General features: G+C 62.8%; 81 protein-coding genes and 2 tRNA genes (1 of these 83 only partly in view). 35 read left to right on the plus strand and 48 right to left on the minus strand.

The genetic code is table 11. The annotated features are described in order from the left end of the window. Window positions 1–299, plus strand: partial view of an OprD family porin gene (locus AC2CGW_RS16055; protein WP_484574288.1) — the 3' end only. It extends 1,012 nt beyond the left edge of the window; the window shows 299 of its 1,311 coding nt (coding positions 1,013–1,311); its start codon lies beyond the left edge, outside the window; it ends in the stop codon at window positions 297–299. A 105-nt stretch (window positions 300–404) separates the two neighbouring features. Here the strand turns inward: AC2CGW_RS16055 and glsB are convergent, their stop codons facing one another. Beyond that, window positions 405–1,325: a glutaminase B gene (glsB, locus tag AC2CGW_RS16060; protein ID WP_186669433.1), complete on the minus strand. Its 921-nt coding sequence runs from the start codon at window positions 1,323–1,325 to the stop codon at window positions 405–407. A 94-nt stretch (window positions 1,326–1,419) separates the two neighbouring features. Further along, a complete protein-coding gene (locus tag AC2CGW_RS16065; protein ID WP_484574310.1) occupies window positions 1,420–3,393 on the minus strand; it encodes a DNA topoisomerase III in 1,974 nt (657 codons plus the stop codon). 249 nt (window positions 3,394–3,642) lie between these two features. Between AC2CGW_RS16065 and AC2CGW_RS16070 the strand changes: the two genes are divergently transcribed. Continuing rightward, the gene (locus AC2CGW_RS16070; protein ID WP_484574289.1) at window positions 3,643–5,493 is read left to right on the plus strand and encodes a polyurethane esterase; all 1,851 of its coding nucleotides are present in this window, start codon (window positions 3,643–3,645) and stop codon (window positions 5,491–5,493) included. A gap of 135 nt (window positions 5,494–5,628) precedes the next feature. Here the strand turns inward: AC2CGW_RS16070 and AC2CGW_RS16075 are convergent, their stop codons facing one another. The 7 genes from AC2CGW_RS16075 to AC2CGW_RS16105 all read right to left on the minus strand — a co-directional run bounded on the left by AC2CGW_RS16075 (window position 5,629) and on the right by AC2CGW_RS16105 (window position 13,479). Beyond that, on the minus strand, window positions 5,629–6,063 hold the full coding sequence (locus tag AC2CGW_RS16075; RefSeq protein WP_054892342.1) for a GNAT family N-acetyltransferase: 435 nt from the start codon (window positions 6,061–6,063) through the stop codon (window positions 5,629–5,631). Then, on the minus strand, window positions 6,056–7,222 hold the full coding sequence (locus tag AC2CGW_RS16080; protein WP_186708643.1) for a ribosomal protein uL16 3-hydroxylase: 1,167 nt from the start codon (window positions 7,220–7,222) through the stop codon (window positions 6,056–6,058). The genes AC2CGW_RS16075 and AC2CGW_RS16080 overlap by 8 nt, the downstream gene beginning before the upstream one ends. An 81-nt stretch (window positions 7,223–7,303) precedes the next feature. Then, window positions 7,304–8,674, minus strand: coding sequence for an adenylosuccinate lyase (gene purB, locus AC2CGW_RS16085; RefSeq protein WP_484574290.1), 1,371 nt, complete (start codon window positions 8,672–8,674; stop codon window positions 7,304–7,306). A 186-nt stretch (window positions 8,675–8,860) separates the two neighbouring features. Continuing rightward, window positions 8,861–9,487 carry a high frequency lysogenization protein HflD gene (gene hflD / locus AC2CGW_RS16090; protein ID WP_186669842.1) on the minus strand — a complete coding sequence of 209 codons (627 nt, stop codon included), beginning with the start codon at window positions 9,485–9,487 and terminating at the stop codon, window positions 8,861–8,863. After that, window positions 9,484–10,608 carry a tRNA 2-thiouridine(34) synthase MnmA gene (gene mnmA, locus AC2CGW_RS16095; protein WP_484574291.1) on the minus strand — a complete coding sequence of 375 codons (1,125 nt, stop codon included), beginning with the start codon at window positions 10,606–10,608 and terminating at the stop codon, window positions 9,484–9,486. Before mnmA ends, hflD begins: the two co-directional genes overlap by 4 nt. A gap of 58 nt (window positions 10,609–10,666) precedes the next feature. Further along, window positions 10,667–11,107 carry an NUDIX hydrolase gene (locus tag AC2CGW_RS16100; RefSeq protein WP_186708647.1) on the minus strand — a complete coding sequence of 147 codons (441 nt, stop codon included), beginning with the start codon at window positions 11,105–11,107 and terminating at the stop codon, window positions 10,667–10,669. 146 nt (window positions 11,108–11,253) lie between these two features. Next, window positions 11,254–13,479 (minus strand): NADP-dependent isocitrate dehydrogenase, encoded by a 2,226-nt coding sequence (locus AC2CGW_RS16105; protein ID WP_186669839.1) that lies wholly within the window; start codon window positions 13,477–13,479, stop codon window positions 11,254–11,256. Window positions 13,480–13,908: 429 nt separating this feature from the next. On the opposite strand from AC2CGW_RS16105, the gene icd reads away from it, so the two are divergent. Further along, window positions 13,909–15,165: an NADP-dependent isocitrate dehydrogenase gene (gene icd, locus AC2CGW_RS16110; protein WP_186669838.1), complete on the plus strand. Its 1,257-nt coding sequence runs from the start codon at window positions 13,909–13,911 to the stop codon at window positions 15,163–15,165. Between the two features lie 73 nt (window positions 15,166–15,238). On the opposite strand, the gene cspD is transcribed toward icd, so the two are convergent. Then, on the minus strand, window positions 15,239–15,487 hold the full coding sequence (cspD, locus tag AC2CGW_RS16115) for a cold shock domain-containing protein CspD (protein WP_186669837.1): 249 nt from the start codon (window positions 15,485–15,487) through the stop codon (window positions 15,239–15,241). Between the two features lie 228 nt (window positions 15,488–15,715). On the opposite strand from cspD, the gene clpS reads away from it, so the two are divergent. Then, a complete protein-coding gene (gene clpS / locus AC2CGW_RS16120) occupies window positions 15,716–16,078 on the plus strand; it encodes an ATP-dependent Clp protease adapter ClpS (protein WP_054892333.1) in 363 nt (120 codons plus the stop codon). A 30-nt stretch (window positions 16,079–16,108) separates the two neighbouring features. Next, complete coding sequence (clpA, locus tag AC2CGW_RS16125) at window positions 16,109–18,379, plus strand: ATP-dependent Clp protease ATP-binding subunit ClpA (RefSeq protein ID WP_186669836.1); 2,271 nt, start codon at window positions 16,109–16,111, stop codon at window positions 18,377–18,379. Between the two features lie 222 nt (window positions 18,380–18,601). Here clpA and infA read toward each other — a convergent pair whose 3' ends face one another. The 3 genes from infA to aat all read right to left on the minus strand — a co-directional run bounded on the left by infA (window position 18,602) and on the right by aat (window position 20,366). Next, window positions 18,602–18,820 carry a translation initiation factor IF-1 gene (gene infA / locus AC2CGW_RS16130; protein WP_002553999.1) on the minus strand — a complete coding sequence of 73 codons (219 nt, stop codon included), beginning with the start codon at window positions 18,818–18,820 and terminating at the stop codon, window positions 18,602–18,604. A 102-nt stretch (window positions 18,821–18,922) separates the two neighbouring features. After that, a complete protein-coding gene (locus AC2CGW_RS16135) occupies window positions 18,923–19,630 on the minus strand; it encodes an arginyltransferase (protein WP_186669834.1) in 708 nt (235 codons plus the stop codon). 55 nt (window positions 19,631–19,685) lie between these two features. After that, complete coding sequence (gene aat / locus AC2CGW_RS16140) at window positions 19,686–20,366, minus strand: leucyl/phenylalanyl-tRNA--protein transferase (RefSeq protein ID WP_186669832.1); 681 nt, start codon at window positions 20,364–20,366, stop codon at window positions 19,686–19,688. A 409-nt stretch (window positions 20,367–20,775) separates the two neighbouring features. Between aat and ftsK the strand changes: the two genes are divergently transcribed. The 6 genes from ftsK to cysG all read left to right on the plus strand — a co-directional run bounded on the left by ftsK (window position 20,776) and on the right by cysG (window position 28,288). Further along, window positions 20,776–23,190 carry a DNA translocase FtsK gene (ftsK, locus tag AC2CGW_RS16145; protein WP_186669830.1) on the plus strand — a complete coding sequence of 805 codons (2,415 nt, stop codon included), beginning with the start codon at window positions 20,776–20,778 and terminating at the stop codon, window positions 23,188–23,190. A 62-nt stretch (window positions 23,191–23,252) separates the two neighbouring features. Beyond that, entirely contained in the window at window positions 23,253–23,876 is a 624-nt protein-coding gene (lolA, locus tag AC2CGW_RS16150) for an outer membrane lipoprotein periplasmic chaperone LolA (RefSeq protein ID WP_065864365.1), read from the plus strand. Window positions 23,877–23,887: 11 nt separating this feature from the next. Further along, on the plus strand, window positions 23,888–25,213 hold the full coding sequence (locus tag AC2CGW_RS16155; protein WP_054892327.1) for a replication-associated recombination protein A: 1,326 nt from the start codon (window positions 23,888–23,890) through the stop codon (window positions 25,211–25,213). Then, complete coding sequence (gene crcB, locus AC2CGW_RS16160; RefSeq protein ID WP_054892326.1) at window positions 25,210–25,584, plus strand: fluoride efflux transporter CrcB; 375 nt, start codon at window positions 25,210–25,212, stop codon at window positions 25,582–25,584. Before AC2CGW_RS16155 ends, crcB begins: the two co-directional genes overlap by 4 nt. Window positions 25,585–25,615: 31 nt before the next feature. Continuing rightward, entirely contained in the window at window positions 25,616–26,896 is a 1,281-nt protein-coding gene (serS, locus tag AC2CGW_RS16165) for a serine--tRNA ligase (protein WP_186669828.1), read from the plus strand. Further along, window positions 26,897–28,288, plus strand: a complete 1,392-nt coding sequence (gene cysG / locus AC2CGW_RS16170; RefSeq protein ID WP_186669827.1) for a siroheme synthase CysG — start codon at window positions 26,897–26,899, stop codon at window positions 28,286–28,288. It begins immediately after the preceding gene. 119 nt (window positions 28,289–28,407) lie between these two features. Here the strand turns inward: cysG and AC2CGW_RS16175 are convergent, their stop codons facing one another. The 8 genes from AC2CGW_RS16175 to AC2CGW_RS16210 form a co-directional block, all read right to left on the minus strand. After that, a complete protein-coding gene (locus tag AC2CGW_RS16175; protein WP_484574292.1) occupies window positions 28,408–29,367 on the minus strand; it encodes a glutathione S-transferase family protein in 960 nt (319 codons plus the stop codon). 98 nt (window positions 29,368–29,465) lie between these two features. Then, complete coding sequence (locus AC2CGW_RS16180) at window positions 29,466–30,464, minus strand: glycosyl transferase family protein (RefSeq protein ID WP_288375419.1); 999 nt, start codon at window positions 30,462–30,464, stop codon at window positions 29,466–29,468. Window positions 30,465–30,472: 8 nt separating this feature from the next. After that, a complete protein-coding gene (locus tag AC2CGW_RS16185; protein WP_186669824.1) occupies window positions 30,473–30,808 on the minus strand; it encodes a TusE/DsrC/DsvC family sulfur relay protein in 336 nt (111 codons plus the stop codon). Next, on the minus strand, window positions 30,805–31,101 hold the full coding sequence (tusB, locus tag AC2CGW_RS16190; RefSeq protein WP_186708653.1) for a sulfurtransferase complex subunit TusB: 297 nt from the start codon (window positions 31,099–31,101) through the stop codon (window positions 30,805–30,807). The genes AC2CGW_RS16185 and tusB overlap by 4 nt, the downstream gene beginning before the upstream one ends. Next, entirely contained in the window at window positions 31,101–31,460 is a 360-nt protein-coding gene (gene tusC / locus AC2CGW_RS16195) for a sulfurtransferase complex subunit TusC (protein WP_484574293.1), read from the minus strand. Before tusC ends, tusB begins: the two co-directional genes overlap by 1 nt. Window position 31,461: 1 nt before the next feature. Continuing rightward, window positions 31,462–31,854, minus strand: coding sequence for a sulfurtransferase complex subunit TusD (gene tusD / locus AC2CGW_RS16200; RefSeq protein WP_186669820.1), 393 nt, complete (start codon window positions 31,852–31,854; stop codon window positions 31,462–31,464). Window positions 31,855–31,940: 86 nt separating this feature from the next. Next, entirely contained in the window at window positions 31,941–33,320 is a 1,380-nt protein-coding gene (locus tag AC2CGW_RS16205) for a nucleobase:cation symporter-2 family protein (protein WP_484574294.1), read from the minus strand. Between the two features lie 184 nt (window positions 33,321–33,504). Continuing rightward, window positions 33,505–34,176 (minus strand): Bax inhibitor-1/YccA family protein, encoded by a 672-nt coding sequence (locus tag AC2CGW_RS16210; protein ID WP_054892316.1) that lies wholly within the window; start codon window positions 34,174–34,176, stop codon window positions 33,505–33,507. 281 nt (window positions 34,177–34,457) lie between these two features. Here AC2CGW_RS16210 and AC2CGW_RS16215 point away from each other — a divergent pair. Both AC2CGW_RS16215 and AC2CGW_RS16220 read left to right on the plus strand, forming a co-directional pair. Next, window positions 34,458–34,547 (plus strand) — tRNA-Ser (locus AC2CGW_RS16215). Between the two features lie 86 nt (window positions 34,548–34,633). Further along, window positions 34,634–35,506: an STM4504/CBY_0614 family protein gene (locus tag AC2CGW_RS16220; RefSeq protein WP_484574295.1), complete on the plus strand. Its 873-nt coding sequence runs from the start codon at window positions 34,634–34,636 to the stop codon at window positions 35,504–35,506. A gap of 497 nt (window positions 35,507–36,003) precedes the next feature. Here AC2CGW_RS16220 and AC2CGW_RS16225 read toward each other — a convergent pair whose 3' ends face one another. The 5 genes from AC2CGW_RS16225 to AC2CGW_RS16245 all read right to left on the minus strand — a co-directional run bounded on the left by AC2CGW_RS16225 (window position 36,004) and on the right by AC2CGW_RS16245 (window position 41,474). Next, the gene (locus tag AC2CGW_RS16225; protein WP_484574311.1) at window positions 36,004–37,227 is read right to left on the minus strand and encodes an OprD family porin; all 1,224 of its coding nucleotides are present in this window, start codon (window positions 37,225–37,227) and stop codon (window positions 36,004–36,006) included. Window positions 37,228–37,331: 104 nt separating this feature from the next. Then, on the minus strand, window positions 37,332–38,714 hold the full coding sequence (locus AC2CGW_RS16230) for a tripartite tricarboxylate transporter permease (RefSeq protein WP_186669814.1): 1,383 nt from the start codon (window positions 38,712–38,714) through the stop codon (window positions 37,332–37,334). Continuing rightward, window positions 38,714–39,211: a hypothetical protein gene (locus AC2CGW_RS16235; RefSeq protein ID WP_186669812.1), complete on the minus strand. Its 498-nt coding sequence runs from the start codon at window positions 39,209–39,211 to the stop codon at window positions 38,714–38,716. The genes AC2CGW_RS16230 and AC2CGW_RS16235 overlap by 1 nt, the downstream gene beginning before the upstream one ends. Window positions 39,212–39,264: 53 nt before the next feature. Next, window positions 39,265–40,185: a hydroxymethylglutaryl-CoA lyase gene (locus AC2CGW_RS16240; protein ID WP_202885243.1), complete on the minus strand. Its 921-nt coding sequence runs from the start codon at window positions 40,183–40,185 to the stop codon at window positions 39,265–39,267. Between the two features lie 2 nt (window positions 40,186–40,187). Then, window positions 40,188–41,474 carry a hydroxymethylglutaryl-CoA reductase, degradative gene (locus tag AC2CGW_RS16245; protein ID WP_186669808.1) on the minus strand — a complete coding sequence of 429 codons (1,287 nt, stop codon included), beginning with the start codon at window positions 41,472–41,474 and terminating at the stop codon, window positions 40,188–40,190. Between the two features lie 150 nt (window positions 41,475–41,624). Between AC2CGW_RS16245 and AC2CGW_RS16250 the strand changes: the two genes are divergently transcribed. The 4 genes from AC2CGW_RS16250 (at window position 41,625) to AC2CGW_RS16265 (ending at window position 45,207) form a co-directional block, all read left to right on the plus strand. Continuing rightward, complete coding sequence (locus AC2CGW_RS16250) at window positions 41,625–43,016, plus strand: aminotransferase-like domain-containing protein (RefSeq protein ID WP_288375369.1); 1,392 nt, start codon at window positions 41,625–41,627, stop codon at window positions 43,014–43,016. Window positions 43,017–43,643: 627 nt separating this feature from the next. Next, the gene (locus AC2CGW_RS16255; RefSeq protein ID WP_186722399.1) at window positions 43,644–44,135 is read left to right on the plus strand and encodes a GNAT family N-acetyltransferase; all 492 of its coding nucleotides are present in this window, start codon (window positions 43,644–43,646) and stop codon (window positions 44,133–44,135) included. A gap of 42 nt (window positions 44,136–44,177) precedes the next feature. Further along, window positions 44,178–44,531, plus strand: a complete 354-nt coding sequence (locus tag AC2CGW_RS16260) for an SH3 domain-containing protein (RefSeq protein ID WP_186669802.1) — start codon at window positions 44,178–44,180, stop codon at window positions 44,529–44,531. Window positions 44,532–45,012: 481 nt separating this feature from the next. Beyond that, window positions 45,013–45,207: a hypothetical protein gene (locus AC2CGW_RS16265; protein WP_186669800.1), complete on the plus strand. Its 195-nt coding sequence runs from the start codon at window positions 45,013–45,015 to the stop codon at window positions 45,205–45,207. Window positions 45,208–45,333: 126 nt separating this feature from the next. On the opposite strand, the gene AC2CGW_RS16270 is transcribed toward AC2CGW_RS16265, so the two are convergent. Further along, window positions 45,334–46,233: a LysR family transcriptional regulator gene (locus AC2CGW_RS16270; protein WP_186669798.1), complete on the minus strand. Its 900-nt coding sequence runs from the start codon at window positions 46,231–46,233 to the stop codon at window positions 45,334–45,336. Window positions 46,234–46,333: 100 nt separating this feature from the next. Here AC2CGW_RS16270 and AC2CGW_RS16275 point away from each other — a divergent pair, with 100 nt between their 5' ends. Then, window positions 46,334–47,092: a sulfite exporter TauE/SafE family protein gene (locus tag AC2CGW_RS16275; RefSeq protein WP_186669796.1), complete on the plus strand. Its 759-nt coding sequence runs from the start codon at window positions 46,334–46,336 to the stop codon at window positions 47,090–47,092. A gap of 1 nt (window position 47,093) precedes the next feature. Here AC2CGW_RS16275 and AC2CGW_RS16280 read toward each other — a convergent pair whose 3' ends face one another. Beyond that, complete coding sequence (locus tag AC2CGW_RS16280; protein ID WP_484574312.1) at window positions 47,094–48,512, minus strand: GGDEF domain-containing protein; 1,419 nt, start codon at window positions 48,510–48,512, stop codon at window positions 47,094–47,096. A gap of 146 nt (window positions 48,513–48,658) precedes the next feature. Next, complete coding sequence (locus AC2CGW_RS16285) at window positions 48,659–50,491, minus strand: SLC13 family permease (RefSeq protein ID WP_484574296.1); 1,833 nt, start codon at window positions 50,489–50,491, stop codon at window positions 48,659–48,661. A gap of 162 nt (window positions 50,492–50,653) precedes the next feature. On the opposite strand from AC2CGW_RS16285, the gene AC2CGW_RS16290 reads away from it, so the two are divergent. Beyond that, window positions 50,654–52,450, plus strand: coding sequence for a glycoside hydrolase family 15 protein (locus AC2CGW_RS16290; RefSeq protein WP_484574297.1), 1,797 nt, complete (start codon window positions 50,654–50,656; stop codon window positions 52,448–52,450). Window positions 52,451–52,528: 78 nt separating this feature from the next. Here the strand turns inward: AC2CGW_RS16290 and nuoN are convergent, their stop codons facing one another. From nuoN to AC2CGW_RS16365, 15 genes are all read right to left on the minus strand, one after another. Next, entirely contained in the window at window positions 52,529–53,998 is a 1,470-nt protein-coding gene (nuoN, locus tag AC2CGW_RS16295) for an NADH-quinone oxidoreductase subunit NuoN (RefSeq protein WP_054892697.1), read from the minus strand. Window positions 53,999–54,005: 7 nt separating this feature from the next. Next, window positions 54,006–55,538: an NADH-quinone oxidoreductase subunit M gene (nuoM, locus tag AC2CGW_RS16300; RefSeq protein ID WP_054892698.1), complete on the minus strand. Its 1,533-nt coding sequence runs from the start codon at window positions 55,536–55,538 to the stop codon at window positions 54,006–54,008. A 58-nt stretch (window positions 55,539–55,596) separates the two neighbouring features. Next, window positions 55,597–57,450 (minus strand): NADH-quinone oxidoreductase subunit L, encoded by a 1,854-nt coding sequence (nuoL, locus tag AC2CGW_RS16305; protein ID WP_054892699.1) that lies wholly within the window; start codon window positions 57,448–57,450, stop codon window positions 55,597–55,599. After that, entirely contained in the window at window positions 57,447–57,755 is a 309-nt protein-coding gene (gene nuoK, locus AC2CGW_RS16310; protein WP_023631349.1) for an NADH-quinone oxidoreductase subunit NuoK, read from the minus strand. The genes nuoL and nuoK overlap by 4 nt, the downstream gene beginning before the upstream one ends. 3 nt (window positions 57,756–57,758) lie before the next feature. Then, a complete protein-coding gene (gene nuoJ / locus AC2CGW_RS16315; RefSeq protein ID WP_054892700.1) occupies window positions 57,759–58,259 on the minus strand; it encodes an NADH-quinone oxidoreductase subunit J in 501 nt (166 codons plus the stop codon). A gap of 10 nt (window positions 58,260–58,269) precedes the next feature. Further along, on the minus strand, window positions 58,270–58,818 hold the full coding sequence (nuoI, locus tag AC2CGW_RS16320; protein WP_011534620.1) for an NADH-quinone oxidoreductase subunit NuoI: 549 nt from the start codon (window positions 58,816–58,818) through the stop codon (window positions 58,270–58,272). A gap of 11 nt (window positions 58,819–58,829) precedes the next feature. Next, window positions 58,830–59,837 (minus strand): NADH-quinone oxidoreductase subunit NuoH, encoded by a 1,008-nt coding sequence (gene nuoH, locus AC2CGW_RS16325; RefSeq protein WP_484574298.1) that lies wholly within the window; start codon window positions 59,835–59,837, stop codon window positions 58,830–58,832. Next, window positions 59,834–62,548, minus strand: a complete 2,715-nt coding sequence (gene nuoG, locus AC2CGW_RS16330) for an NADH-quinone oxidoreductase subunit NuoG (protein WP_484574299.1) — start codon at window positions 62,546–62,548, stop codon at window positions 59,834–59,836. Before nuoG ends, nuoH begins: the two co-directional genes overlap by 4 nt. Before the next feature lie 132 nt (window positions 62,549–62,680). Further along, complete coding sequence (nuoF, locus tag AC2CGW_RS16335; RefSeq protein WP_186669782.1) at window positions 62,681–64,045, minus strand: NADH-quinone oxidoreductase subunit NuoF; 1,365 nt, start codon at window positions 64,043–64,045, stop codon at window positions 62,681–62,683. After that, complete coding sequence (gene nuoE, locus AC2CGW_RS16340) at window positions 64,042–64,539, minus strand: NADH-quinone oxidoreductase subunit NuoE (protein WP_012313767.1); 498 nt, start codon at window positions 64,537–64,539, stop codon at window positions 64,042–64,044. The genes nuoF and nuoE overlap by 4 nt, the downstream gene beginning before the upstream one ends. 2 nt (window positions 64,540–64,541) lie before the next feature. Then, entirely contained in the window at window positions 64,542–66,323 is a 1,782-nt protein-coding gene (gene nuoC / locus AC2CGW_RS16345) for an NADH-quinone oxidoreductase subunit C/D (protein WP_484574300.1), read from the minus strand. A gap of 78 nt (window positions 66,324–66,401) precedes the next feature. Beyond that, window positions 66,402–67,079 (minus strand): NuoB/complex I 20 kDa subunit family protein, encoded by a 678-nt coding sequence (locus tag AC2CGW_RS16350; protein WP_186669778.1) that lies wholly within the window; start codon window positions 67,077–67,079, stop codon window positions 66,402–66,404. Between the two features lie 10 nt (window positions 67,080–67,089). After that, entirely contained in the window at window positions 67,090–67,503 is a 414-nt protein-coding gene (locus AC2CGW_RS16355) for an NADH-quinone oxidoreductase subunit A (RefSeq protein WP_003251427.1), read from the minus strand. A 707-nt stretch (window positions 67,504–68,210) separates the two neighbouring features. Further along, window positions 68,211–69,536 (minus strand): isocitrate lyase, encoded by a 1,326-nt coding sequence (aceA, locus tag AC2CGW_RS16360; RefSeq protein ID WP_054892704.1) that lies wholly within the window; start codon window positions 69,534–69,536, stop codon window positions 68,211–68,213. A gap of 495 nt (window positions 69,537–70,031) precedes the next feature. Continuing rightward, on the minus strand, window positions 70,032–70,766 hold the full coding sequence (locus tag AC2CGW_RS16365) for a secretin N-terminal domain-containing protein (RefSeq protein WP_484574301.1): 735 nt from the start codon (window positions 70,764–70,766) through the stop codon (window positions 70,032–70,034). A gap of 181 nt (window positions 70,767–70,947) precedes the next feature. Between AC2CGW_RS16365 and AC2CGW_RS16370 the strand changes: the two genes are divergently transcribed. Both AC2CGW_RS16370 and AC2CGW_RS16375 read left to right on the plus strand, forming a co-directional pair. Next, a complete protein-coding gene (locus AC2CGW_RS16370) occupies window positions 70,948–72,657 on the plus strand; it encodes a S8/S53 family peptidase (RefSeq protein ID WP_186722390.1) in 1,710 nt (569 codons plus the stop codon). Between the two features lie 131 nt (window positions 72,658–72,788). Continuing rightward, the gene (locus AC2CGW_RS16375) at window positions 72,789–74,231 is read left to right on the plus strand and encodes a SulP family inorganic anion transporter (protein ID WP_186669772.1); all 1,443 of its coding nucleotides are present in this window, start codon (window positions 72,789–72,791) and stop codon (window positions 74,229–74,231) included. A gap of 67 nt (window positions 74,232–74,298) precedes the next feature. Here the strand turns inward: AC2CGW_RS16375 and fusA are convergent, their stop codons facing one another. Further along, complete coding sequence (fusA, locus tag AC2CGW_RS16380; protein WP_411384210.1) at window positions 74,299–76,410, minus strand: elongation factor G; 2,112 nt, start codon at window positions 76,408–76,410, stop codon at window positions 74,299–74,301. A gap of 71 nt (window positions 76,411–76,481) precedes the next feature. Then, entirely contained in the window at window positions 76,482–76,910 is a 429-nt protein-coding gene (locus AC2CGW_RS16385; RefSeq protein WP_186711466.1) for a hypothetical protein, read from the minus strand. Between the two features lie 164 nt (window positions 76,911–77,074). On the opposite strand from AC2CGW_RS16385, the gene AC2CGW_RS16390 reads away from it, so the two are divergent. Beyond that, a complete protein-coding gene (locus AC2CGW_RS16390) occupies window positions 77,075–77,377 on the plus strand; it encodes a hypothetical protein (RefSeq protein WP_063544334.1) in 303 nt (100 codons plus the stop codon). 3 nt (window positions 77,378–77,380) lie between these two features. Here the strand turns inward: AC2CGW_RS16390 and AC2CGW_RS16395 are convergent, their stop codons facing one another. Both AC2CGW_RS16395 and gcvA read right to left on the minus strand, forming a co-directional pair. Then, entirely contained in the window at window positions 77,381–78,631 is a 1,251-nt protein-coding gene (locus AC2CGW_RS16395; RefSeq protein WP_186669764.1) for a 2-aminoadipate transaminase, read from the minus strand. Between the two features lie 110 nt (window positions 78,632–78,741). Then, window positions 78,742–79,638 (minus strand): transcriptional regulator GcvA, encoded by an 897-nt coding sequence (gene gcvA / locus AC2CGW_RS16400; RefSeq protein ID WP_484574302.1) that lies wholly within the window; start codon window positions 79,636–79,638, stop codon window positions 78,742–78,744. 290 nt (window positions 79,639–79,928) lie between these two features. Here gcvA and AC2CGW_RS16405 point away from each other — a divergent pair, with 290 nt between their 5' ends. The 13 genes from AC2CGW_RS16405 to AC2CGW_RS16465 all read left to right on the plus strand — a co-directional run bounded on the left by AC2CGW_RS16405 (window position 79,929) and on the right by AC2CGW_RS16465 (window position 88,775). Further along, window positions 79,929–81,314 carry an amino acid permease gene (locus AC2CGW_RS16405; RefSeq protein WP_186669762.1) on the plus strand — a complete coding sequence of 462 codons (1,386 nt, stop codon included), beginning with the start codon at window positions 79,929–79,931 and terminating at the stop codon, window positions 81,312–81,314. Window positions 81,315–81,419: 105 nt separating this feature from the next. Further along, the gene (locus AC2CGW_RS16410; RefSeq protein ID WP_484574303.1) at window positions 81,420–81,917 is read left to right on the plus strand and encodes a PaaI family thioesterase; all 498 of its coding nucleotides are present in this window, start codon (window positions 81,420–81,422) and stop codon (window positions 81,915–81,917) included. A 300-nt stretch (window positions 81,918–82,217) separates the two neighbouring features. Beyond that, window positions 82,218–82,367, plus strand: a complete 150-nt coding sequence (locus tag AC2CGW_RS16415; RefSeq protein WP_484574304.1) for a hypothetical protein — start codon at window positions 82,218–82,220, stop codon at window positions 82,365–82,367. A 12-nt stretch (window positions 82,368–82,379) separates the two neighbouring features. After that, window positions 82,380–82,607: a DUF4398 domain-containing protein gene (locus tag AC2CGW_RS16420; RefSeq protein WP_484574305.1), complete on the plus strand. Its 228-nt coding sequence runs from the start codon at window positions 82,380–82,382 to the stop codon at window positions 82,605–82,607. Window positions 82,608–82,618: 11 nt separating this feature from the next. Continuing rightward, a complete protein-coding gene (locus AC2CGW_RS16425) occupies window positions 82,619–83,392 on the plus strand; it encodes an OmpA family protein (protein ID WP_288375345.1) in 774 nt (257 codons plus the stop codon). 114 nt (window positions 83,393–83,506) lie between these two features. Beyond that, entirely contained in the window at window positions 83,507–84,202 is a 696-nt protein-coding gene (locus AC2CGW_RS16430; protein WP_411384215.1) for a glutathione S-transferase N-terminal domain-containing protein, read from the plus strand. A gap of 145 nt (window positions 84,203–84,347) precedes the next feature. Next, the gene (locus AC2CGW_RS16435; protein ID WP_484574306.1) at window positions 84,348–84,491 is read left to right on the plus strand and encodes a DUF488 family protein, N3 subclade; all 144 of its coding nucleotides are present in this window, start codon (window positions 84,348–84,350) and stop codon (window positions 84,489–84,491) included. Window positions 84,492–84,507: 16 nt separating this feature from the next. Then, complete coding sequence (locus AC2CGW_RS16440) at window positions 84,508–84,957, plus strand: GNAT family N-acetyltransferase (RefSeq protein WP_484574313.1); 450 nt, start codon at window positions 84,508–84,510, stop codon at window positions 84,955–84,957. 162 nt (window positions 84,958–85,119) lie between these two features. After that, the gene (locus AC2CGW_RS16445; RefSeq protein ID WP_186669752.1) at window positions 85,120–85,509 is read left to right on the plus strand and encodes a helix-turn-helix domain-containing protein; all 390 of its coding nucleotides are present in this window, start codon (window positions 85,120–85,122) and stop codon (window positions 85,507–85,509) included. A 63-nt stretch (window positions 85,510–85,572) separates the two neighbouring features. Next, window positions 85,573–86,211 (plus strand): response regulator transcription factor GacA, encoded by a 639-nt coding sequence (gene gacA / locus AC2CGW_RS16450; RefSeq protein ID WP_186711131.1) that lies wholly within the window; start codon window positions 85,573–85,575, stop codon window positions 86,209–86,211. Window positions 86,212–86,217: 6 nt separating this feature from the next. Further along, a complete protein-coding gene (uvrC, locus tag AC2CGW_RS16455) occupies window positions 86,218–88,041 on the plus strand; it encodes an excinuclease ABC subunit UvrC (RefSeq protein ID WP_186669748.1) in 1,824 nt (607 codons plus the stop codon). A 33-nt stretch (window positions 88,042–88,074) separates the two neighbouring features. Next, window positions 88,075–88,635, plus strand: coding sequence for a CDP-diacylglycerol--glycerol-3-phosphate 3-phosphatidyltransferase (gene pgsA / locus AC2CGW_RS16460; RefSeq protein ID WP_054892720.1), 561 nt, complete (start codon window positions 88,075–88,077; stop codon window positions 88,633–88,635). 64 nt (window positions 88,636–88,699) lie between these two features. After that, a tRNA-Gly gene (locus AC2CGW_RS16465) sits at window positions 88,700–88,775 on the plus strand. Window position 88,776: the final 1 nt, after the last annotated feature.

The following is an 88,776-nucleotide window of genomic DNA, read 5'->3' on the forward strand; positions in this document are numbered from 1 at the left end:
AGTTCCTGCGTGCCGGCGAGCGCACCTGGCTGGCCCAGTACGCCTACGACTTCGCCGCGCTGGGCGTACCAGGCCTGACCGCCAACGCCATCTACCTGAAGGGCACGAATGTTAATGCCCCGGGCTCGGACCGTTCGGAGTGGGAGCGTGACTTCACTTTGGCCTACGTCGTTCAGGAAGGCACCTTCAAGGGCCTGGGCCTGCAATGGCGTAACGCGGCATTGCGTTCCGACGCTGTCAACCAGCGCGACCAGGACGAAAACCGTCTGATCGTGAGCTACACCTACAACTTCCTCTGACATCGCGTCAGCCCGGTCACGGGTAGGTGTAATAAAACAAACCCCACCAGGGTTCTCCCTGGTGGGGTTTGTTTTTCATGGCGCGCTGCGCTCGAGGCGTCAGCCCTACAGCACTGCTGAAAACACCGAGCCAGTGATCCGTTCGCTGAGCAGTTCCAAGGCCCGCAGCCCCGCCAGCGAGTTGCCTGAGGCGTTCAGCGCCGGTGACCAGACGCAGATGCTGTAGCGCCCCGGCACTACCGCGACAATGCCGCCGCCCACTCCACTTTTGCCCGGCAGGCCCACACGGTAGGCGAAGTTACCCGCCTCGTCGTACAGCCCGCTGGTGGCCATGATCGCATTCACCTGTTGCGCCTGGCGCGGGCTGAGCACGTGCTCGCCGCTGTGCGGGCAGTAGCCGCTGTTGGCCAGGAACGCAAAGCCACGGGCGACGTCCACGCAATTCATCGACAGCGCACAATGATGGAAGTAGCTGCGCAGCACGGCGTCGACATCGTTGTGGAAGTTGCCGAACGCTTGCATCAGGTAGGCCATGGCGGCGTTGCGGGCGCGGTGCTGGTATTCGGAGTCGGCCACGACCGGGTCGCTGACGATGCGTGGGTTGGCTGTCAGGCGGCGAACGAAGTCGCGCATCGACAAGGTCGGGGTGGCATAGCGCGACTGGTTGATGTCGCAGATCACCAGCGCGCCGGCATTGATGAAAGGATTGCGTGGGCGACCTTTCTCCACCTCCAGCTGTACCAGCGAGTTGAACGCCTGCCCGGAGGGCTCGTAGCCCAGGCGCGACCAGATATCCTCGCCGCTGTGGTTGATCGCCTGGACCAGGCTGAAGACCTTGGAGATGCTCTGGATCGAGAAGGGCGTATGGGCATCGCCGGCGCAGTGCAACTGGCCGTCCAGGCTCTGTACGGCGATGCCGAGTTGTTGCGGGTCGACCTGGGCGAGGGCGGGAATGTACTGGGCGACCTGGCCCTGGCTGAGCAGCGGGCGGACCTGGTCGAGGATTTCTTGCAGTAATGCTTGCATGGGGGCCTGCGCGGAGCGGGTGATGGGGCTCAGGGGTTGTCTGCTGTACAAGACGAGCGTTGGCGAGGCGGCGACACACCCCGTGAGGTGATCGTCAGCTGGATTTGCCCGAAGGGCGCCTTGTGGATTTGCTTGCACGGGGCGCTGCTTTGCTGCCGGCGGTTTTGCCTTTACCGCTGCTGCGGCGTTTTTTCTTCCAGGGTGCACCCTTGCCACCGGCAGGCAGGGGCGGGCCGCTGATGGTCAGGCGCATTCCCGCGCAGCGTTGCACCAGCTTGCCCATCCAGGCCGATTGCCGGGTGACGAACTCTTCCAGGCTCATTTCGCCGCTCTGCACCATGTCCAGCGCCTGTTCCCAGATCGCGGTGGTGCCGGGGTCGGCGATGGCCCGGGGTACGACGTCGATCAGGCTGAAGGCTGCGGGCGTGGCGGACAGCGCCTTGCCGTTCTTGACCAGGTAGCCGCGGTCGAGCAGGCCCTGGATGATGCTGGCCCGGGTCGCTTCGGTACCGATGCCGGTGGTTTCCTTGAGTTTCTGCTTGAGCTGCGGGTCATCCACCAGCTTGGCGACGTTCTTCATTGCCTTGATCAGGTCGCCCTCGGTGAACGGCTTCGGTGGCTGGGTCCACAGGTCTTTCAGTTGCAGTTCCTGCACCCTGCAGTCGTCGCCCTCGCGCAGTTGCGGCAGGATTTGCGCGGGTGGTGCTTCGCGGCCCTTGGTTGGGGTCAGTGCCTCGGGCAGGGCGCGGCGCCAGCCGGGCTCGACGATCTGCTTGCCCACTGCACGCAGGGCGTGGCCGGCACAGTCCAGGTCGGCCTGGGTGCGGTCGTACTCGTGATTGGGCAGGAACTGCGCCAGGTAGCGTGCCCGGATCAGGGTATAGACCGCTTTGTACTTGGGTGGCAGGCGCGCAGGATCGCTGGCGGCGGCGGTGGGGATGATGCCGTGGTGGGCGCTGACCTTGGCGTCGTTCCAGGCGCGGGAGCGGCGGTGCGGCTCCAGGTGCGCCTGCAATGGCGCAAGGCTTGTGTCGGCGCGTTGCAGGGCGGCGAGAATGGCGGGCGCTTCAGCGTGCTGGCTAAGCGGCAGGTAGCCGCAGTCGCTGCGCGGATAGGTGATCAGCTTGTGGGTTTCGTAGAGTGCCTGGGCGATGTCGAGGGTTTCCTGGGCGCCAAGGCCGAATTTCTTCGAGCACAGCTCCTGCAGGGTGCCGAGGTCGAAGGGCAGTGGTGCGGCCTCGCGCACACGCTCGGTCTGTACCTGGAGCACCTGTGCGCTACCTGCGGCCTGCATCTGGGTGGCGGCCTGCTGGGCGAGTGCCTGGTTGAGGCAGCGGCCCTGGTCGTCGCAGGCGTCTTGCGGTGCACGCCATTGGGCGGTGAACAGGTTACCTGTGTGTGCCAGTTGCACTTCGATGGCCCAGAACGGTACGGGCACGAAATCGGCGATGCTGCGGTCGCGGTCCACCACCAGGCGCAGTGTCGGAGTCTGTACCCGCCCAACCGGCAGCACGCCCTGGTAGCCGGATTGGCGGCCAAGCAGGGTGAACAGGCGGCTCATGTTCATGCCGATCAACCAGTCGGCCCGCGAGCGACCAAGGGCGGAATGATAGAGACTGAAGGTTTCGCTGCCGGGGCGCAGGCGCGCCAGCGCCTTGCGGATCGAGGCGTCATCGAGTGCGCAGAGCCACAGGCGCTGGATCGGCCCGCGGTAGCGGCAATGCTCGACCAGTTCGCGGGCGATCATCTCGCCTTCGCGATCGGCGTCGGTGGCGATCACCAGCTCCCGGGCCTCGCCGAGCAGACGCTTGACCGCCTTGAACTGGCTGGCGGTCTTGGGCTTGACCAGCATCTTCCATTTTTCCGGAATGATCGGCAGGTCATCGAGCGACCAACGCTTGTAGCGCGCGTCGTAGCTGTCGGGCGGTGCGGTTTCGAGCAGGTGGCCGATGCACCAGGTGACGCAGACATCGGTGCCTTGCCAGCAGCCGTCGGCCTTGCGGTTGGCACCCAGTACCTTGGCGATGTCTTTTGCCTGGGAGGGCTTTTCACACAGAAACAGGCGCATGGCCGTGAACGCTTCATCGAGGTTGATGGCGACTAGGATGCGCAAGACAGGGCGTGCAGGCAAGATTTATCTGTATGCATGTACAGCTTTGTGCCAGGAAATATGTCCGCAGGTTTGGCACGAATGCCTCGGCATCGGGCTTGGATGACCGGCCGGTACCGTGCCAGCTTTGTCGTTCGCCTGCCAGATGTGTCAATGGACGATGTCGCTTGGGGGCCTTCACTCCAACCACAACAAGGAAGTCAGATCATGCCTCTGTTCGATTACCGTCAGCTCGACGGTGCTGCCTCCTACGCGCTCTACAAGGATGCCATGGCCCTGGCGGTCTATGCCTATCATGGTATCGACGACGGTTTCTCTGCTGGCTACCAGAAGCACGGCTTCGGCCTCGGGTTGCCGGCAACTTTGGTCAAGGCCCTGATCGGCGGCACCGACAGCCAGGGCGTGATTCCTGGCATCCCCTGGAATCCCGACTCCGAGGCCAAGGCCCTGGCGCAGGTCAAGGCGGCTGGCTGGACGCCGATCAGCGCCGCACAGTTGGGTTACCAGGGCAAGACCGATGCGCGTGGCACCTTCCATGGCGAGGCGCCGGGCTACACCTCGGCGCAGGTCGAGGTGCTCGGCCGCTATGCAGGCGATGGCCAGCTCATTGGCCTCGGCATCGCCTTTCGTGGCACCAGCGGCCCGCGGGAGAATCTGATTGGCGACACCCTCGGCGATGTCATCAACGACCTGCTGGCAGCGCTGGGGCCAGCCGACTACTCACGCAACTACGCCGGCAATGCTTTCGACCGCCTGCTGGGCGATGTCGCGACGTTCGCCAGGACCCACGGCTTGTCAGGTGCCGATATCACCGTCAGCGGTCACAGCCTTGGCGGGCTGGCGGTCAACAGCCTGGCCGACCTCAGTGTTTCGCGCTGGGGCGGCTTCTACCAGGATGCCCGCTATGTTGCCTTCGCCTCGCCCACGCAGGCTGCCGATCCCGACAAGGTGCTCAATATCGGTTACGAGAACGATCCTGTATTTCGCGTGCTCGACGGCACGGCGCTGACCTGGGCGACCCTGGGCGTGCACGATGCCGCCAAGCCTTCGACCACTGACAACATCGTCAATTTCAATGACCACTACGCTTCCGACGCGTGGAACCTGCTGCCGTTTTCCATCGGCAATATCGCCACCTGGCTCTCGCACCTGCCGGCAGCCTACGCCGATGGCCTGGGTCGGGTAGTGGATTCGCCGTTCTACCCCTGGACCAGCCGCGACTCCACCGTCGTGGTCAGCAACCTGTCCGACGCCACCCGCGGCCCGACCTGGGTACAGGACCTCAATCGCAACGCCGAGCCGCACTCCGGCAGTACCTTCATTGTCGGTTCGGCCCAGGACGACCTGATCCGCGGTGGGCGCGGCAACGACTACCTGTATGGCGGTGCTGGCAATGACACTTTTCGCGACGACGGCGGGTTCAACCTGATAGACGGTGGCGCCGGGCATGACACCCTGCACCTGGGAGATGCACTGGCGCGCTTCTCGATAGCCCGGGATGGCGAGGACACGCTGTATGTGCGTGATGCCGAGGGTGGGATCAGCCAGGTGCGCAATGTCGAGTCGCTGGTGAGCAAGGAAAGCAGCCTGGTGTTCTTCAGCAAGGACGTCAGTCACGCCGTGACGGCCAATGGGCTGCTCAGCAGCGGCAAGCTGGATCCCTACGCCCTGTCGGTCAGCGGCGGACAAGGCAATGATCAGTTGGTGGCCGGCAACCAGGGCCAGTGGCTGTTCGGCCTGGGCGGCGATGATCGTCTGGTGGGTGGGGCAGGCAACGATGTGCTGGTGGGCGGTGCGGGGAATGATGTGTTGAGTGGCGGCGGTGGGCGGGACACCTTTCTGTTCAGCGGGCACTTCGGGCAGGACCGGGTGCTGGATTTCACCGGCCAGGACCGGTTGGTGTTCATGGGCGTGGAAGGCGGGACGGCAGTGCCGGATTGGCGTGACCACCTGAGTCGGGTGGGGGATGATCTGGTGCTGACGTTCGGGCGCGATAGCGTGACGTTGGTGGGGATCGCGGGGCAGGGGGTGGGGGATGGGCAGATCGTGATTGGCTGAGCAAGGGTGGGGCTGCGCTGCGGCCCAATCGCGGGCAAGCCCGGTCCCACAGGCCCTCCGCGCCGTTCAGAGCAGCGGTGAAGCTGTGGGAGCGGGCTTGCCCGCGATTGGGCCGGCAGCGCCGGCCCCTTCCGATCAGGCGATCTCGCGCGAATCGCGAACCATGTCCACGTGCGGAATGCCGGCCTCTAGGAACTCTTCGCTGACCACCTTGAAGCCCAGGCGCTCGTAGAAGGGCGTAGCGTGTACCTGGGCGCTGAGCATCTGCTGCTTGAGGTCCCGGTTCTGCGCTTCGATGATGACCGCGTTCATCAACGCGTCACCGACTTTCAAGCCGCGCCAGTCCTTGAGCACCGACACTCGACCGATGGTGCCGTCTGGCAACAGGCGCGCGGTGCCGATCGGATAGTCACCTTCCATGGCCAGGAAATGCACGGCGGTGGGGTCTTCGGCATCGAACTCCAGCTCCGGCGGCACGTGCTGCTCGGCGACGAACACCGCGCTGCGGATACGGTGGATATCGGCGTTGTCTTTATGCCAGTCGGCGAGGCGAACGCGGATCTTATTCATTGGCAAATCCCAGGCTTCCTTGTTGGACCAGCTGGCAGACCAGCGTCAGGCCCTCTTCATCTGCGAGCCACTCTACAAGGTTTTCGCTGTGCAGGGCGTCGGCTGAACAAATCAGTTGCAAAAGAGCGCGCAGGTGACCGGACAGCAGGCGGCTCTGGCCGCTGGCGAACAGCAGCAGGTTGTCATCGACTTCCGACCAGGCCAGGCGCGCGCTCGGGTTGCGCACCAGGATCGCGCCCTGTTCGAGATAATTGATCAGCTCTTCCTCGCTCAGCGCTTCGCCTGCAACCTGCTCGGGGTAGCGCGGCTCGGTCATGAACTGGCCGAACCAGGTCAGCAGCAAGCGCTCGTCACCCATGTGCTCGGCCAGCAGGGCCTTGAGGCGGTCGAGGGCATCGTGCTGAATCTGGTGCGGATCGCTGACAGGCTGGGCGTCGGCGTCGCTGTAGCGCTCCTCGTCAGGCAGGAACTGGCTGAGGAAGTCGGTGAAGTGGGTCAGCACTTCGGCAGCGCTTGGCGCGCGGAAGCCGACCGAGTAGGTCAGGCAGTCATCCACGGCCACGCCGTAGTGGGCCAGGCGCGGCGGCAGGTAGAGCATGTCGCCCGGCTCAAGGGTCCACTCGTCGCTCTGCTCGAAGTCGGCGAGGATGCGCAGGTCGGCGTGCTCGATCAGCGGGCTGTCGCTGTTGCACATCTGGCCAACTTTCCAGTTGCGCTTGCCGTGGCCTTGCAGCAGGAATACGTCGTAGTTGTCGAAGTGCGGGCCGACGCTGCCACCAGGGGCGGCGAAGCTGATCATCACATCGTCGATACGCCAGCTGGGCAGGAAGCGGAAATTTTCCAGCAGCTCGGCTACTTCCGGGACGAACTGGTCCACGGCTTGTACCAGCAGGGTCCAGTCACGCTCGGGCAGGGTGGCGAAGGTGTCTTCCTCGAACGGGCCGCGACGCAGCTCCCAGGGGCGCTCGCCGTGCTCGAGCACCAGGCGCGATTCGACCTCTTCTTCCAGGGCCAGGCCGGCCAGTTCGTCCGGATCGATCGGGCTTTCGAAGTCGGTGAAGGCCTGGCGCACCAGCAGGGGCTTCTTCTGCCAGTAGTCGCGCAGGAATTCACGAGCGGTGAGGCCGCCAAGCAGCTGCAGTGGAGTATCAGGATTCATGTTCAACCTATTGAAAAAACGTAATTTTCGTCCGGGAATAAAAACGCCCGGCTGAGCCGGGCGTTGTACGCAGGGCGCAGATTAGATGCGTTTGGCCTGGGCGACTGCGTTGCCGATGTAGGTGGCGGGGGTGAGCAGCTTGAGCTCGGCCTTGGCGTCGGCCGGCATGTCCAGGCCGTCGATGAAGGTCAGCAGCGCTTCTGGGGTGATGCCCTTGCCACGGGTCAGCTCCTTGAGCTTCTCGTAGGGGTTCTCGATGTTGAAGCGGCGCATGACGGTCTGGATTGGCTCGGCCAGTACTTCCCAGCAAGCGTCGAGGTCGGCGGCGATGCGCGCTTCGTTGACTTCCAGCTTGCCGATGCCCTTCAGGCTGGCTTCATAGGCGATGACGCTATGGGCGAAGCCCACGCCCAGGTTGCGCAGCACGGTGGAATCGGTCAGGTCGCGCTGCCAGCGCGAGATCGGCAGCTTGCTGGCCAGGTGCTGGAACAGCGCGTTGGCGATACCGAGGTTGCCTTCGGAGTTCTCGAAGTCGATCGGGTTGACCTTGTGCGGCATGGTCGAGGAGCCGATTTCGCCAGCGACTGTCTTCTGCTTGAAGTAGCCCAGCGAGATGTAGCCCCAGACGTCGCGGTCGAAGTCGATGAGGATGGTGTTGAAGCGCGCGATCGCATCGAACAGCTCGGCGATGTAGTCGTGCGGTTCGATCTGGGTGGTGTACGGGTTGAACTGCAGGCCCAGTTCGTCTTCGATGAAGGCGCGGGCGTTCTGCTCCCAGTCGATCTGCGAGTAGGCCGACAGGTGGGCGTTGTAGTTGCCCACGGCGCCGTTGATCTTGCCCAGCAGCGGCACGGCGGCGACCTGAGCGATCTGACGCTCCAGGCGGTAGACGACGTTGGCCAGCTCTTTGCCCAGGGTGGTCGGCGAGGCCGGCTGGCCGTGGGTGCGCGACAGCATCGGCACGTCGGCGTGAGCGTGGGCCAGGGCGCGGATGGCGTCGGCGATCTGGCGCATCAGCGGCAGCAGCACCTCGTCACGGCCGGCGCGCAGCATCAGGGCGTGGGACAGGTTGTTGATGTCCTCGCTGGTGCAGGCGAAGTGGATGAACTCGCTGACCTTGGCCAGCTCGGGCAGCTTGGCGGCCTGCTCCTTGAGGAGGTATTCGATCGCCTTGACGTCGTGGTTGGTGGTGCGCTCGATTTCTTTCACGCGCTCGGCGTGCTCGAGCTTGAAGTCGGTAGCCAGGCTGTCCAGCAGGGCGTTGGCTTCGGCGGAGAACGCCGGCACTTCGCCGATCTGCGGGTGGGCGGCCAGACGCTGCAACCAGCGCACTTCGACCAGGGCGCGGAAACGGATCAGGCCGAATTCGCTGAAGATGGGGCGCAAGGCCTGGGTTTTGCCGGCGTAACGGCCGTCTACAGGGGAAACCGCAGTGAGCGAAGAGAGCTGCATGGGGTGTTCTCGGACAGTCAGGCTTTTGGAAGGGCGCATATCATACATGAAAATTGCGCCTGGGTCGGGTGGCTGACCAAAGGTCGGCCGTCGAAACGCGTGTCGCGGTTCCTGTGGGAGCGGGCTTGCCCGCGAATGCGGCGGTGAATCCGGCATCGCATTCGCGGGCAAGCCCGCTCCTACAGGTCAGGAAGGCGCGCGCATCATGTCGTACAGTTCATTGAGCAACTTGCGGCGGCTGAACACCAACTGCCAGCGATGCCCGCCCAACTGGCGCCACAGGCGGGCGGCGCGGATGCCTGCCAGCAGCAGGGCACGGATCTTCGAGGCGTTGCTGGCCTGCTGCAGGAAGCGCATGTCGCCGTGTACCTGGATGCGCTGACGCAGGGTGCTCAGGGTGTCCTGGTACAAGGCTCCGCTGGAAGCGATGACATTTTCGTGAACCAGGCCGAAATGATCGGCTTGCGACTGGATCTGCGGCAGGCGATTGCCGATGGTGTCGAGCAGGTCGCCACGCTTGGCCAGCTGGCGCTCCAGACCCAGCATGGACAGTGCGTAGCGCAGCGGCTCGCGTTGCAGGCTGCTGGGGTCGCGCTCCAGGGCGCCGACCAGTGCACGGTAGCCGTCGCGCAGGTTCAGGTCGTCGCCGCCGAACACTTCCAGGGTGTTGTTCGGGTCGCGTACCAGCAGGCTGCCGAGCATGCAGCCGATATTGGCTTCGCTGGCCTGCCCGGTGCGGGCGATACGATCGACCAGCACCGCGGCCTGGAACACGCCACCAAGGGCGATCAGTTGCTCCTGCAGATTGCTCATGCGCGTGGGCTCCACGGCTCGGCGCTCTCGATCACGCCGCCGCCCAGGCACACTTCGCCGTCATAGAACACTACGGATTGACCCGGCGTCACAGCGCGTTGTGGCTCGTCGAACACTGCGCGGTAGCCGTTCGCGGTGCGTTCCAGGGTGCAGTGCTGGTCGCTCTGGCGGTAGCGCACCTTGGCGCTGAGTCGGCGTGGGCTGCTCAGGTCGACTGGGTTGACCCAGAAGATGTCCGAGGCGAGCAGGGCGCGGGAGAACAGCCAAGGATGTTCGTTGCCCTGGCCCACCACCAGCACATTGCGCGCCAGGTCTTTTTCCAGCACGTACCAGGGTTCGTCGCCGGCGTCTTTCAGGCCGCCAATGCCCAGGCCCTGGCGCTGGCCGATGGTGTGGTACATCAGGCCGTGGTGCTGGCCGATCACTTCGCCGTCGGTGGTCTGGATCTCGCCGGGTTGGGCGGGCAGGTACTGCTTGAGGAAGTCGCTGAAGCGGCGCTCGCCGATGAAGCAGATGCCGGTGGAGTCTTTCTTCTTCGCCGTGGCCAGGCCGTGTTTCTCGGCGATGGCGCGTACCTCGGGCTTTTCCAGCTCGCCAACGGGGAACAGGGTGCGGGCGATTTCCGCGCCGCCCACGGCATGCAGGAAGTAGCTCTGGTCCTTGTTCGGGTCCAGGCCTTTGAGCAGTTCGGTCAGCTCGCCGGTATCACGGCGGCGTACGTAGTGGCCGGTGGCAATCAGGTCGGCACCCAACGACAGGGCGTAGTCCAGGAAGGCCTTGAACTTGATTTCGCGGTTGCAGAGGATGTCCGGGTTGGGGGTACGGCCGGCTTTGTACTCTTCGAGGAAGTGCTCGAACACGTTGTCCCAGTACTCGGCAGCGAAGTTGGCGGTGTGCAGCTTGATGCCGATGCGATCGCACACGGCCTGGGCATCGGCCAGGTCTTCGCGGGCGGTGCAGTACTCGGTGCCGTCGTCCTCCTCCCAGTTCTTCATGAACAGACCTTCCACCTGGTAGCCCTGCTCCATGAGCAGAAGGGCGGAGACGGAAGAGTCCACGCCGCCGGACATGCCGACGATGACGCGGGTCCTGGAGGGGTCTTTGGGTGCTGGGCTGGTCATGGCTACCGATGTGTATCTGGGGGAAAAATTCCGATTCTATCAGGACGGCGCATCCGCGTCAGTCGCGCAGCAGCGAGAGGCTGTGCAGCGGGCCTGCCAGATAGTCGTCAAGGCAGCGTGGCACCAGCTCGCTGCGCCAGCGCGCGGGATCGGCCAGCAGCTCGTCGCGGGTCAGCCACAGGGCGCGGGTGATGTCGCTGTCCAGGGCACGCTTGGGGTGGTGGCGCAGGGGGCGGGCGGCGAAGCAGATACGCTGATAGGTCACGCCGTTGCTCGGCGCAGTGTAGAGGTAGATGCCGACCACGCCGGTCAATTCGACCTCCCAGGCGGTTTCCTCGAGGGTTTCGCGCAGGGCAGCCTGGGGCAGCGTCTCGTTGGCCTCGAGATGGCCGGCGGGCTGGTTGAACACGTGCTGGCCGGCCTTGAACTCTTCGACGAAGAGGAACTTGCCGTCCTGTTCGACGATGGTGGCGACAGTGATGTGAGGTTGCCAGGTCATGAACAGCTCCATAAGGCTGGTACGGACCCTGTAGGAGCGGGTAAACCCGCTCCCACAGGGGGCGCGTAGGCCGCCAGATATCGTTTATCCAGAAAGCACAAACCCCGGTGCGTGGCCGGGGTTTGTGCTGTTACTTCAAGCGAACCTTACAGGGCGGCGATGGCGCTGTTCAGGGTCTGGCTTGGGCGCATCACCTTGGCGGTCAGCTCGGCATCGGGGGCGTAGTAGCCACCGATGTCGGCCGGCTTGCCCTGGACGGCGTTGAGCTCGGCGACGATGGTCGCTTCGTTCTCGGTCAGGGTCTTGGCCAGTGGGGCGAAGCGTGCCTGCAGGGCAGCGTCGTCGCTCTGGGCAGCCAGGGCCTGGGCCCAGTAAAGGGTCAGGTAGAAGTGGCTGCCGCGGTTGTCGATACCGCCGACCTTGCGCGAAGGCGACTTGTTGGTGTCGAGGAACTTGCCGGTGGCCTGGTCCAGGGTGTTGGCCAGGACCTTGGCGCGTGGGTTGTCGTAGGTGTTGCCCAAGTGCTCGAGCGAGGCGGCCAGGGCCAGGAACTCACCCAGCGAGTCCCAACGCAGGAAGTTCTCTTCGACCAACTGTTGCACGTGCTTGGGTGCCGAACCGCCGGCGCCGGTCTCGAACAGGCCACCGCCGTTCATCAGCGGCACGATCGACAGCATCTTGGCGCTGGTGCCCAGTTCCATGATCGGGAACAGGTCGGTGAGGTAGTCGCGCAGCACGTTGCCGGTCACCGAGATGGTGTCCTTGCCTTCGCGGATGCGAGCCAGGGAGAACTTGATGGCGTCGACCGGGGCCAGGACGCGGATGTCCAGGCCAGTGGTGTCGTGGTCCTTCAGGTACTTCTGGACCTTCTCGATCATCACACCGTCGTGGGCACGAGCCGGGTCCAGCCAGAACACCGCCGGGGTGTTGCTCAGGCGGGCGCGGTTGACAGCCAGTTTCACCCAATCCTGGATCGGTGCATCCTTGGTCTGGCACATGCGGAAGATATCACCGGCTTCGACGCTCTGTTCCAGAACGACGTTGCCCTTGCCATCGACCACGCGCACGACGCCGTCGGCCTTGATCTGGAAGGTCTTGTCGTGGGAGCCGTACTCTTCGGCTTTCTGCGCCATCAGGCCAACGTTCGGCACGCTGCCCATGGTGGTCGGATCGAAGGCGCCGTTTTTCTTGCAGTCTTCGATGGTGGCCTGGTAGATGCCGGCGTAGCAGCGGTCCGGGATGATCGCCTTGGCATCTTGCAGCTCGCCTGCGGTGTTCCACATCTTGCCCGAGTCGCGGATCATCGCTGGCATCGAGGCGTCGACGATGACGTCGCTCGGTACGTGCAGGTTGGTGATGCCCTTGTCGGAGTTGACCATGGCCAGGGCTGGACGCTCGGCGTACAGGGCCTGGATGTCGGCTTCGATCTCGGCCTGCTTGTCGGCTGGCAGGTCCTTGATGCGGGCATACAGGTCGCCGATGCCGTTGTTGGCGTTGAAGCCCACTTCAGCCAGCGCAGCCGCGTGCTTGGTCAGCACGTCGTTGTAGAACTCTTCGACGATGACGCCGAACATGATCGGGTCGGAAACCTTCATCATGGTGGCTTTCAGGTGCACCGACAGCAGTACGCCAGAAGCCTTGGCATCGGCGATCTGCTCGGCGATGAAGGCTTTCAGGGCCTTGCGGCTCAGGGTGGCGCAGTCGATGACTTCGGCGGCCTTGACGGCGGTTTTCTCTTTCAAGACGGTGGTGGAACCGTCCTTGGCGACCAGTTCGATGCGCAGGCTGTCGTCAGCCTCGATCAGTGCGGCTTTCTCGCTGCCGTAGAAGTCGCCCTGGGTCATGTGGGCAACGTGCGACTTGGAGTCGGCGGCCCAGGCACCCATCTTGTGCGGGTGCTTGCGTGCGTAGTTCTTGACCGACAGCGGTGCACGACGGTCGGAGTTGCCTTCGCGCAGTACCGGGTTCACGGCGCTGCCCTTGATGCGGTCGTAGCGCGCGCGGGACTCTTTCTCTTCTGCGGTGGCCGGCTCGTCGGCGTAGTCGGGGATGTTGAAGCCCTTGGCCTGCAGTTCCTTGATCGCCGCCTTCAGCTGTGGAACCGAAGCGGAGATGTTCGGCAGCTTGATGATGTTGGCTTCAGGGGTGGTGGCCAGCTGACCCAGTTCCGCCAGGTGATCGCCTACCTGCTTCTCTGCGCCCAGTTGCTCCGGGAACGCCGCGAGGATACGGCCAGCCAGGGAAATGTCGCGGGTTTCGACAGCGATGTCAGCCGAAGCGGTGAAGGCTTCGATGATCGGCAGCAGCGAGTAGGTGGCGAGGGCGGGGGCTTCGTCGGTGAAGGTGTAGATGATCTTGGAACGGGTGGGCATGCGGGTTAACTCTCTATGTGCTGAGCGTACTCGAGTCTCGAGGTGCGCAGGGTAGGCGCTTCGCCCTGGCGACGCCATGAGCGGATGGTCGAGAGGCTGCGAGCGGTGATGGTGGATGCATCAGTCGAGCGTCAAATGCTGGGATGCGGTAACAGCCCAGGCTTTCTGGCCTTTCCTGGCCGAGGGCGAGCCGCATTTTCCAAGGGTTCGCCCCGATGACCCTGCGGTCAGGGCCGGAGTATATCAAACCCTTTGGGCTAATCAGCAAGGCGAAGTGATATCGACGCCTTTATAAGACCAAAGATGTACGGGCAATGTGGCGTGATGCCGCAGGTGCCGGGGCTGTCCGGCTTGCAGGTCGGCGGATGTGGTTTAGGCTGATTGGATCGCATGATGTCCAACCACACCCGACAGCGGAGTAGTGCAAGCATGGGATACCAGAAAATCAAGGTTCCGACGGATGGCGCCAAGATCACCGTCAATGCAGACCATTCGCTCAACGTTCCCGATAACCCGATCATCCCCTACATCGAGGGCGACGGCATCGGTGTCGATGTCTCTCCGGTCATGATCAAGGTGGTGGATGCCGCCGTGCAGAAGGCCTATGGCGGCAAGCGCAAGATCGCCTGGATGGAGGTGTACGCCGGCGAGAAGGCCACCCAGGTCTATGACCAGGATACCTGGCTGCCCCAGGAAACCCTCGATGCGGTGCGCGACTACGTGGTGTCGATCAAGGGGCCACTGACCACGCCGGTTGGCGGCGGTATCCGCTCGCTGAACGTCGCCCTGCGCCAGCAGCTCGACCTGTACGTCTGCCTGCGCCCGGTGCTGTGGTTCCAGGGCGTGCCCAGTCCGGTGAAGAAGCCTGGCGATGTCGACATGGTGATCTTTCGCGAGAACTCCGAGGATATCTACGCCGGTATCGAGTGGAAGGCCGGCTCGCCGGAGGCGAACAAGGTGATCAAGTTCCTGAAGGAGGAAATGGGCGTCACCAAGATCCGTTTCGACCAGGACTGCGGCATCGGGGTCAAGCCGGTCTCTCGCGAAGGCACCAAGCGCCTGGTGCGCAAGGCCCTGCAGTACGTGGTGGACAACGATCGCGAGTCGCTGACCCTGGTGCACAAGGGCAACATCATGAAATTCACCGAGGGTGCGTTCAAGGACTGGGGCTACGAAGTGGCGAAAGACGAGTTCGGCGCCGAGCTGCTCGATGGCGGCCCGTGGATGAAGTTCCGCAATCCGAAGACGGGGCGCGAGGTCATCGTCAAGGACGCCATTGCCGATGCCATGCTCCAGCAGATCCTGCTGCGCCCGGCCGAGTATGACGTGATCGCCACGCTCAACCTCAATGGCGACTACCTGTCCGACGCGCTGGCGGCGGAGGTGGGCGGCATCGGCATTGCGCCGGGTGCGAACCTTTCCGATACCGTGGCGATGTTCGAGGCGACCCACGGGACGGCGCCCAAGTATGCCGGGCAGGACAAGGTCAATCCGGGGTCGGTGATCCTGTCTGCCGAAATGATGCTGCGGCACATGGGCTGGACCGAAGCGGCCGACCTGATCATCAAGGGCACCAACGGCGCAATCGCCGCCAAGACCGTGACCTACGACTTCGAGCGCCTGATGGACGGCGCCAGGCTGGTGAGCAGCTCGGGTTTCGGTGATGAGATGATCAAGCACATGTGAGGTAACAAAAAAACCGGCCGCTCCTTGTATAAAGAAGCGGCCGGTTTTTTCGTATACGGCAGAAGGTAAGGGGTCAGGCCTCGGCTGTCCGGCTCGCTTGAGGGCTGTCAGCTGTGGCGCCGGCGTTTTTGATATTGACCGCGTGCAGTCCCTTGGGGCCTTGGACGATGTCGAAGGATACGCTCTGGCCGGCCTTCAATGTCTTGTAGCCGTCCATCTGGATCGCCGAGTAGTGGGCGAACAGATCGTCTGTCTTGCCCTCTTCGTTGATGAACCCATAGCCCTTGGCATTGTTGAACCACTTGACTTTACCGCTTGCCATCCCTACGTCCCTCTGCAAAGGACTCCATCACTGGAGTATCATCCACTTCATCCGCATACGAACCGTGCGAAAAATCTGGTTGACTGCGCGGATCTTTATAGACCACGGTGGGTTCTTATTGGTTGTAACACCGTTTTGCCGATAGTCAAGGTCATGCGGCGGCCGCTCCTGCGGTGACTGCGCGGTCAATCCATTACCCTAACCTGTCGATATGATGAAATTCTTTCCATGCATGCACTCAGGCAGATTCGACTAACATTCAATCAGGATCATCCGAAGTCCGATGAGGACGACGGTGCGGGTCTGGCAGTGCAGGAAGCCAAGCCGATCCTGCAGGCGCCACCGATGTACAAGGTGGTTTTGTTCAACGATGACTACACACCGATGGATTTCGTCGTCGAAGTGCTCGAGACGTTCTTCAGTCTGAACCGCGAGCTGGCGACCAAGATCATGCTGACCGTCCATACCGAAGGGCGGGCAGTGTGCGGATTGTTTACCCGGGACATCGCCGAGACCAAGGCCATGCAGGTCAATCAATACGCAAGAGAAAGCCAGCATCCGCTACTCTGTGAAATCGAGAAGGACGGTTAATCGCCGACCACTTGGGTATGAGGTGAAGCTATGTTAAACCGCGAGCTCGAAGTCACCCTCAATCTGGCCTTCAAGGAGGCCCGTTCGAAGCGTCATGAATTCATGACCGTCGAACACCTGTTGCTGGCACTCCTTGACAATGAGGCCGCCGCGACCGTTCTGCGCGCCTGTGGCGCCAATCTCGACAAGCTCAAGCATGACCTGCAGGAGTTCATCGATTCGACCACGCCACTGATTCCCGTCCACGACGAGGACCGCGAAACCCAGCCTACGCTCGGTTTCCAGCGTGTGCTGCAGCGCGCTGTTTTCCACGTGCAAAGCTCCGGCAAGCGTGAAGTGACCGGCGCCAATGTGCTGGTGGCGATCTTCAGCGAACAGGAAAGCCAGGCCGTGTTCCTGCTCAAGCAGCAGAGCGTGGCGCGCATCGATGTGGTCAACTACATCGCCCATGGCATCTCCAAGGTGCCGGGGCACGGTCCGCATACCGACAGCGACCAGGAAATGCAGGATGAGGAAGGGGGCGAGGCGTCCTCGTCCAGCAACCCGCTGGACGCCTATGCCAGCAACCTCAATGAACTGGCCCGTGCCGGTCGTATCGATCCGTTGGTGGGGCGTGAGCAGGAGGTCGAGCGCGTCGCGCAGATCCTGGCCCGCCGTCGCAAGAACAACCCGCTGCTGGTCGGTGAGGCGGGTGTCGGCAAGACTGCCATCGCCGAAGGCCTGGCCAAGCGCATCGTCGATGGCCAGGTGCCCGACCTGTTGGCACAGAGCGTTGTCTACTCGCTCGACCTGGGTGCCCTGCTGGCCGGCACCAAGTACCGCGGCGATTTCGAGAAGCGCTTCAAGGCGCTGCTGGGTGAGCTGCGCAAGCGGCCGCAGGCGATCCTGTTCATCGACGAGATTCACACCATCATTGGTGCCGGCGCGGCATCCGGTGGGGTGATGGATGCGTCCAACCTGCTCAAGCCGTTGCTGTCCTCCGGAGATATCCGCTGCATCGGTTCGACCACCTTCCAGGAGTTCCGTGGCATCTTCGAGAAGGACCGTGCGCTGGCGCGGCGTTTCCAGAAGGTCGATGTCAGCGAGCCGTCGGTGGAAGATACCGTGGGTATCCTGCGCGGCCTGAAGGGGCGTTTCGAAAGCCACCACAACATCGAGTACAGCGATGAGGCCCTGCGTGCAGCTGCGGAGTTGGCTGCCCGCTACATCAACGATCGGCACATGCCGGACAAAGCCATCGACGTGATCGACGAGGCGGGTGCCTATCAGCGCCTGCAGCCGGAAGCCAGCCGGGTCAAGCGCATCGAGGTGCCGCAGGTCGAGGACATCGTCGCCAAGATCGCGCGGATTCCGCCGAAGCACGTCACCAGTTCCGACAAGGAGCTGCTGCGCAACCTGGAGCGTGACCTCAAGCTGACCGTGTTCGGCCAGGATGCGGCGATCGACTCGCTGTCCACCGCCATCAAACTGTCGCGTGCAGGCCTGAAGGCACCGGACAAGCCAGTTGGTTCGTTCCTGTTCGCAGGGCCTACCGGTGTCGGCAAGACCGAGGCTGCGCGTCAGTTGGCCAAGGCGCTTGGGGTGGAGCTTGTGCGCTTCGACATGTCCGAGTATATGGAGCGCCACACCGTGTCGCGACTGATCGGCGCGCCGCCCGGCTATGTCGGTTTCGACCAGGGCGGTCTGCTGACCGAGGCGATTACCAAGCAACCACACTGCGTGCTGCTGCTCGATGAAATCGAGAAGGCCCACCCTGAAGTCTTCAACCTGCTGCTGCAGGTGATGGACCACGGTACGCTGACCGACAACAACGGGCGCAAGGCAGACTTCCGCAATGTGATCCTGATCATGACCACCAACGCGGGTGCTGAAACCGCGGCGCGAGCCTCGATCGGCTTCACCCAGCAGGACCACACGTCCGATGCCATGGAAGTCATCCGCAAGAGCTTCACGCCGGAGTTCCGCAACCGCCTGGACACTATCATCCAGTTCGGCCGCCTGAGCCACGAGACGATCAAGAGTATCGTCGACAAGTTCCTCATCGAACTGCAGGCTCAGCTGGAAGACAAGCGCGTGTTGCTGGAGGTCAGTGACGAGGCGCGCGGCTGGCTGGCCGTCAAGGGCTACGACGTGCAGATGGGGGCGCGACCGATGGCGCGACTCATCCAGGACAAGATCAAGCGGCCTCTGGCCGAAGAAATCCTGTTCGGCGAGTTGTCCGAGCACGGTGGCGTGGTGCATGTCGAGTTGCGTGACGGTGAACTGGTCTTCGACTTCGAGACCACGGCCGAGGTTGCGTGACAGCTGTGCCTGCGCAGGCAGCTGCCTTGTTCAAAATTCAAAGGCTGGCCCAATCCCTGTGGGAGCGGGCTTGTCCCGCGAACACGGGCGTAGCCCGTGCCAGGCAGCTCGGTGTCTTTTTCGCAGGCGGGCACGCTCCTGCAGCCCTGTGAAGCCGCTCCTTGCGATTGCGCAGATACAAAAAAGCCCGGCACATTGGCCGGGCTTTTTCATGGCTGGAGCTTAGCGCGCACGGTAAGTGATGCGGCCCTTGCTCAGGTCGTACGGCGTCAGTTCGACGCGGACCTTGTCGCCAGTGAGAATGCGGATGTAGTTCTTGCGCATCTTGCCGGAGATGTGCGCGGTAACGACGTGCCCGTTTTCCAACTCCACGCGGAACATGGTGTTGGGCAGGGTGTCGACGACAGTGCCTTCCATTTCGAAGCTGTCTTCTTTCGACATGCAGTAAAGCCCTCGGTATCCAGAGATGGCCCGACGCACGACTGCACCGGGCAAAAAAGTGGCGTGGATTATGCCCGAAAACTGTGTTTCAAGCCAATGCTTTCAGTTGAGGCTGACCCAACGCTGGTTGATCAGCAATTCGATGGGGCGATACTGGGTCTTGTAGTTCATCTTCTTGCAGTTCTTGATCCAGTAGCCCAGGTAGACCGCCTCGAGATTCTGCCGCAGTGCCTCGGTGATTTGCCAGAGAATGGCAAAGCGCCCCAGGCTGCGACGTTCTTCATCGGGCTCGTAGAAGGTGTAGACCGCCGAAAGGCCGTTAGGCAGCAGGTCGCACACGGCGATCGCCAGCAGGCGGCCTTCGAGGCGGAACTCGTAGAACCAGCAGAATGGCAGGTCGCGCACCAGAAAGGTGGAGAACTGGTCGCGGCTGGGCGGGTACATGTCGCCATCCGAGTGGCGCTGTTCGATGTAGCGTCGATACAGGTCGAAGTACTCTTCCTTGAACGCCGGGCGCGCAGCAGTGACGGTGAGGTCGGCGTTGCGCTTGAGGATGCGCCGCTGCTGGCGGTTGGGGATGAAGCGTGCTGCAGGGATGCGAGCCGGTACGCAGGCATTGCAATTCTGGCAGTGCGGGCGGTAGAGATGATCGCCGCTGCGACGAAAACCCATTTCCGAAAGGTCGGCGTACACATGTACGTCCATCGGCTGGCTAGGGTCCAGGAACAGCGTGGTCGCCTGCTCCTCCGGCAGATAGCTGCAGGAGTGAGGTTGAGTGGCATAGAACTTCAACCGCGCCAACTCTGTCATGATTGACCCCTCGGCAAGACGTTGTCTTAAGTGTATGCCAGCAATGGGAACTCGCCTAGCGAACCCAGGTTGCCTTGCAGGGCTGGTCGAGGTGGCGCGCGAGGTAGCGGGCGAACTCGGCGCGGCTGATGGCACGGGCGCCGAGGCTGTGCAGATGGTTGGTCGGCATCTGGCAGTCGATCAGGGCAAAGCCAGCCTGGCGCAGGTGCTCGACCAGGGTGGCGAAGCCGACCTTCGAAGCGTTGTCGGCGCGACTGAACATGGACTCTCCGAAGAACAGCTGGCCCATGGCCAGGCCATACAGGCCGCCGACCAGCTCGCCATCCTGGCGCACCTCCACCGAATGGGCGATGCCGCGTCGATGCAATTCACAGTAGGCGGCCCGCATGCTGTCGGTAATCCAGGTGCCGTCAGCATAGTCGCGGGGTGCGGCGCAAGCGGCGATGACCCGTTCGAAGTCGCTGTCGAAAGTGACCTGGTAGCGGCCCTGGCGTATGAGCTTGGCCAGTGAGCGCGAAACGTGCAGCTCGTCCGGGAACAGCACGGTGCGCGGATCCGGTGACCACCAGAGGATGGGCTGGCCGTCCTGATACCAGGGGAAGCAGCCATGGCGATAGGCCTGGACCAGGCGCTCGGGCGTCAGGTCGCCACCGGCGGCGAGCAGGCCGTTGGGCTCGTGCAGGGCTTTTTCCAGGGGCGGGAAGGTCAGCGAGTCGCGGGTCAGCCAGGTGAGCATGGTCTTTCGGCAGTGGGGGAGGGGAGCGGGCAGCATGGCGGCTGCAAGAAGTGTGGTCAACGTCTGGTCTTGTGCTGCCTGGGGGAGGTTGCCGGCGGCCAGGGTTGGTCCCTGCCCGTCATGCGTGGTTTTGGCGCAGCGTTTGAGGCGGTTTCCTACGCATTAGTGAGCCATCCGGCACCAACCCGGACATTTGCTGTCATACCTGTGCAAAAATACAGCATAAGCCTTTGTCACAGAACAAAATGCATGCTCAAATTGCACCCATGGAAATCGGCCCTCTGTTCATGTGCCATGCGGCGTGCCGCCATGGCGGCGGGCGGGCAGTAATGATAAAAGTAGTGGTTCGTCGGCCAGTCATCGGCTCGATCACTATTTAACGCGCAGCGAGCGCAGGAATAGACGCGTTTTGAAGAAATCCACCGCAACCCCGACCCCTTTGCCCGTGCCGTTGTGGCGCCAGCAGTTGCATTACCGCCTCAAGGAGGGCGCGCTGATCGCCGTCGGTGCCCTGTGCCTGTATCTGTGGATGGCGCTGCTGACCTACGACACCTCCGATCCGAGCTTCAGCCACACCAGCAACGTCGACCAGGTGCAGAATGCTGCCGGTCGCGCCGGTGCCTTCTTCGCCGACATCCTGTTCATGGTGCTCGGCTACTTCGCCTACATTTTCCCGTTGCTGCTGGCAATCAAGACCTGGCAGATCTTTCGCGAGCGCCACCAGCCCTGGCAGTGGAGCGGCTGGTTGTTCTCCTGGCGCCTGATCGGCCTGGTATTCCTGGTGTTGTCGGGCGCGGCGCTGGCGCATATCCATTTCCACCCTCCCGCGAGCATGCCGTTCTCCGCTGGCGGCGCCCTGGGTGAAAGCCTGGGCGACCTGGCGCGCAACCTGCTGAACGTGCAGGGCAGCACGCTGATGTTCATCGCCCTGTTCCTGTTCGGCCTGACCGTGTTCACCGACCTTTCGTGGTTCAAGGTCATGGACCTCACCGGCAAGATCACCCTCGACCTGTTCGAACTGGTGCAAGGTGCGGCCAACCGCTGGTGGGAGGCGCGCAACGAGCGCAAACGCCTGGTGGCGCAACTGCGCGAGGTGGACGACCAGGTCGATGAAGTGGTCGCCCCTGTGGTTACGGACAAGCGCGAGCAGGTAAAGGCCCGCGAGCGCATCATCGAGCGCGACGAGGCCCTGACCAAGCATGTGGCCCAGCGCGAGCAACAGCCGGCGCCAGTGATCAATATCCCGGCCCCGGTCAAGGCGCCCGAACCGAGCAAGCGGGTGATGAAGGAGAAGCAGGCACCGTTGTTCGTCGACAGCGCCGTGGAAGGCACGCTGCCGTCGATCTCCATCCTCGACCCGGCCGAGCAGAAGAAAATCGAGTATTCGCCAGAGTCGCTGGCCGGCGTCGGTCATCTGCTGGAAATCAAGCTGAAGGAGTTCGGTGTCGAGGTGTCGGTGGACTCCATCCATCCGGGCCCGGTGATTACTCGTTATGAAATCCAGCCGGCTGCAGGTGTCAAGGTCAGCCGCATCGCCAACCTGGCGAAGGACCTGGCGCGTTCGCTGGCAGTGACCAGCGTGCGGGTGGTCGAGGTGATTCCCGGCAAGACCACCGTGGGCATCGAGATTCCCAACGAGAACCGTCAGATGGTGAGGTTCTCCGAGGTCCTGTCCTCGTCTCAATACGACGAAGCCAAGTCGCCGGTAGCCCTGGCGCTGGGGCATGACATCGGCGGCAAGCCCGTGATCACCGATCTGGCCAAGATGCCGCACTTGCTGGTGGCCGGTACTACCGGTTCCGGTAAGTCGGTGGGTGTGAACGCGATGATCCTGTCGATCCTGTTCAAGTCCGGCCCTGAAGATGCGCGGCTGATCATGATCGACCCGAAGATGCTCGAACTGTCGATCTACGAAGGCATTCCGCACCTGCTGTGCCCGGTGGTCACCGACATGAAGGACGCCGCCAACGCCCTGCGCTGGAGCGTCGCCGAGATGGAGCGCCGCTACAAGCTGATGGCCGCCATGGGCGTGCGTAACCTGGCGGGCTTCAACCGCAAGATCAAGGATGCCCAGGAAGCGGGCGAGGTTATCCACGATCCGCTGTACCGCCGCGAGAGCATGGAAGACGAGCCGCCGACGCTGAAAACCCTGCCGACCATCGTGGTCATCGTCGACGAGTTCGCCGACATGATGATGATCGTCGGCAAGAAGGTCGAAGAGCTGATCGCCCGAATCGCCCAAAAGGCGCGGGCGGCGGGTATTCACCTGATTCTCGCTACCCAGCGTCCATCGGTCGATGTGATCACCGGTCTGATCAAGGCCAACATTCCTACCCGCATGGCGTTCCAGGTGTCGAGCAAGATCGACTCGCGGACCATCATCGACCAGGGCGGTGCCGAACAGTTGCTCGGCCACGGTGACATGCTCTACATGCCACCGGGTACCAGCCTGCCGATCCGGGTCCATGGTGCGTTCGTATCCGACGATGAAGTGCACCGTGTGGTCGAAGCCTGGAAGCTGCGGGGGGCGCCGGACTACAACGACGACATCCTCAACGGCGTCGAAGAGGCTGGCAGCGGCTTCGAAGGTGGTGGCGGCGGTGGCGATGGCGACGATGCGGAAACCGACGCCCTGTACGACGAAGCGGTGCAGTTCGTGCTTGAAAGCCGTCGTGCATCGATTTCAGCGGTACAGCGCAAGCTCAAGATCGGCTACAACCGTGCCGCGCGGATGATCGAGGCGATGGAGATGGCCGGTGTGGTCACTCCGATGAACAGCAACGGCTCGCGGGAAGTGATTGCCCCAGGTGGCCCGCGCGATTGATGATCACTTTGTCGGGCGCCAACGACGGCGTCCGGCCTATTCACTGCTCAATGAGGATTCCCATGCGCGCGATTCGCATGCTGTTGGTTTCTGCCCTGACCCTGGGCTCGGTTACCGCTTATGCCGGTGAGCAAGATGTACAGCGCCTGACCCAGTTGCTGGAAAAGTCCCAGACCATCGAGGCCAACTTCTCTCAGTTGACTCTGGATGCCAGCGGCACCAGCTTGCAGGAAACGACCGGCAAGATGACGGTCAAGCGCCCGGGGCTGTTCTACTGGCACACCGATGCACCGCAAGAGCAGGTGGTGGTGTCCGATGGCCAGAAAGTCACCCTGTGGGACCCGGACCTGGAACAGGCCACGGTCAAGAAGCTTGATGTGCGTTTGAGCCAGACCCCGGCGTTGCTGCTGTCCGGCGATGTCTCCAAGATCAGCCAGAGCTTCGACATCGCGTCGAAGGAGCAGGGCGAGGTCATGGACTTCACCCTCAAGCCCAAGACCAAGGACACGCTGTTCGACTCCCTGCGCATCTCGTTCCGCAAAGGGCTGATCAATGACATGCAACTGATCGACAGCGTCGGTCAGCGCACCAACATCCTGTTCAACGGGGTCAAGGCCAACCAGGCTGTCCCGGCGAGCACGTTCCAGTTCAAGATCCCGGAAGGCGCCGACGTCATCCAGGAGTAACGCGAGGCATCATGGACCTGTTTCGAAGCGAACCCGTTGCCCAGCCTCTGGCTGCTCGCCTGCGTCCGTCCAACCTGGATGAGTACGTGGGCCAGGAGCACTTGCTGGCGCGTGGCAAGCCGCTGCGTGAAGCGCTGGAGCAGGGTGCGCTGCACTCGATGATCTTCTGGGGGCCGCCGGGAGTTGGCAAAACCACGCTGGCCCGGCTGCTTGCGCAGTTTTGCGATGCGCATTTCGAGACGGTCTCGGCGGTGCTGGCGGGGGTCAAGGAAATCCGCCAGGCCGTCGAGGTGGCCAAGCAGCAGGCCGGCCAGTATGGCCGGCGCACCATCCTGTTCGTCGACGAAGTGCACCGCTTCAACAAGTCCCAGCAGGACGCCTTTCTACCCTACGTCGAAGACGGCACCTTGCTGTTCATCGGCGCCACCACTGAAAACCCCTCGTTCGAGCTGAACAACGCCTTGCTGTCACGGGCTCGGGTCTATGTACTCAAGAGCCTGGACGAAGCGGCCCTGCGCAAGTTGGTCAACCGTGCGCTGACCGAAGAGCGTGGGCTGGGCAAGCGCAACCTGCGGGTCGGCGATGAGGCGTTCAAGATGCTCATGGCCGCTGCCGATGGCGATGGTCGGCGCATGCTCAACTTCCTCGAGAACGCTTCCGACCTTGCCGAGGATGGCAGCGAAATCGACGTGCAGATGCTGCAAAGCCTGCTTGGCGACAGCCGCCGCCGCTTCGACAAGGGCGGCGAGGCGTTCTATGACCAGATATCGGCGCTGCACAAGTCGGTGCGCGGCTCCAACCCCGACGGCGCGCTGTATTGGTTCGCGCGCATGCTCGACGGCGGTTGCGATCCTTTGTACATCGCTCGCCGCGTGGTGCGTATGGCCAGCGAGGACATCGGCAACGCCGACCCCCGCGCACTGAGCCTGTGCCTGGCGGCCTGGGATGTCCAGGAGCGCCTGGGCAGCCCCGAGGGCGAGCTGGCAGTGGCGCAGGCCATCACCTACCTGGCCTGCGCACCCAAGAGCAACGCTGTCTACATGGGCTTCAAGACCGCCCTGCGCGAGGCCGCCGAGCACGGCTCGCTCGAAGTGCCACTGCACCTGCGCAACGCACCGACCAAGCTGATGAAGCAACTGGGCTACGGCGACGAATACCGCTACGCCCACGATGAGCCAGACGCCTACGCTGCGGGCGAAGACTATTTCCCCGACGAGCTCGAGCCACGCCCCTATTACCAGCCAGTGCCACGAGGCCTGGAATTGAAGATTGGCGAGAAACTGCGCCACCTTGCCGAGCTGGACCGCAACAGCCCTCGTCAACGGAGAAAAACGTGATTGCTCTGATCGCCTCGGTGAGCGCCGCCGGTATTGCTGGCACCTTGCTTCGCTTTGCTGCGGGCAACTGGGTCAATGCCCACTGGCCACGACACTTCTATCTCGCTACGCTTGCGGTCAATCTGGTGGGCTGCCTGATCATCGGTGTGCTGTACGGCCTGTTTCTCAACAAGCCCGGCGTGCCGATCGAGGTGCGTGCGGGGCTGATCGTCGGCTTCGTCGGCGGGCTGACCACCTTTTCGTCCTTTTCACTGGATACCGTGCGCCTGCTCGAAAGCGGACAGGCGCCCCTGGCCTTCGGCTATGCCGCCGCCAGCGTGCTGGGCGGGCTGCTCGCCACCTGGGCCGGCCTGGCCCTGACCCGAATCTGAACCAACACCTAAAACACAACGAGAGAACGATATGCTCGATTCCAAACTGTTACGCGGCCAACTTCAGGAAGTGGCGGATCGCCTGGCCTCCCGTGGCTTCAGCCTGGATGTCGCGCGCATCGAATCACTGGAAGAGCGCCGCAAGTCGGTGCAGACCCGCACCGAGCAGCTGCAGGCCGAGCGTAATGCCCGTTCCAAATCCATCGGCCAGGCCAAGGCCAAGGGCGAAGACATCGCCCCGCTGATGGCGGATGTCGAGCGCATGGCCAACGAGCTTGCAGCCGGCAAGACCGAGCTGGACGAGATCCAGGCCGAGCTCGACGGCATCCTGCTGACCATCCCCAACCTGCCGGACGCCAGCGTGCCGGTCGGCGCCAGTGAAGACGACAATGTCGAAGTGCGCCGCTGGGGCACGCCGCAGGCCTTCGACTTCGAGATCAAGGATCACGTTGCCCTGGGTGAAGTCAGTGGTGGCCTGGACTTCGAGGCTGCGGCCAAGCTGTCCGGCGCTCGCTTTGCCGTGCTGCGTGGGCCGATTGCCCGCCTGCACCGCGCCCTGGCGCAGTTCATGATCAACCTGCACACCGGCGAGCACGGCTACGAGGAGCACTACACCCCTTACCTGGTACAGGCCCCGGCCCTGCAGGGCACCGGCCAGTTGCCGAAATTCGAGGAAGACCTGTTCAAGATCACCCGCGAAGGCGAGGCTGACTTCTACCTGATCCCGACCGCCGAAGTGTCGCTGACCAACCTGGTAGCGGGCGAGATCCTTGACGCCAAGCAGCTGCCGCTGAAACTGGTGGCCCACACCCCGTGCTTCCGCAGCGAAGCGGGCGCATCGGGTCGTGACACCCGCGGCATGATCCGCCAGCACCAGTTCGACAAGGTCGAGATGGTCCAGGTGGTGGAGCCGTCCAAGTCCATGGAAGCCCTTGAGGGCCTGACCGCCAACGCCGAGCGCGTGCTGCAGTTGCTGGAACTGCCATACCGCGTGCTGGCCCTGTGCACCGGCGACATGGGCTTCGGCGCCGTGAAGACCTACGACCTGGAAGTGTGGGTGCCGAGCCAGGGCAAGTACCGCGAAATCAGCTCCTGCTCCAACTGCGGCGACTTCCAGGCCCGCCGCATGCAGGCCCGCTGGCGCAACCCGGAAACCGGCAAGCCGGAGCTGGTGCACACCCTCAACGGCTCCGGCCTTGCAGTGGGCCGCACGCTGGTTGCGGTGCTGGAGAACTACCAGCAGGCCGATGGTTCGATTCGTGTGCCTGAGGTGCTCAAGCCCTACATGGGCGGCGTCGAGGTTATCCGCTAAATGAAGTACCTGCCGCTGTTCCATAAGCTGCAGGGCGGCCGGGTACTGGTCGTCGGCGGCGGTGAGATCGCCCTGCGCAAGGCGCGCCTGTTGGCGGATGCCGGCGGCGTGCTGCGGGTGGTCGCGCCGGAAGTCGACGGCCAGTTGGCCGCGCTGGCCAGGGAAGGCAGCGGAGAGGTGCTGGTGCGCGGCTATCAGGTCGCTGACCTGGAGGGTTGCCGTCTGGTGATCGCCGCCACTGATGACCCGGGGCTCAACGCACAGGTATCGGCGGACGCACAGGCGCGCAACCTACCGGTCAACGTGGTGGATGCACCGGCCCTGTGCACGGTGATCTTCCCTGCCATCGTCGATCGCTCGCCGTTGGTGGTGGCGGTTTCCAGTGGCGGCGATGCGCCGGTGCTGGCACGTTTGATCCGGGCCAAGCTCGAGACCTGGATTCCGTCCACCTACGGCGAGTTGGCAGGCCTGGCCGCGCGTTTTCGTGACAAGGTCAAGGCGCTGTACCCGGACGTCAACCAGCGTCGCGGCTTCTGGGAGACTGTGTTCCAGGGGCCGATCGCCGAGCGGCAGTTGGCCGGGCAGGGTGCCGAAGCCGAGCGGCTGTTGCAGGCCATGGTCGATGGCGCGCCTGTACAGCAGGGTGGCGAGGTCTATCTGGTCGGTGCCGGCCCTGGTGATCCCGACTTGCTGACCTTCCGTGCCCTGCGCCTGATGCAGCAGGCCGACGTGGTGCTTTACGACCGTCTGGTGGCCCCGGCGATCATCGAGATGTGTCGGCGTGATGCCGAGCGCATTTATGTCGGCAAGCGCCGCGCTGACCATGCTGTGCCCCAGGACCAGATCAACCGCCTGTTGGTTGATCTGGCCCGCCAGGGGAAGCGGGTGTTGCGCCTGAAGGGCGGCGATCCGTTCATCTTCGGCCGTGGCGGCGAGGAGATCGAGGAACTGGCCGACGAGGGCATCCCCTTCCAGGTCGTGCCGGGTATCACGGCGGCCAGCGGCTGTTCGGCCTACGGCGGTATTCCACTGACTCACCGCGACTACGCCCAGTCGGTGCGCTTCGTCACGGGCCATCTCAAAGACGGCACCAGCAACCTGCCCTGGAATGACCTGGTGGCGCCAGCCCAGACACTGGTGTTCTACATGGGCCTGGTAGGCTTGCCGACCATCTGCGCCGAGTTGATCCGTCATGGCCGTGCGGCAAGCACGCCGGCAGCGCTGGTGCAGCAGGGCACGACCCGCAATCAGCGCGTGTTCACCGGGACCCTGGCAGACCTGCCGGACCTGGTGGCCCGGCATGAAGTGCATGCGCCGACCTTGGTGATCGTTGGGGAAGTGGTGCAGTTGCGTGACAAGCTGGCCTGGTTCGAAGGGGCGCAGAACAGCTGATCACTGGGGCCACTTCGTGACCCATTCTCGGGCAAGCCCGCTCCCACAGGTACGGCGCCGCTTTAAACCTGTGGGGGCGGGCTTGCCCGCGAATGGGCTGCAAAGCAGCCCCAATGATTTCAACCCTGCCATATGCCCTTGCCCGCCAACCGCTCACGATCATGGGGCAATGTGAAGTCTTGCAGTGGCCCCTTGGGTACGATGCCGTTCGGGTTGATGGTCTTGTGGCTCATGTAGTAGTGCTTCTGGATATGTTCCATATCCACCGTCTGCGCCACCCCTGGCCACTGATAAAGCTCGCGTAGCCAGTTGGAGAGGTTCGGGTAGTCCGCCAGCCGCCGCAGGTTGCACTTGAAGTGCCCGTGATACACCGCGTCGAAGCGCACCAGCGTGGTGAACAGCCTTACATCCGCCTCGGTCAGGTATTCGCCGGCCAGGTAGCGCTGGCTGTCGAGCAGCGCTTCCAGGTGATCCAGCTCGTTGAACACCTCATCGAACGCTGCCTCGTACGCCTCCTGGGTGGTGGCGAAGCCTGCGCGATACACGCCGTTGTTCACCGCCGGGTAAATACGTTCGTTGAGCGCATCGATGGTGCTGCGCAGTGGCTCGGGGTAGAGGTCCAGGCGATTGCCGGTCAACTCGTCGAACGCGCTGTTGAAGATGCGGATGATTTCCGCTGACTCGTTGTTGACGATGCGCTGCTCTTGCTTGTCCCACAGGACCGGTACGGTCACTCGGCCCGTGTAGTGCGGATCATCCACGGTGTAGCGTTGATGCAGGTACTGTAGGGCGTCGAGATGATCGCCGGTCGAGCCCTGTGCGATGTCGAAGGTCCAGCCGTGCTCGCCCATCAGCCAGCTCACCACAGATACGTCGATCAGTGGCTCCAGGCCCTTGAGTGCGCGGAAGATCAGGGTGCGGTGCGCCCATGGGCAAGCCAGTGAAACATACAAGTGGTAACGGCCTGCTTCGGCCGCAGGCAGCGCATTGCGGCGCTGGGCGTTTTCGCGGCGGAAGGCGCCATCCTTGCTGTTCTGGTACCACTGGTCATGCCAGCGGCCGTCGATCAAAAGGCCCATGTGGAGCTCCAATTACCAAATAGTCTGTCGTTGGAGCTCAGTCTAGGGCATACCGTTCGAATAAATAGCGCAAATATCGCCAGTTATTGATCGACTGGTTAGATGTTTCGGTTTGACCAGAACGTGCGCGCGGTGTCGAACGCCTGTTCGCGATCATGGCCCAGACCGCGCAGCGCCAGGGCCATGGTCGCGACGACCGCCAGCTCGCCATAGCTGTCCTGCGCCGCGCCGTGCCATACCGCCAACAGATGCTCGGGCTCAAGCTTTGCTGGCTTGACGTGGCGTTGTGCACTCAGCGCGGGCCATTCTTCGTCCCAGGCCTCGCTGCCGGTGGTGCCGTACAAGTGGCTGATGACATCCGGATTGACTTCGATCTCGCCGCCATCACCTTTGATTACCAGGGCGTGATCGCCGAGCAGGCGACTGGCCTCGCGGTGCACGGCCTGGTAGCCCGGGTGGAAGATGCTTTGCAGGCCGCAGCGCGCGCCGAGCGGGTTGAGTACGCGGGCCAGGGAGTGGATCGGCGAGCGCAGGCCCAGGGTGTTGCGCAGGTCGATCATCCGCTGCAATTGCGGCGCCCAGTCCTGCAACGGGAAGAAGGCCAGGCGCTGCTGGTCCAGGCTGTCGGCCACCGCCTGCCAGTCACGGCACAAGGGGATGTCCAACAGGGCGAGCAACTGTTCGGTGTACAGGCGCCCAGCCGTGTGGGCGCCGCCGCCGTGCATGAGAATGCGAATGCCGCTGTTGGCCAGGCACTTGGCAGCCAGCAGGTACCAGGGCAGGTGGCGCTTCTTGCCGGCGTAGCTTGGCCAGTCGAGATCCACAGCGATCGATGGGGCTTGCAGGTGGGGGCGCAGGGCCTCGGTGAAACCTGCCAGCTCCTCGGCACTTTCCTCCTTGTGCCGCAGCAGCATCAGAAAGGCGCCCAGTTGGGTGTCTTCGACCTTTCCTTCGAGCAGCAGTGTCATCGCTGCGCGCGCTTCCTCGCGGGTCAAGCCCCGTGCTCCGCGCTTGCCCTTGCCGAGAATGCGCACGAACTCGGCGAAGGGGTGTTCGGCCGGGGTTTCCAGGGTCAGGGGGCTCGGGCTGTCGGTCATCGGCTCGGTCATATGCAGTTGGTCGGCTTGGGCAGGCCCGCCAGCTTGGCGGCCAGTTTGGCGGGGGTGCCATTGAACAGACGGTTCAGGTGCGGGCTGTTGCCCTTGTCCGGGCCCAGCTTCAGGGCGGTGTACTTGATCAGCGGACGGGTCGCTGGCGAAAGCTGGTATTCGTCGTAGAACTGGCGCAGCAATTCGAGGACTTCCCAGTGGTCCGGGGTCAGTGCGATCGCTTCACGGGCGGCCAGGGCTTGGGCGACCTCATGGGACCAGTCCTGCAGGTCGACCAGGAAGCCGTCCTTGTCCAGGGCAATCGAGCGATTGCCTACAATCAGGTCGCTCATAGCCAGGTATTGACCTTGTCGTAGTGCAGCGAAAGCGCGACGAAGGCGGGATAGTCCACGGCCTTTGCCAACTCGCCGGGGATTGCGCGGGCCTGCAGGTCTTCTTCGAGGGCGAACAGGCGTTGCTCCAGGCCAGCAGCCTGCAATACACGGTAAGGCTCGCTGCCGGGCTTGAGGGCGTAGGTTGCATCGCCGCACAGCAGCAGCGCGTCCTGGTTGTCCAGCAAACGCAAGCAACTGGTCAAGCGGTTGTCGCCGAAGGGCGAATGGCTGATTACATGCAGGGTCGTCATCAGAGGGTCACCACCTGGTCGAAACGGGCGATCAGTGTGCGCAGTGCTGCATCGTCGAGGACCTGTACCGGCAGCTCTAGCGTGCTGCCGTCCAGTCCGCGTTGCTGGAGGCTGTGCGCGCAGGCGAACAGTTCCTCGACCCCGAACATCGGGAGCGCCTGCAGGTTGGCGGCAAGGTTCTTCTGCTGCAGCAGGGCCGGTTGCTGGCCGCTGGCGAGTTGGAAGACACCGTCATCGAGAAACAGCATGCCCAGCGGTAGGTCGAAGGCGCCACCGGCAAGCGCGATATCCAGCGCTTCGCGGGCGGATGGCCCATTCCAGGGTGCCTGGCGGCTGATGATCAACAAAGAGCTGGCCATTTCAATCGCCTCCGAAGCAGACCAGACGGTCTGCCACTTGCGCAGCTTCGTGCAGTTGCCCAAGACCAGACAGCTCCCACGGCTTGGGCAGGTTCACGGCAGGGCGCTGGTAGCGATTGGCTTCGGCCTCGTCGAGCACGCCCCGGCGCAATGCTGCGGCGATGCAGACCACCGCATCGAGTTGATGGTGGCTGACGAAGCTGCGCCATTGCGCCGCCACATCCTGTTCATCCTGAGGCGCGACGACGTTGGCCGAGGCGCTGTGCACCCCGTCCTGGTAGAAGAACAGTCGAGTAATCTCGTGTCCGCCGGCCAGGGCCGCCTCGGCGAAGCGCAGCGCGCGGCGCGAGGAGGGCGCATGGGCCGGAGAAAACACCGCGATGGCGAATTTCATGGAAGGCTCGTGTAAAGAAGTGCCGTCATGATAAAGCAAAAAGCCCGCACCTGTAGGCGCGGGCTTTTGTCTGCCTGCAACGATGGTCAGGCGCGTTCCCGGCTCTCTGGCAGGAACCAGTTCAGCACCAGGGCACAGATACCGCCGGTGGCAACACCAGACTCCAGTACGTTACGCAGCGCCGCAGGCATGTGCGCCAGGAACTCCGGCACCTGCGCCACGCCCAGCCCCAGGGCCAGCGACACGGCGATGATCAGCAACGCCCGACGATCCAGGCGGGTGCTGGCCAGGATATTGATCCCTGATGCCGCCACCGCACCGAACATCACCATCGCCGCACCACCCAGTACAGGCTCCGGCACGGCCTGGATCACCCCGGCCACGCTCGGGAACAGCCCCAGCAATACCAGCATGAGCGCGATCCAGACACCGATATGACGGCTGGCGATACCCGTCAGCTGGATCACCCCGTTGTTCTGCGCAAAGATCGAGCTGGGGAAGGTGTTGAACAGGCCCGCCAGCAGCGAGTTCGCCCCATTGACCAGCACCCCGCCCTTGATGCGTTGCATCCACACCGGCCCCTCGACCGGCTGACGCGACACTTTGCTGGTGGCTGTCACATCGCCGATGGCTTCCAGCGAGGTCACCAGGTAGATCACCAGCATCGGAATGAACAGCGCCCAGGAGAAGCCCAGGCCGAAGTGCAGCGGTACCGGCACCTGGAACAGCGCGGCCTCGTGCATGCCGGTGAAATCCAGACGCCCCAGGTAGCCCGCCAGCGCATAGCCCACCGCCAACGCGATGACGATGGCGCAGCTGCGCATCCACACCACCGGAATCCGGTTGAGGACCACGATGATCGCCAGCACCACGCCTGACAGCAGCAGGTTCTCGCCATTGGCGAAGGTGCCGTTGCCCATGGCCGCAAAGCCGCCACCCATGCTGATCAGGCCAACTTTGATCAAGGTGAGGCCGATCATCAGCACCACGATGCCGGTCACCAGCGGGGTGATCAGGCGCTTGATGAATGGCAGGATGCGCGAAACGCCCATCTCCACGAACGAGCCGGCGATCACGACCCCAAAGATTGCCGCCATCACGCCTTCGACCGGCGTACCCTGCTTGACCATCAGCGCACCACCGGCGATCAGTGGTCCGACGAAGTTGAAGCTGGTGCCCTGGACGATCAGCAACCCTGCGCCGAATGGCCCGAAGCGCTTGCACTGGACGAAGGTTGCGATGCCCGAGATCACCAACGACATCGACACGATCAGGTTGGTGTCCCGCGGCGAAACGCCCAGCGCCTGGCAGATCAGCAGGCCAGGCGTGACGATTGGCACGATGATCGCCAGCAAGTGCTGCAGTGCCGCCAGCAGACCGATCAGTGGCCGCGGCTTGTCCTCGAGGCCAAGGACCAGTTCGTTGGCAGGCGCCGTCGCGCCTGGCTCTTGTTCGAGTGAACTCATGGGAAACCGCCCCGAAGAAAAAAGGAGCGCATTCTACGGGGCCCGACGGCGAAGGGGTAGAGGTACGTCTTGACTGGGCTGCTCTTTGCTTCTTCGTGGCGGGGAGGGGCGTGCACCCCAAAAGCATCCACGCACAAAAAAGCCCGCCGAAGCGGGCTTTCCTGAATCGTCCAATCGCTAACGATCAGTCGTCACGACCCATGATGCCGAACAGTTGCAGCAGGCTGACGAACAGGTTGTAGATCGATACATACAGGCTGATGGTCGCCATGATGTAGTTGCGCTCGCCGCCATGGATGATGGCGCTGGTCTGGAACAGGATGCAGACCGACGAGAACAGCACGAAGCCAGCACTGATCGCCAGTTGCAGGCCGCTGATCTGGAAGAAGAAGCTCGCGACCACGGCACCCAGCAACACGAAGAAGCCCGCGGTGATGAAGCCGCTGAGGAAACTCATGTCGCGGCGGGTGATCAGCACGTAGGCCGACAGGCCACCGAATACCAGTGCGGTCATGGCGAAGGCCGAGCTGACCACTTCAGCGCCACCGGCCATGCCGAGGTAGCGGTTGAGGATCGGGCCGAGGATGAAGCCCATGAAGCCGGTGAGGGCGAAGGTAGAAACCAGGCCCCAGACCGAATCACGCAGCTTGGCGGTGAGGAAGAACAGCCCGTAGAAGCCGATCAGCACCACGAAGATGTTCGGGTAGCCGACGCGCATCTGTTGAGCGACGAAAGCCATCACGCCGCTGAAGGCAAGCGTGAGCGCCAGCAGGCTGTACGTGTTGCGCAGGACCTTGCTGACCTCCTGCTGCTCGACCTGCTGGCCGTGTTGTACGGCGTAATCCTGTTCGCGCATGGCGACACTCCTGTGGGTTTGAAACGTTCAGATGCAAAGATCATAACAGAGCCTCTGCAACGGGTGACAGAGAGAGTTTGACAGCGTGTTTCATTACGGTATGATTGCCGCCGCAAAACAAGCTGGAAGCGTGGCCGAGTGGTTTAAGGCAACGGTCTTGAAAGCTGGTGGTCCTTCTGCCTGGGATCGTTAAAAAGTTTTGCAAAAACAAAGCTTTAGCGTGATCTGCTTGCATCCCTAGGGTGCGCCTTTTAGCAGATTCATAGCACGCAAAAGAATTTGGGGAATTGGCAGAGTGGTTGAATGCACCGGTCTTGAAAACCGGCGAACGTGAGAGCGTTCCCAGGGTTCGAATCCCTGGTTCCCCGCCAAATTTCTAGATGTTCCGTAGCCTATCGAGGGATGGTTGTGGGAGTCTTCGATCTTTTCTCTAAACGTCAGAAGCGCGCGTGGCGAAGTGCCTGACGTTTACGTCTATGACGGTCTGCCGCAGCCGCTGCGGGTCCAGATTGTTCACATCATCAGTGATGCCTTCGGTACAGATGGGTACGGAACCTCTAATGCTGAAGAAGCGTATGGTTTCGTCAAGAATACCCTGTGCAGAGAGTTCGGGGTTTTTGAACTGACCCGATACCCTAAGTCCGATCAGGACTCGATCTTCAATTTCTTTCTGGAAGAGGAGTCGACCGAGAGGGCGCTTGATGTTGTGGAGTTGTGCTTCAAGGTCATTCACAATTACATAGCTGAAAATTCGACTTACAGGCATCAAACTGTTCGAAAAATTGAGTCTGACGACGCCATTGCTGAGTTGAACGAGCGCTTCAAAGAGCACGGTGTTGGCTATCAGTTCGAGTCCGGTGAGATCATCCGAGTCGACTCCCAGTTCCTTCACTCAGAGGCTGTGAAGCCTGCGCTTGCGGTCCTGAGTGATCAGAGCTTTGAAGGTGCGAACGAAGAGTTCCTGAAAGCTCATGAGCACTATCGGCACAGCCGGTACAAGGAGTGCCTTGTCGATGCTTTGAAGGCATTCGAAAGCACTATGAAGACGATCTGTAGTCTTCGCGGTTGGCCGACCCAACCATCAGACACGGCAAAAAACCTAATCGCCGCCTGCATGAGCAAAGGCTTGTTTCCACCGTACTTCGAGTCGCAGTTCGCATCTATTCGCTCGCTGCTGGAAAGCGGTGTCCCGACAGTGCGTAACAAGAACGGTGGCCACGGGCAAGGAGCGGCCCTGGTCGCCGTACCCGAATACTTGGCTCGGTACACGTTGAACCTGACTGCTACTACCATCCTTTTCATGGTCGAAGCGCATCAGGCTACGAAATAGGTGTTTTGCTCCCAATAAGCTAAAGCGTCGCTCGTCAAACTGAAGCAGCCACAAGGCCAGCAAGCACTTAGCAGGCAAGCCCGCCAAACTCAAGCTTTGGTGGTCCTGGTCTGTCGCTGTAAATGCCGCTCGGCAATATCCTAGCGGTGATACTGTGGTAATCGTGGTCTATGGGGGCCAGTAGGCGCCCGGTAAGGCCGCGCTCAAGCTGGTGTTCTGCATCTAGCGGTGATAAGCGGAAGGAAGAGTAGCTGCGTATGGCCACAAAGGCTTCGTGATGCTGGTCTCCTCGCGAATCCGAATTACTGCTGCTGCACCCGCCTGAGTGGCCAATTCTTCCCGACTCCCGACTCCCGACTCCCGACTCCCGATTCCCGAGTCGCGATGGTGGGTGTGGGAAACCAAGGGCGATTCAGAGCACTACAAACTGACGTGCGGATACGCAGCGAACCAGTGGCCTTGGTCGCTGCGTGGTTGCATGGAGGAGAGGACTTAGTTCAAAGGATAGACAGCGGATAACTCACAATCACCCGGTGTTCATCGAACTCATTGCTGCTGAAGTTCCGGCGCAAGGTGGAACTGCGCCACCTGACGGTCAGGTCTCGCAAGTTGCCGCTCTGGAGGGTATAGGCCAGTTCGCTTTCGCGGCCCCATTCCTTGCCATCGCGCACGTTGCCAATGTGCACATTGTCGCCGCTGATGTAGCGGGTCATGAACTGTAGCCCCGGTAGGCCATCGACTGCGAAGTTGTGGTCGTAGCGCACCTGCCAGGAGCGTTCGTGGGCGTTGTCGTAGCTGGAGTTATAGCTGTCGTTGGCCAGGCTGGTGCCGGCCGTGCCGTTGACCCGCATCCAGCCGGTATCGCCGCTCACTCGCTGCAGGCCGAGGTACAGGGTATGGCCACCGGTACGCGCCGAGAGCAGCAGCGAGGTGGTGCGGTTGTCCATCTTGCCTGACAGTGAGCGGCCGCTGTCCTCGCCGACGAAATAGCCGAGGTTGGCACCCAGCGTCCAGTTGCCGATGGCCTGGCTGTGGATCAGGTTGTAGTACTGCTGGCGGTAGATGTCTTGCAGGTCCGTATGCCAGGCTGCGAGCTGGGTGGCCTTATCGTTGAACAGGTACTCGGCGCCCAGGATATCCAGGCGGTCCGATGTGGCGCTGGGTCGGCCGGACATGAACAGGTCGTCCATGCTGGCGTCGTTGCGCGGGCTATTGCCGCGAAAGCGTGCGCCGTAAAGCGTGAGGTTGTCGATTTCACGCGAGGTGAGCTGGGCGCCCTGGAAGGTCTGGGGCAGCGAGCGGCCGTCGTCTGAGCGCAGCACCGGCAGCATCGGCGACCACTCGCCAATCTTCAGCTCGGTGGCCGAAACGCGTGCCTTCAGTGCAACGCCGAGGCGGCCGAAGTCATCCGCCGGGCGGCCGTCATCGTGCACCGGCAGCAACTGGGTACCGGCAGTGCCGCGACCGCCGTCGAGCTTTACCGAATACAGCCCCAGCACATCCACGCCAAAGCCGACCACGCCCTGGGTAAAGCCGGAGCGGGCGTCGAGGATGAAGCTTTGCGTCCATTCTTCGGCCATGCCTTGGGTGTGGGCCGGGTCGACGAAATTACGGTTGATGTAGAAGTTGCGCAGGGTCAGGCCGACGTTGGCATCTTCGCTGAAGCCTTCGGCCAGGGCGCTGCCGGCACTGAGCAACAGGCAGGCGCCAGCCGCCATCATGCGGCAAGGGGGGCAAAGGATATTCATTGTTGTTGTTCCTTTATTGCAGGCGAATGAAACCACGCAGCCCCTGTGGCTGCGTGGTGGAGCAGGAGAAGGTCAGGTCAGACGAACAGGGCGACGATGGCCGGCACGCTGAGCACGGCCGTGTAGTAGCCCATGAACTGCACGCCGATGTTGAAGCCGATAAAGCGGTACAGGAAGCCACCCAGCAGACCGACCGTGAGTATCACCAGCAGTCCCAGCAAGCCGCCTTCCCACAGGCCGATCACCAAAATCAGGCCGACGAAGGTGGCGATCACCGCCTCGTGGCTGATGCGCCGCGAAACAAACGAGGCGGCGCGGTGGGCGAAATTCATCGAGAATGGGTAAGCGATCAGAATGGCGATCACCACTGCGAGCATGCCGAAAGCAAGGAACTCGCCGGCGCTGAGCAGGTTGTGCAGATTGTTCACCTGGCCGCTGGCGGCATCCACGGTAAAGCGTGGCGGGGCGTTGAACAGCGGCGCGGCCGGGCCGGCAGCCACGGGGCTGAGCGGCAGGCCGAAGGCGATCAGCGGGATCAATGCCTCGGCAATGTAGGTGGACTCGGTAACCCCGTTGCGCACGCTGATCACCGAGGTAAGGCGATGATAGGCGTGCTTGATGCGCGAACCGACTACTTCACCGAGGATCACCGTCATTGCCACCGGGCTGAATACGAAGGTGGCGCTCGACACGGTAGCGGTGGCCAGGGTCCAGCCGGCCTGGCGGCGGTCCAGCACCTTCAGCGGGTTGGGGAACCAGCCGCCCCAGCTCTTGACGTCTGGCGACAGGGCAAAGGTGCGCGGCACACTGCGCTTTATCCGAGCCCGCTCTGCCGGGGCGAGCATGGCGAACAGGGCGGCGATCAGCGGGCCGATAGCGATGCCCAGGAAGTAGCTGACACTGAGCTTGACGCCGTGTTGGGTGGTCAGGGTCTGCAAAGCAATGATCACCAGCACGAACGGCAGCAGCGCCAGCACCGAGGCCCAGCGGCCGGCCGAGAAGTAGGCAATGATGGTGGCGGCTGCGAGGAATACCCAAGGCGCGGCCTGCTTGATCGCATCGCCGAACGGCGCCAGCAGTACGGCGAACAGAACCGCCAGCGGTAGGGCCACCAGGGCGGCGATGACCGCGCCGGAGATCATCTTGCGCAGGGCAATATGCGGCACGCCAAGGTTGCGCAGGAAGTTGGCCTCGCGCATCAGTGGCGTGGCCATGGTGTCGCCGGGGATGCCGAGCAACGCTGTGGGCACCGCATGGGTCATGTGCTTGGCCACCGCGCCGGCAAGGAAGAAGGTGAACACCCCGGCAGCGGGCACACCCAGCAGCACCACCAGCAAGGTCAGCGGTGCCAGCGTGGTGGTTTCGTCGCTGCCGGAAATCAGGCCGATGGCCGAGAACACCACAGCGCCGATTACCCCCATCAGTACGGCGATCAGTACCTGGTCGAACAAGGCGTCCATCAGGCGGTCCCTCGCTTCAGGGTTGCAGTGCTTGAGCAGGCCACGGCTGGGCTGGCAGGTTCGGCTTCGGCGAACAAGCGCTCCAGGCCCAGTTCGCGCAGCTCGTTGCGCACTTCTTGCGGCAGATCGCTGAGCTGGCCGATACCGCCGTATTCATCTCGCAGTTCTTCAATCACCTGCTGGCGCCAGGCCGGGTCGGCGACGTGTTCGACCACATGGCGCTTGGGTTTGAACAGGCAGGCACTGACCCCGCCACCCAACAGCGAGCCGAGAATGCCCAGCAGCATGGCGTAGGCACGGGCCATCTGGCTGGACTGGACCCAGCCGGTCAGCAGGTGCTCGGCGAGAAAGAACGTGCCCAGGCTGCAGGCGGCGCCGATGGCGATGGCGGCGATCAGGTGGCGGCTGTCCACGGTGTCGCCCCACACTTCATAGAGGTTGTCGTAAGCCTGGTTCACCTCCGGTGCGCGGGGGTGCAGGCGGCATTCAAGGGTCATTGGCATTCTCCTGCCTTTGCGGGCACGTTGTTATTATTCGGGTGCTACAAGTACTACAGGTGTTGTTCGCCGGCGCTCCTTGCCGCCATTGCAAGGCCGGCGCGGGAGCGGTTGGCGATGCCCAGTTCGGCACTGATACGCACGCCAACCCGGGCCACCGCCTGCAGGTCGACACCTGTGCTGTAGCCCAGGCCGTGCAATAGGTACAGCAGCTCTTCGGTGGCCACGTTGCCGCTAGCACCGGGCGAGTAGGGGCAGCCGCCAAGGCCGGCAACCGAGCTGTCGAAGGTGCGTACACCTTGCGCTAGTGCGGCGTGGACATTGGCGATGGCCATGCCCCAGGTATCGTGAAAGTGGCCGGCCAGCGCGGTCACCGGCACTTGCCGGGCGCAGTGTTCGATCAGTTGCGCGGTCGCGTCCGGTCTGCCGGCGCCGATGGTGTCACCCAGACTGATTTCGTAGCAGCCCAGTTCATACAAGCGGCGTGCGACCGCCGCCACGACCTCTGGCGCCACCGCGCCACTGAATGGGCAACCGAGCACGCAGGATACATAACCGCGCACGCGGACAGAGGCTTGTTTGGCGGCTTGCAATACCGGGGCGAAGCGCTCGAAGCTTTCATCGATGGAGCAATTGATGTTATTGCGCGAAAACGCCTCGGAGGCGGCCGCGAACACCGCCACCTCGCGGCAGCCGGCCCGCTGCGCGGCCTGGAAGCCTTGCAGGTTGGGGACCAGGGCTGTGTAGTTGACCTCGTCGTCGGCGGGCAACTGGCGCAACACCTCGTCGCTGCCGGCCATTTGTGGCACCCAGCGCGGCGACACGAAGGCACCGGCCTCGATATGCTGCAGGCCGCTGGCCGCCAGCGCGTCGATCAGCGCCACGCGCGTGGCCACCGACAACCGCTGGCGCTCGTTCTGCAGGCCGTCGCGCGGGCCGACTTCAAACACTTTTACCGCTTGCGCCGGAGCCATGGTCATTGGCCGCGCTTTTGTTTCAGCAGCGCAACGGCACGGTCGGCACGGACATCGTGATTTTCTACCAGTTGCCGGACAACCCAATCCACTTCATCACCGCGGGCACCCGCCAACACCGCGATATTGCGCGCGTGCAGGGCCATGTGCCCGCGCTGGATACCTTCTGTGGCCAGGGCGCGCATGGCCCCAAGGTTCTGCGCCAAGCCTACGGCCACGGCAATCTCCGCCAGCTGCTGGGCGGTGCTGACTTGCAGGATGCGCAGCGACAGTTGTGCCAATGGGTGAGTCTTGGTCGCACCACCGACCAGACCGACCGGCATCGGCATTTCCAGGGTGCCGACCAGGTGGCCGTTGCTGTCCTTTTCCCAAGTGGTCAGCGAACCGTAGCGGCCGCTGCGGCAGGCAAACGCGTGGGCGCCGGCTTCCACAGCACGCCAGTCGTTGCCCGTAGCGACGATCAGCGGGTCGATGCCGTTCATGATGCCCTTGTTGTGGGTGGCCGCGCGATACGGGTCGATGGCCGCGAGGGCGTAGGCGTCGAGGATGCCTTCGATTACCGCCTCGCCACTGAAATCGTCGGTCTTCAGCTGCTGCGGGGTGATTCGCACCTGGGCCCGGGCCAGGCGCAGGTCGGCCAGGTTGGACAGAATACGCAGGCGTACCTGGCCACCGGTAATAGCCTCCATCAACGGCGCCACGGCTTCGGCCATGGTGTTGACGGTGTTGGCGCCCATGGCGTCGCACACATCGACGATCAGGTGCGCGACCAGCATCGGGCCGCGTGGCGATTCGGCGAAGGTGTGCACTTCGAGGTCGCGGCAGCCGCCGCCCAGGCTGTTGAGCAACTGGTCCTTGCGGTTGGCCAGCTCGATGATTTCGCCCTTGCGGCGTAGCAGGCTCAGGCGCGCATTGAGCGGGTCGTGGACGCCGACAATCTGTACCTGGGCACGCATCAGCGGGGCGCTGCTGGAGGTAACGAAGCCGCCATTGGCGCGGGCCAGCTTGGCCATGTACGAGGCTGCAGCGACAATCGAGGGCTCTTCGACCACCAGCGGCACCAGCACATCACAGCCGTTGACTTGGAAATTGCTGGCCACGGCATAGGGCAGCTCGAAGGTGCCGATGACATTTTCGATCATGCCGTTGGCGATGTCTATCGGCAGGGCACCGGCGTTGGCCAGCAGGTTGACGTCGTCGGGGTTCAGACCGAGCAACTGGCCAATGTGGTCCAGACGTGCGGCGGGGGATAGGTTACGGAAGGCGGGCAGGCGGGAATCGAGGCTCATGAAGGCTCCGTTGGTGTCATTGTTATTGGGCGGCGCCTTGAGCGCGGCGCTGGCGTGGTGCTTAATGTGCAACCACTGTGCCCTTTGTTGAAGGTACAGTTTTGCCCAACAGTACCCAGTCTGTACCCAATGCAGCCAAGGAACCCGCCGATGACCCGTGTCACCCTTGCCCAACAGGTTGCCGATGCGGTCGAGCAGCAGATCCGCAGCGGCGTGCTCAAGGTTGGCGACCGCCTGCCATCGCTACGTGAATACGTGCGCTTGCACGGGTATTCGAAGAACACGGTGATCACCGCCTACGAGATCCTTGCATCCAAGGGGCTGGTGGAGGCGCGCCACGGCCAGGGCTTTTTCGTTGAGGCACAGGCACAGGCTGCCGAAGTGGATGAAACGCGGCCCTATACCCGGGCCATGGACACCATCTGGATGATGCGGCAGCAGTTTGTTCGCGAGCCCGGGTTGGCGCCGCTGGGCGAGGGCTTTGCGCCAGTGACCTGGCTGCAGGACATGCGCCTCGACAAATTTACCCGGCAGGCGATGCGCAGCGGCGCCGGCAACCTGTTCCGCTATGGCAACCGGCTGGGTAACCCGGGGCTGCGCCAGAGCCTGGTGCGCAAGCTGGCCAGCTACGCCATCAATGCCACGCCCCGGCAGATTGTGACTACCCACGGCTCCAACCATGCGCTGGACCTGATCATCCGCCGCTTCGTGGTGCCGGGAGATGCAGTGTTGGTGGAAAACCCGGGTTACTACCCGCTGTTCGGTAAGTTGCAGTTGCATGGCGCACGGTTGCTTAGCGTGCCGCGCCTGGCGGACGGCCCGGACATGGACGTATTGGAAGCTATGCTGCGTGTCGAACGGCCCAAGCTGTTCTTCATCCAGTCGGTGTGTCACAACCCCACCGGCTCGGATATCTCCCCGGCCAAGGCCCACCGTCTGCTGCAACTGGCCGAGCGGAACAACCTGCTGCTGGTCGAGGACGATGCGCTGGCCGACTTCAAGCCCAGCTCGGCGCTGAAGGTGGCGGCGCTCGACCAGCTGCGCCGCTCGCTATACATCGGCAGCTTCTCCAAGTCGGTGTCGGCGGCCTTGCGCGTGGGCTATATCGCCGGCAGCAAGGAGGCCATCGACGAGCTGGCTGACCTGCAGATGATGCTGCACACCAGTTGCTCTGAACTGTGCGAGCGCACGGCGGATGTGATCCTCAGCGAAGGGCACTTCCTGCGCCACCTGATGCGCCTGCAGGACCGGGTGCGGGAGGCCACCGCAGGCGGGTTGCGGGTGCTGGATGAGCTCGGCGCCGAGGTGTTCTGCCGGCCGGAACAGAGCTTGTACTTGTGGGCGCGTTTTCCGGGTATCGATGATACCGCCGTGTTGACCCGTGAAGTGCAGGGCAGGGGCGTGATGCTGGCGCCGGGGGCGATTTTCCAGACCAACCAGAAAGCCGTGACCGCGTGGACCCGGTTGAATGTGGCCTATCTTCAGGAGGCGGTATTCATTCAGTGTTTGCGAGAGACGATAAGCGTCCGGGTAGGAGATTAGCGTCGCAGGAGCTTTGTCCGTGCTGGGGAAGTCCTACCGTGGCCAATCCGCTTGTTTACCGTCAAGAATGAGTTCAGTGTCAAGGCTATCCCTAATTCAGGGATACACTTCGAATGAATGCCGCTGCTCAGCATCTGGCTGGCGACCGCGTGCCGGCAGGTTTTGGTCCGCGCTGGTGCACGCCTGTTTTTTCCAGGTGCGTGATCCACCATCCGTGTCGCAGCTCGTCCGATGCGCGCTACGGCTCGTTTGTGGCGGTGTTGTGGAAGACGAACCGCACGCGCTGTTCGCGCACAGTCCTATTGTCTCGATCGATAACCTCGATCAGCTCCGCCGGCAGATTCATGGTGAACTGCACTTGCGCCTATAGAGCACGCAGAGCTGGGGCAAGCAGCTTGACCGTGCGTGTCGAGCGCCGGGTCTTGGTCGCCTTGTACTGGCCAGCCACCGTGCCCGCGGGATCTCGACGGTATCAGCGGACAGGTCTACATCCTCCCAGGCCAACAGACAAAGCGTGCCGCACAGGTAATGCTCGGTTAAGCAGGGTGTGACCTGTGATCGCGGTGCGAAGCCGAGCCGCTCCGGTTAGGATGTCGTCCTCTGTTTACCGAGACACGGACCTACCCCATGAATACGCCTGTTTTCCGCCCCGCCACGCCTTCGGATGTGGACCGCTGCTATCACATCGAAACCACTGCCTACGAAGGTGACGAAGCGGCCACGCGGGAGAAGATTGCCACGCGCATCGCCCAGTACCCGGAGGGCTTTCTGGTGCTGGAGCAGGACGGCCAGGTGGTGGGTTTCATCAACAGTGGCTGTGCTCACGAAGTGGTGATGTCCGATGAGGCGTTCAAGGAGCTGGTCGGGCACGATGCCCAGGCGCCAAACGTGGTGATCATGTCGGTGGTGGTCGATCCGGCGTTTCAGGGGCGCGGTTACGCCGGGCAACTGATGACGCGCTTCATCGAGCAGATGCGCGAACGCGGCAAGAAGACCATTCACCTGATGTGCAAGGACCAGCATGTAGGGTTGTACGAAAAGATGGGATACCAGTACGTGAAACCTTCCAGTTCCGATCACGGTGGCATGGCCTGGCATGAAATGGTCATGAGCCTCTGAGCGGCTGCCAGGACTGATTCTTCTAAAGCCAGGGAGCGGGATATGAAATACGTGGTGATCGAAAGCCATCGCAGTGAATACCCTCGACCCATCCGCTTCGCCCGAGGGACGTTGTTGCAGATCGGGCAACGTTACGAGGGTGAGGAAGACTGGCAGGACTGGTATCTGTGCAGCTGTGAGGGGCACGAGCCAGGCTGGGTGCCGGGGCAGTTGATCGAGTGCCTGGGTGTCGGCCAGGGGCGGGCACTGGAGTCGTATTCGGCCCATGAGCTGGACGTCGATCCTGGGCACGAGGTGGTGGGGCTGCGGCGCTTGAACGGCTGGCTCTGGTGTCGGCGACAGCGCAACGGTGAACTGGGGTGGTTGCCGCAGGAGAAGTTGCGACGGCTGGACTGAACGACCCATCTGATATGCTTTTTTTACGGCAACCTGAATCTGTAACCGTATCAGCCAAGGCCTGACAATGCCCCTCAAGCCCAGCCGTACGAAGCGGTATGCGCCGGGCAAGCGCAGCTGCACCGCATCCCTGGCGGGCAGCTCTGCCGTTCAGTCCCCACTTTGTCGAGGTTCCAATGGGCAAGCTTGCGTTGTTCCTGGGTGGTTTCCTGATGCTGACGATCCTGATCGGCTTGCTGGGTACCATCCCACCGGGCTGAAATATCCCGTCCAACTTCCCCGAGCCCGTCTACCTGTGAGACGGGCTCGATGCGTTTTACCTCCTGCCACGCCGCTCATCGACTGTCTGTCGGCTTCTTCTTGATATTTATTCTCACTTGATAACCGCTCGTGTAATCTCCCGCGGCCGTTTTCGGCCCCCGAGCGTGGGGCGTCTGGAGTTTTTGGGCTTGACGGCAGCCCACCTGCCTCGGAGTCGTACATGGAAAGCAAGAAGGGCACTGCAGCGATGCTGGAGTGGCGGGAGAGGTTCGTCGGCACCGGTATCGCCAGCGAACGGGATTACGAGCAGGCACTGGTCTGTGCCGAGCAACTCGAGCGTGCCGGGGCGATCAACGTTGGCGAGTGGATCGAATTGGTCAGGCTAGCGAATGCTGCACTATTGCGTGTGCGATAAGTCGTTAACTGGGCTCGGAATTCTGTCCACAAAAAACGTGGGTAGGTCTGTGGATAAAACGCTACAAGCCAGTAACGAAGCGGCCTTTGTTAAATTGAGCAGAATTTGTACAGTGCTGTCTGGGGGTCAGGGACGCGCGCGTCGTAGCGCCTGCAGCAGTTCACGTACCCGAGCCGGTTGTTCGCCAGGCGGGTAGAGCGCATGCATCTGCGGATCCTGGCCGCTGCTGGAGGTCAGGTGATACGCCGGGCATACCCGCAGCAAGCGCCCGGCCTGCACTTGCGGCTCGCCCAGCCAGTCGGCCAGACGGGCGATGCCGGCACCGGCCAGCGCGCTCTGGTACACCGCAGTGCCTGCAGACAGGCGCAGGCGCGGACGTGGTCGCAGGCTGGTGATCTGGCCGTCGCGGTAGAAATGCCAAGCCTTGAGGATGCGGGGAGCGGTGTGCAGGATCAGCGCATGGCCGCCCAACTCCTCGGGTTCCAGTGGCAAGCCGTGTTGCTGCAGGTACGCCGGGCTGGCGTACAGGTGGCGGCGGTAGTTCCACAGTGGATAGCCGATCAGTTCGCTCGACTGGGGAAAGGCACCGCGCACCACGAAATCGAACTTGCCTTGCACCGGGTCGAGGGCCTGATCGCCGAACTGCACGTCCAGGGTGACCTGGGGGTGACGTTGGGAGAATTCGGCGAGCACCGCCGGCAGTACCTTCTGGGCCAGCAGCTCGGGCACTGCGAAGCGGATCCAGCCCTGTGCCGAACCGCTCAGCGCCGCCAGCTCATCGGCGGCATCACGTTGCACCTCCAGCAAGCGCTGTGCGTGGGGCAGCAAGTGCTCACCGGCTTCGGTCAAGGTCACGGCGTTGGCACTGCGATTGAGCAGGCGGGTGCCAGCGTTGTCCTCGAGCGCCTGCACTGCGCGGGTTACGGCGCTGGGTGAGCGCCCCAGGGCGCGGGCGGCGGCAACGAAGCTGCGCTTGTGGGCGACGCTGACGAAAGCCTGTATTTCGCGCAGCATATCCAATGCCATGGCGGGTTCCTCATTGCGGTTTGTGCAATATGGCATTTCAACACAGGTGCGGCCGTTTGATTAGGCTTTGGGCACGCTTTCCCTGCCTGGAACTTCTCAAATGACGGATATCGTCCTGTTGTCCCTGTTCGCGTTCGCTGCCGGATTGATCGATGCTGCGGTCGGCGGTGGCGGGCTGATTCAGATTCCTGCACTGTTCAATGTGCTGCCCGGTGCTCAACCGGCGGCGCTGTTGGGCACCAACAAGTTCGCGTCGGTGTGCGGCACGGCCTTCGCCGCGCGCTCGTTCATTCGCAAGGTCAGACTCGACTGGGGGCTGATCGTGCCGGCGATGGCCAGTGCCTTTGTCATGTCGTTCGCAGGGGCCGCGACCGTGTCGTTGGTGCCTCCCAGCGTGATGCGCCCGGCGGTGCTGGTGCTGATCGTGTTGATGGCGATCTACACCTTCTGCAAGAAAGATTTCGGGGCCTTGCACACGCCGACGCGAATCGGCCGCAAGGAGCAGTGCCTGGCGGTACTGATCGGCGGTGCCATTGGTTTCTATGACGGTCTGTTCGGCCCTGGAACGGGCAGCTTCCTGATCTTCCTGTTCATCCGCTTTTTCGCCCTGGATTTTCTCCACGCCTCGGCGTCGGCCAAGCTGGTGAACATCGCCACCAATCTGGCCGCACTGGTGTTCTTCATTCCCTCGGGTAACGTGCTGTGGGCCATTGCATTGCCGATGGCGGTGTTCAACATCCTGGGGGCTCTGACGGGCACCTGGTTGGCGGTACGCAAAGGGGCAGGGTTCGTGCGGGGCCTGTTCCTGGTACTGCTGTGCGTGCTGATCGCCAAGCTTTCCTGGGATCTGATCGGCTGACTCAGACCACCTGGCGCTGGGCCTGCTCGACACGATTGCGGCCATGGGCCTTGGCGCGATACAGCGCCTGGTCGGCATCGGCGAGCAAGGCATCAAGGTCGGCTAACGGCTGGCTGTCGTTGCAGCCACTGACACCGATGCTCACGGTGATCCGCAGCTGCGTCTCACCCTGCACCATCTGCAGGTCCTGCACGGCGCGGCGCATACGCTCGGCAGTGAACGCAGCCTGCTCGGGCGCGAGCCCCGGAACGACGATGACGAATTCCTCGCCACCCAGGCGAGCGAACAGTTCGCCGTCGTGCAATTGTTCCTGCAATGCACTGGCACATTGGCGCAGGACGTGGTCGCCGACCGCGTGGCCATGGCGGTCATTGATCGCCTTGAAGTAGTCGATATCGAGCATCATCAAGGTCAGCGGCAGCGCCTGGGCATGCTGCTGCCGGCCTTCCAGCAGGGCGTTGGCCTGGCGGGTGAAGGCGCTGCGGGTCAGGGCGCCGGTCAGGTGATCGATGGTCGCCTGGTGCGCCAGGCGCGACAGCAGGGCGCGGTTCGCATTGCTGACACAGGCCACTACCAGCGGCCCGAGCACCAGCATGGCGATGCCCAGGCGAGCCGACATCAGTGCCGTGACGCCCGGCTCACTCTGCGGCACGCTGAAATGCATCAGGTTCTGGGCCACGGCAACGATGAGGGTGCTGCCTGCTGTCAGCGTCAGCAGCGAGAGCAGAAAAGGGGAATAGCTCAGGGCGCACCACAGCAGCGCAGAAATGGGGAAGGCGATTGCGCCAGGGCCGCCGAAAACGATACTGAGTACCAGCGAAGCCAGCAGCACCAGCAAGGGTGCCAGTCGCACAGGCTGTCCTCCGCTGCGCAGTAGTGCCGGTAGCGACGGCGCGGTGAGCATGATTGGCAACACGAGTACGCTGGTGGAGAACTGTTCGCTGAACCAGGCCAGCCAGGTGGTGCGCAATGACTGATCGAACCAGGGGGCGGCCATGACGCATGCGAGGCTTGCAGCCACCACGGCCCCTGCGGCACAGGCAGCGAATACGCGGAGCACGCCATGGGGTGTACGCAGTCGCCGATGGGGGCGGGGCAAGTGCGCCAGCAGACGCCAGAGGGTGACGATCGCACCGACGTTGCACAGGTTGAACCACAGGGCGGGGCGCCACTCGCTGCCACAGATCAGGTCGGCACTGACCATCGCCAGGTACATCAGGGCGATGCCCAGGATGCTGCCCTGGCGGGGGTGGCGCAGCAGCATCCCGGCCAACACGGCATTGACCGGCCAGAACAGCGACAGGGACTCGATCGGTCGGGCCAGGATACCGCCCAGCGTCAGGGCGAAGGTCAGACCGAACAGGATCAAGGGAGGCAGCAGGCGCGACTGGGCTGAAAACACCATGGGCTCGACCGACAAGCGCAAACGTAATCCAGGACGACTGCAGCTAACACCTGGGACAGATAGATCGCAGTGTGGTTCAGGAAGCGAATTGATGTCAATTGGATATTAATTTGCGCCGATCCTCCCTGATATTTCACGTTTGCTACAGGTAAACATCCTGGTCACTGCAATCCGAAGAACCAGGGCACCATCACCACGGTCACCACCATCACCAGCAGGGTGAAGGGCACACCGACCTTGACGAAATCGGCGAAGCGGTACTGGCCAGGGCCGAGCACCAGGGTGTTGACCGGTGAGGACACCGGCGTCATGAATGCTGCCGAGGCGGCCAGGGCCACGGTCATGGCGAAGGGATACGGCGACATGCCCAGTTGCTGCGCCGTGCTGATCGCAACCGGGGCCATGAGTACTGCCGTTGCCGTGTTGGAGATGAACAGCCCGATCACGGCGGTGAGGGCGAACAGGCAGGCAAGGATGGCCTGCGGGCCGGCACCGCCGAGCAGGCCGACCAGCCCGGTCACGGCCAGGTCGATACCGCCGGTCTTCTGCAGCGCCAGGGCGAAGGGCAGCATGCCGACGATCAGTACCAGGCTTTGCCAATGGATCGCGCGGTAGGCGCTGTTCATGTCGATACAGCGCCCGGCGCCCATCAACAGGCAGCCGATCAGCGCAGCGAGGACATTGGGTACCAGGCCGCTGACCATCAGCCCGACCATCACCGCCAGGCTCAGCAGGGCTTGGGGAGCACGGGTGCGGGCAGGGGCGACCTGATCGATTTCGGCTGGCAGGCTCAGCACCAGAAAGTCGCGCGGCTGGCTTTGCAACTGGCGCACGGCTTTCCAGGGGCCGATGACCAGCAGGGTGTCGCCCAGGCGCAGTTTCTCCTCCACCAGTTGTGCTTCGACGGCGCTCTGCTCGCGGCGCAGGCCGACCACATTGAGGCCGTAGCGGCTGCGAAAGGCCAGCTCCAGGATAGTCTTGCCGATCAGTTGCGAGCCGGGCGGCAGCGAGATCTCGGCCATGCCCACTTCCTGTGATTGATCGATGAAGTAGGCGGCCTTGAAGTGCAGGGGTTCCAGATGCATGGTCTGGCACAGGCTGCGCAGGTCGTCGCGATTGGCGAACAGGTCGAGCAGCAGCACATCGCCCTGTTGGAGCAGGGTGCCGGAGTCGGCGGCGATCACCCGGGTGGTGAATTTGTGCTGGCGCTCGATGCCGACCACATTGGCGCCATGGCGGGTACGCAACTCGAGCTCGCCTAGGGTATGGCCGATCAGTGGCGAATGTGGGCGGATGCGCAGCCGCCGCTCGCGACCGCTGAGTTTGTAGTCCAGTACCAGGTCGAGCAGGGTGCGGCGGCTTTCGCTACGACCGTCCTTGCGCACTTCGCCGTTGAGCCAGTGGCGGGTCAGCAGCATGTAGCCCACACCCAGCACCAGTATGACCAGGCCGAACGGGGTGAAACTGAAGAAATTGAAGCCTTCCAGCCCGTGGCGCACCACCTCGCTGTGCACCACCACGTTCGGTGGCGTCGCCACCAGGCTGAGCATGCCGCTGATCAGGCCGGCGAAGCTCAGCGGCATCATCAGGCGGCTCGGCGAGCACTTGAGGCGCGCGGCGATGCTGAGCACCACCGGGATGAAGATCGCCACCACCCCAGTCGAACTCATGACCGAGCCAAGCCCGGCGACCGCGACCATCAACAGCACCAGCAAGCGGGCCTCGCTGTTGCCAGCGCGCTCGCTCATCCAGTCGCCGATGCGGTAGGCGATACCGGTGCGCACCAGGCCTTCGCCGATCACGAACAATGCGGCGATGAGCACCACGTTGGGATCGCTGAAGCCGGCCAGGGCCTGTTCGACGGTGAGGATGCCGGACAGCGGCAGAAACAGGATCACCAGCAGCGCAACCACATCCATGCGGGGGCGATTGAGGATGAACAGGGTGACGACGATGGCGAGCAGGCCGAGGACCAGGAGCAGGTCTGAAGACATGGGGCAGGGTGATCCTTCACGGGTTGGGGCTGGGGAGAACAGTAGCAGGCCAGGCGGGCGACGTCGTTGATGTACTGCAGGATTCGGGCGAGGGGCGCAAAGCGTGCTCGGTTGTGGTCACAAACAATAGAGCGAACCCAAGCCTCAATCCAAGGAGCTCCAATGCCCGCGCACATCGAAGACTATGCCCTGCTTGGCAACTGCCGCAGCGCAGCCCTGGTCAGCCGCGATGGTTCGATCGACTGGTTGTGCCTGCCTCGTTTCGACGCCCCTGCGGTGTTCGCCGCGTTGCTCGGCAATGAAGAGAATGGTCGCTGGCGCCTGGCGCCCAGCGACTCGGTGGAGCAGTGCAGTCGGCAGTACCTGGGCGATACCCTGGTCCTGGAAACCACCTGGACCACTGCCAGTGGTCGTGCCCGGGTACTCGACTGCATGCCCCTGGGTGAACCAAACGCCGTGCTGCGTATCGTCGAAGGCCTCTCGGGAGAAACCCGATTCGAACTCGATCTGGTGCTGCGCTTCGACTATGGCCGCAGTGTCCCCTGGGTGGAGCGGCTCGATCCACTGATCCTCAGTGCCGTTGCCGGCCCCGACCGGCTGATCCTGCGCAGCACGGTCGGGCTGCATGCGATGGACCATCACAGCGTCTGCCGTTTTCATGTGGGCGCAGGCGAGCGCCATGTGTTCGCCTTGCGTCATCAACCCTCGCACCTGCCCGACACACCGGATTTCGACGCCGATCAGGCGCTGGCCGACACCCTGGCGCACTGGCAGGACTTCGCTGCACGCTGCCCCGACTTAGGGCCGCACAGTGCCCAGGTGCGTCGCTCGCTGTTGACCCTCAAGGCGCTCACCTATGCGCCCACCGGCGGGATCGTCGCTGCGGCCACCACTTCGTTGCCCGAGCGCATCGGGGGTGAACGCAATTGGGACTATCGCTATTGCTGGTTGCGGGACGCCACCATGACCCTGCTGGCGTTCATGAACCTGGGGTATTTCGATGAAGCGCAGGCCTGGCGCGAATGGTTGCTGCGCTCGGTGGCCGGCAACCCGGAGCAGATGCAGATCATGTATGGCCTGGCAGGCGAGCGCGACCTGGGCGAGTTCACCTTGCCCTGGCTGGCCGGCTATGAACGCTCGAGCCCGGTGCGCATCGGCAACGCCGCCTCCGGGCAGCGCCAGCTGGATATCTATGGTGAGGTGGCCGATGCCATGGCCCAGGCGATCAAGGGCGGGCTGCCTCGTCACCCTCGCAGTGCCGCAATCGCCCGGCTGATCATGCCGTATGTGGAGCGCATCTGGCGCGAGCCCGATGAAGGTATCTGGGAGGTGCGTGGCGGTCGTCAGCAGTTCGTGCATTCGAAGGTGATGGCCTGGGTTGCGTTCGACCGCACGGCGAGGCTGGCTGAAACCACCGAGGAGGATCGCGAGCGGGGGCGGCACTATCGTCAGGTGGCCGAGCAGATTCACCGAGAGGTGTGCGAGCAAGGGCTGGATGCTGGTGGGCAGTACTTCGTGCAGGCCTATGGTTCAGACGAGCTCGACGCCAGTCTTCTGCACATTGCCCTGACCGGTTTTCTGCCGGCGGAGGATCCGCGTTTCTTGCGGACACTGGAGCAGATCGAACGTCGCCTGCTGAAAAATGGTTTGTTGCTGCGTTACGACAGCGACAGTTACAGCGATGGCCTGACGCCGGGGGAGGGGACTTTCCTGGTGTGTTCGTTCTGGTTGGCTGATGTGTATGTGCTGTTGGGGCGCCAGGAACAGGCGCAGGCGTTGTATGACCGCCTGACCGGGCTGTGCAATGACGTGGGCTTGCTGGCCGAGCAGTACGATCCGCTCGGCCAGCGGATGCTGGGGAATTTTCCGCAGGCGTTCAGCCACATCGGCATCATCAATACCGCGTTGAACCTGCACCGAGCTCAGTGCCCGGCGTGGGACCGTGCCCGTTGTGGTTGAAGGCGCTGGCCGGTTTTGCCGGTGCCAGAAACAAGACACCCCGCCGAGGCGGGGTGTCTTGATGCAGCGCAGAACGAATCAGCCTACCAGGTGCAGGCCAGCCTGCTGAACCAGTTCCAGCAACGGCTGCGGGTAGACACCCAGCACGAAGGCCAGGATCGCAACGGCCAGCAGCATCACGCCACCGGTACGCTGTTCCCACTTCAGCGGAGCATCGTGACGACGCAGGTTCGGTTCTACCAGGTACAGGGTCACCATGACCCGCAGGTAGTAGTACACGCCGATGGCGCTACCGATCACCAGTGCACCGACCAGCCACCACAGGTGCGACTCGACGCCAGTGGCGATGATGTAGAACTTGCCGATGAAGCCTGCGGTCAGCGGGATACCGGCCAGCGACAGCATCATCACGGTCAGTACCGCGGTCAGGTACGGACGGCGCCAGAACAGGCCGCGGTACTCGTACAGCGCGTCGGCGTCACGGCCGGCGTACGGCGAGGACATCAGGGTGATCACGCCGAAGGCGCCCAGGCTGGTGATCACGTAGGTGACCAGGTACACGCCCATGGCCTCCAGTGCCAGGCCCTTGCTCGCCACCAGGGCGATGACCAGGTAACCGAAGTGGGCGATGGACGAGTAACCCAGCAGACGCTTGAGGTTGCTCTGGGTCAGCGCCAGCAGGTTACCGACCAGGATCGAGGCGACGGCGATCACCGCCAGTACGGTGCTCAGCACGCCACTGCTGGCGGCAGGGGAGAGCATGAACAGGCGCACGACCACGGCGAACACCGCAACCTTGCTGGCCGTGGCCAGGAAGGCGGCGACCGGTGCCGGAGCACCTTCGTACACGTCCGGAGTCCACAAGTGGAAAGGCACGAGCGACAGCTTGAAGGCCAGGCCTACCAGCATCATGCCCAGGCCCAGCTGTGCCAGCAGGCTTGGCATGCTGGTGGCGGCCAGGGCCTTGCCCAGCTGATCGAAGGTCAGGGCGCCGGCATCGGCGTAGAGCAGGGCCATGCCGAACAGCAGGAAGGCCGAACCTGCAGCCGAAAGCACCATGTACTTGATGCCGGCTTCCAGCGAACGCTTGTTGAAGAACGCATAGGCTACCAGGCCGTAGACCGGCACCGACAGCAGCTCCAGGCCGATGAACAGGCCCGCCAGGTGGTTGGCGCTGACCAGCACCAGGCCACCGAGCGCCGACATCAGCAGCAGCAGGTAGAGTTCTTCACGGTTGCCCGGGAAGCCCTTGGAGCCTTCGCCCAGGTAGGCGTGGGCAAGGGTGACGCAGGCCAGGGTGGCCACCAGGATGATCGCCATGTACAGGCAGGCGAACTTGTCGATGGTCACCAGCGAGGTGACCGCCAGCGGTGCGACTTTCAGTGCCGGCAGGATCGACAGCAGGGCCAGGTTCAGGCCCACGGTGGACAGCAGGAAGGTCTGCGAGTGGTTGCGCTTCCAGGCGATCGCCAGCATCACCACCACCGTGGTGATGGTGGTGATCAGCATCGGCGCCAATGCGATGAAGTGTTGAGTGGTGAATTCCATAGCGCTCTTACCGGGCCGAAGCGAGTTGAGTGAAAGCGGAACCGAGCCACTGCTGCACACCGCTCATGGTGGCGGCAGAGGTGTCGAGGAACGGCTGCGGGTAGACGCCCAGCACGATCAGCAGCACCGCCAGGCCCAGCACCATGATCAGTTCGCGTCCGTCCATGCCGGCCAGCACGGTGTCGGCCTTGGCCGGACCGAAGTAGGCGCGGTGGATCATGATCAGCGAGTAGACCGAACCGAACACGAGGCCGGTGGTGGCGATCACGGTGATCCAAGGCACGTGGGCGAAGCTGCCGATCAGAATCAGGAACTCGCCGACGAAGTTGCCGGTGCCCGGAAGGCCCAGCGACGCGGCGGCGAAGAACAGGCTGATGGCTGGCAGATACGCGATGCGGTGCCACAGCCCACCCATCTGGCGCATGTCACGGGTGTGCAGACGCTCGTACAGCTGGCCGGACAGGATGAACAGCGCCGCAGCCGACAGGCCGTGGGCCAGCATCTGGATCACCGCGCCCTGCAGGGCTTGCTGGCTGCCGGAATAGATACCGATCAGCACGAAGCCCATGTGCGAGACGCTGGAGAAGGCGATCAGGCGCTTGATGTCGGTTTGTGCGAAGGCCAGGAAGGCACCGTAGAAGATACCGATCAGGCCCAGGGTCATGGCGATCGGCGCGAACTCGGCCGAGGCGTTCGGGAACAGCGGCAGGGCGAAGCGCAGCAGGCCGTAGGCCGCAGTCTTCAGCAGGATGCCGGCGAGGTCGACGGAACCTGCAGTCGGCGCCTGGGCGTGGGCGTCAGGCAGCCAGGAGTGGAACGGAACCACTGGCAGCTTGACCGCGAAGGCGATGAAGAAGCCCAGCATCAGCAGATATTCGACACCTGGCGGCAGCTGTGCCTTGAGCAGGTCGCTGTAGTTGAAGGTGATCACCCCGGTGGCGTTGTAGTTGACCAGCACCAGGCCAAGGATCGCCACCAGCATGATCAGGCCGCTGGCCTGGGTGAAGATGAAGAACTTGGTCGCCGCGTAGATCCGCGTCTTCTTGCCATCTGCCGAGCTGTGACCCCAGAGCGCGATGAGGAAGTACATCGGCACCAGCATCATTTCCCAGAAGAAGAAGAACAGGAACAGGTCCAGCGCCAGGAACACACCGACCACGCCGCCGAGGATCCACATCAGGTTGAGGTGGAAGAAGCCGACGTGGCGCTGGATCTCTTTCCACGAGCACAGCACCGAGAGCACACCGAGCAGGCCGGTGAGCAGGATCATCAGCAGCGACAGGCCGTCCAGGGCCAGGTGGATGCTGATGCCGAAGCGCTGGATCCACTGGACTTTGTATTCCACAGCCCAGGCAGGTTCGGCGCCCGGAGCGGGGGCGAGGGTGTAGTCACCGGTGCCCCACAGCCACAGGCCGATACCGAGCAGCAGGGACATGGTCAGCAGCGCGATCCAGCGTGGCAGGGTGGCGCCGAAGCGCTCACCCAGCCAGCACAGGAAGCCGCCGATGAAGGGGATCAGGATCAGCCAAGGCAGAATCATGACGGGTTCGTTTCCTTTCGCAGAGTCGCAAGGTTCGCGAGGTTCGCAATATTCATGGTCATACCGCGGCCACTACCACGGCGCCGAGCACGAGCACGGCACCTACGGCGATAGAGGCGGTGTACCAGCGCAGCTGACCGGTCTCGGTCTTGCTCATGGCGACGTGGCCGCCGCGAGCCATGCGAGGAATCAGGCCGATACCGCGGTCAACCGGGTCCTTGCGCAGGATGTGGCTGATCAGCAGGTAAGGTTTGACGAACAGCTTGTCGTAGATCCAGTCGAAGCCCCAGGCGGCGAACCACCAGGCCGACAGGACGCGACCGATGCTGCTGTTGGCGATCGCGGTGACCAGGCGACGCTTGCCCAGGAACAGCACTGCAGCGAGCAGGATACCGGCGATGGCGATGGCGCCCGAGGCGATCTCCAGCGAATGCTTGGCTTCGCCACCGGCGTGGCCGGCGCTTTCAGGCAGCACGCCTGCCAGCGGCGGGTGGATCCAGGCGCCGACGAAGGTCGACAGCACGATCAGCACACCCAGCGGCAGCCAGTGGCTGATGCCGTGGCCAGCGTGGGCCTCGGTCTTCGCTTCGCCGTGGAAGGCGATGAAGATCAGGCGGAAGGTGTACAGCGAGGTCATGAACGCACCGACCAGGCCTGCGTAGAGCAGGTTGGTGTTGCCGCTGGCGAAGGCTTCCCAGAGGATCTCGTCCTTGGAGTAGAAGCCGACGGTCAGGATCGGCAGGGCGGCCAGGGCAGCACCACCGACCACGAAGCTGGCGTAGGCCAGTGGCAGTTTCTTCCAAAGGCCGCCCATCTTGAAGATGTTCTGCTCATGGTGGCAGGCAACGATCACCGCACCGGAGGCAAGGAACAGCAGGGCTTTGAAGAAGGCGTGGGTCATCAGGTGGAAGATCGCCGCATCCCATGCGCCAACGCCCAGGGCGAGGAACATGTAGCCGATCTGGCTCATGGTGGAGTAGGCGAGGATACGCTTGATGTCGGTCTGTACGAGTGCGGCGAAACCGGCCAGTACCAGGGTGATGCCACCCACTACGCCAACCAGGTGCAGGATGTCCGGCGCCAGGGTGAACAGGCCGTGGGTACGGGCGATCAGGTAGACGCCTGCGGTGACCATGGTCGCGGCGTGGATCAGTGCCGAAACCGGGGTCGGGCCAGCCATCGCGTCGGCCAGCCAGGTCTGCAGCGGCAGCTGGGCCGATTTACCGACCGCACCACCGAGCAGCATCAGGGTGGCCAGCACCATCCAGGTGTCGCCCGCCTGGAATTTCTGCGGTGCCAGCACCAGCAGTTCCTGGACGTTCAGCGTGCCCAGCTGGGCGAACAGGATGAACAGGCCGATGGCCATGAACACGTCACCGATACGGGTGACGATGAAGGCCTTCAGTGCCGCGTTACCGTTGTTGCGGTTGCTGTAGTAGAAACCGATCAACAGGTAGGAGCACAGGCCCACACCTTCCCAGCCGAAGTAGATGAACAGCAGGTTATCGCCCAGGATCAGGAACAGCATGCTGGCGATGAACAGGTTGGTGTACGAGAAGAAGCGCGAGTAACCGGCTTCGCCACGCATGTACCAGGAAGCGAACAGGTGGATCAGGAAGCCTACGCCGGTGACCACGCCGAGCATGGTGACCGACAGGCCGTCCAGGTACAGGGTGAAGTTCGGCGCGAAGCCGTCCACCGACATCCACTGCCACAGCAGTTGGCTGTACGCACCGCCCTCAGGCGGGGCGACGTTGAACTGCCAGATCACGTAGGCGGCGGTCGCGGCCGAGAGGCCGACCGAACCGACACCGATCAGGGCGGACAGGTTCTCCGAGAACCGCCCGCGCGAGAACGACAGCAGCAGGAAGCCGATCAGGGGAAAGACGAAAGTCAGGAAGAGAAGGTTCATCCGCGCATCTCACTGGCAGCATCGATGTCGAGAGTGTGGAAGCGGCGATACAGCTGCAGCAGGATTGCCAGGCCAATGCTGGCCTCGGCGGCTGCCAGGCTGATCACCAGAATGAACATCACCTGACCGTCGGGTTGGACCCAACGGGCACCGGCGACGATGAACGCCAGGGCTGCGGCGTTCATCATGACTTCCAGGCTCATGAGTACGAAGAGGATGTTGCGGCGGACCATCAGGCCGACCAGACCTAAGCAGAACAGGATGCCGGCGACCGCCAGACCATGCTCGAGAGGGATAGCACCCATGATTTACTCCTTCGCCTCGTTGCGGCCCAGGTGGAAGGCGGTGACGGCCGCAGCCAGCAGCAGCATCGAGGCCAGTTCGACCACCAGCAGGTAGGGGCCGAACAGGCTGATGCCGACGGCCTTGGCGTCAACCGTGGTACCGCTGATGGCAGCGCCGCTCGGATTGGCGAACAGCACGTACAGCAGTTCCAGCAGCAGCAGGGCGGCGAGGATCACCGGCCCTGCCCAGATGCCCGGCTTGAGCCAGCCACGTTCCTGGGCGACCGAGGCCGGCCCCAGGTTGAGCATCATCACCACGAAGACGAACAGCACCATGATGGCGCCAGCGTAGGCGATCACTTCCAGGGCGCCGGCGAACGGCGCACCCAGGGAGAAGAAGATCATCGCCACGGAGATCAGCGAAATGATCAGGTAGAGCAGGGCGTGCACGGGGTTTGTGCCGGTCACCACCCGAAGGGTGGAGACCACGGCGATCCCGGATGCGAAGTAGAAAGCGAATTCCATCTTTCTGTCCTTATGGGAGCAAGCTCTTCACGTTGATCGGCTCGGCTTCGTTCTGCGCAGAGCCTTTCGGCTTGCCAGCGATGGCCATACCCGCAACACGGTAGAAGTTGTAGTCAGGGTTCTTGCCGGGGCCGGAGATCAGCAGATCTTCTTTCTCGTACACCAGGTCCTGACGCTTGAACTCGGCCATTTCGAAATCCGGAGTCAGCTGGATCGCGGTGGTCGGGCACGCCTCTTCACACAGGCCACAGAAGATGCAGCGCGAGAAGTTGATGCGGAAGAACTCCGGGTACCAACGGCCGTCCTCGGTCTCGGCTTTCTGCAGCGAGATGCAGCCGACCGGGCAGGCCACCGCGCAGAGGTTGCACGCTACGCAGCGCTCCTCGCCGTCGGGGTCGCGGGTGAGGACGATGCGGCCGCGATAGCGTGGCGGCAGGTACACGGGCTCTTCGGGGTATTGCAGGGTGTCGCGCTTGCGGAACCCGTGGGAGAACACCATCACCAGGCTGCGCAGCTGAGTGCCGGTGCCCTTAACGATGTCGCCGATATACTTGAACATGGGTCAAATCCTCACTGGGCCGCGACGGCTGGCGTGTTGTAGAGCACGATCGCAGCGGTCACCAGCAAATTGATCAGGGTCAGCGGCAGGCAGAACTTCCAGCTGAAGTCCATCACCTGGTCATAGCGCGGGCGCGGGATCGAGGCGCGCAGCAGGATGAACAGCATGATGAAGAACGCGGTCTTCAGCGCGAACCACAGGAACGGTACTTGCGGCAGCAGGCCGAACGGGCCGTGCCAGCCACCGAAGAACAGGGTTACCAGCAGTGCCGAGACCAGGATGATGCCGATGTACTCACCGACGAAGAACATGCCCCATTTCATGCCGGCATATTCGATGTGGTAGCCGTCGGCCAGTTCCTGTTCCGCTTCCGGCTGGTCGAACGGGTGACGGTGAGTCACGGCGACGCCAGCGATGAAGAAGGTGCAGAAGCCGAAGAACTGCGGAACGATGAACCACAGGTTCTGGGCCTGGTATTCAACGATGTCGCGCATGTTGAACGAGCCCACCTGTACCACCACGCCCATCAGCGCCAGGCCCAGGAACACCTCGTACGACACGGTCTGCGCCGAGGCCCGCAGGCTGCCGAGCAGGGCGTACTTGTTATTCGACGACCAGCCGGCGAACAGCACGGCGTAGACCGATAGACCGGCCATGGCGAAGAAGAACAGCAGGCCGATGTTCAGGTCGGCGACGCCCCATACCGGGGTGATCGGGATGACCACGAAGGCGATCAGCAGGGCGCTCATCGCCACCACCGGTGCCAGGGTGAAGATCATGCGGTCGACGAAGGGTGGGTTCCAGTCTTCCTTGAAGAACATCTTCAGCATGTCGGCAGCGATCTGGAACATGCCGAACGGGCCGACGCGGTTCGGACCATAACGGTCCTGCCACCAGCCCAGCAGACGACGTTCGACGAAGCTCAGCAGCGCGCCGCAGACCACCACCGCCAGCAGAACCACGACGGCCCGCACGACGGTGAGAATCACATCGATCACTTCGGGGGTGAACCAGCTCATTGTGCTGCCTCCTGCAGGCCTTCGACGGATGCACCGAAGATGGCAGGCGGAATGCCGGCCAGGCCTTTGGGCAACGCAACCAGGCCAGCGCCCAGTTCTTCATTGATGCGCAGCGGCAGGCGCAGCGAAACGCCCGCGACGTTCAGGCTCAGCAGTGCGCCGTCGTTTACGCCCAGACGGTCGGCTTCGGACTTGGCAAGGCCCACGTAGGCCGCCGGGATACGCTCCTGCACCGGTGCCGCGCGCGAAGAGTTCTCCTCGCTGCCGAACAGGTGGAAGAAGGGTACGGCAGTCCAGGTGCCGCGCGCCGGGTTGAAGGCGCCAGGGATAGCGTTGAACCAGTTCAGGCGATCGCCTTGCGATTCGATCAGGCGCACGCCAGGGTCACCGGCACGCAGGTGGCCACCGACTTCATCCTGGAACTTGTTCCAGGCTTGCGGCGAGTTCCAGCCCGGCGACCAGGCGAATGGCACTTGCTGGCGCGGTTCGGCCGAGCCCGAGTAGCCTTCCATCGAGAAGGCGAACGCGGTGTCCTTGTCCTGCGGGGTGCGCGGCTCATGGACGCTGATGTTGGCGCGCATGGCGGTGCGGCCCGAGTAGCGCAGCGGCTCACGGGCAAGCTTCAAGCCCTTGATGCGGAACGCGGCGCTTGGCGCTGCGTTGACGATGCCGGCCAGTTGCGGTGCGGCGTTGGCGCAGGCGCTGGTGACGTGGTCCAGTTGGGTCCAGTCGACCGGCTTGTTCAGCAGGGTGGCACGCAGGGCGTGCATCCAGCGCCAGCCTTCGTGGATCTGGATGCTGCTGTCCAGGTACTGCGGGTCGAACACCTGGAAGAAGCGCTGGGCGCGGCCTTCCTGGCTGACCAGGGTGCCGTCGCCTTCGGCGAAGGACGCCGCAGGCAGGACCAGGTCGGCGCGGTCGCTGGTGGCGGTCTTGGAGTGGTCGGCGACAATCACCACTTTTGCGGCGGCGAGCGCAGCATCGACCTTGGCGGCCGGTACGCGGGCGTACAGGTCGTTCTCCAGCACGACGATGGCGTCGGCCTTGCCGGTGATGACGGCGTCCAGCGCAGCATCGACGGAGTCACCGCCCATCATGGCCATGCCAAGGCTGTTGGCCTCAGGTACCACCAGGCTCAGTGAGCCGTTCTTCTCGCGCAGCTTGAGGGCCTTGGCGATGTTGGCGGCGGCTTCGATCAGTGCGGCGTCAGCCAGCGACGTACCGGCAACCACCAGTGGGCGCTTGGCGGCCACCAGGGCGTCGGCGATGCGCTGGGCCATTGCCTTCGCTTCGGCGTCCAGGCCTTCGACGGCGGGGGCGCTCGGGTCGATGGCGTGGGCCACGGCGAAGCCCAGGCGGGCGAGGTCGGCAGGGGCTGCGCGCACACATTCCTCGGCGACGTCGTCGAGCTTGGTCTCGGCCAGCGAGGCAATGAACAGCGGGTACAGCGCGTGCTGACCGATGTTCTTCACGGCTGCATCGAGCCAAGGCTGCACTTTCATGCCTTCGGCCATGGCCTCGGCCTTGCCCTTGGTGGCCTGGCGCACAGCCAGGGCGACGCGGGCGGCGGTTTGCGTGAGGTCTTCGCCGAGTACGAACACGGCGTCGTGGTCTTCGATGTCGCGCAGGGTCGGGACTGGCAGCGGGCTGTTGTTCAGCACGTCCAGCACCAGGCGCACGCGGCTCAGCTCACCGGCTTCCATACCCGAGTAGAAGTAGTCGGCGCCGACCAGCTCGCGCAGGCCGTAGTTGCTCTCGAGGCTGGCGCGTGGCGAGCCGATGCCGACGATGGTACGGCCGCGCAGCAGGTCAGCGGCCTTGTCCAGCGCGGCGTCGAGGCCCAGCTTGCTGCCATCGGCCAGCATCGGCTGGCGTGGGCGGTCGCTGCGGTTGACGTAGCCATAGCCGAAGCGGCCACGGTCGCACAGGAAGTACTGGTTCACCGAGCCGTTGAAGCGGTTCTCGATGCGGCGCAGTTCGCCGTAGCGCTCACCGGGGCTGATGTTGCAGCCGCTGGAGCAGCCGTGGCAAATGCTCGGGGCGAACTGCATGTCCCACTTGCGGTTGTAGCGCTCGGAGTGGGTCTTGTCGGTGAATACGCCGGTTGGGCAGACCTCGGTGAGGTTGCCGGAGAACTCGCTCTCCAGCACGCCATCTTCAACGCGACCGAAGTACACGTTGTCGTGGGCGCCGTAGACACCCAGGTCGGTACCGCCTGCGTAGTCCTTGTAGTAGCGCACGCAGCGGTAGCAGGCGATGCAGCGGTTCATCTCGTGGGCGATGAACGGGCCGAGGTCCTGGTTCTGGTGGGTACGCTTGGTGAAACGGTAGCGGCGCTCGTTGTGGCCGGTCATTACCGTCATGTCCTGCAGATGGCAGTGACCACCTTCCTCGCACACCGGGCAGTCGTGCGGGTGGTTGGTCATCAGCCATTCGACGACGCTGGCACGGAACGCCTTCGACTCGTCATCGTCGATGGAGATCCAGGTGCCGTCGGAGGCAGGGGTCATGCAGGACATGACGATGCGACCACGGGTGTCGTTCTCGTCGGTGTACTGCTTGACCGCACATTGCCGGCAGGCGCCGACGCTACCGAGCGCCGGGTGCCAGCAGAAATAAGGGATGTCGAGGCCGAGCGACAGACAGGCCTGTAACAGGTTGTCTGCACCGTTGACTTCGAGCGCTTTGCCGTCTACGTGGATAGTGGCCATGGTTCAAAGTTCTTCGTTGGCCCGCGTGAGCAGGCGTGGCTAATGGAAATCAGTGAGCTTGCGGCCGGCCGCGAATGGTTCGGGCCGGCCTGCAAGCTGGCGGGTGGCACGGACCACCCGCGATTCATCTTGTTATGCGCCGACCACAATCGGCTTGGCCAGATTCGGGCGCAGGGTGTCGGCAGCACTCGCGGGCGCGACACCGGCCTCGAACTCGGACCGGAAGTATTTGATGGCACTGCCCAGCGGCTCCACGGCACCCGGTGCGTGAGCACAGAAGGTGCGGCCTGGGCCGAGGAAGTTGACCAGACCCAGCAGGGTCTCGATGTCTTCGGCGCGGCCTTGGCCTTTCTCCAGGGCGCGCAGCATCTTCACGCTCCATGGCAGGCCGTCGCGGCATGGGGTGCACCAGCCGCACGATTCGCGGGCGAAGAACTCTTCCATGTTGCGCAGCAGCGAGACCATGTTGATGCTGTCGTCGACCGCCATCGCCAGGCCAGTACCCATACGGGTGCCGACCTTGGCGATACCACCGGCGTACATCTGTGCGTCCAGGTGTTCCGGCAGCAGGAAACCGGTACCGGCACCACCTGGCTGCCAGCACTTGAGCTTGAAGCCGTCGCGCATGCCGCCGGCGTAGTCTTCGAACAGCTCGCGGGCGGTCACGCCGAAAGGCAGTTCCCACAGGCCCGGGTTTTTCACCTTGCCGGAGAAGCCCATCAGTTTGGTGCCGTGGTCTTCGCTGCCTTCGCGGGCCAGCGACTTGTACCAGTCGTTGCCGTTGGCGACGATGGCCGGGACGTTGCACAGGGTTTCGACGTTGTTCACGCAGGTCGGCTTGCCCCACACGCCGACGGCGGCAGGGAAGGGCGGCTTGGAGCGCGGGTTGGCGCGACGGCCTTCGAGCGAGTTGATCAGTGCGGTTTCTTCACCGCAGATGTAACGCCCGGCACCAGTGTGCACGAACAGTTCGAAGTCGAAACCGGAACCGAGGATGTTCTTGCCCAGCAGGCCTGCGGCCTTGGCTTCCTCGATGGCACGGTTGAGGTTCTTCGCTGCCGTGGTGTACTCGCCGCGCAGGAAGATGTAGCCACGGTAGGCCTTCAGCGCGCGGGCGCTGATCAGCATGCCCTCGACCAGCAGATGGGGCTGTTGCTCCATCAGCATGCGGTCTTTCCAGGTGTTGGGCTCCATTTCGTCCGCGTTGCACAGCAGGTAGCGGATGTTCATGGATTCGTCTTTGGGCATCAGGCCCCACTTCACGCCAGTGGGGAAGCCTGCGCCGCCGCGGCCCTTGAGGCCGGAGTCCTTGACGCTTTGCACGATGTCGTCGGCGGACATGTCGGCCAGGGCCTTGCGGGCCGCGGCATAGCCGTTCTTGGACTCGTACTCGGTCAGCCACACTGGCTCGCCGTCGTCACGCAGGCGCCAGGTCAGCGGGTGGGTTTCAGCCGAGCGCGCGATGCGGTTGGCCGGGCCGAAGGAAGTGATGGTCATACGTAACCCTCCAGCAGTTTGGAGACGCCGGCAGGCTGCACGTCGCCAAAGGTGTCGTCGTCGATCATCAGCGCCGGGGCCTTGTCGCAGTTGCCCAGGCAGCACACCGGCAGCAGGGTGAAGCGGCCATCGGCGGTGGTCTGGCCCAGGCCGATGCCCAGCTCGCTCTGGATCTGACTGACAACCGATTCATGGCCGCCGATGTAGCAGACCATGCTGTCGCACACGCGAATGATGTGGCGACCGACCGGCTGGCGGAAGATCTGGCTGTAGAAGGTGGCCACGCCCTCGACGTCGCTGGCAGGGATGCCCAGCACTTCGCCGATTGCGTAGATGGCGCCGTCCGGCACCCAGCCGCGTTCCTTCTGTACGATTTTCAAGGCTTCGATGGACGCCGCGCGCGGGTCTTCGTAGTGGTGCATCTCGTGCTCGATGGCCGAGCGCTCGGTTTCGCTCAGGGCGAAACGGTCGGTTTGGATAAGCGTGCTGTTCATGCTTAGCGGTCCACGTCAGCCATAACGAAGTCGATACTGCCCAGGTACGCGATCAGGTCCGCGACCATGCTGCCTTTGATCACCGAAGGGATCTGCTGCAGGTGCGGATAGCTGGGCGTGCGGATCCGGGTGCGGTAGCTCATGGTGCCGCCATCGCTCGTCAGGTAGTAACTGTTGATGCCCTTGGTCGCCTCGATCATCTGGAACGACTCGTTGGCCGGCATGACCGGGCCCCACGAGACTTGCAGGAAGTGGGTGATGAGGGTCTCGATGTGCTGCAGGGTGCGCTCTTTCGGTGGCGGCGTGGTCAGCGGGTGATCCGCCTTGTACGGGCCTTCCGGCATGTTGCGCAGGCACTGGTCGATGATGCGGATACTCTGGCGCATCTCCTCGACACGGACCATGCAGCGATCGTAGGCATCGCCGTTGTGGGCCAGCGGTACTTCGAACTCGAAGTTCTCGTAGCCGGAGTAGGGGCGGGCTTTGCGCAGGTCGAAGTCGCAACCGGTGGCGCGCAGGCCGGCACCGGTGGTACCCCACTCCAGCGCTTCCTTGGTGTTGTATGCGGCAACGCCGATGGTACGGCCCTTGAGGATGCTGTTCTGCAGGGCGGCCTTGGTGTATTCGTCCAGGCGCTTGGGCAGCCATTCGACGAAATCCTTGACCAGCTTGTCCCAGCCGCGCGGCAGGTCGTGGGCGACGCCGCCGATGCGGTACCAGGCCGGGTGCAGGCGGAAACCGGTGATCGCCTCGATCACGGTGTAGGCACGCTGGCGGTCGGTGAAGGTGAAGAACACCGGGGTCATGGCGCCGACGTCCTGGATGTAGGTACCCAGGAACAGCAGGTGGCTGGTGATCCGGAAGAATTCGGCGAGCATGATGCGAATCACGTCGACTTTCTGCGGCACCTGGATACCGGCCAGCTTCTCGACCGCGAGTACGTACGGCAGGTTGTTCATTACCCCGCCGAGGTAGTCGATACGGTCGGTGTAGGGAATGAAGCTGTGCCAGGACTGACGTTCGGCCATCTTCTCGGCACCACGGTGGTGGTAGCCGATGTCGGGGACGCAGTCGACGATTTCTTCGCCGTCCAGTTGCAAGACGATACGGAAGGCACCGTGGGCAGAAGGGTGGTTGGGGCCGAGGTTGAGGAACATGTAGTCCTCGTTGGCGCCCTGGCGTTTCATGCCCCAGGCCTCGGGGTTGAAGCGCGCCGACTCTTCTTCAAGCTGTTGCTTGGCGAGGTTCAGCGAGTAGGGATCGAACTCGGTGGCGCGAGCCGGAAAGTCCTTGCGCAGCGGGTGACCTTCCCAGGTCGGCGGCATCAGGATGCGCGACAGGTGCGGGTGACCGGCGAAGTCGATGCCGAACATGTCCCAGACTTCACGCTCGTACCAGTTGGCGTTCGGCCAGATGCTGGTCACGGACGGCAGGTTCAGGTCGCCTTCGCTCAGCGACACCTTGATCATCACGTCGCTGTTACGCTCGACCGACAACAGGTGGTAGAACACGCTGAAGTCGGCGGCAGGCAGGCCGCGGCGCTGGGTGCGCAGGCGCTCGTCGACGCCGTGCAGGTCGTACAGCATGCTGTACGGTTTGGCGACGTTGCGCAGGAAAGAAAGTACATCTTTGAGCTGGGCACGGTTGACCCACAGTACCGGCATGCCGGTGCGGGTCTCTTGGGCGACGAAGGCGTCAGCGCCAAAACGGTTGTGCAGTTCGACGACCACATCCTGGTCGTCAGCCTTGTAAGGCGTAATATAAATAGCGGTGTCCGCTGTCATGGTCTCGGTCGCTTTGAGTCAACGTAGAGAATGAAGCCAGGCCGCCGGCTCCTGGGGAGCGGGCGGCAGGTCGCTGGATCAGACTTCGTCGGGGCTGCGCAGGTTGGTTACCGCGATACGCTGTTCGCGACGCAGGTCCTTCTGGGCGGGCATCTCGGCACGGTAAATGCCTTGATCGCCGACAACCCAGGAGAGTGGGCGTCGCTCCTGGCCGATCGATTCCTGCAGCAGCATCAAGCCTTGCAGGAAGGCTTCGGGGCGCGGCGGGCAGCCAGGCACGTACACGTCCACGGGGAGGAACTTGTCGACCCCCTGAACGACCGAGTAGATGTCGTACATGCCACCGGAGTTGGCGCACGAACCCATGGAGATGACCCACTTGGGTTCGAGCATCTGCTCGTAGAGGCGCTGGATGATCGGCGCCATCTTGATGAAGCAGGTACCGGCGACGACCATGAAGTCAGCCTGGCGCGGCGACGCCCGGATGACTTCGGCGCCGAAGCGGGCGATGTCGTGGGGTGCCGTGAAGGCCGTGGTCATTTCCACGTAGCAGCAGGACAGGCCGAAGTTGTACGGCCAGAGGGAGTTCTTGCGACCCCAGTTGACCGCGCCACGCAGCACATCTTCGAGTTTCCCCATGTAGATGTTCTTGTGGACCTGGTCCTCCAGCAGTTGGTCGGTGACGGTTTCCCGATCACCTACCGGGTACTGCTCGTTGGGCGCATCCGGATCGATTCTGGTGAGATTGTATTGCATTGCCAAAGCCTCATTGTTTCAGCTTCGCTTGCCGCTTGCGACGACCTTCGGGAGCCCAATCAAGAGCACCGACGCGCCAAAGGTAGACAAGACCTGCCAACAGAATTGCTATGAAAACGAGAGCTTCGACGAATCCGGTCCAGCCGCTTTCGCGGACGGACACAGACCATGCAAAGAGAAAGAGGGCTTCGATATCGAAGATCACGAACAGCATCGCGACCAGATAGAATTTGGCGGACAGGCGCAGGCGGGCGCTGCCGACGGGCAGCATGCCGGATTCGAAGGGTTCGTTCTTGGCGCGGCCCCAAGCCTTGCTGCCGAGCAGGCTGGACAGGCCGAGCATGAAGGCACACAGGCCGACGACACCCAGGAGGAAGATGGCAAAGCCCCAGTTGTGGGCGATGAGTCCTGCCGAATCGGACATGCTTGAAATCCTTATACAGAGACCCAGCTCTGCAGTCTGAAATAAGTAGAGCGGCGACGCGGTGTCGCTGACGCAGTGACCAAATGTCGCAGCTGAATCAATCGCGCTGATTTTATGGGTAAACCCACGGCAAGTAAAATTTCCAGCGCAAATTTATTCGTAGGATTAAGAACAAAAATCTTTCGTAAATGGCTGAAAGCCTTGAGTTTCGGGCATTCCAACCAGATTTGTTAATTATGTTTCTTGGTTGGCGTAACGAGTCTTCAATTTAATAATGATAATTAATATCATTTGGGCTGGGCCGCTGTTTCTTTCCTCATCTGTTACCTGCCTAGTTCAATTCACAATCTTGTCACTTGCAAATGAGAAAAACTCTCGTTCTAGCAGTTGCAGCGTTCTCGTGCACCGCTCCGGGTCAATGTTTCGGCGAAAGACGGGGCTACGGGGCGGGCTGCAATGGCAAGGAGGCGCAAGCGAGCAAGCAGGGTGCGGGCTGTGCTTCTTAATATAGAGGGCATCCAGGCGTTGGCTTGGACGAGGCATGTGGCAGTCCTTGCTTGCTGTGCTGCCTCAAGCATAGCCCTGATCTCGGGGTTTGGCTCGTCGTCAGGACATCAGGCGCCTGCAGGGGGAGGCAGTGGTGGGGCGGCAGGCAAAAGAAAGCCCGGGGCTTTCTCAAGCCCCGGGCCTCTGTCAGCAACCCACTATCAGTGGAACTGCTCTTCCTCGGTCGAACCGGTCAGTGCTGTCACCGACGAAGCGCCACCCTGGATCACGGTGGTCATGTCGTCGAAATAACCGGTGCCCACTTCCTGCTGGTGCGCCACGAAGGTGTAGCCCTTGCTGGCGTCGGCGAATTCCTGCTCCTGCAGTTTCACGTAGGCGGTCATGTCGTTGCGGGCGTAGTCGTGCGCCAGGTTGAACATGCCGTGCCACATGTTGTGGATGCCGGCCAGGGTGATGAACTGGTGCTTGTAGCCCATCGCCGACAGTTCGCGCTGGAACTTGGCGATGGTGGCATCGTCCAGGTTCTTCTTCCAGTTGAAGGATGGCGAGCAGTTGTACGACAGCAGTTGGTCCGGGTACTCCTTCTTGATCGCTTCGGCAAAGCGACGGGCTTCGTCCAGGTCCGGCTTGGCGGTTTCGCACCAGATCAAGTCGGCGTACGGGGCGTAGGCTAGGCCGCGGGCGATGGCCTGGTCGAGGCCGGCACGGACCTTGTAGAAGCCTTCACGGGTGCGCTCGCCGATCACGAACGGCTGGTCGTAAGGGTCGCAGTCGCTGGTCAGCAGGTCAGCAGCGTTGGCGTCGGTGCGGGCGAGGATGATGGTCGGTACGCCCGCAACGTCAGCGGCCAGGCGCGCGGCCACCAGCTTCTGTACGGCTTCCTGGGTTGGCACCAGTACCTTGCCACCCATGTGACCGCATTTTTTCACCGAGGCCAGCTGGTCTTCGAAGTGCACGCCGGCGGCGCCTGCCTCGATCATGTTCTTCATCAGCTCGTAGGCGTTCAGCACGCCGCCGAAACCGGCTTCGGCGTCAGCCACGATCGGTGCGAAGTAGTCGATGTAGCCATCGTCGCCTGGGTTCTTGCCGGCTTTCCACTGGATCTGGTCGGCGCGGCGGAAGGCGTTGTTGATGCGCTTGACCACGGTCGGTACGGAGTCGACCGGGTACAGCGACTGGTCAGGGTACATGGACTCGGCCGAGTTGTTGTCGGCGGCTACCTGCCAGCCGGACAGGTAAATGGCCTGAATGCCGGCTTTTACCTGCTGCACGGCCTGGCCGCCGGTGAGGGCGCCCATGCAGTTGACGAAATCTTTTTCGGGCCGGAAGGACGGGTGGGCACCTTGGGTGACCAGCTTCCACAGTTTTTCTGCGCCTTGACGAGCAAAGGTGTGCTCTGGCTGCAGGGAGCCACGCAGGCGAACGACATCGGCGGCGGTGTAGGTACGGGTCACGCCTTTCCAGCGCGGGTTCTCGGCCCAGTCTTTCTCGAGGGCTGCAATTTGCTGTTCGCGTGTCAGTGCCATGGAAATAAACCTCGTCGCATCGATCTTGAGTGTAGTTGTGCGGATGCTCAGGGCGCGGAATCAGAGGCCTGGCGGCTGTCCTGTCCGGGGGAGTGCGGCGGCGAACGGGGAAGGCTCGAAGGGGAAGGGGGTGCAGTTCAGGCGAAGGTGTCCCCAGCAGGTCGGCTCGTGGATGCCTTGCTGCGGTGCGACGTCGATTGCCGGTTCTGCGGTGATGCGCTTCCGTCCCTCGGGACAACTTCTTCGTTGCAGTCGCAATCCCGTCGAACCGCCTTGTGGGCCGTATAGACACAGGACGCCTCCAGGGGTATCGGGAGGGCGTCCCGAAGGCCCTTGCCAGGGCCCCTGATTAGCGGGAGCGAGGCCATCATGCCCTTGGCGAAAAGAGCCTGTCAAATGTTTTGTAGTGCTTTTTTTGGCTTACTACATCTTTGGTCTAATGCGACTCTGCAGTCAGTTTCAAGGCCCTTGGTCGAGGCCTTGAACTGCCTGGGATCAGTCGAGAAGGTCGACTTTGACGCGTAGCGTCATGTTTTCACCGCGCTGGGTGCTGTAGGTGAGGGCCGAAGGGCTGTTTTCGGCCTGGCTCTGCTGGTTGTACCCCGCCAGGGTGATCCACTCGCCGAGCTTGCCCGAGATGGTCGTGTCGGTGCTCTGCACTTTCACTACATCCTGGCGTTCCTGGCTCATTCGATCATTATTGGTGCTGATTTGCAGACGAACCGTTTCACCGCTGACGCTCGGCGTGACGTAGAAACCCTGGGTTACATTGCGGTATTGGGTGTCGCTCTGGATGCGTCCGTAACCATCGGTCGAGGTGCTGGTGATGGGGATGCTCTGGCCGATCTGGATCAGTGCCGGCTGGCCTTCGCTGGCCTGGATCTGCTGCAGGCCGCCTTCGCGGTTGCTGGTGCCGTACTGGATGACCCGGGCGTTGCCGCGGTTGACCTGGTAGTTGCTGTCGTTGTTGTCAACGCTGATCAGCAGGCGTTTGGGCGCAGTGTCCAACTGCTGTAGCAAGGCGCGCAGGTCGTCGATGCGTTCCGGGCTGGCATTGACGATCAATTTGTTCTCGAAGGCGCTGACGGTTCCGTCCTTTCCAAGAAAGGACTGGGCGGTCGGCAGCAGCTCGGCGCTGCTGCGGTGCTGCAGCGGCACGACTTCGGTGGCCGCCTGTGCGGTGAGGCTGGCCGCCAGCAGCAGGGCGGTGACAAGGGGGCGTAGCGGCATGTAGGTGGTCTCCGCAGGTTGAATAGACATGATGGCAAATTTGCCAGCATTGTGCCGTGTCTGGATCACAGGGATTTGAAATTTGCAGTGCGGCTGCGGAGCTTTCGAGGGCTACCGTCAACAGCTGAACCATCGCCTGAGCGCTGGGGTCGCAGCAAAAAGACCATTGCAGACCTTCAGCATGAAGCACTACCTACCTTTGTTGTTGCTTGTTCTTGGACAGAGTGCCATCGCCGAACCGCGCATCCAGCAGTTGCAGCGCTGCGGCGATTTGCTGTCCGAGGCCTCGCAGCACTGGTGCCTGCGCGCGCAAGGTCTGGAGCACCAGGCTCCACAGGTGTGGCTGGGTGACCGGGCCTTGCCTGCCAATGCCGTGCAGCGCGAGGGCGACAGGCTCGAGTTCACGCTCGACCAGCCCGGTCCGAGCGCTGCTTTGTGGCTGCAGGTCAGCGGGCAGAAAAGCAATCCGGTCTGGCTCACTCGCCAGCGCAGCCATGTGGTCGCCGCAGGCTCGCACGAGGTGGCCAGGAACATGGACGGCCTGACCACCTACCTCGACCTGGTCAGCCTGTTGATCGAGGAAAAGCACAACGGGCGCGAGGAGGCGCAACGTATCGCCAACAAATATGGTGCGCAGGTGGTGGGGGCGATCCCGCCGTTGAACGTCTACCAACTGCGCCTTCCGGTACGTGATCTTGTACAGCGCGATGCGATGATCCTGCGCATGGGCAGCGAGATAAGCGTGGACGCGGTGATCGTCGAAGAGTCGGCGCCGGAGCGAGGTGAGGAAGGCGAGGGCGGCAAGGCTACGGTCATCGACCAGGCCGATGAGTGGGCGGCCAATCGTTTCACGGATGCCCTGTACTACTACCAGCGCCGAGTCCCGGCCTCGAACGTGCCTGTACAGCCGATACGTGTGGGCGTGATCGAGCGCGAGCTGGATTTCGACGCTGCGCCCTTTCAGGTTTATCGCGGCGCCTGCTGGCCAAGACAGACCTGCCTTTACGGCCGCGACGGCGCACGTGCGCAGAGCCACGGCAGCCACGTCGCCGGTATCCTGGCCGGGCGCGGGGAGGGGGCGGGAGGTGGCTTTCTCAGCGGCCTGGGCAAGGCCAGCCCCGGGTTCGAGGTGATCGTCGAGCGCAACTCGGATGCAGGTATCACCGCCAACATCGCCGCGTCGGTCAACCTGGTCGAGGACGGCGTACGGGTGCTCAACTGGAGTTGGGGTATCCACCGCGTGGGCGCCAAAAACGTGGAGGGCGACGAGGTCGATTCGCTGGTGCGCTCGGGGTTGGCCATGAGTGGCTACGAGGAGTTGCTCGAGGAATTCTTCCTATGGCTGCGCAGCGAGCACCCGGATGTGGTGGTGGTCAATTCGGCGGGCAATGGCTCGTCATGGTCTGGCACTGATGAATACCGTTTGCCATCGTCGTTCGTGACCGAGCAGTTGCTGGTGGTGGGCGGGCATCAACGCGGCGAGCGCGACACCGCGGTCGAGGATCCGCAGCATGTGGTCAAGCGCCGCAGCTCCAATGTCGACATGCGTGTGGATGTCAGTGCAGCGGCCTGTCTGCAACCTGCCGATGCTGGCAAGCCGCACTGCGGTACGTCCTACGCGACGCCGTTGGTGGCTTCGACGGTGGCAGCGATGTTGTCGATCAATCCGCAGCTTACGCCCGAGCAGGTGCGTATGTTGCTGCGCCGCAGCTCCCTGACCATGGGCTCTGAACAGGACTTCGAGGCGATGGATGCCGAGGACCTGACTGCGCCGATCCTGCCGTCGGAGCGCAATGGTCGTCTCAATGATCCCGACCTGGGCCGCTCGGCACGACTGGACATGCACCGCGCGCTGGATCTTGCGGTGCAGAGCCGGGAGCGGGTGCGCTGAGCAGAGCGGCGGTGGCCGCTGTCAGACAAATTCCGTAACATCGCGCCCTTCGTTTTTGCTTCTGCGTGGGTGATGGGTTGCTCCCATTGCGCGCGCGCCGTCGCCATGACTGGACACTTCACAGGATCTACATGAAACCCGCCCGACTTCGCGCCGACGTCCTCGCTGGCCTGACCACCTCCTTCGCCCTGGTGCCCGAGTGCATCGCCTTTGCCCTGGTGGCGCACCTCAATCCGCTGATGGGGCTCTACGGTGCCTTCATCATTTGCACGCTGACCGCGTTGTTCGGCGGTCGCCCAGGAATGATCTCCGGCGCAGCCGGGTCGATGGCGGTGGTGATCGTCGCACTGGTCGTGCAGCACGGTGCCCAGTATCTGCTGGCCACGGTGCTGCTTGGCGGGATCGTGATGATTCTGTTCGGCGTGCTGCGCCTTGGCAAGCTGGTGCGGCTGGTGCCGTACCCGGTGATGCTTGGCTTCGTCAATGGCCTGGCCATCGTCATCGCCATGGCCCAGCTCGAGCATTTCAAGGACGGCGAGCACTGGCTCGGCGGGAAGCCGCTGCTGCTGATGGTCGGTCTGGTAGCCCTGACGATGCTGGTGGTCTACGTACTGCCGAAGCTGACCCGCGCGGTGCCGCCTGCGCTGGTGGCTATTCTCGGTGTGGGCCTGCTGGTCTACCTGCTCGAGCTGCCGACCCGCACCCTCGGCGACATGGCGCACATCGCCGGTGGCCTGCCGCAACTGGCCTGGCCGGAGGTGCCCTGGAACCTCGAGACGCTCAAGATCATCGCCCCCTATGCGCTGTTGATGGCCATGGTCGGTCTGCTGGAAACCCTGCTGACCCTCAATCTCACCGATGAGATCACCGAGAGCCGCGGTTTCCCTGATCGTGAATGTGTGGCCCTGGGCGCGGCCAACATGGTGTCGGGGCTGTGCGGTGGCATGGGCGGCTGCGCGATGATCGGCCAGACCGTGATCAACCTGAGTTCCAATGGCCGCGGTCGGCTGTCGGGCGTGGTGGCGGGGGTGATGATCCTGCTGTTCGTGTTGTTCCTGTCGCCGCTGATCGAGCGTATTCCGCTGGCCGCACTGGTCGGGGTGATGTTCGTCGTGGCGCAGCAGACCTTTGCCTGGGCGTCGCTGCGAGTGCTGCACAAGGTGCCGAAAAGCGATGTGTTGGCGATCATTGCAGTAACGGTGGTCACGGTACTGACGGATCTGGCCACTGCGGTGCTGTTCGGGATTGTCATCGCGGCCATCAACTTCGCCTGGCAGCATGCTCGTGAGCTGTATGCCGATAGCCACGAGGACGGCCAGGGCGGCAAGATTTACCAAGTGCACGGCACCTTGTTCTTCGCCTCGACCACACCGTTTCTCGAGCAGTTCGATCCGGCGCAGGATCCGCAGAGCGTGACGCTGGACTGCAAGCACCTGAGTTTCGTCGACTACTCGGCGATCGCCGCGTTGAAGACCCTGCGCGAGCGGTATTCCCGTGCGGGCAAGCACCTGCGCGTGGTGCATCTGTCGGAGCGGTGCAAGAAGCTGTTGCGGCGGGCAGGCGAGCAGCATTGAGGTTCTGAGTCGGCGAGACCGACGCCATCGCGGGGCAAGTCCGGGTCCCGCGATGAGGTCGCCTGAGCTATTCCCCCCGGTTCTTCTTCACGATGCCATCGGCGATACTCGCCGGCGCCTCCGCATAGCGCGTGAACTCCATCGAGAAGCTGGCCCGGCCTTGGGTCATCGAGCGCATCGAGGTGGCGTATCCGAACATCTCGCCCAATGGCACCTCGGCGCGAATCACCTTGCCGGCGGGCGTCTCGTCACCATCCTGGATCATCCCGCGGCGACGGCTGAGGTCGCCCAGAATGTCGCCCTGGTACTCCTCCGGCGTTACCACTTCGACCTTCATCACCGGCTCCAGCAACACTGCGCCGCCTTTTTGAGACAGCTGCTTGGTCGCCATGGACGCGGCAATCTTGTAGGCCATTTCGTTGGAGTCGACGTCGTGGTAGGAACCGTCGAACACTGCGGCCTTGAGGTTGATCAGGGGATACCCGGCGAGCACGCCGTTCTTCATCTGCTCCTCGATGCCTTTCTGGATCGCCGGGATGTATTCGCGCGGCACCACGCCGCCGACGATCTCATTGATGAACTCCAAGCCTTCCTGGCCTTCGTCGCCCGGGGCGAAGCGTATCCAGCAGTGGCCATACTGGCCGCGTCCGCCAGACTGTCGGACGAAGCGGCCTTCGATCTCGCAGGTGTTGCGGATTTTTTCGCGGTAGGCGACCTGTGGTTTGCCGATATTGGCCTCGACGTTGAACTCCCGGCGCATGCGGTCGACGATGATGTCCAGGTGCAGCTCGCCCATGCCGGAGATGATGGTCTGCCCGGTCTCTTCGTCGGTGCGCACGCGGAACGAGGGGTCTTCCTGCGCGAGCTTGCCCAGGGCGATCCCCATCTTCTCCTGGTCGGCCTTGGTTTTCGGCTCGACTGCGACGGAGATCACCGGGTCCGGGAAGTCCATGCGCTCGAGGATGATCGGCTTGTCGATGTCGCACAGGGTGTCGCCGGTGGTCACGTCCTTCATGCCGATCAGCGCGGCGATGTCGCCCGCGCACACGTCTTTGATTTCGGCACGCTGGTTGGCGTGCATCTGGACCATGCGGCCGATGCGTTCCTTCTTGCCCTTGACCGAGTTGAGCACCGCATTGCCGGAGCTGAGTACGCCGGAGTAGACGCGGGCGAAGGTCAGGGTGCCGACGAAGGGGTCGGTGGCGATCTTGAACGCGAGTGCGGAGAACGGTTCCTTGTCGTCGGCATGGCGCTCGAGGTGCTTTTCCTCGTCGTCCGGGTCGGTGCCCTTGATTGCAGGGATTTCGCTGGGGGCGGGGAGGTAGTCGATCACCGCATCGAGCATCAGTGGCACGCCCTTGTTCTTGAACGAGGAGCCAAGGATGGTCGGTACGATCTCGTTGGCGATGGTGCGTTGACGCAGCGCGGCCTTGATCTCGTCGATGCTCAGCTCTTCGCCTTCAAGAAACTTAAGGGTCAGTTCGTCATTGGCTTCGGCCGCGGCCTCGACCATGTGCGCGCGCCATTCGTCGGCCAGGGCCTGCAGTTCGGCGGGAATCGGTTCTTCGCGGTAGCTGGTGCCCTGGTCGGCGTCGTTCCAGTAGATGGCCTTCATCTTCACCAGGTCGATCTGGCCGATGAAGTTTTCTTCGCTGCCGATGGCCAACTGGATGGGCACCGGGTGGTGGCCCAGGCGCTGGTCGATCTGCTTCACCACACGCAGAAAGTCCGCACCCTGGCGGTCCATCTTGTTGATATAGGCCAGGCGTGGCACGTGGTACTTGTTGGCCTGGCGCCATACCGTCTCGGACTGCGGCTCGACCCCGTCGGCGCCGCTGAAGACCACCACTGCGCCATCGAGCACGCGCAGCGAACGCTCCACCTCGATGGTGAAGTCGACGTGGCCGGGCGTATCGATGATGTTGAAGCGGTACTTGTCGGCGAATTGCTTGGTCGAGCCTTGCCAGAACGCCGTGGTCGCCGCCGAGGTGATGGTGATGCCGCGTTCCTGCTCCTGGGCCATCCAGTCCATGGTCGCGGCGCCGTCGTGGACCTCGCCCATCTTGTGGTTGACCCCGGTGTAGAACAGGATGCGTTCCGTTGTGGTGGTCTTGCCGGCATCGACGTGGGCGACGATGCCGATATTGCGGTACAGCTCGATGGGGGTTGTGCGGGCCATGGCAGGTCACCTGCAGGTGAGGATTCTCCCACGGTAGCAGACCGGGAGAATCCTGCTGCGCCGCCGGGCTGTCAGTCGGCCTGGGCTTGCAGCACCCAAGTACCTTCGACCTCGCGCGCCAGGCCGCTGGCCGGGAGCAGGGCCACAAGCCGCTCATGCAGGTTCGTTTCGGTGAAGGTGCGCAGGGTGTGCAGATCCAGCTGGCCGAGCAGGGGCAGGTCGTTCTTGGTGTATGACAGCCAGGCTTTCTTCAAGGCTTGCAATACATCGCTGCCTGCGGTGTTGGCGAAGCGCCGGTGCATCGGGCGGCCATCGAACTCGAAGGTGTGGCGGTGGCTGTAGCTGCTTTCGTCGCCGTTCAGCTCGACGCAGCGATGACAGCGGCACGCGCCGTCGCCAAAGGCGTTGCGCAGGTAGGTGTTGAAGTCCACGACGGGCTTGAGGGTCAGGCGTTTGTCGACCTCGAACAGGTCGGCGATCAGGGGTTCTTCGGCGCTCACGTGGTGTCCTCGTCTGGTATGGCGTGCATCGCCCGGCACCCTAACAGATCGAGGGGGGCAGATCACCTGTTGCAGGCCATCCCGCGAAGAGGCCAGTAGAGACAACAGGGATCACCTGCCGTACTCTACGCGCCCACACGACTATCCACCCGAGGTAACCCCGCTTGAGCACCAAGTACCCCTACATCGCCACTGTGACTGTCAGCGCCGAAGACCGTGGCGGGGACGCCGAGGCCTCGGAGAACCCGGGCATGCGCATCGGTCTCGAGGCGGTGACCGAAACGCTGAAGAAGGTGCATTTCGTCGGTACGCTCGCGGCGCCTGAAAAGTCGGCCACGCACATCTGCGTCACGCTTGAGAACGGTCTGACCTATTACGGCCCGATCGTCAATGGCCACGCCGAGCTCGAAGGCGGCTGGATCGCCTTCGAGTCCGACATGCTCACCCCAGAAGAACTGGGGCTCTGAGTCTCAGTCCAGTGCGGTCAGGCACTGTTCGAGGATATCCAGCCCTTCCTCGAGCACCTCGGTTTCGATGGTCAGCGGTGCCAGCAGACGAATGATGTGGCGGGCCTTGCCACTGGGCATCAGTAGCAACCCCTTGGCTCGCGCAGTCTCCATTACCTTGGCCAGCTGCGCTGGCGCTGGGCTGCCATCGGTGTTGACGAACTCGATCCCGCGCATCGCGCCGACGCCGGTCAGGCGCCCAAGGTAGGGGCACAGGCCGCTACTTTTCCAGTGTTCGAAGCGCCTCACGATGGCCTGCTCCTGACGCTCGCCCCAGGTGGCGAGGTTCTCGTCGGTCATCTGCGCCAGGCTGGCCAGGGCCGCGGCACAGGCGATGGGATTACCTGAATAGGTGCCGCCAAGCCCGCCCTTGGGCAGGGCATCCAGCAGTTCACGTCGGCCGACCACTGCACCCAGCGGCATGCCGCCGGCGATGCTCTTGGCCAGCAACAGAAGATCTGGCTCGATGCCCAGGCGTGGGAAGGCGAAGCGCTGGCCGGTGCGTCCGAAACCGGACTGGATCTCGTCGATGATGATGAGAATGCCATGCTGGTCGCAGAAGCGGCGCAGGGCCTGGGCGAAGGTGGGGTCCAGCGCGAGGAAGCCGCCTTCGCCTTGCACCGGTTCCAGGATGAAGGCTGCCACATCCTCGACCGCGATCTCGACGGCGAACAGCCGCTCCATGGCCTTGAGCGCCTGGTCGCAGGTCACGCCGGTGTCGGCGCTGGGGTAGGGTAGGTGGTAGACCGGCCCCGGCAGCTCACCCACGCGTTGCTTGTAGGGGGCGACCTTGCCGTTGAGGTTGAGGGTGGCCAGGGTGCGGCCATGGAATCCACCATCGAAGGCGATGACGGCCCGCTTGCCGGTGGCGCCACGGGCCACCTTCAATGCGTTCTCCGCAGCTTCGGCGCCGCTGTTGGTGAGCATGCCTGCAAGCGGGTAGCTCACCGGCACGAACGCGCTCAACTGCTCCATGACCGCAACATAGGGTGCATGGGGGGCGGCGTTGAAGGCGTAATGGGTCAGGCGGGCGGCCTGGTGCTGAATGGCCTCGACCACTGCCGGGTTGCAGTGGCCCAGGTTGAGCACGCCGATACCGCCGACGAAGTCGATATAGCGCTTGTCGTCGGTATCCCATACTTCGGCGTTGCGGCCATGGGAAAGTGTGATCGGGTGAACGATGGCGATGGACTGGCTGATACTTTCCTGATTCATGGACGCGCGGAACCTTGTTCGAATTTCTTATTATCCAAGCGCGATGAATGTGTGTTCGGCAAACGAATTATTCGATTGGGATCATTCCTTGGATTCTCGAAGTTCGACTTTTAACCCTCTTCAGCTGCCCGTTCCAGGATCCACTCCACAAAGGCCTTTACCTTGGGCACCTCGGCCGCATGCTCGGCATGGGCCATGAAGTGCCGGCCATTGCTCGCCACCGGATGATTCCACGGCACCACCAGCTTGCCTTCGCTTAGTTCCTCGGCCACCAGGTAACGCGGAATCAGGGCAATCCCGCAGCCTGCGATGGCTGCGCGGATGCACAGGTAGAAGGTGTCGAAGCGTGGGCCGTGGTAGCTGTTCTGGCTGTGCAGCCCCAGCCCAAGGAACCACTCGTGCCAGGCTTCGGGCCTCGATGCGCATTGCAGCAGACGGTGCTCGGTCAGCGACTGGGCACTGTCGAAAGCATGTGCCTGCAACAGTTGTGGTGCGCACACCGGCACCACCTCCTCGCTGAACAGCTCAAGGCAAGTGGCGCCGGGCCAGGTGCCCTGGCCAAAGAAGAACGCGATATCGACCTTGGCCTGCACGAGGTCGAATGGCTCCAGTTCGTTACGGACGTCCAGGTGGATGCGCGAATGGCGTTCGCCGAAACCCTTGAGGTGGGGCACCAGCCAGCGCGCGCCGAAGGTGGGTTGAGTGGCGATACGCAGGACTTCGGTCTCGTCGCCGTAGCTGAGGATGTAGCGGCTGGAGATGTCGATCTGGGTGAGGATCTTGTTCACTTCGGTGAGGTACAGCGCGCCTGCCGGGGTCAGGTGCAGGCGTCGGCGAATACGCTGGAACAGCGGGTGGGACAACATGTCCTCGAGCTGTGCGACCTGTTTGCTCACCGCGCTCTGGGTGAGGTGCAACTCCTGCGCCGCACGGGTAAAGCTAAGGTGGCGGGCGGCTGCCTCGAAGCATTGCAGGGCGGTGGTGGAGGGCATCAGGCGTTTGGACATGACAGGCGTTACCAGGCAGGAAAAATAAGAAATGCATTCCAAAACGGAATCATGTGTTTCTAAAAGGTCGTTTGTTGAGCCACGCCTATAGATTAATACTGACCTGGATCAACGATTACAACCCGATGGAGAGGCAAGAGAAAAAGCACCCCTTATTCCCAACTTCCTGTCCTGTGCGCAGTGACAGCGAAAACTGCACAACAACAAGAAACAACTGCACAGACCTACAACAAAATCTGCTCAGACTCATCGCCGCCTTTTGCGGCGGCCGACCCATCAGAGGGTTCCCCATGGCATCGTCTCAACAAAAGAAACAGCGTTCGCTGCAGCACGGCCTGACTTCGCGCCAGGTGTCCATGATTTCCATCGCTGGCATCATTGGTGCCGGCTTGTTCATCGGCTCCTCCAACGCCATCGCCACGGCAGGTCCGGCGATCCTCATTTCCTATGCCATGACCGGCCTGCTGGTGCTGCTGGTGATGCGCATGCTTGGCGAAATGGCTATCGCCAACCCCAACAGCGGTTCGTTTTCCACCTACGCCACCGAGGCCATCGGACCTTGGGCCGGTTTCACCATCGGCTGGCTGTACTGGTGGTTCTGGGTATTGATCATCCCGGTCGAGGCGATCGCTGGCGCCGACATCCTCCATGCCTATTTTCCCGATGTGCCGTCCTGGCTATTCGCCTTCCTGATCATGGTGCTGCTGTCGGGGACCAACCTGGTCAGCGTGAAGAACTTCGGCGCCTTCGAGTACTGGTTCGCGTTGATCAAGGTGGTCGCGATTCTCGCCTTCATCATCATCTGCAGCCTGGCACTGTTCGGTGTCTGGCCGTTGGCCAAGGTCTCAGGTGTCAGTCAGTTGTGGGCCAACGGAGGCTTCATGCCCAATGGCTTCGGCACGGTGCTGGGGGGCGTGCTGATCACGATCTTCTCGTTCTTCGGTGCCGAGATCGTCACCATTGCCGCCGATGAAACCGCCAACCCCAAGGAAAAGATCCGTCGCGCCACCAACCTGGTGGTGTACCGCATCGCCATCTTCTACCTGGCTTCGATCTTTCTGGTGGTATCGCTGGTGGCTTGGAACGATCCGGGGCTCAAGGCAGTGGGCTCGTTCCAGCGCGTGCTTGAGGTGCTCAATGTGCCGGGCGCCAAGCTGGTGGTCGATCTGGTGGTGTTGGTGGCGGTGACCAGTTGCATGAACTCCGGGCTCTACACGGCCTCGCGGATGCTCTATTCGTTGGGCGCTCGCGGCGAGGCGCCGAGCATGACCCGGCGGATTTCCGGGGCCGGTGTGCCGACCGTAGCGGTGATCCTGTCGACCTTGGCGGGTTTCGCCGGCTGCTTCGTCAACTATGTGTTCCCGGGCAAGGTGTTCGGCTTCCTCTTGTCGACCACGGGGGCCATCGCCCTGCTGGTGTACCTGGTGATTGCCGTTTCGCAACTGCGCATGCGTGCGCGGGCTGAGCGTGAGGGGACGGAGCTTGCATTGAAGATGTGGTTGTTCCCATGGCTCACCTGGCTGGTGATCGGGACTATCGTGCTGGTGCTGGGGTACATGCTGTTCAGCGATGCCTATCGCTACGAAACCTTGATGACGGCCGGGGTTACGGCGGTGATCCTGCTGATCTCCGTGACACGGCGGCGAGAGAGGTCTGGTCGGGTGCAAGTCGTTTGACGCTTGCGCTCATCCTGTGTTGGCGCTGCAGGTGAGTGCACAAGGACGGGGGGAGCGCTACCATCCTCCCACCATCCTTCCCATTCCAACAAGCACAGGAAGCGTATGAACGAGAAAGCGCTCTCCCTCCAGCAACTGGCGGCGCCCGAAGGCTCCTGCTATGGCTGCGGTTGTTCCCACCCCAGTGGCCTGCATATCCAGAGCCGCTGGGACAGCGACGGCGTGCACCTGCTCTGCCGGCACTCGCCTGACAGTAACTTCATCGGCTGGCCCGGATTGGTCTATGGCGGCCTGCTGGCGATGCTGGTGGACTGCCATTCCAACTGGACCGCAATGGCCTACCACTACCGGGCAGAAGGGCGCGAGCCGGGCAGCTTGCCGCGTATCGACTGTGTCACCGGCATCCTCAACCTGACTTACCTCAAGCCCACGCCCATGGGCGTTGAGCTTCTGCTCAAGGCCAGGGTCGAAGGCGAGGTCGGGCGCAAGAGCCGGGTCATCTGCGAGGTCTGGGCCGGGGATGTGCTGACCGTCAGCGCCGATTCTGTGTTCGTGCGTGTGGACACCGAAAAGCTCAAGCGGCAAGCGCACGAGCGTAGCTGAACGGTTGGGGCGGGTAGCCATCGGCTACCCGATGCAGCATGCGGTTTGTCGAAAATTCCTAGTGGTTGGTTCGGATAATTCCCATGTGGTGTTCAAGGTCTGCGGAATAGTCTTGCAATGCTTTTCCAAGAGACTGGCATAGATGTTCTACGTTTCTCACCGATTGCTCCCCTCTCGTAGCGGCTGAAACCGCCCGCATCATGAACATCGACCGTGCCCTCTGAATCCTTTCGACCATCACCGCACGAACACGGAGGGAGCCCAGTGTTCGTGTGTCGTCAACTCACGAGGAGTTGTTCAATGCCTGCCCGATTCACTATCAAGTCCCTGCCTGCCGCCGGCCTGATTCTGGCCCTGAGTGGCTGCGCCAGTTCGGTCATGCCTGGCGAGCAGATCGAGCTGACCCGAAGCGCGGTCAACCGAGCGGTCTCTGCTGACGCCACGCAGTAAGCACCGGTGGAGATGCGTGCTGCCCAGGACAAACTCAACGCCATGGAGCGCGCGCTGGGTGAGAAAAATGCCGCTCAGGTGAAGACACTTGCCGAGCAGGCCGAGGCCGATGCCCGTCTGGCCGAGCGCAAGGCTGCTGCACGCAAGACCAAAGCCCAGCTGGACACTGCCCGCCAAGGCATCGAGGTGCTCAAGCAGGAATTGCTCGAAGCCCCGCAAGCCACCGCTACCCCCCGCTGAGGAGAACCATCATGTCGAAATTCCATTTGCTGCCGGGTGTCTCGGTCCTCGCTCTGATGCTGGCCGGTTGTGGTACCACTCCGGAAAACCCTGGGTTGCTTGAAGCGCGTGAGGCGTATTCGGTGCTGCAGGCAAAGCCTGAGGCGAGTCGCGTTGCTGCACTGGAAACCCGTGAGGCCTATAGCGCCCTGGGACGAGCCGAGCAGGCTTCGCTCAAGAACCGCAAGAGCGCCGAGGTGACTCAGCTCGCCTATCTTGCCAACCGCAGGATCGAAACTGCCGAGCAGACCATCTTGTTGCGTCAGGCTGAAACCGGCCTGCAGGGCATCGAAGCCCAGCGCACCCAGGCGCGTCTGGATGTACGGACCGCCCAGCTCAAGGCGTTGCAGAACCTCAATGCCAAACCCAGTGACCGTGGCACGGTCATCACCTTCGGCGATGTGCTGTTCGATACAGGACGTGCCGAACTGCGTGGCGGCAGCCATCGTAACATCCAGCAACTCGCGCATTACCTGGAACAGAACCCAGAGCGCAAGGTACTGATCGAAGGTTTCACCGACTCGACTGGCAGCGATGCGCTCAACCAGCGATTGTCCGAGCAGCGTGCGGCGGCGGTGGCAAATGCCCTGCGTCGTCAGGGCGTGGCCGGTGATCGCATGGTCACTGCCGGCTACGGCAAGGAGTATCCGGTAGCAAGCAATGCCGATGCACAGTCGCGCCAGCTCAACCGGCGCGTCGAAGTGGTCATCTCCAACGGTGCCCAGCCCGTACTGCCACGCTATTGATCGTACGACAGGGGGCGCACCCGTGCGGGTGCGTCACCCTCGATACCGAAAAGGCCATGGTCAAACATTGACGTTGGTTCTAGAGTGATGGTCCCCTCGCATTCGGAATCGACCATGACCGATCTGTCCGCATTTCCCATCACGCAGAAGTGGCCGGCGCAGCACCCCGAGCGCTTGCAACTCTATTCTCTGGCCACACCCAATGGCGTCAAGGTCTCGATCATGCTCGAAGAGATCGGCCTGCCCTACGAGGTGCACAAGGTCAGCTTCGAGACCAACGATCAGTTGACCCCCGAGTTCATCTCGCTCAGCGCCAACAACAAGATTCCTGCGATTCTCGATCCTGCCGGTCCGGATGGACGGGCGTTGCCGCTGTTCGAGTCGGGGGCGATTCTCCAGTACCTGGCAGAAAAGACCGGTAAGTTGCTCAGTCAGGACCCCGCCCAGCGCTATCAGACCTTGCAGTGGTTGATGTTCCAGATGGGCGGCGTCGGGCCCATGTTTGGCCAGGTGGGGTTCTTCCATTTCTTCGCTGGCAAGGATTACGAGGACAAGCGTCCGCGTGATCGTTACGTCAACGAATCCAAGCGCCTGCTCGGGGTGCTCGATCGTCACCTGAAGGGCCGTGAGTGGATGGTCGATGAGTACAGTATCGCCGATATCGCCATCTTCCCCTGGGTGCGCAATCTGGTGGACCGCTACAACGCCCGTGATCTGGTGGGCTTTGACCAGTTCAAGGATGTGCAGCGAGTGTTGGCAAAATTCCTGGAACGTCCTGCTGTGCAGCGTGGGCTGAAAATTCCGGGATGACCTGATCGAGGCCGCCTGCGCGGCCTCTTTTTTGTCTCCGGCAAGGGGCTGCGGGTCAGCGGCGTGGTGTCGGTCGAGTGGCTGTCGCGTGACCTTGGTCAATGTAGATCGTAGGTTGAAGGTGAAAATAGCGCCGGAGAATTCGATGATATGTTGCAAACGCGTGTATCAATCGGCTTCGCCTGAGTACGGCCAACGCGTGCTGGCCGATCGCTTGTGGCCACGCAAACTGTGCAAGGCGGGACCGGGCAGTTCGCCGACGTGTCATGCCCATGATTTTGCCGGATAGCGATGCAATGACCCCAATGTCACGTGAACTCGTTCCGGCCACTGCTGACTCTCGGACCTTCGCCCGCGATCTGACGCGCCGTGCCATGCTCCCGTATTACCGCGAGTTCGACCTGTTGTGGATCGAAGAGGCTTTTGACGAAGCCTGGGGCTGGCGCGAGCAGTGGCTGGTGAAGGAGGGCGAGCAGGTGCTGGGCTTCTGCAGCCTCAGCCAGGACCGTCAGGCCTTGTTCATTCGCGAACTGCACCTGCTGCCCGAGCACCGCGGGCACGGCATCGGGGGGTGGGTACTGGAGCAGTTGGCCGAATGGGCAGCGCGACGTCGTTTGCCGCTGCTGCGCCTGATGGTGTTTCGCAGTAACCCGGCCAGGCGACTCTATGCACGTTCAGGCTTTGTCGAAATGGGGGAGGACGACTGCTTCGTTCGCATGCAGCGCAATGTCATCGTCGCGGGTGCGAGGTCTTGATTCCGCATCATACGGGTTTTGTAGATACAGGTTTAGACAAGTGGCGTAATGGTAGCTTGTATTGGTTGGATCCAATGTGCATAGTGCCAACTGGATTCGTGGCTATTCGCCCGGGTGCCGGACGCGCCCAAGTGTATTTGATCGAGGGAGGAAGGGAGTCGAATGAAAGGATTCGGTCTGCGTTTGAGGGAAGAGCGCGAACGTTTGGGATTGACCCAGCGAGTGTTCGGCGACATAGGCGGGGTCGAGCCCAACGCCCAGGGCAAATACGAAAGCGGCGAACGCACGCCACGCATCGATTATCTGGCTGCGCTCGCAGCCAAGGGCGTCGATGCCCTTTACGTACTCAGCGGCTTGCGCACGCCAGCGCCATTGGAAAGCCTCAGTGGCGACGAGAGCCGACTGCTGGGGATCTTGCGACGACTGACTTCAGCCGATCGGGCGGCGATCTGGCACCTGGTCGGGCGTCTGGCTGCAGACCACGAAAGCCACGAAAATACTCGCCTGCGAAGGGGGGACCGGCAGCCATATGTCAATGACGCTTTGCGCTAGGTTCGCGATGAAATTTTTTGTTAAGGTGGCCGGATCCAATCGCCCCCATGACGAGGTGTCTGCTTGATTAGGGTAGTTGTGGTCGATGATCACGATCTGGTGCGTACCGGCATCACGCGCATGCTGGCCGATATCGATGGCCTGCAAGTGGTCGGCGAGGCGGATTCGGGCGAGGCCGCTCTGAAGCTTGCCCGTGAGCTGAAACCGGACGTGGTCCTCATGGACGTCAAGATGCCCGGAATCGGTGGTCTGGAAGCCACGCGCAAATTGCTTCGCAGCCACCCGGACACCAAAGTGGTGGCCGTCACCGTGTGCGAGGAAGACCCGTTCCCCACGCGCTTGCTGCAGGCAGGCGCGGCGGGATACCTGACCAAGGGCGCGGGGCTCGACGAAATGGTCCAGGCCATCCGCCTGGCCTTTGCGGGGCAGCGCTATATCAGCCCGCAGATCGCCCAGCAGCTGGCACTCAAATCGTTCCAGCCTCAGGGGTCACCGTTCGATACGCTGTCGGAGCGGGAAATCCAGATTGCCCTGATGATTGTCGGCTGCCAGAAAGTGCAGATCATCTCTGACAAGTTGTGTCTGTCCCCCAAGACCGTCAATACTTACCGTTATCGGATCTTCGAAAAACTCTCGGTCACCAGCGACGTCGAACTGACATTGCTGGCCGTTCGCCACGGTATGGTTGACGCAAGCCTGTAATCCCCCATGTCCCAACTCTTTGATGCCAGCGCGTTCCTGGCGACCTGTAGCGGTCGCCCGGGCGTGTACCGGATGTTCGATGCCGAGTCCCGGCTGCTCTACGTGGGCAAGGCCAAGAACCTCAAGAAGCGTCTGGCCAGCTATTTCCGCAAGACTGGCCTGGCGCCGAAGACGGCTGCCCTGGTGGGGCGCATCGCTCAGGTCGAAACCACCATCACCGCCAACGAGACCGAGGCGCTTCTGCTCGAGCAGACGCTGATCAAGGAGTGGCGTCCGCCCTACAACATTTTGTTGCGCGACGACAAATCCTACCCATACGTCTTCCTTTCCGACGGCGATTTCCCACGCTTGGGCATCCATCGTGGTCCGAAAAAAGCCAAGGGGCGCTACTTCGGCCCTTATCCAAGCGCCGGGGCTATACGTGAAAGCCTGAGCCTGCTGCAGAAAGCGTTCTCGGTACGTCAGTGCGAGGACAGTTACTACGCCAACCGCACCCGTCCGTGCCTGCAATATCAGATCAAGCGCTGCAAGGGGCCGTGCGTCGGCCTGGTCGCACCCGAGGAGTATGCCGAAGACGTACGCCATTCTGTGATGTTCCTCGAGGGGCGTAGCCAGCAACTGGGCAACGAGCTCAACGCCGAGATGGAACAGGCTGCCATGGCGCTGAATTTCGAGAAGGCCGCCGAGCTGCGCGACCAGATCGCCTTGTTGCGTCGGGTTCAGGACCAGCAGTACATGGAAGGGGGATCTGGCGACGTCGATGTGGTCGCTGCCTTCGTCAACCCGGGCGGGGCCTGTGTGCACCTGATCAGCGTACGCGGCGGGCGGGTGCTGGGGAGCAAGAACTTCTTCCCGCAGGTGGGTATCGAGGAGGAGGTGGCCGAAGTCATGGCGGCCTTCCTCTCCCAGTACTATCTGGGCAACGCCGAGCGAGAGCTGCCGGGGGAGCTGATCGTCAATGTGGTCCACGAGGACTTCCAGGCCATCACTGAAGCGGTACAGACCTTGCGCGGTCGCGACCTCGCCATCAGCCATAGAGTCCGAGGGACTCGGGCGCGCTGGCAGCAACTGGCAGTGACCAACGCCGAGCAGGCGCTCAGTGCGCGTCTGGCCAACCGCCAGCACATGGCCGCGCGTTTCGAAGCCTTGGCTCAGGTGCTCAACCTGCCGGAAGTACCGCAGCGCCTGGAGTGCTACGACATCAGCCACTCCAGCGGCGAGGCTACCGTGGCCTCATGCGTGGTGTTCGGCCCGGAAGGCCCGCTCAAGTCCGACTATCGTCGCTTCAACATCGAAGGCGTGACTGCCGGTGACGATTATGCAGCCATGCACCAGGCCCTGACCCGTCGTTTCGGGCGAATCAAGGACGGCGAGGGCAAGTTGCCCGATGTGCTGTTGGTCGACGGCGGCAAGGGGCAGTTGAACATGGCGCGTGAAGTCATGCAGGAGCTGGCGCTGAGTGACCTCACCTTGCTCGGGGTGGCCAAGGGAGTGACCCGCAAGGCCGGGTTCGAGACGTTGTATCTCAACGATGTCGCCCACGAATTCACCCTCAAGGGCGACTCACTGGCACTGCACCTGATTCAGCAGATTCGCGATGAAGCGCACCGTTTTGCCATCACTGGTCACCGCGCACGTCGCGGCAAGGCCCGCCGCACGTCAAGTCTGGAAGACGTCGCAGGGGTCGGACCGAAGCGCCGCCGCGACCTGCTGAAACATTTCGGCGGCTTGCAGGAGCTCAATCGCGCCAGTGTCGACGAGATTGCCAAGGCGCCTGGCATCAGTAAAAAGCTTGCCGAGTCGATTTATGCGAGCCTGCATAGCGAGTAGAATGCCGGGTTCAACTCGCAGCCAGTCGTACCGATGAATATTCCAAACCTGCTCACCGTTCTACGCGTCCTGCTCATCCCGATCTTCATTCTGCTGTTCTACGTGCCTTATCACTGGAGTTACGTAGCCGCCAGCAGCGTGTTCGCCATCGCCGCCGCGACTGACTGGCTCGATGGCTATCTGGCCCGTCGTCTTCAACAAAGCACGCCGTTCGGGGCGTTCCTGGATCCTGTCGCCGACAAACTGATGGTTGCCGTGGCGCTGGTACTGTTGGTGCAGGTGCACGCCAACTTCTGGCTGACGCTGCCCGCCGCAGTGATCATCGGACGTGAGATCGTGGTATCGGCATTGCGCGAGTGGATGGCCGAGCTGGGGGCGAGGGCGCATGTGGCGGTGTCGAACCTGGGCAAGTGGAAGACCGCAGCGCAGATGCTGGCGCTGGTCATTCTGCTGGGCAATCCGCCGGTGCTGACCTTCTGGGTCGCACTCGGTTACGGGCTGTTGCTGGTGGCCGCAGGCCTGACTTTGGTGTCGATGGTGCATTACCTGCTGGCGGCCTGGCCGCACCTGCGCGAAGGCTCCGAGCAGAAGTAAAACTTTTTTTGAATCAAGGGGTTGACCTTCCCTGGCAGTTCGCTAGAATGGCACCCATCACGACGCGGGAATAGCTCAGTTGGTAGAGCACGACCTTGCCAAGGTCGGGGTCGCGAGTTCGAGTCTCGTTTCCCGCTCCAG

This window comes from Pseudomonas sp. SYWMCR5 (assembly GCF_057197165.1).

Coding starts and splice junctions, on each gene's coding strand:
- clpS (WP_054892333.1), top strand. CDS start 15,716: ATGCATGCACTCAGGCAGATTCGACTAACATTCAATCAGGATCATCCG.
- AC2CGW_RS16185 (WP_186669824.1), bottom strand. CDS start 30,808: ATGAGCGACCTGATTGTAGGCAATCGCTCGATTGCCCTGGACAAGGAC.
- aat (WP_186669832.1), bottom strand. CDS start 20,366: ATGCTCACCTGGCTGACCCGCGACTCGCTGACCTTCCCGCCCCTGGAA.
- AC2CGW_RS16260 (WP_186669802.1), top strand. CDS start 44,178: ATGAAATACGTGGTGATCGAAAGCCATCGCAGTGAATACCCTCGACCC.
- AC2CGW_RS16250 (WP_288375369.1), top strand. CDS start 41,625: ATGACCCGTGTCACCCTTGCCCAACAGGTTGCCGATGCGGTCGAGCAG.
- hflD (WP_186669842.1), bottom strand. CDS start 9,487: ATGAGCAATCTGCAGGAGCAACTGATCGCCCTTGGTGGCGTGTTCCAG.
- cysG (WP_186669827.1), top strand. CDS start 26,897: ATGAAGTACCTGCCGCTGTTCCATAAGCTGCAGGGCGGCCGGGTACTG.
- AC2CGW_RS16375 (WP_186669772.1), top strand. CDS start 72,789: ATGAAACCCGCCCGACTTCGCGCCGACGTCCTCGCTGGCCTGACCACC.
- serS (WP_186669828.1), top strand. CDS start 25,616: ATGCTCGATTCCAAACTGTTACGCGGCCAACTTCAGGAAGTGGCGGAT.
- glsB (WP_186669433.1), bottom strand. CDS start 1,325: ATGCAAGCATTACTGCAAGAAATCCTCGACCAGGTCCGCCCGCTGCTC.
- AC2CGW_RS16365 (WP_484574301.1), bottom strand. CDS start 70,766: ATGCCGCTACGCCCCCTTGTCACCGCCCTGCTGCTGGCGGCCAGCCTC.
- AC2CGW_RS16155 (WP_054892327.1), top strand. CDS start 23,888: ATGGACCTGTTTCGAAGCGAACCCGTTGCCCAGCCTCTGGCTGCTCGC.
- AC2CGW_RS16080 (WP_186708643.1), bottom strand. CDS start 7,222: ATGAATCCTGATACTCCACTGCAGCTGCTTGGCGGCCTCACCGCTCGT.
- tusB (WP_186708653.1), bottom strand. CDS start 31,101: ATGACGACCCTGCATGTAATCAGCCATTCGCCCTTCGGCGACAACCGC.
- gcvA (WP_484574302.1), bottom strand. CDS start 79,638: ATGTCCAAACGCCTGATGCCCTCCACCACCGCCCTGCAATGCTTCGAG.
- AC2CGW_RS16225 (WP_484574311.1), bottom strand. CDS start 37,227: ATGATGGCGGCTGGCGCCTGCCTGTTGCTCAGTGCCGGCAGCGCCCTG.
- cspD (WP_186669837.1), bottom strand. CDS start 15,487: ATGGCAAGCGGTAAAGTCAAGTGGTTCAACAATGCCAAGGGCTATGGG.
- AC2CGW_RS16180 (WP_288375419.1), bottom strand. CDS start 30,464: ATGACCGACAGCCCGAGCCCCCTGACCCTGGAAACCCCGGCCGAACAC.
- AC2CGW_RS16070 (WP_484574289.1), top strand. CDS start 3,643: ATGCCTCTGTTCGATTACCGTCAGCTCGACGGTGCTGCCTCCTACGCG.
- nuoG (WP_484574299.1), bottom strand. CDS start 62,548: ATGGCCACTATCCACGTAGACGGCAAAGCGCTCGAAGTCAACGGTGCA.
- nuoF (WP_186669782.1), bottom strand. CDS start 64,045: ATGACCATCACTTCCTTCGGCCCGGCCAACCGCATCGCGCGCTCGGCT.
- nuoE (WP_012313767.1), bottom strand. CDS start 64,539: ATGAACAGCACGCTTATCCAAACCGACCGTTTCGCCCTGAGCGAAACC.
- AC2CGW_RS16235 (WP_186669812.1), bottom strand. CDS start 39,211: ATGACCCTTGAATGCCGCCTGCACCCCCGCGCACCGGAGGTGAACCAG.
- AC2CGW_RS16445 (WP_186669752.1), top strand. CDS start 85,120: ATGAAAGGATTCGGTCTGCGTTTGAGGGAAGAGCGCGAACGTTTGGGA.
- AC2CGW_RS16410 (WP_484574303.1), top strand. CDS start 81,420: ATGAACGAGAAAGCGCTCTCCCTCCAGCAACTGGCGGCGCCCGAAGGC.
- AC2CGW_RS16350 (WP_186669778.1), bottom strand. CDS start 67,079: ATGCAATACAATCTCACCAGAATCGATCCGGATGCGCCCAACGAGCAG.
- AC2CGW_RS16440 (WP_484574313.1), top strand. CDS start 84,508: ATGTCACGTGAACTCGTTCCGGCCACTGCTGACTCTCGGACCTTCGCC.
- AC2CGW_RS16405 (WP_186669762.1), top strand. CDS start 79,929: ATGGCATCGTCTCAACAAAAGAAACAGCGTTCGCTGCAGCACGGCCTG.
- AC2CGW_RS16285 (WP_484574296.1), bottom strand. CDS start 50,491: ATGTCTTCAGACCTGCTCCTGGTCCTCGGCCTGCTCGCCATCGTCGTC.
- AC2CGW_RS16240 (WP_202885243.1), bottom strand. CDS start 40,185: ATGGCTCCGGCGCAAGCGGTAAAAGTGTTTGAAGTCGGCCCGCGCGAC.
- AC2CGW_RS16230 (WP_186669814.1), bottom strand. CDS start 38,714: ATGGACGCCTTGTTCGACCAGGTACTGATCGCCGTACTGATGGGGGTA.
- tusD (WP_186669820.1), bottom strand. CDS start 31,854: ATGAAATTCGCCATCGCGGTGTTTTCTCCGGCCCATGCGCCCTCCTCG.
- AC2CGW_RS16395 (WP_186669764.1), bottom strand. CDS start 78,631: ATGAATCAGGAAAGTATCAGCCAGTCCATCGCCATCGTTCACCCGATC.
- clpA (WP_186669836.1), top strand. CDS start 16,109: ATGTTAAACCGCGAGCTCGAAGTCACCCTCAATCTGGCCTTCAAGGAG.
- nuoM (WP_054892698.1), bottom strand. CDS start 55,538: ATGATTCTGCCTTGGCTGATCCTGATCCCCTTCATCGGCGGCTTCCTG.
- AC2CGW_RS16355 (WP_003251427.1), bottom strand. CDS start 67,503: ATGTCCGATTCGGCAGGACTCATCGCCCACAACTGGGGCTTTGCCATC.
- nuoN (WP_054892697.1), bottom strand. CDS start 53,998: ATGGAATTCACCACTCAACACTTCATCGCATTGGCGCCGATGCTGATC.
- nuoH (WP_484574298.1), bottom strand. CDS start 59,837: ATGAGCTGGTTCACCCCCGAAGTGATCGATGTGATTCTCACCGTCGTG.
- nuoC (WP_484574300.1), bottom strand. CDS start 66,323: ATGACAGCGGACACCGCTATTTATATTACGCCTTACAAGGCTGACGAC.
- purB (WP_484574290.1), bottom strand. CDS start 8,674: ATGCAGCTCTCTTCGCTCACTGCGGTTTCCCCTGTAGACGGCCGTTAC.
- AC2CGW_RS16255 (WP_186722399.1), top strand. CDS start 43,644: ATGAATACGCCTGTTTTCCGCCCCGCCACGCCTTCGGATGTGGACCGC.
- AC2CGW_RS16290 (WP_484574297.1), top strand. CDS start 50,654: ATGCCCGCGCACATCGAAGACTATGCCCTGCTTGGCAACTGCCGCAGC.
- AC2CGW_RS16210 (WP_054892316.1), bottom strand. CDS start 34,176: ATGCGCGAACAGGATTACGCCGTACAACACGGCCAGCAGGTCGAGCAG.
- AC2CGW_RS16430 (WP_411384215.1), top strand. CDS start 83,507: ATGACCGATCTGTCCGCATTTCCCATCACGCAGAAGTGGCCGGCGCAG.
- nuoJ (WP_054892700.1), bottom strand. CDS start 58,259: ATGGAATTCGCTTTCTACTTCGCATCCGGGATCGCCGTGGTCTCCACC.
- uvrC (WP_186669748.1), top strand. CDS start 86,218: ATGTCCCAACTCTTTGATGCCAGCGCGTTCCTGGCGACCTGTAGCGGT.
- AC2CGW_RS16425 (WP_288375345.1), top strand. CDS start 82,619: ATGTCGAAATTCCATTTGCTGCCGGGTGTCTCGGTCCTCGCTCTGATG.
- AC2CGW_RS16245 (WP_186669808.1), bottom strand. CDS start 41,474: ATGAGCCTCGATTCCCGCCTGCCCGCCTTCCGTAACCTATCCCCCGCC.
- AC2CGW_RS16270 (WP_186669798.1), bottom strand. CDS start 46,233: ATGGCATTGGATATGCTGCGCGAAATACAGGCTTTCGTCAGCGTCGCC.
- AC2CGW_RS16415 (WP_484574304.1), top strand. CDS start 82,218: ATGCCTGCCCGATTCACTATCAAGTCCCTGCCTGCCGCCGGCCTGATT.
- AC2CGW_RS16075 (WP_054892342.1), bottom strand. CDS start 6,063: ATGAATAAGATCCGCGTTCGCCTCGCCGACTGGCATAAAGACAACGCC.
- nuoL (WP_054892699.1), bottom strand. CDS start 57,450: ATGAACCTTCTCTTCCTGACTTTCGTCTTTCCCCTGATCGGCTTCCTG.
- tusC (WP_484574293.1), bottom strand. CDS start 31,460: ATGGCCAGCTCTTTGTTGATCATCAGCCGCCAGGCACCCTGGAATGGG.
- AC2CGW_RS16370 (WP_186722390.1), top strand. CDS start 70,948: ATGAAGCACTACCTACCTTTGTTGTTGCTTGTTCTTGGACAGAGTGCC.
- nuoK (WP_023631349.1), bottom strand. CDS start 57,755: ATGGGTGCTATCCCTCTCGAGCATGGTCTGGCGGTCGCCGGCATCCTG.
- AC2CGW_RS16065 (WP_484574310.1), bottom strand. CDS start 3,393: ATGCGCCTGTTTCTGTGTGAAAAGCCCTCCCAGGCAAAAGACATCGCC.
- AC2CGW_RS16420 (WP_484574305.1), top strand. CDS start 82,380: ATGCGTGCTGCCCAGGACAAACTCAACGCCATGGAGCGCGCGCTGGGT.
- AC2CGW_RS16275 (WP_186669796.1), top strand. CDS start 46,334: ATGACGGATATCGTCCTGTTGTCCCTGTTCGCGTTCGCTGCCGGATTG.
- AC2CGW_RS16205 (WP_484574294.1), bottom strand. CDS start 33,320: ATGAGTTCACTCGAACAAGAGCCAGGCGCGACGGCGCCTGCCAACGAA.
- AC2CGW_RS16100 (WP_186708647.1), bottom strand. CDS start 11,107: ATGACCTGGCAACCTCACATCACTGTCGCCACCATCGTCGAACAGGAC.
- pgsA (WP_054892720.1), top strand. CDS start 88,075: ATGAATATTCCAAACCTGCTCACCGTTCTACGCGTCCTGCTCATCCCG.
- nuoI (WP_011534620.1), bottom strand. CDS start 58,818: ATGTTCAAGTATATCGGCGACATCGTTAAGGGCACCGGCACTCAGCTG.
- mnmA (WP_484574291.1), bottom strand. CDS start 10,608: ATGACCAGCCCAGCACCCAAAGACCCCTCCAGGACCCGCGTCATCGTC.
- aceA (WP_054892704.1), bottom strand. CDS start 69,536: ATGGCACTGACACGCGAACAGCAAATTGCAGCCCTCGAGAAAGACTGG.
- icd (WP_186669838.1), top strand. CDS start 13,909: ATGGGATACCAGAAAATCAAGGTTCCGACGGATGGCGCCAAGATCACC.
- AC2CGW_RS16135 (WP_186669834.1), bottom strand. CDS start 19,630: ATGACAGAGTTGGCGCGGTTGAAGTTCTATGCCACTCAACCTCACTCC.
- infA (WP_002553999.1), bottom strand. CDS start 18,820: ATGTCGAAAGAAGACAGCTTCGAAATGGAAGGCACTGTCGTCGACACC.
- lolA (WP_065864365.1), top strand. CDS start 23,253: ATGCGCGCGATTCGCATGCTGTTGGTTTCTGCCCTGACCCTGGGCTCG.
- AC2CGW_RS16105 (WP_186669839.1), bottom strand. CDS start 13,479: ATGCCCACCCGTTCCAAGATCATCTACACCTTCACCGACGAAGCCCCC.
- AC2CGW_RS16175 (WP_484574292.1), bottom strand. CDS start 29,367: ATGGGCCTTTTGATCGACGGCCGCTGGCATGACCAGTGGTACCAGAAC.
- AC2CGW_RS16435 (WP_484574306.1), top strand. CDS start 84,348: ATGATATGTTGCAAACGCGTGTATCAATCGGCTTCGCCTGAGTACGGC.
- AC2CGW_RS16265 (WP_186669800.1), top strand. CDS start 45,013: ATGGAAAGCAAGAAGGGCACTGCAGCGATGCTGGAGTGGCGGGAGAGG.
- fusA (WP_411384210.1), bottom strand. CDS start 76,410: ATGGCCCGCACAACCCCCATCGAGCTGTACCGCAATATCGGCATCGTC.